We start from the raw sequence: 103,133 nt of genomic DNA, 5'->3' as shown, positions 1-103,133 counted from the left end.
CCGTCGCCTCTGCGGAAAGGCTCATCCCCGATGGGGACACGCCCAAGACTCCGCTTTAAGAAAACGATGCATCTGACGTCAGACCAGCGAATAGGACTGGGCGGAGCCGAGCAAGCGTGACAGTCAGGAACTTACTTCCAATTGTAAAGTGTCTCATCGAACAGCCGGACGATAATCCACAGGGAAGTCGGTAGCGTATCGGATGGCGTCCATGGGGGTATACTCTCACGTCAAGGGGCTTCAAGCATCGCCCGCATCCGTCTCATCGAAGATTTCTCCATCCGCGCTTGGACTATGCTCCAACGGACCTCAGGGAACAGCCGGAAGTGCATCGAGACTTCCCGTATACAAGCTTACCCCCGGTCTTCCGTCAGGACGCAACTCGCGCATCCAAAGAGCGACACCGTCTTCTCCAGGTCGAAACACGCAATAAGTGTTCCGCTCGCTACCCGGTCTCCTAGCCCCGCCTGTACTGCCGTTGGACACCACATGCAGAGGATGTGAGGCAGGTCCACCCATCAGCGGAATGGTCTGATACTTCGCGAGGCGAGGCATGTGCTGATGACCATGTAGGACTACTTGAACGCCGACCTGCTGAGCAACGTCTAGGAGTTTCGAAGCATCTAGGGAGAGCGTTACACCCTTTCTGTTAGGAGCCTCCACGTCGGCAACGGGAAGCAGGTGATGGTGCATCGCCATGAACCTAAAAGTGGGGCGCTCGACGATCTCTGTCTTGAGCAGTTCAAGCGCGTCGAGACCCTTGTCGCCGACGAAACCGTACTCAGTCCATTCCGTGGCTAAGATCGTACAGGAGTTGAGAACACAAACCAAAATGTCCGCATTTCGGAGTTTCACCCGCTGAATATAATTGAGGGGCTCCTGCCATCGCCGCCCAGTCAGTTCATCCACGAACGTTCGGAACTCGCGTTCATGCTTATTGTTTGTCTGATTTCTCCCACTTATTGCTTCTGGACTTATTCCAGAGTCTTTCGGATACCTCACAATGTCATGATTGCCCGGTACAGCAATGATTTGGTCTCGATCCAACTGCAAATTCTTACGCAGAGCTTCAAACTCATCGAGCACCTGTCCTCGAATTTCATCACTCCAATCCCCTCCGGTGATAAAATCCCCCGTAACGACGACGGCTGCTATGTCGTCAACCAGTCCAAGGCGCGTAAGATCAGCGGTGATACACTCGGTCAACGTCCTTTTTGAACCACCAATGGGTTGTCTCTCGCCCTGTGGGCTAAAATCATAGTCGGCGCCAAAGTGAAGATCGGAGAGATGCAACACACACGACTTGTTGCTAATGGAAGCGCTGGTGACAGTTTTCTTCGCAGGTAGGTTTTCTACCGAACTAACTTTGAGCAAGGTATGATCGCCAAACTGCCGAGACAGATCCTCGAGAAATGGCTCATCCTCAATCTTTGTCAGATAGAACCAACCGAACACGAGCGAGACGTGTTGCCGGTAGTATTCAGGCACCATTGTGAGGTCGGATTGTTCGGGTTGTCCCGCTAACCACCTTACCGCAGTGGCTCGGAACATTCGTTCAGTAGACCGATCGACTATGAAGATATCTCTCGGCTCCGTAAGCAAGGTATTCAAGTAAGCCAGATGGTCTTCTTCGAAATCCTTTTTCCACCAGCCCCATAGAACAGCTCCTTCCCTGTCAATGATGACACGATGAGCTTCGATTGTGTCCACTCCCAGAGTGGTATCTCGGAACCGAAGAGCTATTACCGGTGGCGCCATTCGAAGTTTCTCCAGTGGGGTGGGCGTGGAATATCCCAATGCAGCAATTCGGGATACTCAGCTAATTCAGCTTCGAAAGACGACGCATTACAGGTCTTAAAGGTGCGGCGGAGAGTGTCGACGAGTCCGTCACTGTTACCGACCATGGCCACTTCGTTCCGCGAACTCCACAAGCCAATTTTTTCCCGCCCCGGGGCTCGCTTGCTCACGTACGGCCAAACCCAGCCCTTGGCGTTAGGATGCATGCGTATCGAGAAGTGTGTTCCCGCCAAACCCCCTATCCGAAGGGCTAGTTGATAATCATTCAAAACGAATCTTAGCCACCCGCCCCGCGGATCAATCTTCGAAGGTGCCTCAGGACGCCGCCTAATCCGAAGACGCAGTAGGCGTCCGACACCCGGGCTCGATGAAAACGGCTCTCCGTTCGAATCCGACGTCGCCACCACTTCAAACGCTGGCTGTTCATAATGTGCAAGAAGCGGTAGAAGCTCGACGTCTGCCCAGCCGGTGATCCATTCCAGTATTCGTTTAACCTCGTCGGCATCACCGGGCCTTGTTCCATCAGGCCAGAGGGACACAATGATGTGCCCACCAATCCGCACACTTTGAGCAGCCCACGCTATCCAACGGCACACGTCCTTGGAGTACCAAGGTGGATCTAGTATGGCTGCTGCAAAATCTTTGAGCTCCAATCCTCTTGTCCCGACTTCGACCGCCCAATGTCTCTTCACTCCTTGAAAAGGTTGTCGATCCACAAGGACAACCTCACGACGGAGGAGTTCAAGGTGCCGGGCAATCGAGGGAGTGCCAACCGCCAACACCGCGCCTTTCCGGGGCAGAAGCTCGCAAAGAGCAACCACGGTTTCGGCGGTGTATCTCCAGTCGTAATCTAAGGGATGTGGTTCGGGCGGTGCGGTCAAAAGTTCAACTCGAAATGCCGGTTGAGTACAGTTGCAATGTGGAGAGTTACCTCATGATGCGCTGCGAGTGAATACAGCTAAGCTGTTTACGCCACCCTACTTGAGGCAGTGCGTTCGTACCACAACTTGTTCCATTGGATCTTGCCCTAGCGGAACGTTCCACACGAACGGGTTGTCCGTTCCAATGGAGTGGGGTGTTGACAAATGGAACGATCCGACTTTAATGTCTTAGACCTTTTGGAACGAGACATACCACATGACGCTTATCGGATACGCTAGGACTTCGACGCTGGAGCAGGAAGCCGGGCTGGAGGCCCAAGTACGAGACCTCAAGACGCTTGGCTGCAAAAAAGTTTATCAAGAGCAGACCTCGTCCATTGGCCCTCGGCCCATCCTTGAGACCGCCTTGGATTATCTCCGGGAAGGCGACACGCTCGTGGTCACCAAGCTCGACCGATTGGCCCGCTCGGTTCACCACATGGGGGAACTGGTGAAGCACCTTGAGGAGAAGGGTGTCCACCTGCGTATCCTCAACATGGGCGTCGATACCAGCACACCCACCGGAAAACTCATGTTGAACGTACTCGCAAGTGTCGCCCAGTTTGAACGGGAGATGATGCTTGAACGGCAGCGAGAAGGGATTGCCAAAGCCAAGGAGGAAGGCCGGTACAAGGGCCGGACACCGACCGCCCGCGCTAAGTCGGATGAGGTCGTAGCGATGAACGCCAAGGGCCTCTCAATGGGCGAGATCGCCAAACGCCTCGGGATCGGCAAGGGAAGCGTCCACAGGATCCTCAAGGGATCCCAGACCTCAGTCGCCTGCTAGGGTAACCTCTCGGCGACAAGCTCTGGACGAGATCATCGGGACGTTGTCCCGTTGCCCAGAGTGGAGGGACGACCCTTGCTTTGACCTGCGGACATCGAATGATCCACCCCCAGTCTGATCGCACAGGGGCCAATCCCCCGCTGTGACAGATTAGGGCCCACTCTAGCACTCGCTCATCGACGGACGCGCCCGACCTATCGGGGGGACACAGGGGACTGCAAATCCCTTGCGTTCTTCGGGGATTCTCTAATGTTCCTATGCACATGGGCTCGTTTAATCCCCTGTGTGCGGGGTTAGAGCCACCCCCTAGATAAAAGCATGTCACCTGTGACGCGCGTCACCTTGTGACAACGAGGGCCCACTCTAGACCTCGAACCCCAGACAAGTTTCTGGCCGAGCGGCTCCCAACCCACGGATGCTCCCGTCCGGGACGTCAGGCGGTACTTCCGAGGACTCAGCGGCTTCCCGCACCTGTGCGGTCCTGCCTGACCACCTCAGACGGACAATCTCCGCAAGCAATCACTCTGCATCTCCAGTCGCCATGAAGCGAGGGAGATCACCCCATCCAACACAACGCCCTCCGAGGGCAACCAAGGACAACACATGAACCAATCAACAGTGGCTACTCTCGCCTCCGAAGCTCTCCCGGCAGCCTCCGAAGCTCTCCCGGCATGGGAAGCATGGTGCGACGGCAGCAGTCTAGACAATCCGGGCTATGCAGGTTGGGCCGTCTACGTCAGACGCCCGGATGGCACTGCTTTCACAAAGCACGGGAGCGGCTGCAAGAAGCGCAGCAACAACGAGGCTGAACTCTACGCCCTCATCCAAGCCATCAGCTCGATCCCAGTAGACACATCAGCGGTAGCCCGGTCCGATTCCACCTACGCGGTCAACGCCGCGACCAAATGGAGAACGTCATGGACGGCCAAGGGGATGCGAACTGCGGGCGGCACCCCGGTCGCCAACGCGGACATGGTGCAGCGCCTCTGGGAGGAACTCGACCGGAGACCCCTTGTCCGCGTTGAGTGGTGCCGGGGACACTCGGGGATCGAAGGGAATGAACTGGTCGACGGATTGGCGCGGCGAGCTGCCGAAGCAGTGAGGGCCGGTGGAAAGCCTGTGAGGGTGGAGATCATAGAGATCCCCGCGACCACCCAACGACGACACTGCGAGGTGCTTCGACATCAGAGTCCGATCCCCTCCTGAACAGCATAGACAGAACAGACACGACAATGAGCATTTGCTTTCAAGCAGAAGCGGCGCTCCAGCGTCTTCGGATACTGGACTCGCAGCCGCAACCATCGAGCATCACCCGAGCCATCGCGGCTCATGACGGTCAGATGCGGATGAGCATCGACGACATCACCGCTGAGGAGTCTCTCTTCCAGCCTCGCGACGGAATCAGCACGATCCACGTAGCGGAACTTGCGAGGACCAAAAGGAACGTTGGCGATCTCGACCCGGTGCTTGTGATCCAGGTTGGACCGAAGACCATCCTCCTCGACGGACACCACCGCTTGGAGGTCTACAAGGCTGACGAGAAGGAAGCCTCGATACCCGTCAGATTCTTCTCCGGGTCGCTTGAGGGGGCCATCGAGAAGGCTGGGGACCAGAACGTCAAGGTGTCCCGCCAGATGAACAGCGAGGAGCGCCTGAACTGGGCGTGGCGAAGAACGGTGCTTGGCATCGGATCCATTGCGAGAGTGTCCCGTGGATCCGGCGTTTCTCAAAGGACGGTCGCCGAGATGCGCCGGGTGAGGGACGCCATAAACGCCAAGAAGGGGCGCAAGCCAAACGCCAAGGCCGGATTCTACGCGACGTGGAAGGAGGCTCGCCGTGCCGTCCAAGGCGATGAGCAGAGGCCCGATTTCGATTACGAGGATCACATGACCCAGAAGGCGCAGGTCATCGCCGAGAAGCTGTACAAGTCCTTCGGAACCGCCTTCACCTCCTCACCGCTGCTCACAGCGAAGGTCTTGGAGATCATGTTCGGTGATCGTCTCGTGGAACTCCAAACACAGCTCCGGGACGTTCTCGAAGGTGAGGACGAAGATGAGAGCGAGGACGAGGTGGAGGAGATCGGAATGATCATCCCCTCCTGTGATACCGAGGGACACGCTGAGAGCGCCTCTGACCCCTAGCCTATGCACTCCATTGTATCTGCAAATGCACAGTTGGACGGATAGGCTGTGCAATCTGCACACCCCACAACCATCAAGTAACAGGCCCTGCCCCTCACCCGAGCGGCGGGGTCTTTTCATTCAGGAGAAACAGACATGCCCACCAGAACATCCATAAGACCCGGCCACCATCCGTGCCGAAACCCCGGATGCAAAGGGATCGCCCGATCCAACATCGCCGCGTACTGTGAGAGATGCCGAAAGCGAGTGCGAGCATCCGGCGATGCTCGTCAGGTCACCGTCAGGAAACCTGAGCTTCGGCCTCACATCGAACTTGCTAGAGCCGCGATGACACGGGGAAACGTCCCTCTCATTCGGTCCAGCTTGAGACAGATCACTACGCTTCTACGGGATCACTGCCAGAGCTATGTGGACGCCTATCATCGGGGCATCCCGAGCAACCGCCACAAGGTCGCCGCGTGTTCGGAGATCCTCAAGATCACGAAGACTGCCGAACCCGAGGAGGTCGCCCTGATGGTGGCCGGGATGCACCTCATGCGGGAGCACGACAGCCGACGCTTCCCGAGTGATGCAGGCTTCGACGGGCAGTTGGTTCGTCAAGTGCGGAGCCTCCACGGGATCGCTATGGGACGGACCGTCACGCTCGCTACTGGGAGGGACCGGGCGTGGTTCAAGACGCTATCCATTCAGGCCACCCAACTGATCGCGGCGTATCTCAAGGACGCCTATTCCACCTTCGCAGCTCACGTCATCACTTCCGAGCGGAGGCGTGAGGAGAAGCGGAACCGAGTGGTGGCGGACCTCGCCCGTGGTTTCGACGAGGATCCAGAGGCAGCGTAGCCTCTCACGATGAGGCTGGTGCCGCAACGCCCGCAGATCATTCTGCGTCTTCCTGTCGGTTAGAGGTCGGGGCCTATTCCAACTAGCTCACTGCGGACACCCGAAAGGGGCCGAACTCCCGCTCTTGACGTCCCCACACGACTTCCCCACAGTGGCCGCATCGACACTCGAAAGATCGTTGAAAAATAAGGCTTTTAGGTTCTCGCTGGGGACTTCAATCCTCTCTGGCAGCACCATTTTTTGCTCTGCGTTGCGGCATCGCCCTCCCACCGATCGAACACCCCAGCGACCTCAACCAAGCGCGCTCCGCCACCGTCGGCTTCGCTCACCGCCTCGCACAATTTAAAGTTGCTTGACGTTATCTTATTGCAATGACCTGATGGCGATGCTTCGGATCGGCTATCCGGAACCCCGCGCAGGCGGCTTTCGCTGTCTACGCGACGATCAAGACCATAGCCAAGCAAGGGGTCAGCCAGTTGGCTGAAGCAGTTCAATGAATACATCGATCATGCGGGACGTGCCTGTCGAAGACATCGCTACCAAGACCGACGAGAAGACCACGGCGATCGTGCTCAACATCGACGAGCTTGCCCAGGTGGCTGGCGGTCGCCAAGTCAACGAGTACGAAGGGCAGCATCGCTAGGGACTGACACTTCCGCTGAGTGTCCCTCTCGCGCAGCGGAAGCAGAAACGGCACCGTCAGGGTGCCGTTTTTGATTCTCGACCGAACTGAGCAAAGTTCGTCTTCCGCTTCTGAATGCCGCCCCGCGGCACGAGTCTGGGCCACGGACGGATTAGGCGCCCTCGTTCGTCGGCTCGGAATCCCCCTCGGACCGGGCAGGCACCTCGATCTCGGCTATCCTCGCCTCGACAAGCTCTGCCAACACGCTATCGGGAGCGAGCGCGCGCAGGTCCCGTGCCGCCTCTTTCAACTCTTCGAGCGTCGCGCCGTCGATGAGTCTGCGTTCCGCGATCTGCATCGAATCTTCAAAGACCATCGAGACCCTCCTTTCAAAATCAAGCGCACGATTTGATCGGCGAATGCGGCATCGATGAGTCTCGCCCGAAGCACTCCAGCGGCGTTCCGACGAACGCGACATCCGCGCATATGAATGGCCGCTCAATCGCGCGGTGCAGATGAGCGACGCGCGTTCACAAGCGCGTTGTGGCCGCGTCTTTTTGCCGTGCGGAGGATCGGATCGGACCATGTCGAAGCCTCGTCGGGTTGAGATCGTCGGCGGCTGAGTGCTCGGCTATCGGATCGGTCGCGATGCTATCGCGGCATTTGCCTGGCATCGTTTGAGATAGACCTGGAACAGCAAATCATCGGGATCCATGACGACAAGCTCTTCGATCAGCGCGTTTGCTTTTTCCCAATCTTCGAGATCGCAGGCGGAGAGCGCCTTCTGCCACGTCTGCAGGGTTTCCGCGCGCAATCGCGGAGGTAGAAGCTCCGGCTCGTCGGGGACGTCGGCGCCGATCAGCTCATAGAGAGCGATCGCCAGGTGAGCCCCATCGGGAACAGCCCGGTCGACAAAGCGGAAGATGAACTTGTCGCCCGCACCCTGGCGCACATCCTCGCTGACGAGGATCGTCGTGCCGTAGCGTTTGTTCAGCTTCTCGAAGCGCGATGCCATATTCACCGTGTGACCGAGTGCGGTGTAATTGATGCGGTCGACGGAACCGACATTGCCGACGACTGCGTCACCTGTATGAACGCCGAAGCGCGTGCGCATCGCCGCCCCACCCTCCGCGACGAATTCCGCGTTGAGCCGGTCGAGACGGCGCGCCGCGCGGAGCGCCCCAAGGCAGGCCTGCGCCACGTGATCGTCGCGCGTCTCCGGCGCGTTCCAGAACGCCATGACGCTGTCGCCGATATATTTGTCGATGGTGGCGCCGGACCGGATCAACTCCGTGCCGAGCTCGCTGAAATAACGTGAGGTCTTAGCCATCACCTGCTCGGGATCGAGGGATTCGGCCATGGTGGTGAAACCGAAAACATCCGTGAACAACACCGTGATCGGTTGGCGGATACCTCCGAGGTCGGATGAGAATTTTCGTCCGATGATCCCGCGCACGAGCGCTGTCGGCACATAGCGCATGAAGTTGCTCAGGGCGAGTTCCAGCGTGTCGATGGCGCGAGACAGCTCCCGCACCTCCACGACCCGCGATTCCTGCCGCCGGGCATGGCCGAATTCGAACTTCATGATCCGACGGATATCGTCGGCGGCCCGGCGCAGCGGCAATGCCAGACCGCGCGATGCAATCAGCACGATCAGCAATGCGAGAAGAACCGACCCACCGCTCACCAGAAGCAGTTTCGACGCAATCAGCTGCGCCGGCTGGACCATGGTGTCATACGGAATGGCAAGGCTGATGAAAAGATTGTCGAACCCCTGCCCGATCCGCTCGGTCCGCCCGAAATAACTTTCACCGCCGACAAGAAATGATGTGCTGCGCGGCTGTGCTCCGTTCGTCGCCCGAAAAGTTTGATACATTCCGCTCAGCAGCGGCGAATCGAGATCGTCGACGGTCAGAAGGCGGTCGAGAAGGTTGGCCTGCTGGATCTTGCGAAACGAGCCGCCGCGCGGGTGCGCGATGAGCGATCCGGACGAGTCGAACACCAGAAGTTCGAGATCCGCGGGGAACCGCAGCCGATCGAGATACTGATCGAGGCTCGCCAGCGTCATGTCGATGCCGAACACGGCTCCCGGCGTGCGCCTGCCCTGCCGCGCAAGAGTAATGCCCGCCTCGGGCAGGTTCGCAAAACGGTAGGGCGGCGTCAGGATCATGCCTGTCGTCGCAAGAGCAGGCCCGAACCAGGGCCGCATGCGAGGGTCGAACTTGGTCGGCTGCGGCGGGATGCGGCGGAGTTCGCGTCCATTCCTGTCGATGACGATCCAGCGGGTGGTGGGTCCCTTTTCTGAAAGCTCGACCAGCATGAACGCATAGGCGGCCGATTCGGGGAGGTCCGTTCCGATTTCCGGCGGCCGGGTGTCGTCGAGACTCTGGACGACCACATGCGTGCCGTCGCTGCGACCGACGAAGATGCCCATGGCCGCCGGTAGCACCTGATCCAGATCCTCGAGGACACCGGTCAGGACTTTGGCGAGATCCTCCAGCGGCAAATCCGCGTTGATGGTGAGCGAAGCGGTATCGAGCACCGAGCCGGCAACCTTTAGGCTGCCGGAGATCTCCTCTCGGATGTTGTTGGTGATGCGCTGAAAATCATCTTCCGCATCCTGGAAGGTCAGTGTCGTCAGCTGCAAATGGTTGTAGCCGATCAACGCGCCCGAGATCGCGAGTACGACCAGCGTGAAGACGAGGGCCACAAGACCCTGAAGGGACCACATGAAGGATTTCGGCGCGTCGCGGCTCATCCCCGTCGATCCATGCAATTTCGTCCCCTGCTGCTCCGCAATCGCGTGCAATGCTACTCTCTAGCACGGGGGGCTGGATATTCGGAAGGGACGGCACAACCGCTGGAGGGGCCAGTGTCAGCCCAGGTCGGACGCCTGAATATAGATCTCGACCAGGCGTTCGAATCCTTGGCGGTCGGCGTCATCGAAGCGACCCGGGTGGGGGCTATCGAGGTCGAGAACGCCGATGGCCTGGCCGTTCTTGAGGATCGGCACCACGAGTTCCGAACGGGAAGCGCTGTCGCAGGCAATGTGGCCCGGGAACTCGTTCACGTCCGCGACGACAAGCGACGTCTTGCGTTCGATCGCCGTACCGCAGACGCCTCGTCCCACCGGAATACGGACGCACGCGACCTTCCCCTGGAACGGCCCGAGCACAAGGCCGGGTCCCCGCATGAAATAAAATCCGGCCCAGTTGAGGTCAGGCACGAGATCGAAGATCAGCGCCGACATGTTCGCCGCATTGGCGATGGGATCCGCTTCGCCTTCGAGCAGCCCGGACAATTGCTGGGCCAGCGAGCCGTAAAGCTCGGCTTTGGTGGCGGTCGGCGAGGGGGATTTGGTTTCGAACATGCGGAGCATGTATGGCGACGACGGGCCATTGTCCAGAAGGTCCGGCGGCCTTGCAGTGCGTTCGACTTGTCTCAACCAATCAGTCGATGCGGACCATAACGGTGTCGGTCGCACCTCGTGCGTCGATGACGGACAGCCGGACGAACCCGGCGCCTTCGGGATTCCACACCGCTTCGCGCCGCAGGCTGCCAGCCTGGACGGGCGCACCATCAACCATCCACGTGAGCGGCGGCGCGCCACCGGATGCCTTGAGCGCCAGACTCGCGACGACACGGCCATTCTGGCGCTCCAGTTCGACGCGAGAGCCATCGAGCGGAAACGCAATGCGCAGCGGCGCGTCGATTGTCGCCGCGAGGGTCTTCGGCACATCGTGGCGCACATGTCGGAGCGGCGGCGGCAGGGTGGCTGTTGTCGCCTGCAGGGTGAACGGCGGCGTCACGAGGGGTTCCGGCTCGCGGTTCAACCGCCCGTAGGCGTCGAACAGGATCGGCGCGGCGACGATCCGGCCGATCAGTCCCGGCACGGCCGTTCCATCCGGGCGCCCGACCCATACGCCGATCGTAAAGTGCCTGTCGTATCCGGCGGCCCAAGCATCGCGATAACCGTAGGAGGTCCCAGTCTTGAACGCGATGCGTCCTGCGAGTGCATTGTCGGGCGGCGGCGCCCCTCGCAGGATGTCGTACACGTACCAAGCCGCGACGGAGTCGGCGATCCGCCGCTGCGATGGAGCGACCGGTGCTGCATCCGCGCGGCGAACGAGAGCGGGCATCGCGCCTCCCCGTGCGAGACCGGCATAAAGGCGTGTGAGATCCGTGAGCGTGATCCCCAGCCCGCCGAGGCCCACTGCGAGACCGGGCGCCGCTTCCTTCGGCATTTCCAGCGACACGTCGCTCTGCTGCAAGCGGGCGAGAAAACGCGCCGGGCCCAATTCGTTGAGCAATTCGACCGCCGGAACGTTGAGCGAAAATTGCAGTGCCTTACGCGCTGTCACGGTGCCCTGAAATGCGAGATCGAAGTTCTCGGGCTGGTAGCTGCCATAGCGGGATGGCCGATCATCGAGCAAAGTTTCCGGATGAGCCAATCCATTCTCGAAGGCGAGCGCATAGATGAAGGGCTTCAGCGCGGAGCCGGGTGAGCGTATGGCACGCGTCATGTCGATGGCGCCCGCCCGTTCGCGACTCATATAATTGGGGCTCCCAACCTGGGCGCGAACCTGCCCCGTCGCGTTGTCGATCACCAAGATGGCAAGCGAGAGTTTGTTGCCCAGGCGCTCGGCCCGTTCCCGTGCCAGTTGCTCGAGGCTCGTCTGCAGGCGGGCGTCAATCGTAAGGCGGTGGGTCGTCGCCGCCGGCAGCTCCGCCAAGGCCGCCTCCGCGGCATGAGCGGCGATCATCGGAAAGGGACGCCGCAGTTGCGGGACGGGCTCGGCTTTCGCCGCATCCGCCTCCGCGCGGTTGATGACGCCGTTCTGCCGCGCACGTTCGAGCACCCGATCGCGGGCCTTTCGGGCCGCGTTGACATTGCGATCCGGGCGGCGGAGCTCCGGAGATTGCGGCAATGCCACGAGCAGGGCGGATTCGGCGAACGAAAGCCGCTTCGGCTCGCGGCCGAAATAGGAAAGGCTTGCGGCGCGCGCACCTTCCAGGTTGCCGCCAAAAGGCGCCAGCAGAAGATAGAGCCGCAGGATCTCGTCCTTCGAGAAGCGCCGTTCGAGCTGTACCGCGCGCACCATCTGGCGGAGTTTCGCGGTGAAAGATCGTTCCTCGCGCGGCTCCAATAAACGGGCCACCTGCATCGTCAGCGTCGAGCCGCCAGAGACAATGCCGCCGCTTGTCATCAGCTGACCCGCGGCGCGCAGCAGCGCCAGAGCATCGACGCCGCTGTGTCGCGCGAAGCGCGCATCCTCATAGGCGATCAACATGGCGAGGTAGCGTGGGTCCACGTCCGCCACATCCACCGGCAACCGCCACCGCCCCTCCGGCGTGGCGAAAGGCCGGAGCAAGCGCTCATCGCGATCGACCACGATCGGCGACCGAGCGTCCGACGTGCGGAGGTCGAGGGGTCCCAGCGCATCGACGAAGCGCCACAGGGCAAAGGCCGAGAAAGCGACAAGACCCGCGACAGCCACGGCACAAACGATGCTGCGACGCCCCTTCGGTGCTGTCGCGGGCGCGCTGGTCACGGCCTGACCTGCACCACTTCGACCATTCCGAAATCGGTTCGGCCGAAGCGCTCCGGTCGGTACATATCTTCAACCTGTGCGGCGGGATGCACATAGCGGCCCGGCGAGACGGCGCGCACCATATAGGCGATGGAGAAGAAGGCAGCCTGCTCCGGCTCGCGATCAAACGCCGCAACGAAGCGATCGTCGCGGAACTCGGTATGCGCAGGCTCCACATCGCGCTTGAGCCAGGGCAGGCCCTTGACCGTGTCGCTGTCGGCGAGCTTGGGATTGTCGATCTCGAATCCTGCCGGAAGGCGGTCCACCAGCAAGACCCTCGCCTGCTTTGCCTCGCTCTCCGTGATCTTCAGCACGACCACGAGACGATCATTCTGCTGAACTCTTGAGGGCTGCACCTGAGTTCCATCAAGTTTGTAATAGGCGCGTTCGACCGCATATCCCGAGGATATCGCCGGCTGCGGCTCGATCGGGCTGCCGGTGACGGTGATCACCGCCTGCACCGGCGCCGAACCCGCATTGGCGAGCGTCACCGGCGCCGGCGCGAGCGTCTGATCTCGGTAGGCGTGATAGAAGGCACCCTTGTGCGCCGTGCCGTCGATCGTCAGCGCCATTGCCTCCGCATCGCGCGCCACCGCTTGCGCCGCCAGAACGAGCCAGGCCTGTTCCTGCGTGCTGGTTCGCCGGTTGCCACGCTCCTGGTCGATAACCTGTCCGACGCGTTGCACAAGATCCGCGCTATTGTCGGTTTCCGACGCAAGCGTGAGCAGGCCGGCGCCGTCGCGAAGACGCGAGCCGTAATCGCCGCGATATGATCCATCGTCTTTTTCGGTGGTCAGCAATTCCGTTGCCGACGCGAAGGCTTTTTGCGCCCTGGCGCGATCCCCCAGCAATGCGAGCGCCGCCGCGATCTGGGCCCGTGCCAGCGGCGAGCCGAACTCGGCAAATTTGGTGTCGGCGAGATAGCGCAGATCGCCCATCACCGGTCGGCCATTGCGGGCCAACACATAGGCCGCATAGGCGAGGTTCGAGCCGTCGTCCTCAACCTGCGTCGTATTGGCGACGAAGTTGCGCAATCGGTCGAGCGCGAGATTGAACGCCACCGCAGGCACCACAAACCCCTTCTCTCGTGCGCGGGTGAGGAAGTCGGTGGTGTACGCGTCAAGCCAGAGATCGTCGCCGCCGACGGACCAGAGGCCGAACGAGCCGTTCGAATCCTGCCGCGCCAGAACTCGTTCGATCGCGCCACGAACGCGCTCATCCGCGCTCTCGTCGAGCGACAGTTTTTCCTCTTCGGCCAGCTTGTTGACATAGAGAAGCGGTAGCGCGCGGCTGATTGTCTGCTCGGTGCAGCCATAAGGATACCGATCGAGCGCCTGCAGCAGCCCCGGCACATCGAGGCTGGCGCGAGGCGAAACCGAGACGGCCACCACGCCGGTCTGGCTCAGAATATCCGCCACCAGATCTTGCGAAACGGTCAGGCGTGCGCCGGGATCAAGCGGCCGAATGGTTCGCCGGGCAATGGCCCCGGTACCAGGCTGGATCGCTACCGTGAAACGCTGGCTGATCGCCGCGAGCCCGGGCCCTCGCAGCGTCACGTCGACCACGGCTCTGCCGCGTCCTCCCGCCGTCACCGGGATCGCCACTTGCGTCTTCGCCTTGGCGTCGAGCTTGACGATGGACCGCAACGCATCTGCGCCGACAATTACGGGGCCGCTCACGTTGAGGTCGAGCGTATACTCGCCGGCGGCGCCCTCGACATTGTCGATCTGCATGAAAAAGCGCGAGCGATCCCCGACCGAAAGAAAGCGGGGAAGCGTTCCGGCCAGCACCACGGGATCGCGCACGATCACATCAGCCGATGCGCTGCCGACGCGGTTCTTGGTCCACGCGACCGCCATCACCCGCACGGTGCCGTTGAACGCCGGCATGTCGAATTCGACGTTCGCGGTGCCGTCCGCGCCCACCTTCACCACCCCGGAGAAGCGCGCCAGCGGCTCCTGCGTCGGCGGAATGCCATCAAGGGGCTTCGGTTCCATGTCGCCACCGGAGCGGATCGCGCCGCGTGTCCCCTGCATGCCGTCGATGAGGTAGCCGTAGAGATCGCGCAGTTCTGCGGAGAGCTGCCGTTGGCCGAAGAAATAGGATTTCGGATCGGGCGTCTCGTAGTGCGTCAGGTTGAGAATGCCGACATCCACTGCCGCCACGGTGATGCGCGCCTCTCCGTCCGGGTCGAGACCCGCGACCTTGATCGGCAAAGCCAGCGTACCGCGCGGACGAATTTTCTCAGGCGCGTTGAGGCTTACCGTCAGCGAGCGGGCCTCCTGGTCGATAGCGAACCATGCGGTTCCCAGCGCGCGTCCGGGCATGCGCCGCGCGGCCTGATCGAGCGGTCGATGGGCGATGGCGACGAGGTACGCCCCCGGGCCCCAATCGGCCTGCACCGGAACCGTCACATCGGTGCCGCCGGCCGCGACGTCGACTACGCGGATATGGTGCATCCGGTCGCTGACGACCGCGAGCGTCGCCTTGCCGGCGAAGCGCGGGTTGAGGCGAACCTTCATCATGTCGCCCGAGCGATAGCTCGCCTTGTCGAGCGTCATGTCGAGAAGATCCGGCGTGTCGGCGGTTTGATCGCCCGACCAGCCGACGGTGAACGAAACGCTCGTTTGCGCCGTCTCGCCAAGATCCGCCGCACTGATGTCGAGGCGATAGGTGCCCCACTCGACCGGCGCTGAAATGCGCGCCGCCTCGGCTGTGCCGACATCGACACGTCCGTCGCTCATACGGCGGGTGCTCTTCACCGGCTCGTAACCCCAGCGGCCGTCCGAATTGTACCACTGATAACGACGTTCGATCTTGTAGAGGCTCCAGACGACGTTCCGGTTCGCGATGCGCGTCCCATCCGGGTTCGCCAGCACCACGTCGAACGTTGCGTTCGCTCCTTCACCGAGTTGTCCGGCAAAGTTCTTTCGCACCGCCACCACAGGACCCTTCGGCAGGATCGGCAGCGTGACGCTGCGCTCCACCGCACGTCCGCCCGCCTCGGAGACCCGCAAGGTGATGCGAGCCTCGGTGGGACGCGGCGTGGATACATCCTGCACCGGGATCTGCAAGCTGGCGCGGCCCTGCGCATCGGTCGTTGCCGCCTGCTCGATTTCGACAGTGGAGGACTCGACCGGTTCGTCGTCGAGACCCACCACATAGCCGTCGATGCCCTTGATGCCGCTTACCGCAGATGCCGCCACCGTCACTTCGCCCGAAACATCGAGGCCGGAGCCCGGAGCGCCGTAGAGATAGCGCGCCGAGAGATCGATCGGCGCCGGGCGACCGGCATGCAGCGCTTCTGCTTGCGGGGAGAGATTCACCTCCAGCCGCTCCGGCACATAATCCTCGACCAGAAACGTCGCGTCGCCGATCGACGGCCCTTTGGGATCGGTATAGGCGGCAACGCGCCACGTGCCTCGCAAGGAGCCAGGCAGAATCGGTATGGAAAGTGCTCGACCGCCAAGACCCTGATCCTCCACGAGCGCGCGGCGGTATTCGACGCCGTCGGGGCGCCCCACCACGATGGTCAGCGGAACGCCCGGAACCGCGACGCCCTTGACGTCGCGCAGCAGCGCGGTGAGCGCCACCGTCTCGCCGGTTCGGTACACGCCGCGCTCGGTGTAGAGGAACGCATCAACGGCGCCGGAGGCCGGACGACCCTTCACGCCACGATCCGTGAGATCGAAAGCCGCCGAACCGAGGTCGACGAAGCCGTAATCGGAGCCGGCGCTCGCCACCAGAATTCCCGGTGCGAGGCCGCCTTCGCCGCGCGCCAACCCCGGATCGAAGATGGCGACGCCGGCGCTGTCGGTTTTCTTGACGGCGAGAATCTCGTTGTTGCGCGCCACCAGCCGGACCTCCACGTCGGGACGCGGGTCGGCGGTGGCAAGCGAGCGGACAAGGACCTGCACGCCGCCCTTGCCGGTAAAAGCCGTCAGTCCGAGATCGGAGACGACGAACCATTGCGTGGCGATATTATCGTAGCTCTCAGTGCTTTCGTTGTCGCTGGGCGATCCATCATTCGGCTTTGCCGTCATCACGTAAACGCCGGGCTCCAATTTGCCGACTGCGTCGATCACCGGAAATGCGGTCACCACGTCGCGATTGAGTTCGGATGCCGTATCGAGTGTTCCGTTCCAAATTTTTAGACCCTTCTCGCGCGCGATTTCAGCAGCGGAATAGCGGGTGATCTGACCAAGAAAGTCGTCGGAGCGCACAGTCGGAAGAAGGTTACGGTCGCCGATACGATAGACCTCCACGTCGACCTTGGAGGTGTTCACCGAAACAACCGGAATGCCCTCTTGCCCCGTGCTCGGCAGGACATAGTTGCGGCCGGTAAAGCGCGCCTGAGGCGAGCGGTCGCGGACGTAGATCTCGGAATCGTAGGATTGCAGGAGGGCTTCGCCGACCGCGGACGGCAACCCCTGCCGCAACACCACCGCATAACGTTGGCTGTGCTTCAAGCCATCGACGCAAAGTTGGGATCCCTCAGCCGTGACGGCGGCGGTCGCGCTGCCGGACAGGGCAACGAAGGGAGTGAAATCGACCTTTCCGCCAGCCAGCGGTTCCGAGAACTGAAAGCAGACGCGCGGAGAGGCGGAATCGGAATCGATCTTGAAATCGGTGACGCGAAAGCCGTGCTCGGCGCGAAGCTGTTCGTAGGTCGCACGCACGGCCGCATTGTCCTGAAGCTTGAGACTCGCCGCATAAGCATTGAGCGACGGCCGCCAGGATTGCTGGTTCGCATAGATTTGCCCCAGCAGTGCGAGCGCCGACGCTTCGTCGGCCGGATTCGTGGCGCGCTGATAGGCCGTGTAGGCAGCAACCGCCTGCCGCTCCTGCAGCTTGTAGCGCTCCTGCCAATCATTGCCTGGATCCACCGCGAGTGCGGCCGCGGCGAATGCCGCCCAGTTGGCTGAGTTTCCCGGCTCGATTGCAATCGCCGCTCCAAAAGAGTTAAGCGCCTGCTTGGGAAGCCGCTGCGACAGGAAGGATTGTCCCTCGCGCCGGAGCTGGGCGGCGGGCTTGCCGCCGGCAAATGGGGCCGTTTCCGTCCTCAGGCTCTGTTGCAGGCGAACGCTTTCGCTTGCGAGATCCTCGCGGACGAAGCTTTTCTGGCTTTGCGCCTGGACGCCGACGATCCCCCAGCACAGCGTTGCCGCAACCAGCACCGCGCGCAGCAACTGTGTGACCATCGTCGTCGTCCTTGATTGTGGGTTTCGGCAGAGCCTTCGACCTTAGCATTCCCCCGGCTGTCCACAAGGCAGCCTGCGGGCCGCCACGTGCGAATTGCATCGTTTCACCGCACGATTGTTCTGGCTTCCTGACGGCAGGTTTGTGAAGGTGCGGCTGGGGGAAAGCTGACATGAGCCGTATCGTCGCCTGGAAACAATCCGTCGTCGGCGCGGTGATCGCGACGGTGCTGGCGGTCCCGACCTTTCAAGGCGCGAGTGCGCAGGAGCCACTTGGGCGGGCCGCCCTGGCAAGTACCAATCTCGTCGCCGCTCGCGCGGCGTTCGAGGCGCTGCCGGAGGCCGATCGAAAGGCCATGCAGGAAGCGCTGATCTGGGCCGGAACCACCTATAGCGGTGCCGCCGATGGCGTGTTCGGGCGACAAACCTTCGATGCCGTCGCGGCCTTTCAGCAAAGCAAGCGGACGCCCCCGAGCGGGATCTTGAGCCCGACCGAGCGCGCCGATCTGCAGGCGTCGGCGCAACGCGCCAGGAGCGCGGTTGGTTTTACCATCGTGGACGATCCGAAAACGGGCGCACGGATTGGCGTTCCTGCAGGCCTTTTGCCCAAGACGGACATCAATCCGAGCGGCGGCAGCCGGTGGCAAAGCACGGACGGGAGGGTGACTCTCGATACCCGGAGGGCGCCGCCGAACGCCACGCTGGCATCTCTATACGACAGAAATCTCGCGCTCCAGATTCCAGGGCGGATCATCACCTACAAGGTCCTGCGCCCGGATTTCTCGGTGGTGGCCGGTGAAACGGCAACCGGAAAATTCTACACGCGCTACGATGCGGCTGGTTCCGACCTGCGCGGCTTCTCCATCGGCTACGACAAGGCGCTGGCGCCGCAATTCGATCGCCTCGTCGTCGCCATCGCCAACAGCTTCCAAGCCTTTGGCGCCACCGCCCCCGTTGCGTCTGCGGTGGCGATACCGGTGCCCCCGTCCGCGCAAGCCGTGACCTCCCCGCCGAGCGGTCGCCGCCTGATCGGAACCGGGATCGCCGTCACGCCGCGCCGCGTCATCACGACGGCGACGCTGGATTCCTGCCGTGAGTTGCGCGTCGGCGAGGTTGCCGTTGGCGGCTCGCAGCAACCGCAGGCCAGAGGCTGGCTCACGATCGAACTTCCGCGCGATCTTTCCGCAGCGACGGCGTCGTTCGGAGCCGCTGATGCAACACCCGACCAGTCGATTATTGTCGTCGGTTACACGATGGAAACCGGCCGTCCGACTCTGTCGGTCATGCCTGGAACGATGTCAGAGGGACAATCGTTCACGGCGCCCCTTCAGCCGGGAGCCAGCGGCGCGCCGGTTCTCGATGGCAGCAATCGTCTCGTGGGCATTGTCGGTCCGGTTTCGGACGACGGACGCAAGGTGGCGGGCATCACGACAACCCGCCGCTATTCGGTCGTCCCGTCCCGAGACCTCGCGGCGGCGATTCCGGGCCTGGGCGACGGCACAAAAGCGGAAAACGCTCGCAGCGCTGCGCATATCGCGGCGTTCTGGGCATCGGCGCTCGTGCCGCTGACCTGCGCTCCTTAAGACGCCTGCCGGCTCACAAGGGCCGCCGCTGCGCCTGATCGTAGGGGCGCAGGGCCTCGGGGATCCGCATGTCACGCGGTACTTCGAAGTCACGAGCGACACCGCGCATCTGCGTCGGCGAGCGAGGCAGACCGCTGCGATCCCCATAGTCCCAATGCCGATCGCTTTCGTTCCGCCGGCTGGCATCAAGCGATTGCGCGCACAGGACATCGATGACCGTGACGCCTGCAACGGCCGCCGTCGCGAACACGACCCTATCCGTCTCCGCATCCCTGTCCGAGAGCGCCGTGCCAAGAATCGCGAGGTCGAGTGCATCGCCCCCAACGCGTCCCCACATCCACGGCCCTGGATCTCGCGAGGTCAGGAGGCCGATCCCCGTTGCGATCTCGCGCGCGCCATAGGCGCGGATTAACGCCTCGTGCTTGTCGAGTCCCATCCACCGGGCGAGACTTTTGGCGCCCAACAACTCCACGGCCCCGAGACCGAGGCTGAACCATCCGAGACCTCGTGCGACCGTGTCCGCGGCTGGGCGATGCGCTTCTTGGTGATGCGGCATTTCTGGAACCTCAATGGGGTTTGAGAACGACCTTGATGCAGCCGTCCTTCTTGTCGCGGAACGTCTCATACATTTCAGGTCCGTCATCGAGACCGACCGTGTGAGTAATCACGAATGAAGGATCGATCTGCCCTTCCTGGATGCGCCGCAGGAGATCCTCGGTCCAGCGGTTTACATGCGTTTGCCCGGTGCGGATGGTGAGTCCTTTGTTCATGACCGCGCCGAATGGAATCTTGTCGATAAGACCGCCATAGACGCCGGGCACCGAGACGACACCGGCCGGCCGGCAGACATAGAACATCTCCCGCAGCACGTGCGGACGGTCGCTCTCCAGCATGACCGCCTGCTTTGCGCGGTCGACCACGGAATCGATGCTCCGCGTCGCGTGGGCCTCGAGGCCGACCGCATCGATGCATTTCTCCGGACCCTTGCCGTTGGTCAATTGGTTCAGGCGCTCGATGACGCTTTCCTCGTCGAAATCGATGGTCGTCGCGCCGCCCGCTTGCGCCATGCTGAGGCGCTCGGGCACACAGTCGATCGCCACCACCTGCTTTGCACCGAGAAGGATGGCGCTGCGGATCGCCATCTGGCCCACGGGGCCGCAACCCCATATGGCAACCGTGTCCGACGGCTGGATGTCGCATTGGACGACCGCCTGCCAGCCGGTCGGAAAGATATCGCCGAGGAAAAGCACTTGTTCGTCGGTAAGGCCCTCGGGCACCTTCACATGCGTGGTGTCGGCATAGGGGATGCGCACATATTCCGCCTGCCCTCCGGCATAGCCCCCGGTGAGATGCGTGTACCCGAAGAGGCCGGCGGTCGTATGCCCGAAGGCCTTGGCGGCCAGACTGGCGTTGCGGTTGGTGCGCTCGCAGACGGAAAAATTCCCGCGCCGGCATTGTTCGCATTCGCCGCAGATGATGGTGAAAGGCACCACGATCCGGTCCCCGACCTTCAGGTTGCTGACGCTCGAACCAATTTCGACCACCTCCCCCATGAACTCATGGCCCATGATGTCGCCATCCTTCATTCCCGGAATGAAGTGATTGTAAAGGTGGAGATCCGAGCCACAGATCGCGCAACTCGTCATCCTGATGATTGCGTCTCGCGCATCCTCGATTTCGGGATCCGGAACCGTGTCACACCGGATATCGCCTTTTCCGTGCCAGCACAGGGCCCTCATTTCGCTTCCCTCCTAGCAATGATCGCACGGCGCCGCGCGCCTCCGCCTCGCTAATGAAAAGCCTGAAGGGAATTGTGTTCCCGGTTTCGTAAGGAAAAGCTGCCGCGCCGGCTGCTCGTCACACCGTCAAGGCGGGAAGTGCCGGAGTGGGCGTCGACTGCACATGAAGCGGCAGGGCGCGGATCACGGCGGCGAGCGCGGGTTCGAGAACCTGCTGTGCAGCTTCCTCGACCTCGAACCAGCGATAGTCACGCTGGCCTTTCTCCGGCCATTTCTTCAACTGCTTCGAGACCTCGAGCGGATAGACCTGAACGCGACAGAGATCGAAATGCTCAGCTCGCCGCTTCCAGTAATCGTAATGCCCGATGGCGACCTGTCCGACAGTCCCTTTGACACCGGCCTCCTCAAAAGCCTCCTGGGCCGCGGCCTTGTAGGCCTTCTTGCCTTTCATCGGCCAGCCTTTCGGAATGAGCCACCGTTTGGTCTCCCGTGACGTCACGAGAAGCACCTCCAGCGTGCCGTTCCGCACGCGGAAAGGAAGGGCTGCAACCTGATTGAAACGATCTTTTTGTGCGCGCGCCATTCGATGGGGTGGGGATTCCTGCTTCGGGGTGGCGAAAGTTAGTTGATTGAAGCCGGCTAATAAAGGATCAATTCTAAGCGCCGGAGAAGTGTTTTCACATTCGAGCCCCAGCCTCCGACACAGTTGTAAACCGGAAAATGTGAATGTTCGGCAACGCCGCCGGCTGTTCGCGCCCTTTCAGAGCGAGACGATCATAATGACCGACGGCCTGGACACACGAATTGCGATCGCCTGCGCCATCGCCCGCGAGGCTGGGATGCTGGCGCGCCGCCGGTTTCTGGAACGGCCGCGCTCGCAGCGTCCGGACATGAAGGGCCACCAGGACTTTCTCACCGCCACCGATTCCGAGGTCGAGAACCTGATCCGCCGTCGCCTGGCCCATCTTGTCCCCGACGACTCCTTTTTTGGCGAAGAGGGAGGCGGCTCGTTCGAGCGGGATGTGTGGGTCGTCGACCCCATCGACGGAACGGCCAATTTTGCCCGGGGGATCCCTCATTTCGCGATTTCGATCGCTTTCGTGCGGGACAACCGCACCGAGATCGGAATCGTCTACAACGTGATGCAGGACGAGCTTTATGCCGCCTCGCGGGGCGGTGGAGCTACGCTGAACGGCGAAGCCATTCGCGTCAGCGGTCTTGCGCAGATCAGTCACGCCACCGTCGAGGCGGGCTGGTCGTCCCGGCTCCCCGCCGAATCCTATGTCACGCTTGTCGAGAGGCTCAAGGAAGCGGGCGTCAATGTCCGGCGCGCGGGCTCCGGCACGTTGGGATTGGCCTATGTGGCCGACGGGCGCGTGGATGCCTATTGCGAACTACACATCAATTCCTGGGACGCGTTGGCGGCTCTCCTTCTCGTCGAGGAGGCGGGCGGATGGACCAACAATTTTCTGGCGAAAGACGGCCTCAGAAGCGGCAATCCCGTTCTCGCCTGCACACCGGAGCTGGCCGAGGCGGTGATGGCCGCAACAGGGATCGGCAAGGAGCCGAATTGACGATGCGGGACATGCCCAAATTTTTGCAAGCCTCTTGACCTGCAATCGCATAACATAGAGCTTAGCCAGCCAAGCATAAAAACGTCAAGAAACGACATAGGGAGAACAACATGAAGTTAAAGAAGAATTTCGTCGCCGCGACCATGCTGGCGGGCGCCACCACCGTCATGTCCTTCATGTCCGCGGGGGCGGCGCAGGCCCAGGGTGCCCTCGTCATGTATTGCGCCGTCCAGGAGGAATGGTGCCGCGCGATGACGAGCGCTTTCGAGCGCGAGACGGGCATCAAGGTTTCGATGACCCGCAAAAGTTCCGGCGAAATCTACGCTCAGGTAAAGGCCGAAAGCGCCAATCCCCGCGCCGACATCTGGTGGGGCGGCACCGGCGATCCGCACATGCAGGCTGCCGAGGAAGGTCTGACGGTCGACTACACGTCGCCCAAGAACAGCGAGCTTCAACCCTGGGCCCTTCGCCAGTGGGAACAGGCCAAGAAGCGCACCATCGGCGTCTATTCGGGCGCTCTCGGGTTTGGCTACAACACCGAGCTGCTCAAATCGAAAGGCATCCCGGAGCCGAAATGCTGGGCTGACATCCTCAACGTCAAGCTGAAGGACGAGGTCCAGATGGCGGACCCGAATTCGTCCGGTACAGCCTACACCCTGCTGGCCACGATCGTTCAGTTGATGGGCGAGGAGAAGGGTTTCGACTACCTCAAGGCCCTGCACAAGAACATCAATCAATACACCAAGTCGGGAGCGGCGCCGGCGAAGGCCATGGCGCTCGGCGAGACCACCGTGGGCATCGCCTTCATGCACGACATCGTCACGATGGTCGTCGACAAGGCGCCCATCAAGGTCGTCGCACCTTGCGAGGGCACCGGCTATGAGATCGGTTCCATGTCGATCATCAAGGGCGGCAAGAACCAGGACAACGCGAAGAAATTCTACGATTGGGCTCTGACGCCGGCAGCGCAGAAGCTCGGCGCGGAAGCAAAATCCTACCAGGTGCCGTCCAACAAGAGCACGCCGGTCCCGCCGGAGGCTCCAAAGCTCGAAGAGATCAAGCTGATCAATTTCGATTTCGCCAAATACGGCTCGTCGGACGAGCGGAAGCGGCTTCTGTCCAAGTGGGACAATGAGGTCAAGAATCTGCCGAAATAGCAGCTTCGATCATCTGCGGCGGGGCGGATTCGCCTCGCCGCTTTTTACCGGGTTCAGAGCACAAGTAGGACGACCCAAGGCGCCGCTTTCCGGTTCCGGGCGATTCCTGCGCGTCACGCGAGTATATCAATATGGCACGGGCAACACTCGGCTGGATTGTCCTGAGCTGGGTCGGCTTCGCTCTCCTGCCATGGTACGGCTTCGATAGCGGGTTCGCTCCCGGTCTCGGCGATTACTTTATCGGCGGTTCCGGCCTCGTGCTCGGCCTAAAGGGCGCCTGGTGGCTCCTGCCGATCGTCGTTCCGCTGCTGATGACGTTGCGACCGGTTGCGCCGGGCGCCAGCGCGTCGCATAGCGACTGGCTTGTCGCTGCCGGAGTAGCCGGTCTCGCACTCATCGTCATCCAGGGCTTCACCATCGGCCTCAACGGCTGGACCATGGATTTCCTGAAGGCGATCTTCGGCGAACCCGGCCCCCGCCAGGAGGGAATGGGCTACGGCGCCGCACTCACCGCAACGGCGTTCCTGATCATCCTCTGCCACGGCCTTGCAGCGCGCGGATGGTGCCGGGGCGATGCCTTCGTGACCTCCTCCATCGGCGTCGTCATCGCGCTGATCGCCGTGTTCGTTTTCTTTCCCGTATCGACGATCCTCGCCAGCGCCTTCGGCGATGACCGCGGCAATTTTGCTCCGGCTCAATTTGTCGTGAAGTTCTTCGATCACTCGATCTGGGGCCTGGATTGCCTTAAGGGCGACCTGCGCTGCGGGGTGGCCTGGAACACCCTGTTCCTCGGCGTCCTCGTGGCGTTCGGCACGACCGCTCTCGGCCTTTCCTTCGCGTTGATCGCCACGCGCACGAGCTTTCGCTACAAGAAGCTGCTGCGCGTCATGAGCGTGCTGCCGATCATCACGCCCCCGTTCGTCATCGGTCTCGCGTTGATCCTGCTGTTCGGCCGCTCGGGTGCGGCCTCGGCCCTCCTGTTCGATTGGTTCGGCGTGCCGCGCTCCCGCTGGATTTACGGCTTGCCGGGTGTCTTCATCGCGCAGCTTCTCGCATTCACGCCGATTGCGTTCCTCGTGCTGATCGGGGTCGTCCAGGGCATCAGCCCGACCCTTGAGGAAGCCTCGCAGACCTTGCGCGCCAAGAGTTGGACGACGTTCCTGATGGTGACCTTGCCGCTGATGCGTCCCGGACTCGCCAATGCGTTCCTGCTCGGTTTCGTGGAGAGCCTCGCGGATTTCGGCAATCCGCTCGTGCTCGGGGGCAATTTCGAGGTTCTGTCGACCAAGATCTTCTTCGCGGTTGTGGGCGCACAGCAGGATCAGGGGCGAGCTGCCGTCCTGTCGATCATCCTGCTCGCCTTCACGCTCGGCGCCTTCTGGCTCCAACACGCGTGGCTCGGCAAGAAAGTCTACACCACCGTCACCGGCAAGGGTGATTCCGGCATCCCGCTGCCGTTGCCGCGCCGGGTCGCCCTGGCGTCCTATTTGACGGCGATTCCATGGGCCCTCTTCACGGTGATCGTCTATGCGATTATCCTGATCGGCGGTTTCGTTCGTTCGATGGGCCGCGACTACTCGCCCACTTTCGATCACTATCTCACGGCGTTCCGCATCGAGCGCTCGGAGTGGGGCATCTATTTTTCCGGATCGGCCTGGGATTCGTTCTTCGCCACCATGAAGGTCGCGGCGATCTCGGCGCCGCTGACGGCGGCTATCGGAATCCTGACCGCCTATCTTTTGACGCGCCAGCGCTTCCAGGGGCAGCGACTGTTCGAGTTCGGAACGCTTCTCAGTTTCGCAATTCCCGGAACGGTTGTCGGCGTCTCGTATATCCTCGCCTTCAACGTGCCGCCCATCGAGATCACCGGCACCGGATTCATCCTGGTCATGTGCTTCGTCTTCCGCAACATGCCGGTCGGCGTCCGCTCGGGCATCGCCACCTTGAGTCAGATCGACAAAAGCCTCGATGAGGCATCGCTTACCCTCGGCGCGCGTTCGGCCACGACCATGCGCCGCATTGTGCTGCCGTTGCTGCGCCCGGCTATCGTCGCGTCTCTGGTCTATTCCTTCGTCCGCGCAATGACGGCGGTCAGCGCCGTGATCTTCCTCGTCACTGCCGAATACAACATGGCGACCGCCTATATCGTCGGCCGCGTTGAAGCGGGCGAGTTCGGCCTTGCCATTGCCTACTCCACCGTTCTCATCATCGTGATGCTGATCGCCATCACGATGATCCAGCTCGTTGTCGGCGAGCGGCGCCTCGGACGCCGCACTGCCAGCGCGAACGCTCCCGCACTCGCTGTTCAAGCCATACCATGAACCAGATGACCCAGACCGCCTCGCTCTCCCGCAGCGCCCCGTCCACCAAGAAGGCGGCGTCCGTCGAGTTTCGCAACGTGACCAAGCGCTATGGCGATGTCACCGCCGTCGACGACGTGTCCTTCACGATCGAGCCGGGCAAGCTGGTCACGTTGCTGGGGCCATCGGGCTGCGGCAAGACCACGACGCTCCGCATGATCGCGGGACTCGAGATGGCAAGCGCGGGCCAAATTCTCATCGGCGGTCGCGATGTGACGAACCTTTCGGCAGCCGATCGCGACGTCAGCATGGTGTTCCAGTCCTATGCGCTATTCCCGCATATGTCGGTTCTCGAAAACGTCGCCTACGGTCCATCCGTCCAGGGGGCGTCGAAGAAGGACGCGCAGGCGATGGCGATGGAGAAACTTGCGCTGATCGGGTTGTCGGGCCTCGAGCGGCGTTCGCCATCGGAGCTTTCCGGCGGCCAGCAGCAGCGCGTTGCCGTGGCGCGCGCGCTGGTGCTCGAACCTCAGGTTCTGCTCTTCGACGAGCCTTTGTCGAATCTCGACGCGAAGCTGCGCCGTCGCGTGCGCGAGGACATCCGCGAATTGCAGCGGAGCCTGAACCTGACTGTCGCCTATGTGACGCACGACCAGGAGGAGGCGCTGGCCGTCTCCGACCATATCATCGTGATGTCGAATGCGCGGATCGCCCAAACCGGTTCGCCGCGCGAACTCTACGAGGAACCCGCCGATCTCTTCGTGGCGGATTTCATCGGCGATGCCAATATCCTGACGGGGATCCTGGGCGAGCCGGATGGCGCCCATGCGCGTGTGCAGATCGGTGGATTGAGCGTTCGGCTTCCGCACCGCGGCGTAAAACCCGGACCGGTGAAGCTGGCGGTCCGTCCCGACGCTGTCGTGCTCAACGAGACTGCATCGACGGCCGGATCTGTTGCCGGCACCGTCACCAAAGCGTCCTATCTCGGGACTCAGATGGAATATGAAGTCGAGACTCCCGTGGGCAATCTTTTCGTCGTCCAGTACGGCAGCCGGGATCCCATTCCGACCGGCACCCGCGTGGCGATCTCGCTCACGCCTGAACGCGGTGTGGCGATCATTCCGGGGGCCTGAAACCGTGTTCAGCGCAGGTTTATCGTGCGCATGATTATCTATAAAGGGGACCCGCAAATCCAACGGGCAGTTTTTCTGTCGTGCCGGGTCTGGGTTTCGCGCGTTGCTCCGCCCTTCCGATTTTTCTGATACGAGACGCCATGACGCTGAAAGCCCTGATTTTCGACATGGATGGCACATTGGTCCACAGCGACCCTGTCCATCTGCGCGCTTTTGCGGAGGTTCTCGGCCCCGAAGGCGTGTCGATTGACGACGAGGTCTATCGCAACACCATCATCGGCCGCACCAATGAGTCGATTTTCGCAACGCTGCTGCCCGGCCGGCCTGTCACGGATCACGAAACGTTCGCGGATCTGAAGGAGGCTGCCTTTCGCCGATTGGCCTCCGACCTCAAGCCGCTCGAGGGGCTTCTCGATCTGCTCGACTGGGCCGACCGTTACACGGTCAAGATTGCCCTCGTCACCAATGCGCCGAGCCTCAACGCCTCCCATATGCTCGACACCATGGGCTTGACGGACCGCTTTACCGTCAAGATCACCCGGGATGATGTGAGCCGCGGGAAGCCGGATCCCCTTCCCTACCTCACCGCACTCGATCGACTCGGGCTCGCGGCGGACCAGGCGATTGCGTTCGAGGACTCTCCCTCCGGGATGAAAGCCGCAAAAGGCGCGGGGCTCTTTTCCTTTGGAATCCTGACCGGATTGACCGCGGCCGACATGACGCGTGCCGGGGCCGACATCACGATCCCGAACTTTCAGAGCAAGGCCCTGTGGGACGTTCTGGCGAAGCGTCTCGGCACCGCCACGTAATCGCTCGCGGAGTGGACGGCAAACATCGCACCGCTGGTCAACCCAGCGGTGCCGTCTCTTCAGCGCTCGTTTCTGATGCTCCGGGACTTACACTCGTCCAGCGAGAGCGTTTTCATAGAGCTTGCGTGCACTGTCCTTGTTGATGGGAACCGGGTTTCCGCCGGCTGTCGGATCCTGCGGCGCCATGGTGGACATTTCGTCGAAGCGCGTATTGTCGACCTTGAGGCCTTCGAGCGTGTGCGGGACGCCCAGATCCTTGCGCAGCTTCAGCACCCAATCGAGAAAGGCCTGGAAGGTCGGCTCCAGACCGATATAGGCCGCCAGTCGTTCGATCTTTGGCGCGATGACTTCGCGGTTATAGACCAGCACATACGGCATGAAGACCGCGTTGGTGAGGCCGTGATGCGTATCGTAGAGCGCGCCGAGCGGATGTGACAGCGCGTGGATCGCGCCCAGGCCTTTCTGGAACGCGGTCGCACCCATGGCGGCCGCCGACATCATGTTGGCGCGCGCTTCGATGTCGTTGCCGTTTTTGTAGGCGCGCGGCAGGTATTCCTTCACGAGCCGGATGCCCTCGACCGCGATGCCATCCGCCATCGGGTGATAACCCGGCGCGCAATAGGCTTCGATGCAATGGGCCAGGGCGTCGAGGCCGGTGCCTGCGGTGATGTGAGGCGGCATGCCGACGGTGAGTGCGGGATCGCAGATCGTGATCTTCGGCATCATCAGCGGATGGAAGATGACTTTCTTGGTGTGCGTCGCTTCCTGCGTGATGACGCCCGCACGTCCGACCTCGGCGCCGGTACCTGCCGTCGTCGGCACGGCAATGATCGGCAGGATGCCTTTCGGGTCGGCGCGGGTCCACCAGTCGCCCACATCCTCGAAATCCCACATCGGGCGGGTCTGCCCGGCCATGAACGCGATGACCTTGCCCGCATCGAGCGCCGAGCCGCCGCCGAACGCGACGACGCCGTCATGCTTGCCGGCTTTCAGCGCCTCGAGGCCCTTGTAGATATTCGTCTCGACCGGGTTCGGCTTGATCTCGCTGAACAGCGCGGCCTTGAGACCGGCGGCTTTGAGCTGGTCGAGCGCCGCTTTCGTCATCGGCTGCGTTGCAAGAAACGGATCGGTCACGATGAGCGGAGCCGAAAGACCGACAGCGCGGCACGCTTCCGCGAGTTCGGAAATCCGGCCGGCGCCGAAACGGATGGGGTTCGGGTAGTTCCAGTTGGAGCGTGGAGAAGCGGTCATCATCTGTCTCAAATGTCGTGGCGCAGGTGGAAGGATTTCGGGCGGGTCAGTGATTCATAGGCCAGTCGCGACAGGCTCGCGCCGCGTCCCGTCTCCTTCACGCCGGTCCAGGCGAGCGCGGGATCGAGATAGTCGCAGCGGTTCATGAAGACGGTGCCGGTCTCGAGACGATCGCCGATCGACTCGGCTGCATCCACATCCGAAGTCCAGATCGCGGCCGAAAGACCGTAGGGCGAATCGTTCATGAGACGAATCGCCTCCTCGTCGTTCGCCACCTTCATGATGCCGACCGTGGGGCCGAAACTTTCGTCACGCATCACGCTCATGGAATGATCGACTCCGGTCAGCACCTGCGGCGCCAGATAGGCGGTGTTGCCGACATCCGCGGCGAAGCGGGCCGTGTCGATATGCGCTTTTGCGCCCTTGGCGACGGCCTCGGCATTTTGCCCTCGCACCAGATCGGCGAAGCGTTTATGCGCCATCGGGCCGAGCGTGGTCTTTTCATCAAGCGGGTTGCCGAGAACGTATTTGTTGACCAGCTCGACGGCGCCCACGACAAACGCGTCATAGTGTTTCTCGTGCACGTAGATGCGTTCGATACCGCAGCAGCACTGGCCCGAATTGAAGAAGGCGCCGTCGACGAGGTTCTCGATCGCATGATCGATATTCGCATCGGCGCGCACATAAGCCGGGTCCTTGCCGCCGAGTTCGAGGCCGAGCGAGGTGAATGAACCGGCCGCCGCGCGCTCGATCGACCGCCCGCCAGAGACCGAGCCGGTGAAGTTGCAATGGTCCACGAGACCGGCGCCGAGAATGCGGCTTGTCTGGTCGTGGCTCAGCACGAGATTCTGGAACAGGCCCTTGGGCAGACCCGACCTGTCCGCCGCCATCTGGAAACGGTCGCCGGCGAGCAAGGTCTGGGAGGCATGTTTCAGCAGCACCGCGTTGCCCGCCATCAGCGCCGGCACGATGGTGTTGATCGCCGTGAGATAGGGGTAGTTCCACGGTGCGATCACCAGCACGACGCCAACGGGCTCGCGCTTGATCATGCGCCGGAAGCCGGCCTTCTGGTTCTCGGCCGGAATCGGCTTGAGGCTGTCTTCGGCGATGCGCATCATGTAGCGCGCGCGCTCTTCCACGCCGCCGAACTCGCCGCCATAGCGCACCGGACGGCCCATCTGCTGGGCGATCTCGGGCACCACTTCCTGGTTCATCGCCAGCAGCGCATCGAGAAAGGCGCCAACCTTGGCCGCGCGCTCGGCGATCGGCACGGCGCGCCAATCCTTCTGTGCTTTTCGCGCTGCGGCGATTGCCGCATCGATGGCGCTCTCGGCCATGAGGGATCGACGAACCAGCTCGCGTCCGTCGATCGGGGAAATGCAAACGATATCGGTTTCAGCCATGATGATGCTTCTAAATGATCTCTAAATAGCGAGCGAGTTGCCAATCTGTAACGGCCTTGCGGGCTTCGCGCTCCTCCCATTCGCGCGTTGCGACATAATGGTCAACAAACGTGTCGCCAAACAGCTCGCGTGCGGGTTTCGAAGCCCTGAGGCGCCCTGCCGCTTCGCCGAGCGAACGCGGCAGCGCACGCTCCTTCGGATGCTCCACCGCGTAGGCATTGCCCTGAATCGGATCGCCCGGCTCGATTCTGTTTTCGATGCCCCACAGGCCGGAACCGATCGCGGCCGCGAGCGCGATGTAGGGATTGATGTCTGCTGCCGCCACGCGGTATTCGACCCGCTGCGATTTTTCCGAACCCGGAATGACCCGCAGAGCGGTCGTGCGGTTTTCGACGCCCCAGGCGGAATCCGTCGGCGCCCAGAAACCGGGAATGAGCCGCGTGTAGCTGTTGACCGTGCACGCCACCATCGCGAGCGTTTCGGGCATGAGCTGCTGCTGTCCACCGACGAACCAGCGCATGGCGTCGGACATGTGGTGGGGCGCGGAGGCATCGTAGAACGCGCCCTTGCCGGTCTTGATATCGCGCAGCGAGGTGTGCAAATGGCCGGATTGTCCGGGCCAGTCGCGCGACCATTTTGCCATGAAGGTCGCCATCCAGCCACGTCGCTGCGCGAGGATCTTGGTGAAAGTCTTGAACAAGGCCGCCTTGTCGGCGGCTTTCAGCGCATCGTCGACGCGGATGGCTGCCTCGAGAACGCCCGGTCCAGTTTCCGTGTGCAGGCCCTCGATCTCGAAGTCCATCTTGTGACCGAGATCGAGAAGCTCATGATAAAAATCCGAGTGGACGCCGGAGCGCAAAACCGAATAGCCGAAGAAGCCCGGGGTGATCGTCTTCAGGTTGCGATAATTTTTTTCACGCACCGAATGCGGCGTCTCGTCAAAGACGAAGAACTCGAATTCGGCCGCAGCCGACACCGCGAATCCCATCTCCTCCGCCTTCTTGAGCACCCGCCGCAGAACACCGCGCGGGCAGGCCGCCTCCGCATATCCCTCGAACTCCGCCAAAAAGAACGGCAGGTCGTTCTCGAACGGGATCAACCGCATCGTCTCAGGCAGGATGCGGGCGGCGGCGTCCGGGTAGGCCGTATGCCAGCCGGTGAGCGTCGTGTTGTCGTAGAGCTGATCGTTGGAATCCCAACCCAGCACCACATCGCACATGCCGAAGCCACCGGTCAGCGCGGATTCGAACTTGTCGCGCGCCATGTACTTGCCGCGCATGATTCCATCGATATCCACGATGCCGATCTTGACGAACGGCAGATCGCGGCTTCGCACATAGGCTGCCGCATCAGCGGCCGTTTTGATCTTGGGAGTGTTCATGCGGGCAACCTGACACGCTAGGGAAATGGGAGCGCGCGAGGCGCGCTCCCGGATTGCACGAGATCACGGTGAGCTTGGACCAGTTGGTCCGAATTCACGGAACGTGATCGATTTCAAGAGTCTGGAGCGCTTTCGGCATCGCGCCCTAATGACTCTTGTATTCGGACTCGCCCTTGGTCAGCGCAAACTCTTCCTCCGGCGAGAGGATGAGCTTGTGCCGGCCCCAGAGCAGGAAATACGCCATCATGATCGCATAATAGATCACGACACCGATCACGCCCGCCCGAAACACCGGATCGGTCAACTGGAAGTACAACGTCACGGCCGCGATGATCATGCAGATCGCCGCGCCCGCGATACCGAAAGGACTCGTGTAGGGCCTGTGGAGAAACGCGAACTTCTTTTTCAGGACGATGTAGGACATGCCCTGCATGAAGTAGGCGAGCATGGCGCCGGCGACCGCCATGTTGAGCAAGGTGCCGCCGATGGCGGCGCCGCCCGCATCCGCTCCGAACGAGAACCAGGTGATTATCATCACCGCAAGTCCGAGAACCGCGCCCGCGATCAGCGCCACGTGCGGCGATTTGCGCGTGCCGTGGGTCACGGACAGGAAGGCCGGAAAATAGCCCGCCCGCGAGAGCGAGTAGATCTGCCGGCCATAGGCGAAGATGATCGTATGGAACGATGCGATCAGGCCGATCACCGCCACGGCCGCGAGGATCTTGGCGATGTCCGAGCCGAACAGGGCGCGGAAACCGTCAAGCAGCGGCTCCGTCGATTTGGCATAGCCAACGGCGCCCGCCTCGATCCCGGTGTTCAGGAAGATCACCAGGAACGCCGATACGATCAGCGTCAGGATGCCGGCGATGATTCCCTTGGGCATGTCCCGCTGCGGATCGTGCGATTCCTCCGCCGCCAGCGGCAATTGCTCGATGGCGAGAAAGAGCCAGACGGCAAACGGCAAGGTCGCGAAGATGCCCGCAACGCCGAAGGGCAGGAAAGGCCCGCCGCCATTGGGGAGTTCGACGCCGCCGGGGCCCATGTTGAGCGCCCAGCGCGAGAAGTCGAACTTGCCGGAGAAGATCACCGACAGGTAGAACACCGCAAGACACGCAAGCGCCAGAACCGTGACCGTCACCGTCACCTTGAACGACAATTCGACACCAATGACGTTCAGGCCGACGAACAACGCGTAACAGACGATCCAGTAAACCGGCTGGAAGCTCGGATCCGTGCCGAAGATCCCGGTCAGATACGAACCGATAAAGAACACGATCACGGCCGGCGTGAGCACGAACTCGATGTTTTCAGCAATGCCCGTGATATAGCCCGCCCATGGACCCATCGATGTGCGGGCGAACGAATAGGCGCCGCCGGTATGCGGCAAAGCCGGCGACATTTCGGCCAGCGAGAATGTCAAGCCGAGATACATGATGGCGATGATGATGGTCGCGAAGAACATCGAACCAAAGCCTTGCGAGAGGCCAAGATTCCACCCGGAGTAATGCCCGGAGATAACCGCGCCGACGCCCAGCGCCCAGAGCGACCACACGCGGGCATACCGCTTCAGTCGCCTTGCCTCGAAATAGGTGTCGTCAACCGTCGTATAAGTAATGCCCGCAGCACCTTGGGTGCCTGCGGGCGGGGCGTGAACCCCGGCACTTCCCTGTCCAACCGTCATGAAACTTCCTCCACGAAGTCATCTGTTCAAAGAGCCACGGCGCACCCTGCGCCATGGCCGCTGTCACGACGTCGGCACCCCGTCCCTCAACAGGGGTGCGAGACGATTCGACCACGACGATTGTCCGTTTTCTGTGCGGATCAGGTCGTTGCGGATCTCGATCATCAGCGGCGCCAATCCGCGCCGTACTGCATGGCGCTCAAGGGTGTGAAACACCCGATCGGCCGGTGAATAGGGTTCGTTCATGCCGATCGTCAGCCTCGCATCGCGCTTCAAGCCCATCTCGACGGTGCGCGCATAGCGCGCATCCGCATCGAAGATCAGGCCGATATCCCACGGGCGGGGAACGTCGCGATAGATCGGCGTGAAGGAATGAACGGAGACGACAGCGCGCAGCCGCCCTGAGGCAAGGCGCATCTCGGCGAAGGCGTCGACCTTCCCGTGGAACGCCGCGTAAACTTCGCGCGCCCGAAACGCGCGCTCCGCCGGGTCGAGATCGAGATTGCCGGGAATCGTCGTGCGCTCGCTGACCGTCGGGATGGAATCAGGCGCCGACGGGTCGCGATTGAGATCGAGGACAAGGCGTGACACGGTCGCGTGAACGAGCGGCGCATCGAGCAGCCGCGACAACCCGCGCGCCACCCCGAGCGCGCCGGGATCCCACGCGATATGGCTTTCGCGCTCCGGCAGCCCGAGACCCAGATCCCCGTAACGCGCCGGAATCGCATTCGATGCATGCTCGCAGATCAGCAGGATCGGCGACTGCCCGTCAGGATTCTCAACCCGGGTGACCGGACCCCAGCCCGCGCTGGTCCCGGCATTGTCGCCGCGACTTGGATCCGACATGCGGTCTTCCATCTGCTCTCCGGCTGGTGGGCTACCTTGAACGTCCGGTACGTAAGTTCTCGTTTTTCTTATTCTGGAATTTTTGATACAGGTTTTGGCGTCCGTCAAGGATGGCTGTGGATAGAACCGGTATGAGCGACAGGGCGCGGACGATTTCGACAGATGCATCGAGCCTCGCGGAGCGCATTCGCAACGACATGCAATCCTTTACGCCAAGCGAAAAGCGGGCTGCTCACGTCCTGCTCAGCCACTATCCTTTTGCGGGTCTCGACACGGTTGCGGAATTCGCCGCCCGCGCCGGCATCTCGGCCCCGTCGGTGCTTCGGTTCGTGACCCGACTCGGTTTTGGCGGATTTCCGGATTTCCAGAAACACCTGCGCGAGGAGCTCGAGGCGCAGTTGCTCTCGCCCCTCGCCAAGGCCCATCCGCCAGCGCGCGGCCACGGAGCGCCTGCCCTTGCGTCATTTGCGGACGCCGTGGCCGCCAATCTGCGGGCAACGGTGGAGAACATCGCGCCGGCCGAATTCGACTCGGTGGTGACCCTGTTGAGCGAGCAGCGCCGGCACCTGCACTTTACCGGCGGCCGCTTTACCGGCGCCTTGGCGCGCTACGCCGAGAGCCATTTTCGCATCGTGCGCAGCCATGTGGACTTTATCGACGGCCAACCCGCCCATTGGCGCGACCGCATGATCGAGATCGGCCGGAAGGACGTCATCGTCGCCTACGACATCCGCCGCTACCAGGAGGATGTGATCGCCCTCTGCGAGACCGCCGCCAAGCAAGGGGCGACGGTGGTTCTGCTGACCGACCCCTGGCTGTCGCCGATCGCCCGCGTCGCCAGCCACGTGCTGCCCGCGCATGTGACGGCACCATCCAACTGGGACTCCTCGGCGGGCCTTCTGCTCCTCACCGAGGCCCTGATCGCGGCCGTCACGAAGCGCCTGTGGAACAGCGCGAAGCCGCGCATGGAAGCGGTGGAGCGGCTGCGGGGCAAACTCTAGAGTCGGATTCAGTTTCTTCGAATCTGATCCGGCTCTATCGCTTTGCTTTGGCGCATGATCTCTCCGTGAACCGGTATCCACTTCGCCGGATCAGGCTCTAGGTGATGATGTCACGGCTCTTGGGCCGGTCGCGGCGCTGAAGCCACGCCACGACGAACGGCACCGTGAGGCCGATGCCCACGAACCTGACCAGATGGTGGATGCCCACATAGAGCGGATCGAGACCCAAAATCAGCGCCAGCACCGTCATGGCCTCAAGCCCCCCGGGCGCAAAGGCGATCAGGCTGTCGGCGAACGTGACGCCGGACGCCCACGAAGCAAGAATTGCGAAAGCGGCGGCGATCCCCATCCCTATGGCAAAGGACGACAGCCCGGCCATGAGCGCCGGCCGGATGGTGGCGGGATCAAGGTTGCGGAAACGCTCGGCGATGAAGATTCCGATCAGGACCAGACCCATCGTCGCGATGACGGGCGGAATGACGCCGCTGGCGAATTCGGTTGCGTGGCTGATCGTGCTCACCAACGTCGCGCCGAGCAGGATGGGCGCCGCCACGTTCAGCCGGGCCAGCAATGTGCCGATCACCAGACCGCCAAGAAGCACGAAAGCCATGGAGCCGGGGCTTTCGATAGGGAGCCCCTGCCCGATCAGCGCTCCCGTATGCACGCCGCTCCCGGACAGCACGATCGCGCTCGGCAACAGAGCGATCAGCGCGAAAAGCCGCATGTTCTGAACGATCGCGATGGGCCCGACTGACGCATTGCGGTCGGCCGCAACCGCCATGACGGTTGACAATGCGCCGGGGACGGAAGCCAGCACCGCATCATCCTTGCGCCAGCCCGAGACCCGGGTCAGCCAGAATGCCGACCCTGCCGAGATTGCTACGACTCCAATGACCAGAAGCAGGAGACTGGCCGGATAGCGCGAAATCGCCGCGATGGCAGCAGGCGTCACGGCGGCGCCCATGGTGGCGCCCGACACCAGCATCGCCAGATCCGTGAGCGCCTTCGGCATGAGCACGGCCCATCCGGTCAACCCCCACAGCACCACCGCGATAGCCGAGCCCGACAACCAGGCGGCGGGAACGCCGAGGCTGTGAAAGAGGAGGCCGCCGAGGCCGGCGACAAGGATCTGGGCCAAGTGAGCGAGGATGAGGCGCATGGACAAATGGATGCGGCGCGGGAAAGTCCGCGCGCGCTCATTGGACCGCCCCGCGCCAATGGTCAAATGCGTGGATTGCGCAGGTGCCCTGCGGTTGTTGAGTCGGAAGGTTTCAGCTCGCTAACCCTGGCAGCGCAGCTGTGATCCGCTGAACCGCCTCTTCGAGGATCTGCGGATTGCGCGCGTAGCACAGCCGCAGATAGCCTTCGCCGGCTGCACCGAACGCAGTGCCGGGCGCGAGGCCCACATTGGCCTCGTCGATCAAGCGGGTGGCGATTTCCTGCGAACTCCTGCCGCCCTTCACTCTCAGGAAGGCGTAGAATGCGCCGCTCGGCGGCGGCAGGTCAACGAGACCCGAGTGTGTGAGGCGACTCACGATGTCCCGGCCCTGCCGCGCGCGTTCGATCTGATGCGCGACGAAGGCCTCGCCCTCGTCGAGGGCTGCGACGCCACCGCGCTGAACAAAGACCGGTGTGCCGGAATTCTGGTACTGGATGAGGTTCTCGATGACCTGGCCGAGAGCGGGCGCCGCCTCGACCCATCCGAGCCTCCAGCCGGTCATCGCCCAGTTCTTGGAGAAGGTCTGCACGAAGAGCACGCGATCCTCGGGCGTCATCACGTCCCGGAACGACGGCGTCCGCCCGTCGATGGTGAGCGCCGGATCGTAGACGAACCGTCCATAGATCTCATCGGCGATGATCCAGATGTCGTGACGGCGGGCCATGTCGAGCACGGCTGTGAGATCCGCAAGGCTTGCCGTCCAGCCGGTGGGATTGGCCGGGGAGTTGATGACGAACGCGCGGGTGCGGGGCGTGATGGCCTGCTCCAGCCGCTCGACGTCGAGGGACCATCCCGCTTCGCTGAAATTCATCGGCACGCCGACCGGACGCGCGCCCGAGACGGTGATGGCGCCCGCAAAATTCGGCCAAGCGGGGGTCGGGATCAGCACCTCGTCGCCGGTTCCCGCCACCATGCGAACGGCGATCTGAGCCGCCGGCATTCCGCCCGACGTGACGAAGAAGCGCTCGGCATCGACGGGCCTGCCATAGAGCCGCTCATGATAGCGCGCGAGGGCCTGGCGCAATTCCGGAATGCCGCGCTGATACGTATAGAAGGTTTCGCCGGCCGCGAGAGAGCGAGTCGCAGCCTCGCAGATGAACGACGGGGTCGGCAGGTCTCCTTCGCCCACCCACAAGGGGATCAGGCCCTCGCGATGGCGGCCGTAATTGAAGACATCGACGATTCCGCTGGTTGGCGCCTGCTCCGCCTCCGGGCGAAGATGCAACGACGAGGAAATCGGCAGGGTCACGTTCATCGGAAGCTTCCTTGAGACAGGCGTGCGCTACGCCTGTTTAAGCCAAGTCAGCCGCCGATATCCATCAAAAGAAAACCGCCAATCCATCGCCTTCAGTGATCAGTTACACCGTGCGGCCGGTCTTCAGAAGGTCCCGAATTTCGGTGAGGAGTTTCACGTCGGCCGGGGTCTCGGGCGATTTGTCGGCAACTGCGGCCTTGGCGTCTTCCTTCCGTTTCATCCTGTTGATCGCCTTGACCACGATGAACAGCACCCAGGCGATGATGAGGAAGTTGATCGCGATGGTGAAGAAGTTGCCCCAGGCGATCACCGCTCCCTGGGCCTTCGCCTGTTCGAGAGACGTTGCGGTGACGTTCGCTGAAAGCGGAATGAAGTAGTTCGAGAAGTCGAGGCCGCCGGTAATCGCTCCGATGATCGGCATGAAGACGTCGCCGACCAGCGAGTCGACGATCCTCCCGAACGCCGCGCCGATGATCACGCCGATGGCAAGATCGACCACATTCCCACGAAGTGCGAATTGTTTGAACTCGTTCAGCATCCCCAGGCCCTCCCCCGCAGCGGCGATGACCTAAAGCTGGACAAAATTCGGCCTGCGTCAAGCCTTGCGGTTTGCCAGCAATTCCTGAAGGTCCAGGCGCTGCGTGTGCATCTGCAGCTTGCCGTCGGGGGTCCTGGGCCATTCGGCCTGCGGACGGTCCCAGTACAACTCGACGCCGTTCTGGTCCGGGTCGCGCAGGTACAGTGCCTCGCTCACGCCGTGATCGCTCGCCCCGTCGAGAGCGATCCCGGCCTCCGCCAGCCGGCGGAGCGCGTCCGCGAGGGCCGCCCGCGTCGGGTAGAGAATCGCCAGGTGATAAAGGCCTGTCGTGCCGGGAGGCGGCGGCGAGCCGCCCTTACTCTCCCACGTATTGAGGGCGATGTGGTGGTGGTACCCACCCGCCGAAATGAACGCGGCCTGCGAACCGTAGCGCTGCACCAATTCGAAACCGAGCACACCGCAATAGAAGGCGAGCGCGCGATCGAGGTCGGCCACTTTGAGGTGGACATGGCCGATCGTGACGCCCGGATCGATGGGGCGGTGATGGTCGGCGGAACCGGTAGACGCGGCGGTCGAAGCCATGGCCATGTCCCTTATGCGGCGGAGAGCGGACGGGACAGTCTCGCCGATCCGGAGCGAACCGCATAGGCCCCGTCCCCAAGCAGGGCCTGCGCCACCAGCGCGACGATCCACAGGGCGAGATATTCCCAGCCGCCCTTCGGGTTGGTGAAGAAGAAGCCTGCCGGGCCGTGCACCGTGACGATCGCCCCGACGAGAACCGGAACGAGGGCCAGCGCCACCCAACGGGTGTGGAACCCGGCAATCAGGGCCGCGCCACCAACCGCCTCGACGAGGATCGTCAAATAGGCGAGCGCGGGCGGCAGGCCGAGCGAGCCAAAGAACTGCGCCGCCCCGGCGGGCGTGAACACGAAGACCTTGAGCCCTGCATGGGCCAGAAAAAGGATGCCGAGCGTGACACGAAGGATGAGGGCGGCGTAAGGGGCGGTGCGGGTGTCGATCATGAGACTTCCTCCAGTTGAGAAATCCTATCGCCTCAAACTGAACGCGTGATAATCTCTCCTTCTGGATATCAGCTCACACTGCGAGATTGAGATGCTCGACCGCGTCACCAGCATGCAGGTTTTCGTGCGGGTCGCATCGCTGGGCAGTTTCTCGGCTGCCGGCCGGGCGCTCGACCTGTCCCAGACCATGGTCACCAAGCACATTGCCGCCCTCGAGGCACGCCTCGGCATCAAGCTGCTGCATCGTTCGACGCGCAAGCTCGTGCTCACGGAAGGCGGTCGGACATTCCTGGCCGCCAGCGAGCGCATCCTCGCCGAAATCGACGAGGCCGAGGCCTCAGCAAGCCTCGACCGGGTCGAGCCCCGCGGCACCCTGCGCCTCAATGTTCCGCTCACCTTCGGTTTTCGCGAGGTTGCGCCCGCCCTCGCCGATTTCAGCCGTCTCTATCCCTCGGTGACGGTCGATCTCGGCCTTGCGGACCGCTATGTCGATCTGATCGACGAGGGATGGGACGCGGCCATCCGCATTGGGCGGCTGCAGGATTCGAGCCTGGTTGTCCGCAAGCTCGCACCCTGCCGGATCGTCGTCTGCGCGGCCCCCGCGTATCTCGAGCGCCGCGGCAATCCGCGGACGCCCGAAGACCTGACGCAGCACAACTGCCTCGGCTACACATTGCCGACCGCCGTGAGCGCCAGCCGGTGGGTTTTCGGCGAGGGCGGCGGGAACATCGTGCCGATTGCGGGAAATCTCCGGGCCAATAACGGCGACGCCCTTCTGGCGGCGGCCGTTGCGGGTCAGGGGCTCGTTTATCAACCGACTTTTCTGGTCGGCGACAGCCTCCGCGACGGCACCCTCGTTCGCGTGCTTTCGGACTACGCTGTGCCGGAATTGGGGGTCTACGCCGTCCTCCCGTCGGGACGCCAGGCGCCCGCGAAGGTGCGGGTGGTGATCGACTTCCTGGCCGCGCGGTTCAGTCCGTCGCCGGAATGGGATCGCGGTCTGTGACACAGGGCCCTTGTGGCGTTTGCCATCGCGAACCGATAGTCTGAAACCTGATTTTGGTTGAGGAACACGGCATGGTTGCCGGCTGGGCGGTATTTTTATCGGCGCTCGTCTATCTGTGCCTGCTTTTCGCGGTTGCGTATTGGGGCGACAATAACGGCCAGCGGATCGTCAAGGGACCGGCGCGCTCGACCATCGCGGCGTTGTCCCTTGCGGTCTATTGCACATCCTGGACGTTTTTCGGCTCCGTCGGGCTTGCCAGCCGCTCGGGCTTCGACTTCCTGACGATCTATATCGGCCCGATCCTCGTCATCGGTCTCGGGCACGTTCTCATCACCCGCGTCGTCCGCGTCGCCAAGACCCAGAACATTTCGTCGATCGCCGATTTCGTGGCGGCGCGCTACGGCAAGAGCGAGCGCGTCGCCGCCATCGTGAGCCTGATCGCGCTGATCGGCTCGGTCCCTTACATCGCGCTGCAACTCAAGGCAGTGTCTTCTTCGCTCAACGTGTTCCTCACCGCCGCGACGGGGACGGCCACGCCGCGTTTTCCCATTTTCGGCGACCTGGCGCTGATCGTCGCGCTGGTGCTTGCAGGATTCGCGGTCGCTTTCGGGACGCGTCACACCGATGCGACGGAGCACCAGGACGGCCTGATGATGGCGATCTCGCTTGAATCGGTCGTCAAGCTCATCGCGTTCCTGATGGTCGGCAGCTACGTCACCTTCGTGATGTTCGACGGCTATGACGACATCGTCGCGCAACTCAACGCTCGCGGAGTCAGCACAAGCCTGCTTGAACGCACCTCCGGCTTCGGCAGTTTCATCACGCTGATCCTGCTGTCGAGCTGCGCCGCCCTGCTGCTGCCGCGACAGTTCCACATGACGGTGGTCGAGAACCGCGCCATTGAGGACGTGAGGCGGGCAGCCTGGCTTTTCCCGCTCTATCTCGTCCTCATCAACATCTTCGTCATCCCGATCGCCCTCGGCGGCATGTTGATATTTCCCAGCGGCACGGTCGATCGCGACATGACGGTGCTCGCACTCCCGTTGTTCGATGATGCCGGCGTCATCGCCATCATTGCGTTCCTCGGCGGGTTCTCGGCCGCAACCGCCATGGTGATCGTCGATTCAGTTGCCGTCGCGATAATGATCTCAAATCACCTCGTCATGCCGATCGTGTTGCGCCGACGCGCCTTCGCGGGCGTCGATCTCGGCGGCTTCGTGATCGGGGTCCGCCGCATCTCCATCGTCATCGTCATTCTCCTCGCCTACGCGTATTATCGCGCCTCCGGCGAGGCCGCCCTGGCGTCGATCGGGCTCCTGTCATTCGCCGCCATCGCCCAGATAGCGCCGGCATTTCTGGGTGGGCTGATCTGGTCGCGCGGTACCGCGCTTGGCGCCAGCGTCGGCCTGGTGGTCGGGTTCGTCACCTGGGCCTACACGCTGCTGCTCCCCAGCCTGGTGTGGGACGGGGTTTTCTGGTCCGACGTGGTCGTGACGGGACCGTTCGGCATCACCGCGCTCAAGCCGACCTCGCTTTTCGCCGTCGACCTGCCCCAGCTCACCCACGGGGTCGTGTGGAGCCTGACGCTCAACATCCTCACCTACATCGTCTTCTCGCTGTGGCGGCCGGTCACCGCCATGGAGCGCATCCAGGCGAATGTCTTCGTCGGCGAGAGCGACGTTTCGGTTGCGCCGAGCTTCCGCCTGTTCCGCCCGAGCGTCACCGTGGATGAATTGCGGGCGACCGTGGCGCGCTATCTCGGCGACGAACGCACCACGCGTTCCTTCGAGGGTTTCGCCCACAGCCGCGGGCAAGCGCTCGATCTCCGCGCGGAGGCGGACGTCCATCTGCTGCGCTATGCGGAGCATCTTCTGGCGTCGGCCATCGGTACTGCCTCGTCGCGTCTGGCGCTGTCGCTCCTCCTGCGCCGGCGTGCCGTTTCGACGAAAGCCGCTCTCCGGCTCCTCGATGACGCCTCAGCCGCAATCCAGCACAGCCGCGATCTGCTCCAGCACGCGATCAATTACGCCGAGCAGGGCATCACCGTGCTCGATCGAGATCTGCGCCTGCTCGCCTGGAATCAGGCCTTCGTCGATCTCTACGAGCTGCCGCCCAATCTCGTGCGCGTCGGCGTGGGGATGGACAGCATCATTCATTTCAACGCAAGCCGTGGCTCCTACGGTCCCGGGGCCGTGGAAGAACTGGTCGGCGCGCGCATCCACGCGTTCCTGCACGATCTCGAACCTGCCCGTCTCCGGCTGAACCCTTCCGGGAAAGTGATCGAGATTCGATCGAACCAGCTGCCGGATGGTGGTCTCGTCACCACCTACACGGACGTGACCGACACTGTCGCGGCTGAGGAGGAAAGCCGCCGTGCGAACGAGACGCTGGAGCAACGGGTACGCGAGCGCACCGAACAGTTGACCCGGCTCAACGAGGCACTGACCAGCGCCAAGGCCGATGCGGACGAGGCGAACATTTCGAAGACGCGGTTTCTCGCGGCCGCCAGCCACGACATTCTGCAGCCCCTGAATGCGGCGCGCCTTTACGCAAGTTCACTCGTGGAACGCGACAAAGATGCGGGCGATGCGACGCTAGCCGAGAACATCGACGCGTCGCTCGATGCGGTCGAGGAAATTCTCACCGCTCTTCTGGATATCTCGCGTCTCGACACCGGCGCGATGAAACCGCAATGGTCGAGTTTCCGCATCGACGAACTGTTTCGTCAATTGCAACGGGAATTCGATCCGATTGCCCGCGAGCGGGGCCTTGATATCAGGTTCGTGCCGTCCTCGCTGACGGTTCGCTCGGACCGTCGATTGCTTCGCCGCCTGCTGCAGAACCTGGTCTCCAACGCCATCAAGTACACCCCCGCCGGCCGCGTGATCGTGGGAACGCGCCGACGCGGATCCCATCTCATTCTCGAGGTCTGGGATACCGGCCTCGGCATCCCCCCTTCCAAGCAGCGCATCGTCTTCCGCGAGTTTCAGAGGCTGGACCAGGGTGCCAAGGTCGCCCGCGGCGTCGGTCTCGGGCTTTCGATCGTCGAACGCATCTGCCGCGTCCTCGGTCACCCGGTAACCCTGCGGTCGGAGGCCGGGCACGGGTCGGTATTCCGGGTCGACGTGCCGGTCGTCGCCGCATTGCCCGCCTCCGCTTCCCCACCCGAGCCGCCCAAGCCGCCGGTGACGGTGTTGGCGGACCTGCGCGTTCTGGTCGTCGATAACGAGCCGGCCATCCTGGAAGGCATGCGCCTGCTGCTCAGCGGCTGGGGCTGCGAGGTGTGGGTTGCCGCCGATCTCGATGGCGCCCAAGAGGCGATCAGGACACACAAGTTAGCGCCCGACGTCATCATCGCGGATTATCATCTCGACGAGGGCGATGGTCTCGATCTGATCAGGATTCTGCGCTGGAAGACCGAAGTGACCACGCCCGCAATCCTGGTCACCGCCGACCGCACGCCGACGGTTCGCGACGCCGCCGCCGAGATGCACGTGCACGTGCTCAATAAACCGCTGAAGCCCGCCGCCCTGCGCGCCTTGCTGACCCAGTGGCGTGCGACCCGTCTGGCCGCCGAATAGCCCGGCTACGAGGCGGTCTCCCGGTTGACGTTGTTCGGCCGAAAAGCCGGACGGCCACTCCTCAGCGCATCGTCGAGCAGATCGAGCCGGTCCTGTCCCCAGAACACCTCGCCGTCGAGCACATAGGCCGGAGACCCGAATACATCCGCCCCAACAGCGTTCTCGAGATTGATCGCGTAGAAGGCCTCCGCGGTGCTGCCCTGGGCGATTTCGAGCATGGAGCCGGCATCCATTCCGGCTTCCTCCGCGAGTTCCTGCAAGACGCCGACGTCACCGAGATTACGATCATGTTCCCAGATCGCCGCGTAGGCGAGCCTGAGGAAGGGATCGGGATCCTGGTCCGCCACCGAAAGGGCGATGATGCAGCGATCCGCAAGAGTGACGTCGAACGGCCAGTATTTCGGCTGAAGATTGAAGGCAAGGCCCCTCTTCTGGCGCCAGCGTTGAAGCTCCACCAGCCGATATCGCTGCCGCGCCGGGTGACGCTGGGCCAAGGGCAGTCCGCCCGTTTCAGCAAAGACGCGTCCCAGGAAGACGGGCTTGTAATTGACCTCGAGCCCATGCCGCTGGACGATTTCCATGAAAGGCAGGTGGCCGATATAGGCCCAGGGGCTCATGAGGGAAAAATAGTAATCGATCTTGCGGGGCATGGGCGGATTTCGCTTCTCTGCTGAGCGGGCGTCGTCGCAAGTCTGGCCCATCGGCGGCGGTTCTTCAACGCCTGTTGGACCGTGGAAGGCGGAAGCACCCTTGGTCGCCTCCCTGGCGACCCGCAGAATCACACGGCCGCGTTTCGCTGGCGCTCGAACCGGATGAGATCCAGCGACGGCGCCTCATATCCCAGTCCGGTCAGCATGCAATGAACCTGCCCGCGATGGTGGGTCTGATGGTTGAAGACATGAAACAGCGCGGGGGCGAGCGGTTCCTCCACTTCCGTGGGATCGGAAATCATGCTGTAGCGGAAGCGTCGGGCCATGGCCTCCTCGGTCAGCCCCTGCGCGTAGGCGAGGATGCGAGCGTCCTCCGCTTCCCGCGCATCGCGAAGGTCTGCAAACGAATCGAACAGGATCGCATCCAGGCGCGTCGGCACATCGCCCTCGCCGGTGAAGCGCTTCATCCAGATGCGATCGGTTGCCAGCAGATGATTGAGCGTTCCATGGATCGACTTGAAGAACGCGCCGCGATCCGCTCGATATTCCGCATCGCTGAGATGTGAGACGGCATCATAGATCCGCCGATTGCACCAAGTGTTGTATTCGGCCATTCGCCGCAGATGCGATTTCATAGGGTGCTCTCGTCAGCTTGGATGCTGCACCAATGCGCAGCATCCTTCCGTGGGCAAGGGATGGTTCAGGCTGCTTTCTTCTTGCGTTCCGCCTGGCTGTAGAATGTTTCGCCCGAACTTGCCATGTCCAGCACGATCTTCGGAGGCGCAAAGCGATCTCCATATTTGCCCTGCAGCTTCCGGCACAGTTCCACGAAGATCTTGGCGCCCATGAAGTCGATATAGGAGAGGGCCCCGCCGGTGTAGGGCGCGAAACCGAAACCAAGGATCGAACCCACATCGGCCTCGCGCGGATCGGTGATGACACCCTCCTCCACAGTGCGCGCGGCCTCAAGAGCCTGCGTCACCAGAAGGCGCTGCTTTAATTCCCCCATATCGAGCAATTCGGCATCGAGATGCTTCGTCTGCAACGCGTCCAGACCGGGCCAGAGTCGTTTCGAGCCGCCTTCCGGGTAATCGTAGAAGCCCTTCTTGTTCTTGCGACCGAAGCGTCCCTCGGCTTCGACCAGCTGCGTCAGCAGCGCCTCCTGCTCGGGCACGATGGCAGCGTCGCCGAGCTGCGCCTTGGTTGCCTTCAGGATCTTGAGGCCGAGATCGACGCCGACCTCGTCGTTGAGCGACAGCGGTCCCACCGGCATGCCGGCCTGCTTGCCGGCATTCTCGATCATCGCCGGCGGCACGCCTTCGACAAACATCAGGTGCCCTTCGAGGATGTAGGCCAGCACGCAGCGATTGGCGAAGAAGCCGCGTGAGTCGTTCACCACGATCGGAGTCTTCTTGATGGCGCGCACATAATCCAGCGCCGTTGCGAGCGCCTTGTCGCCGGTCTCCTTGCCGAGGATGACCTCGACCAGCATCATCTTCTCGACGGGGGAGAAGAAGTGGATGCCAATGAATTGATCGGCATGTTTCGAATGTTTTGCCAGGTCGGAGATCGGCAGCGTCGACGTGTTCGAGGCGAAGATGCAATCCGGTCGGATCGCGGCTTCGACCTTCTGGATGACCTCGGCCTTGACCTTCGGATCCTCGAACACCGCCTCGATGACGAGATCGCAATCCTTCAAGTCGTTGTAATCGGCGGAGGGCGTGATGCGCGCAAGGAGCGCGTCCCGGTCGGCCGTCTTCGCGCGCCCCTTCATGATCTGGTCGGACATGAGCTTGTGCGAATGCGCCTTGCCCTTCTCCGCCGCTTCCATGTCGCGGTCGATGAGCACGACGGGGATGCCCGCATTGGCCGTCACATAGGCGACGCTGGCGCCCATGAAGCCCGCGCCGACGATGCCGACCTTCTTCAACTCCGTCGGCGGCACGTCCTTGGGACGGCGCGCGCCCTTGTTCAATTCCTGCATCGACAGGAAGAGCGTGCGGATCATGGCCGCTGCTTCCTTCGAGCGCAGGATTTTCGCAAACCAGCGCGACTCGACGATCAATGCCTGATCCATCGGGAGCTGGAGCCCCTGATAGACGGCCTCGAGAATGGCGTAGGCGGCCGGATAGTTGTCTTGCGTCTCGCGCCGGTAGATGGCGTTGGCGGCGGGCCAGATCTGCATGCCGGCTGCGGAATAAACCTTGTTGGAGGGCAGCTTGAAGCCCTTCTCGTCCCACGGCGCTACGGCCGATCCGCCCTGCTTGATCCAGTCCTTCGCCACCTTGACGATCTCGTCGCGCGGCGCAACCGCATGGACCAATCCCATGTTGCGCGCCATGAGCGGCCGATGCTGCTCGCCCTTGAACAGCATCTGCAAGGCGTCGCCGGTCGGCATCAGGCGAGCGACGCGCTGCGTTCCCCCTGCGCCGGGAAACAAGCCGACCTTGATCTCAGGCAGCCCCACGCGCGTCGCATCGTTGTCCGCTACGACGCGAAAGTGGCACGCGAGCGCCAACTCGAAGGAACCGCCCAGACAAACGCCGTTGATGGCGGCGGCAAAGGGTTTGCCGCAGGTCTCGAGACGTCGGTACAGGTGCGACAGCTTGCGCGATTCATCGAAGAAGAACCGCATGGCCTCCTCTTCGTCTTTCTCTTTCCTGAGGCGCCCATACTCTGCACCGAGCCCTTGCAGCATGGCGAGATCGGCGCCGCCGGAAAACGAATCCTTGCCGGAGGTGATCACGCAGCCCTTGATGGCCCCATCCGTCGCAACGGTCTCGACGATCCGGGACAACTCGTCCATGACCTCCGGGGTGATGACGTTCATCGAGCGATCCGGCATGTCCCATGTCACGAGAGCGATGCCGTCTTCGTCGAGGTCGAAGCGGAAATTGGTGAATGTCGTCATGATCGTTCTCCCGCCTCGCCTTATACGCGCTCGATGATCGTTGCCGTGCCCATGCCGGCCGCAACGCACAACGTGATCAGCGCCGTTTTCTTGCCCGTCCGTTCGAGCTCGTCGAGCACCGTGCCGAGGATCATGCCGCCGGTTGCGCCGAGCGGGTGACCCATGGCGATGGCGCCCCCATTGACGTTCACCTTGCTTGGATCGAGCTTCATCGCCTGCATGTAGCGCAGGACGACGGCCGAGAAGGCTTCGTTGATCTCAAAGAGATCGATGTCGTCCGTCGTCATGCCGGCTTTCCTGAGCACAAGCTCGGACACCTCGATCGGTCCCGTAAGCATGAGCGCGAGATCGGAGCCCAACGACGCGAACGCCTTGATCTTGGCACGCGGCTTAAGGCCGGCTTTGCGTGCGCCCTCTTCGCTGCCGACGAGAACCGCCGACGCACCATCCACGATCCCCGACGAATTGCCGGCATGGTGGACATGGTTGACGAATTCCACATCCGGATGGGCCGCGATCGCCACCGCGTCGAAGCCGCCCATCTCGCCCATCTGGACGAAAGCGGCCTTCAATTGGCCTAGCGACTGCATGTCGGTCGAGGGCCGCATATGCTCGTCCTTGGCCAGAATGGTAAGGCCGTTGATATCCCGGACCGGGATCACCGACTTGTCGAAACGACCCTCATCCCAGGCCCGCGCCGCGCGCTTCTGCGACTCGACCGCGTAAGCATCGACATCGTCACGGGAGAAGCCGTATTTGGTCGCGATCAGATCAGCCGAGATCCCCTGCGGCAGGAAATAATTGGCGATCGCGACGCCGGGATCGACCGGCCACGCGCCGCCCGATGCTCCCATGCCGACACGGCTCATGGATTCGACGCCGCCGCCGATGGCAACGTCCTTCATCCCCGCCATCACCTGCGCGGCCGCGAGATTCACTGCATCGAGGCCGGAGGCGCAGAAACGATTGATCTGCACGCCCGGCACTTCCTTGCCGAAGCCTGCCTTCAGCACCGCCGCGCGGGCGATGTCGCCGCCCGCTTCGCCGACCGGATCGACACAACCGAGCACGACGTCCTCGACGAGTTCGGGATTGAGGTCGTTGCGTCGGCGAATGGCATCGAGGGCCGTGACCGCGAGATCGACGGTCGTGACCTCATGCAGCGCACCATCGGCCTTGCCGCGCCCGCGGGGCGTGCGAACCGCATCAAAGATGTAGGCTTCAGGCATAGGGGCCTCCCGGGGCTTTTTTCATCGTACCGGGCCCGCCAAGCGAAGCCCGGGATTGTCTTCAGAATAGGGCACTCGCCGGCAGCGGCGACTCCGGCCGCGCTGCTCGTCGGTTCAAAACGCTTCCATCGGCATCGCCATGGTGACATCTGCGCCGGTGGTGATGCAAGCAAGGCGCGAGGCGGTGTCGGGCATCAGGCGTTCCATGTAGAACCGTCCGGTGAGAAGCTTGGCATCCATCGCCGCCTCGTCGCCCTCGCCGCGCGCTTTCGTGTCGATCGCAGCTCTTGCCATTCGGCCCCACATATAACCCATGGCGACAAGGCCGAAGAGGTGCATGTAGTCGGTGGCGCCGGCGCCGGCATTGTCCGGCTTCGCCATCGCATTCTGCATGAACCACATGGTCGCCTGCTGCAGATCGGCGAGCCCCTTCTGGAGCGGAGCAGTGAAGGCAATCATGCCCTCGTCGTCGGCGTTTTGCTGGCAGAACGCCGCGACTTCGTTGAAGAAGGCCATCATGGCGCGGCCGCCATCCTTGCCGAGCTTGCGGCCGACGAGGTCCATCGCCTGGATGCCGTTGGCGCCTTCGTAAATCATGGCAATCCGGGCGTCGCGCACGAACTGCGACATGCCGGATTCCTCGATGTAACCATGCCCGCCAAACATCTGCTGCGCCTTCACCGCATTGTCGAAGCCGAGATCGGTCAGGACGCCTTTGGCGACAGGCGTCATCAGGCCCATATGGTCCTCCGCGGCCTGGCGTTCGGCGGCGTCTGACGAGCGGTGGGCGACATCGCTTTTGAGCGCGGTCCAGACGAGAAGCGCGCGCGCCGCCTCGTTGAAAGCCTTGATGGACAACAACGTACGGCGCACGTCGGGATGGACGATGATCGGGTCCGCCGGCTTGTCGGGGAATGCCGGGCCCGTCAGCGCCCTGCCCTGCAGCCGCTCCTTCGCATAGGCGACGGCGTTCTGGTAGGCGACCTCGGATTGCGCCAGACCCTGTACGCCGACCGCGAGCCGGGCCTCGTTCATCATCACGAACATGGCGTTAAGCCCGCGATTTTCCTCACCGATGAGCCAGCCCTGTGCGCCATCGTAATTTATCACGCAGGTGGCGTTGCCGTGAATTCCCATCTTGTGCTCGATGGAGCCGCAGGAGACGCCGTTGCGTTCACCCGGCACGCCGTTGCTCACGCTGAATTTCGGCACGACGAAGAGCGAAATGCCCTTCGTGCCTTGGGGAGCGCCCTCAATGCGAGCGAGCACGAGGTGAATGATGTTCTCGGCAAAATCATGCTCGCCTGAAGAGATGAAAATCTTGGTGCCGGAGATGGCATAGGAGCCATCGCCGTTCGGCACGGCCTTGGTCTTGAGAAGACCCAGATCCGTGCCGCAATGGGACTCCGTGAGGTTCATGGTGCCGGTCCAGGTCCCCGCCACCATCTTGGGCACATAGGTTTGCTTCACATCCTCGGACCCGTGCTGCAGCAGGGCCGCGATGGCTCCCTGGGTGAGGCCCGCATACATGGCGAGGGCGAGATTGGCGGAGGACTGGAATTCCTGCAGGATCACGTTGAGCGTCGTCGGCAGGCCTTGCCCGCCGAAAGCCTCGGGCATGGAAAGGCCCATCCAGCCGCCGGCTACATAGGCGTCGTAGGCTGCCTTGAAGCCCTTCGGCGTCGTCACCGACCCGTCGGCGTTCCGGACGCAACCCTCCTGGTCGCCCGGCAGATTGAGCGGTGCGAATACCTCCTCGCAGAGTTTCGCACCCTCGGTCAGGATCGCCTCGACCGTCTCGGGGGATGCATCGGCGAAACCCGGAAGGTTGTTGTGCCGTTCGATGGGGAAAACGTCGTTCAGAAGAAACATGACGTCGTCAACGGGCGCCTTGTAGACGGGCATGGAGCATCTCCCACATCGCGTGCCGGAATCAGCAGGTGAACGACCTGCCGAAAAGATAGTTCATATATAAACTATCGAGCTGTGGTTGGGAAGGGGCGGCCTGCGCTTTGGGCGCCCGAGGGTGCCATGGTGCAAGATTCTCACGAGTTCGTCGGCGTGCGAGTCTTCAGGGCGCGCACTGGCATCACCGTCGATCGCAAGTGCCTGCAGGTGATCGTTGGCGACCGCAACAGCCCCAGAAGCACGTCTGGCGCGCTTCGGCGCAGTCCGCCTGGCGAGACGCGCGACTAAGCGGGAACGTACGTCAACCTAATCACATCCTCGCCAACGTGATCGGTGGAAACAAGGCGGAGTGGTGGCCGCGGGCCGGCGAAGAATGGCTTGCCGCGACCGAGCACGACGGGATGGAAGTAGAGTCGATACTCATCAACAAGACCAAGGTCGGTGAGGCTTCGTGCTAGGTCTGGTCCGGAAACTGCAATCTCCCCGACGAGCCGGGCCCTCAGGCCACGTATCACCGCCTCGATGTCATCCTCGACAAGTGTGGCGTTGGGGCCGACGGACTTTAACGAGCGCGACACGACCCACTTCGGTTGGCGCCGCCACGCCGCCGCGAACTCGCGTTGCTCCGCGCTCCACTCAGGACGGTCTTCGTCCCAATAACGCATGATCTCGTACATGCGGCGACCGTACACACTGCCCGTCAGGTCGCGCGCTTGCTCGATCCAATGACGAAAGAGCGCGGGGCCTGTCTGCATCTCCAGGTGGTCGACGTAGCCGTCCAGGGACTGGTTCATTCCAAAGACGAGCTTCGCCATGCTGCAAAATCTCCACCGCAGGGTATTCAGAATAGCCTGAGGCGACATTACGCAAAAGTGAGGCTGGGTATAGATTGCGCGCCGCTTTGTCGGAGTGACGAATAGCCAAAGGACCGCTAACCAGCCCTCGCGCGAAATTGAGCAAGCCACAACCTCGTCTCGCCAGCATTACGAGTGGCACAAGCCCTGCTCTCAACTTGAAGCGGATTCGGCTCATCATGGAGCGACCGCCACCGCCTGAGCAGGGCGGCGACCATCGGCCATGCGAAACATGGCCACAAGCCACGAGACTCAGAGGTAAGGGGTTTCCGCTGGTCAGAAAGCGCCGCGGTTGCGAGGAAAAAGGTGCCTCAGGCAGCGACGGCGAGGCTGGCGCGCCGGCTTCTGAGCTCCACCAACGCTTCGTCGATTTCCCCCCGCTGCTGCTCCAGGTGACGGATCTGGTCTTCGATCTTGTCGAGCGACAGGTTGAGGTTCGCGGCAGCGCCGTCGGCGATCCGATCCTCGGCGAGCATGGCGCGGATCTCCGTGAGGGTGAAGCCGAGCTGCTTGCCCTTGAGGATCACCGAGAGACGGTCGCGATCCCGCAAATCGTAGATGCGTGCGGTGCCGTCGCGCCGCGGAGACAGGAGCCCGCGATCCTCGTAAAATCGGAGCGTCCTGAGAGTGACGCCGAACTCGCGGGCGAGATCGCCGATCGTGAAGGAGCGATCGCTCTCCGTCGGCACAGCAGCCTCTTTGGCCCCGCCAAAGCTTTCATGCATTGCACTGGTCATCAAAATCCCCATCAAACGGTCTTCTTGTACGAGCAGCCGCTTACGCGGCCCGCACCACATCGATTTTGATACTTCATAACATAAATCGCGGTAATCGCAAGACCCGACGATTCAAAGTTACATTGCGCCGAAGCAGCGTTTCGCTGCGGGATACCGAAAAGGAAAGAGCGGACGGTTTCACGGCCCCGCATCGGCTTAAATGTCCTCACCTTAACGGCTTTTTTACCACGCCCGGCGAAAGCTGAGGCGTCGGCTCGCTGATTCCCGAAGTCCCGCACTTCGCCGCCCCGGGGATTGGCCTGCCGCCGCGACGGACGCTTGGTGTGGGGCCGCGCCGCTGTCGGAAAAATCAATCCCCGCAGGCGCGGCCATGAGACGACCCGTTCTCGCGAACCTCGAAGAGCTCGACCCGGTGACCCGTCACGCGGCGGAGGCAGCTGCGCGCAGAGCGGGCTTGCGCCTCGAGGATTGGGTCGGCGAGATTCTGGCTGATCGCCTGGCGCGCCAGGCCCCGTCTGCTGAGCGCCGGACTAGCGCCGACAACCTGGACGCGATTATCGACCGGATGGCGCAGGTTGCGCGGCGACCCGCCAAAGACGAGACCGACGCCCCTGCGCGGCCCGCCAGCGCCGTCGAATCACTCGCCCGTTGGATCGCGATGGCCGAAGAACGGCTCGACGATTCCGTGCGCCATTCGGCAGATTCGCAGAACCGGATGGCCTCGGCCATGTCTGATGCTCTTTCGGCGCTCAAGGACCGCCTCGACGCGGTGGAACGCCGCGAGCGAGCGCCGGCCCGGATCGCGTTCCCGGTCGAGGAGGCGGCCAAGGTCCTGTCTCCGCTCGCCGATACCCTGCTCGGTCTGCGGACGGACGTCTCCCGGTTGGCCGAACGCCTCGATCAGCCATCCGCAGCCCCGTGGGTCCCCGCGGTCGACAGCATTGGTTCACAGATCGAAGACCTGAAAGTGGCTCTCGCCGCCCTGGCGACCCGAGACGAGCTCGAAGCCCTCAATGGCAGCCTCCAGGGTCTTTCGAGAGACCTCGACAAGAGGCCGTCGGGCACCGCCGTGCTGACGCTTGCGGGTTCCATTGCCACGCTGCACGGCCAAGTCGCCGATCTTTCGGACGAATTAAGGCACGGCGTCCATGTCAGGATCGGGGCGGAGATCGAAGGCATCGAGCGCAAGATCGATCGGCTGGCGGAGAGCGGCGTCGACCGGTCGGTTATCGATTTTCTCAGCAGCCAGATCGTCGACATGCGGCACGACCTCGCCAATCGCGCCGAGCCGCGGCAGATCGAGCGCCTGTCGATCGAGGTCGCGGCGCTGACGACCCAGATCGCCGAACTGCGCTCGACCCAGGTCGGGCGCGCGGATTTTGCCTCCCTGAGAACAGCGCTCGAAAAGGTCTGCGGCGCGCTTGCCGACAGTGTCGCCCGCCAGGAAGCGAACGATGTCCCGGACCAGATCCGCGGTCTCGGCGACAAGCTTGACGCCCTCGCCCGCCGGCCGGAACGCGAGCCCGCCAATCTCGAACCGATTGCGGCCCAGTTGACGCTTCTGACCGAACGCATGGCCTCCGCCACTGAACGGCGTTTTGAGGAAAACGAGACGGTTCAGGCGCAATTCGATCGTCTCTCGAGCCAGATCGGACAGGCGCTCGAGGCCTCTTCGGTGCAGGTTCCTCTGTGGGAGCGGTTCGAGGCGCTCGAGACCGATCTTCGCCAGATCGGCGAACGAGCCGACACGTCGCGTGTGGAATTGCTGGTCCGTGCGCTTCACGACAAGCTCCAAGCGACAGCATCGCCCCCTTCGCTCAAGGCGCTCCAAGACGAGGCGGCGGCGATTGCCGAGCAGGCGGCGAAAGCCGCAATCCGCGAAATTCGGCCCGGAAGCGACATCGCATCGGGCGAGGTTGCGGCGCTCAAGCATGGCTTCGCGGAGTTGAAGTCGCTGCAGAACCGCGCCGACAGCAAGACCCACCAAACCCTTCGGGCTGTCCACGAGGCTTTGGAGGTGCTCGTGGCGCGTTTCGCCGATCAGGACCTCGCGGCGCGGGCGCCGATACTCGCCAAGTCTCACGACCGACAGCAACCGGCTGACCGGCTCGAGGCGGCGGTTCGACGCCTCCATGCGGCCGCCCTTTCCCAGATCGAGGAGGTTTCGGCAACCTCGGGCAATTCTGGTTCCGCCCCCGCCCAAGGCGGCGTCAGTCCGGAACAACGCAGGGTGCTGACGAGCATTTCCGGGCAGGAACCCGATCTCGGCAATGTCCGCGCCAGCTTCATTGCGGCCGCCCGCAGGGCTTCGCAACCGAATACCGCGAGCGAGGCCGAGCCGCAGGCCCCGGATGAGCTTGCCGCCTCTCCGAAGGGAGGCGCCGAGACGGCGCCCTCGGACGCCCATCCGCTATCGACGCCTTCGCTGATCGAGCGCATCCGCAAGACCTTCGAGGGCCAACGCCGGCCATTGCTCTTCAGTGTCGCGCTGCTTGGACTGGTGACTGGGACTGTGGCAATCCGGTCCCATGCATCGATATCCGGAACGGTTGCGCCGGTCGCGGATATCGCGCCCGAAGCCGTTCGGCCGACAACGGACCAAAGCGCATCGCTCATCCAGGCGCCAAGCCTGCCGGCGACCGCAATACCCGTCGACGCCGCCGCTTTCGCCGATTTGCCGAGGGCGATTCCGGACGCATTGCGGCGCGCGGCCTCCACGGGAAACCCCATCGCTCTTTACGAAATGGCAAATCGCCTCGACCGCCCGCATGATCGAGCGGACGCCGCGCAACTGTTCGAACGGGCGGCGCAGGCCGGTCTCGCGCCGGCGCAGCAGCGTGTAGGCGCGATCTACGAACAGGGCTTGGGCGTCGAACGGGATCTGCCGCGCGCAATAGGCTGGTACGAGCGGGCGGCCCAAGGCGGCAATGTGCAGGCGATGCACCGCCTTGCCACCCTTCTCGCCTCTCGGGGCGACCCGGATTATGCAGCGGCGTTCCGGTGGTACACGGAAGCGGCCGAAGGCGGATTGCGGGACAGCCAGTTCAATCTTGGCGTCCTTCTGACTCGGGGCCTCGGCACGCCCCGCAACCTTCCCCGTGCCTATCAGTGGTTTGACGTCGCGGCACGGCAGGGCGACGCGGAAGCCGCCGACAAGCGCGACGAGATCGCCAAACGATTGGCGCCGCCCGCGCTCGCCGCCGCGAAATTGCTCTCCGAACGGTGGCGTGCGCGACCGATCGACCGCGCCGCCAACGAGGTCGAGTGGTCCGGCGACGAACGTACGGCAGGGATCGAGCCTCCATTGGCCGGAAAGACGTGAGAAAGCGCCCATCCGGTCAGCTTTCGTTCAGGACGCGATCCTTAAGGCTCGCTGGGCGAAACTCTCAACAACCGTCGTGGCTGCACCGGCCATAGGGGAACCGGGGTGCAAATTTATCTGCCTATCGCTGAAATGCCCGTAAGCGTTCTCCTGATCCTTGGAATGGGTGCAGCGGTCGGTTTCATCTCTGGCCTGTTTGGTATCGGCGGCGGCTTCCTGATGACGCCGCTGTTGATTTTCCTCGGCATTCCGCCGGCCGTAGCGGTCGCCACGCAATCGGCCCAGATCGTCGCCTCGTCCACCACCAGCGTTCTCAACGCCCTTCGTCGCAACGCCCTCGATTTGAAGCTTGGAGGCGTGCTGGTCGCCGGCGGCTTCGTCGGGTCCGCGCTCGGCGTGTGGTTTTTTGCGGCGGCGCGCCGGGCAGGTCAACTCGACCTCGTCATTGTGGTTTCGTACGTGACGCTTTTCATGGTCGTCGGAAGCCTGATGCTCAAGGAAAGCGTCAGGGAGTTCTGGACCAAACGGCGCGGCGGTGTCGTGCGGGTCAAACGGCAGGCGGGTGAGCACGCACCGTATCTGTTCTGGCCAATGCGCATGCGGTTCTACCGCTCGAAACTCTATGCCAGCGTCATTCCGATCCTCGGATTTGCACTCTTCGTCGGCTTTGTGGGCGCTTTGCTGGGGATCGGCGGCGGGTTCATCATGGTGCCGGCCTTGCTCTACATCTTCCGTGTCCCCACGAGCATCGTCGTCGGCACGTCGCAATTCCAGATCGTCTGCACGACGCTGGTATCACTGGTCCTGCATGCGGTGGCAAACCAGGCCGTCGATATCGTGCTGGCAATGCTGCTCATCGCGGGGGGCGTCTTCGGCGCCCAGTTCGGCGCCCGGGCCGGTCGCAACCTGAGAGCGGAGCTTTTCCGGTTCCTCCTCGCGCTCCTGCTTTTGGCGGTCGGCATCCGCTTCTCCCTTGAACTCGTCCTCACCCCAAACGAAATCTTCTCGATAACCACGCAGGAGATGCGCACGTGAGGCTCGCCGGTTCGCTCCTCCTTCTCGTGTTGAGCTTCGGCAGCGCCTCCGCCGAAACGCTCGTCACGTCCCTGTCGAGCCACCGTGTGCTGATCAACTCCAACTATACCGGCACCTCCATCGCCTTGTTCGGCGCGATCGAGCGCGACGCGCAGACGATCTCGCGCGGGACAGGCTATGACGCAGTCGTCACCGTGCGTGGTCCCCCGCAATACCTGGTGGTCCGCGAAAAGGAACGCTTCGGCCCCTTATGGCTCAATCGGGAACAGCAAAAGTTCCCCAATGCGCCTGCTTATCTCAGCGTCCTGAGCTCCCAGCCGATCAGTGAGATCACCAGCGATCAGTTGCGGCAACGGCAGAAGATCGGCCTGCGGGCAATCATCAATTCGCCCGACTTCACCAATGACCGGAAGGGCGCCGATGAGCCGTTCCGGGAGGCCCTGCTTCGATTGAAGAAGCAGGAAGGGCTTTATGTCGAGGATGATCGCGCCGTGGCCTTTCTGACGCCGACGATCTTCAAGGCCAATATCCCCCTTGCCCCGACCGCGCCGCCGGGAAACTACGACGTGGAAGTGACGCTGCTTGCCGATACGGTGATCCTGGCGCGGACCCTCACGCATTTCGAACTGGTCAAGACGGGGTTCGAGCAACAGGTCGGCGAGGCGGCGCACGACTGGAGCTGGCTTTATGGATTCTCGACCGCGTCCCTGGCGCTGCTCTTCGGCTGGATCGCCAACGTCATCTTCAGACGGGATTGAGGGTTTGCCGCTCAATCCCTGCAGAGCATCGCGCGCGCAATCGCGAAGATGCGCTCGGTCCCGATGAGATGCGCGGTAAACCCGACGGGGAAGAGTGGAACGAACGCCTGATCACACACGTTCAGGCCGCCCGCATAGGCGCCGAGCGCCGGCATGATGCAGCGGGCTTCATCGGTCAGGAAGCAACGGCGACGGGTCGAGCGGCCGCGCATCACCACCTTTCCGACGGGATGAAAATGGCCGGCAATTTCCGAACCGGCGCCTTCGACGGGCTCATGACGCAGCGTCAGCGGGCCAACTTCGATTTCATGCACGACCTCTCCGCCGATGCTCGCCGGAAGAGTGTGGTCGTGATTGCCGGTGACCCAGATCCAGTCCCGCCCGTGCTGAACGTCAGCCAGGGTCGAGCGTTCGGCGTCCCCGAGCCGGTCCGGACCGCCGATATCATGAAAGCTGTCGCCCAGGGCGATCACCACCCGCGGATCGAACCGCGCGACGGCGGCACACAAGGCTTTGAGGGTTTCGCGGGTGTCGTAGGGCGGCAGCATCATGCCGCGAAGGGCGAACGAGGAACCTTTTTCAAAATGAAGGTCGGCCACGAGCAGCACATCGTGCTCCGGAAGATAGATCGCCCCCGTCAGATCAAGCACCATGGCGCAGCCCTGCACCGCGATCTCGCTGGTCGCGTGTTTGATCTTGAGCAATGCGGTCACGCCATGGCCTCGTCGAGGAGAGTCGCCTCCGCTTCTGCGAGGATCTCGTCCGCATCGTCGCTATAGACGCGTTCGCGGCCGATCTCCAGCATGACGGACACGCCCAGGGGAGAAACCCGGTCGAGCGGCTTGTGGATGATTCGCCCCCGGATCCGTCGAAGCAGCACGCCAAGGCGCCTCACGTCGAGAAGCCCTGTTGCCGCATCCGCCCGCGCGGCGCGCAGAAGCACGTGATCGGGCTCATGCCGGCGCAGCACGTCATAGACCAGATCGGTCGAGATCGTGACCTGACGCCCGGTCTTCTGCTGGCCGGGAAATTTCCGCTCGATCAGCCCCGCGATGACAGCGCATTGGCGGAACGTGCGCTTCATCAGCGCCGCTTCGGCCAGCCAATCCTCGAGATCGTCGCCCAGCATGTCTTCGGCAAACAGGTCATCGAGGAAGCCTGGCTCCCGTGCAACACGCGCCGCAACATCGACCGCTCCCCAGACGGCAAGACCGTAATCGTTGGCGACGTAGCCGAACGGCTTCAGACCGGCGCGATCCATTCGCCGCGTCAGGAGCATGCCGAGCGTCTGGTGCGCGGGCCTGCCTTCGAACGGGAAGCAGGTCATGTAGTAGCGCCCGCCGCGCGGAAATGTTTCGACGAGAAGATCTCGTTCGCCCGGCACGGCCGAGCGCCGCCGCTGCTGCAGCAGCCACTCGGTCATCTGGTCAGGCAGCCGATCCCATTCGAAGGGATCGGCGAGGATTGCGCGAACGCGCGCGGCCAGAAAGGTCGAAAGCGGAAATTTGCCGCCGTCATAGGCGGGGATCTTCGGGTCGGTTCCGGCCGAGGCGCGTGTCACCAGCACCTCGTCCTCGACGATGCCTTCGAAACGCAGGATCTCGCCTGCGAACAGAAAAGTATCCCGCGGGGTCAGCGTTTCGGCAAAGTATTCTTCGATTTCGCCCAGGATCCTGCCACGGGGGAGCACGGTGCCGGGTCGCGCGCGGGATGCCTTACCGAGGCGAACCTTGATCATCGTCGCCTCGACGATGGTGCCGACATTGAGCCGGTATTGCTGGGCCACCCGGGCATTGCGGACCCGCCACAGCCCATCCTTGCCCTTGACGATCTTGGCGAACCGCTCATAGGCGCGAAGGGCATAGCCGCCGGTGGCCACAAAGGCGACGCAGGCCTCGAAATCCTCCCATGTCAGGCCCGCATAGGGTGCCGCGGAGAGCACTTCGTCGTAGATCTCCTCCAGGCGAAAGGGCTCGGCGCAGGCGACCCCGAGGATGTGCTGGCAAAGCACGTCGAGCGCCCCGATCCGCGCATCGGGCGTATCCTGCGCCGCCTCGTGGACCGCATCGAGCGCCGCCCGGCATTCGAGGATCTCAAACCGGTTGGCGGGCACCAGATAGGCTTTCGAGGGCTCGTCCATGCGATGGTTGGAGCGCCCGATCCGCTGCATAATGCGCGACGCCCCCTTCGGCGCGCCCACATTGACCACCAGATCCACGTCGCCCCAATCGATGCCGAGATCGAGGGTGGCGGTACATACCACCGCCTTGAGCTTGCCCGCAATCATCGCCTCCTCGACCCGCCGCCGCTGCGACACGTCGAGGGAGCCATGGTGAAGGGCGATCGCCAGGCCATCTTCGTTGAGCTTCCAGAGTTCCTGAAACGTATATTCGGCCTGAAGCCTCGTGTTCACGAAAACCAGCGTCGTCCGGTGTTCCCCGATCAGGTCGTAGATGGTCGGCATCGACAGGGCGGCGGTGTGCCCGGCGAGCGGCAGATGGTCGTCGATATCCAGCATGCGGATATCCGGGTGCGCTCCACCCTTGACGATCACCAGATCGGCAAGCCGACCCTTCTCTCCCTGGGGCACGAGATAGCGCCTCAGGTCGTCGGGCTCCCGGACCGTTGCCGACAAGCCGACCGTCGTCATCTGCGGGGCGATCGCGAACAAACGGGCGAGGCCGAGCGACAGGAGATCGCCGCGTTTCGAGGTCACCAGCGAATGCAACTCGTCGAGCACGACGCGGCGCAAACCGCCGAACAGCTCCCTCCCGTCCCGATGCGCCAGCAAGAGGGCCAGTTGCTCCGGGGTCGTCAGCAGGATATCGGGCGGTTTCTCGATCTGCCGCGCGCGCTTGTGGGATGGCGTGTCGCCGGTTCGGGTCTCGATGCGGATTGGCAAATCCATCTCCCGCACGGGCGCTTCGAGATTGCGGGCGATATCGGTCGCCAGGGCCTTCAGGGGCGAGATGTAGAGGGTGTGGAGCGAGGGGCTCTTCCTGGTTTTGGCGGGCCTGGTTTCGGACAATTCCACGAGGCTCGGCAGAAAGCCCGCCAATGTCTTGCCGGCCCCGGTCGGCGCCACCAGCAGGACCGAATGGCCCGATCTCGCTTTTTCCAGCAGTTCAAGCTGGTGCTCGCGCGGCTCCCAGCCTCGGGATTTGAACCAGTCGTGAAAATGCCGGGGAAGAAGGGAACGCGCGGGTTTGGCCATCGGCAAGAACATAGGCACGAATCCTGCCTTCGCCATGCAGTCTTTATCTTACGATGTGGATGCCGCAAGCGGCAGCTTGCTCTCTGACAGCGGCGGGGCCAGGCTTGCGCGACGCCAACAAGAGATAACCCACCATGAAACCTCCCCTTTCGTCGCTCCAGAACGCCATCGCCGTCGTCACCGGGGGAACCCAGGGCCTCGGTGAAACCATTGCCCGGACACTGGCCGAACGGGGCGCCGCCGGGCTGGTGATCTGCGGCCGGAATGCGGAACGCGGCAAGGCCGTCGCCACGGAGATCAGCGCGCAAGGATGCCGCACGGAATTCGTGACCGCCGACCTTGCCGATGTGGATCAGGCGCGGGAGGTCGCAAAGCGGGCCGACAGCGTGTTCGGTCGGGTGGACATCCTCGTGAATGCGGCCGGGATGACGGATCGCGGCACCATTTTCGATACGTCACCTGAATTGTTCGATCGCATGTTCGCGGTGAATGTCCGTGCGCCCTTCTTCCTGATGCAGGAAGCCGCCAAGATCATGCGACGCGAGCGGATCGAGGGGGCGATCGTCAACATTCTGTCGATGTCCGCTCATGGCGGCCAGCCGTTCATTTCCGCCTATTGCGGCTCGAAAGGGGCGCTCGCGACCCTGACCAAGAACGCCGCCTTCAGCCTGATGCCTTATCGCATCCGGGTGAACGGGCTGAATATCGGGTGGATGAACACGCCGGGCGAAGACCGGATCATGCGGACCTATCATGGGGCGCAGGACGGATGGCTCGACAATGCGGTCAAGGACCAGCCCTTCGGCCGCCTGCTCGATCCGGCGGAAGTGGCGCGCACCGTGGCGTTCCTTACCAGCCGCGAATCCGGGCTGATGACCGGATCGATCATCGATTTCGACCAATCGGTCGTCGGCTGTTACGAGGACGCGCCGCATCCCTCAAAGCCGACCATCGCCTAGATCAAGCCCGTCGCTGGAGGACCGCGATAAAGCCCGGCACCGGCTCGTCCCGATCCTGCCTGACCGAGACCTCTTCGAACAGAAGGCTTGTCAAGCCGGCATCGGCCGCCAGCCGCGAGAGGGCGTCGCTGGAATGGGCATAGCGACCATCCGCACCGAGGATGACCCCGGTGCCGGAATGCGCCTGCACCGTATAAGCGAGCAGGCCGCCTTCCTTGAGCACCCGATGGGATTGCGCGAAGACTTCGTCCAGAGCCGAGAGGTAGATCAACACATCGGCCGCAACCACGAGATCGGCAGTCTGCTCACCTTGCTCGCTGAGGAAGCTCGTCAGGTGACCCTCGTGCAGGGCGGTGTAGAGGCCGGCCTTGCGGGCTTGCTCCAACATGCGGCCAGAGAGGTCGACCCCCTCGATGGTGTCGTAGCGGCCAACCAGGGCCTTGGCCATGAGCCCCGTGCCGCATCCCAGGTCGATCACCCGGGCAAACCGCGAAGGCGCCCGGGCACCGGCCCGCTGAAGCGCATCCATCACCCGTTCCGGCCCGCAATACCCCAAGCCGTCCGTGAGGTGTCGATCGAAGCGGGGCGCATAATTGTCGAACAGCGCGCGCACATAGGCATCGGTGATGGCGGCCTGGGGATCGAGTGCGCCAAGACGCGCCAGATCGAGTCTCACCCCGAGTTCGTCCTCCGGCGCGAGCGCGAGGGCCTGGTGGAGAGCATTGATTGCCTCCCCGGGCCGGTCGAGCGCCGCCAACGCCCTTCCCTTGAGGGCATGAGCCGCCGCAAAATCGTGAGCCCGCTCCAGCACTTGCTGCGCGAGATCGGCCGCCGACACGAAATCCTTCTCGGCGAAGGCGGCGCGGGCGTACTCGTAGCGACCGTCGGCACGGGCGTCGCCGGAGGTGCGAAGACTGACAGAATGGGACATTGTATCCGCATGCGGCAGCGGGTGGGCGCTGTCAACGGCCGATTGGCCGCCTATATTCTCGGGCCATGGCACGGCGTTCCACCGAGATCCTGACCCAGACCCCGCAAGGTCTTTATTGTCCGCTTGGCGACTTCCACATCGATCCGGTTCGGCCGGTTGACCGGGCCCTCATCACGCACGGCCATTCGGACCACGCCCGTTCGGGCCATCGCTCGGTGCTGGCGACCCGCGAGACGGTTCTGATCATGGCGATCCGCTACGGCGAAGATTTCGCCGGGAGCACGCAGGCTGCGCCGCTTCGCGAAGATATCCGCATCGGCGAGGTCACCGTCCGCTTCACGCCGGCCGGCCATGTGCTGGGCTCGGCGCAGATCGCCATCGAGGCCGGCGGGACACGCATCGTGGTCTCGGGAGATTACAAGCGCGCGTCGGACCCCACTTGCCTGCCTTACGAGGTCGTTCCCTGCGACGTCTTCATCACCGAGGCGACCTTCGGCCTGCCGGTTTTCCGCCACCCCGACACCCGCGACGAGGTGAAAAAGCTGCTCGATTCCGTCGCGTTGTTTCCTGAACGGGCCCACATTGTCGGCGCCTATGCGCTGGGCAAGGCGCAGCGGGTCATGGCCCTGCTCCGCGAGGAAGGTTACGACCGGCCGATCTACCTCCATGGCGCGATGGAGCGCCTGACCGAATTCTACAAAAGCGAGGGCGTGCCGCTCGGCGACACACCGAAGGTCGGCGCCACCGAGCGCGGCAGCCTTGGTGGCGCGATCATCGTCTGCCCTCCTTCGTCGCTGCAGGACCTCTGGTCACGCCGCTTTCCCGACCCGGTTTCCTGTTTCGCCTCAGGCTGGATGCGGGTTCGCGCCCGCGCGCGCCAGAAGGGTGTCGAGCTGCCGCTGGTCATCTCCGACCATTCCGACTGGGACGACCTCTGCGGCACAATTCTCGAAACGGGCGCCGGCGAGGTCTGGGTTACGCACGGACAGGAAGATGCGTTGGTGCATTGGTGCGAAACACGAGGCCTCCAGGCGCGCCCGCTGCACATGCTCGGCTATGGCGACGAAGGTGAAGCCGAGGAACCGTTCACACCCTGGGTCGCGATGGAGCAAAGCGCTCCATGAACCGCTTCGCCGCCCTGCTCGATCGTCTCGCCTACGAACCTCGCCGCAACGCCAAACTGCGGCTCCTGGTCGATTATTTCAGCCACACGCCTGATCCGGATCGGGGATATGCGCTCGCAGCCCTCACTGGTTCGCTGATGTTCAAGGAAGCCAAGGCAGGCCTGATCCGCGGCCTTGTCGAGGAGCGCACCGACCCGTTTTTGTTTCGCATGTCGTACAATTATGTGGGCGATCTCGCGGAAACGGTCGCGTTGATCTGGCCCGGACCGGATGGCGATATCCGTTCGACCGATGGCGGTCCTGCGCCGGTCGGCCACAATCACCCGCCGCTCCACGTCCCCACCCTCACCGAGGTGGTCGAGACATTGGCGACAGCAAGCAAGAGTGATCTCCCGGCGCGTATCGCCGCGTGGCTCGACGCGCTCGATGAAACCGGCCGCTGGGCGCTTCTCAAGCTCATTACGCGCGAGTTGCGGGTCGGAGTATCGGCGCGGCTTGCAAAGACCGCCGTCGCGCAACTCGGCAGCTTCGAGCCTGATGAGGTGGAGTTGATCTGGCACGGCCTCGCAGCACCCTACGAGGAGCTGTTCGCCTGGGCGGAGGCCCGTGGACCGAAACCGGAATCGAACAACCCCGCGCCGTTCCGTCCACCGATGCTGTCGCACCCGCTGGAGGACGAGGACTTCACGAAGCTCAATGCGGGGGATTTTGTCGGCGAGTGGAAATGGGACGGCATCCGCCTTCAGGCCGTGGCGGGGCTCGCAAGCGACGGCAGAGCGGTTCGGCGGATCTATTCGCGAACTGGCGAGGACGTTTCGCGCGCCTTTCCCGATCTTGTCGAAGCGCTGACATTCGAAGGCGCGATCGACGGCGAATTGCTGATCGTGCGGGATGGACGCGTGCAGAGCTTCAACGTGCTGCAGCAGCGCCTCAATCGCAAGGCGGTCACGCCGAAACTGATCGCTGATTTTCCGGTGCATCTGCGCGTCTACGACATTCTCACCGAGAACGGGCAGGACCTGCGCGATCTCTCCTTTGCCCAGCGCCGCAAGCGTCTCGAGGCGCTTGTCACGCGCCTTGACGATCCACGTATCGAATTGTCGGCCATCGTGCCGTTCTCCTCCTGGGAGGATCTTGCGGCGGCGCGTACCGACCCGGATTCAGTCGGCGCCGGCCTGGATGCGGACGCGATCGAGGGCTGCATGATCAAGCGCGCGGACAGTCCGTATCTTCCCGGACGTCCGAAAGGTTACTGGTACAAGTGGAAACGCGATCCATACCTTGTCGATGCCGTCATGATGTATGGACAGCGCGGGCACGGAAAACGCTCGTCGTTCTATTCCGACTACACCTTCGGCGTCTGGCGTGACGGGCCGGACGGCGAGGAACTGGTGCCGGTGGGGAAGGCCTATCACGGTTTCACCGACGAGGAATTGGGAAGGCTCGACCGCTACGTACGCAACCACACCGTCAACCGTTTCGGCCCGGTCCGCGAAGTTGAATACGGCAAGGACAAGGGGCTCGTCCTCGAAGTGGCTTTCGAAGGTTTGCAACGTTCGACGCGACATAAATCCGGCGTCGCTATGCGTTTCCCTCGCATCAGTCGTATTCGCTGGGACAAGCCGGCCGGAGAGGCCGACCGGATCGAGACCCTGGAGAAGATTCTCAAGCGCGGCGAGAAGGAAATCCATCCGCTCAAGGACAGTCAATCGAAAGGTCCACCACCATGAGCACTCCGGTGATCGAGACACTGGCCGAAGGCAGCGTGACGCAACAAGTGACCGGACGGCTGCTGATCGACACGAAAGGGCCGGGATTCACGGAGCTGACGGAGGCGGCCGAGCGCTGGGTTCTCGCCACAGGGCTCCTGCAGGGCGTGCTGACGATCCATTGCCGCCACACTTCCGCATCATTGCTCATCCAGGAGAATGCCGACCCGGATGTGCGGCAGGATCTCATGACCGTTCTCGACCGTCTGGCGCCGCGGAATGCCGGTTATGTTCACACCACCGAGGGTCCGGACGACATGCCGGCCCATATCCGCACGATGCTTTCCGCAACGAGCCTGAGCATTCCTGTTCTCGACGGCCAGATGGTGCTCGGGACCTGGCAGGGCATCTACCTCATTGAACATCGCGACAGGCCGCACACCCGCGATATTGTGTTCCACCTCATCGGCGCGTGACCGCCGCCGGACGAGGGTTTTGATGACAAAATCGTGGATTTTCGGCCTGCCTTGCTATTTCATGACGGTTCCGGTTAAGGCTCAGGAGGTTGCGTGGGGGAAGACAGGGTGCAGGGCCAGAACACCACGATCGTGATTGCCGACGACCATCCGCTGTTTCGCGGCGCGTTGCGGCAGGCCGTCGGTTCGATCATGCCGAAAGCCCGGGTGATCGAGGCGAACGGCATGGAGGACCTGAACACCGTGCTGGGGCATGAGCGCGACGTGGACTTGATCCTTCTCGATCTGACCATGCCTGGCGTTCAGGGCTTTTCGGGACTCATGACCCTTCGAGCCCAGCATCCGGAACTACCCGTAGTGATCGTGTCCGCCACCGAGGAGGCGACCGTCATCCGTCGCGCCATGGAATTCGGCGCCGCCGGCTTCATCCCGAAATCCATCGATATCGACAGCATCGGCGGCGCCATCGAGGCAGTTCTCGCCGGTGACACCTGGACCCCGCCCGACGTCGATCTCGACGCCGCCGAGGACAAGGAGACCGCCGACCTCGTCCGCCGCCTCGGCACTCTTACGCCGCAGCAGGTTCGCGTCCTCACCATGCTGTCCGAGGGGCTCCTCAACAAGCAGATCGCCTACGAACTCAGCGTCTCCGAGGCAACGGTGAAAGCGCATGTTTCGGCCATTCTCGACAAGCTCGGGGTCGATAGCCGGACACAGGCGGTGATCGCCGCGGCCAAGATCGGCGTCACACAACGCCCCTCCCCCGCCAGCGCCGATTAAAGCGCCGTCAGGAATCTGTCGATCCGCGACAGCGCCGCTTCCGAAAGCCTGCTGTCGAAGCGGATGAACACGTGACAGCCGCCGGGCCAGATGGCGAGATCGGTACGATTGCCGGACGAGGTCCACCGCGCGGCCATGAAAAGGCTGTCGTCGAGCAGCAGGTCCTGTGTGCCCACCGAGAACAGAGCCGGCGGCATTCCGCTGAGATTCGCGTAGAGGGGTGAAATGTCGGGATCCCGCCGATTGCGGTTCGGCCCGCACAGATTGTCGGCGAACATCCGGACATCGCGCGTGTTCAGGATGAGCTTGTCGCTTCCCCAATTGGCGACGCTGGGTGTCAGCGTGAGATCGTAGCAACCGGCGAAGAGGTTGGCGCCGCGAAACGGCGTGAGATCATGCTTGTCGCGCAGGCGCAGCAGCGTGACTGACGCAAGGTGCGCGCCGGCGGATTCACCACCGATGAAGAGACGGTCGGTTCCGAAACGCCGCTTCGCTTCGCGAATGAGCCACAGGGCCGCCGTCTCGCAATCATCCGGCGCCGCCGGATAGGGATCTTCGGGAGCGAGCCGGTATTCGACGGACACGACGGCCAGTCCGCAGCGATCCACAAGGCGATCGAGCCAGGGGTCCTGCTCGTCGGCGGTGCCCCAAGTCCAGCCGCCGCCATGAATATGGAAATAAACCCCCGTCGGATCGGGCGGAGCGATGATCCGCAACGGGATTGGCCCGCCGGGACCGTCGATTTCGGTAACCTTCGCCCGTTCGCTCAATGCCATGGCGGGGAACGGGCCGAGGCCCTGGCGGCGGCGCTCTCTTACCACCGACGGCGGGACCGACCAGGTATCGGGCAGGTTCGAGAGCCTGGCGAGGATATCGGCATTCTGGGCGCGAATTTCGTCGCTGATCGCAGCCGGGTCGAAGAGAGAGGGGTCGATCATGAGAGACTCAGGGTGTTGCGTTCATCGTCGACCCTTGCGATGAAGCACACGCCAAGGCCGAGGTCCAGCACGGCACGGCCAAGAGGAAGCGCGCATGTCGAATATGAATCGGTTTCTCGGGGGCTCCCCCGGATCCGTCCTGGCGAAACTAATCTTCCTGTCTCTCCTGGTCGGCGCATTCATGGCGTTTCTCGGCATCACGCCGTTTGGGCTTGTCGAGGGCCTCTATCACTGGATCATGTCGGTCTTCGATCTCAGCTTCGAAACCGTCGTGGAAGTCGGCCGGTGGGTGCTGTACGGGGCGATCATCGTCATCCCCCTGTGGTTGATCGCGCGCCTTTTCGGCCGCCGCTGAACTTATCCGATGGACACCCTCGCGCGCCCACGGAGAATTGACGTCAATCACCGGCGCATGCTGATGCTTGCGCTGCCCATGACCCTGTCGCACGTCACGACGCCGCTGCTTGGCCTCGTGGACGCCACGGTGGTCGGAAGGCTGGGTGAGGCGCATCTCCTTGGCGCTGTGGCGCTTGGCGCGGTCATCTTCGATTTCGTGTTCTGGAGCTTTGGTTCTCTGCGCATGGCGACCGCCGGTCTGACCGCCCAGGCGACAGGCGCGGGCGATCGGCACGAGGTCGACCGCACGCTTGCTCGCGCCCTGGTCGTCGCCGCCATGACCGGCGCATTGCTGATCCTGCTGCAATGGCCGATCGCCGCCATCGCGTTTCCAATCGTAGGGGCGAGTGCGGCCGTGACGGAGGCGCTCTCGGTCTATTTCTTCATCCGGATCTGGGCTGCGCCGTTCACGCTGGCAAATTACGTCATCCTCGGCTCGACATTGGGCAGGGGGCGCACTGATCTGGGGCTGGTGCTTCAGGTCGCCATCAATGTGATCAACATCATCCTGACCGCGACCCTGGTCCTGGTCTTCGGGTACGGCGTCGCAGGCGCTGCCATCGGTACGGCTCTGGCAGAGGCGATCGGCGTGGTCCTCGGGATTCTCGTGCTGCGCCGGCTCGGTTCGGATCCCCTATCGGTCACCTGGGCGGAAATCCTCAATCGCGCCGCGATGATCCAGACCATGGCGATGAACCGCGATATCATGATCCGCAACGTGGCGCTTATCGCCGCTTTCACGATCTTCAGCGCCATGGGCGCGCGCTCAGGCGACGTGACGCTGGCGGCGAATGCCGTGCTCTACAACATGTTTCTCATCGGCGGGTATTTTCTCGACGGGTTTGCCACAGCGGCCGAAACTCTTTGCGGCCAGTGCATCGGAGCCCGGGACGAGCGGAATTTTCGTCGCGCCGTCGGATTGAGCCTGTTCTGGAGTCTCGGCTTCGGCCTCGCCGTCTTTGCGTTGTTTTTCTTAGGCGGCGGCGCGTTCATCGACTTCGTCTCGACCAACCCCGACGTTCGCGCCTATGCGCGCGAATTTCTCGTCTACGCGGCCCTGACGCCGCTCATGGGCGCTGCAGCCTTTGCGTTTGACGGGATCTATACCGGCGCAACGTGGACGGTTGCGATGCGCAACCTCATGGTGGCGGCGTTCGCGCTCTTCATCGGTGTGCTGTTCCTCATGCGCGATGCGGGCAATGTGGGATTGTGGATGGCGTTTCTGGTGTTCCTTGCGGCGCGCGGAAGCGGACAAGCCTTCTTTTGCTCCCGTCTGACGAAAGCAACCTTCTCCCGGCTGGCTTAGAGCCTTCCCTTGGCAATGTCCGCGGCGTCCCGACCTGTGGCGGCAGCAAGCGAAATATTCTCGCTTTCAAGCGTTCGCACCAATCCGCGTTTGATTTCCCCAACGAGACCCGGTCCTTTGAAGACCATGGCCGAATAGAACTGGATCAGGCTCGCGCCTGCCCTGATCTTGACCCAAGCGGCCTCGGCGGAATCAACGCCGCCAACACCGATTAGGGGGATCTTTCGCTCCACGCGCAAAAAGGTTTCGGCGAGCATCCTTGTGGAGGGCCCGAAGAGCGGCTTGCCCGACAGGCCCCCGGTTTCTTGCGCCAGCGCCTTGTCCCTCAGGCTCGGTGGCCGCTCGATCGTCGTGTTGGAAACCGTGAGGCCATCGACACCGCGTTTCAGGGCCGTCGCCACAACTGCGTCGAGCGCGTCGAGGGACATGTCGGGGGCTATCTTCAGCAGGATGGTGGTCTTTGAGCGACCCTGATCGGCCTGATCGCGGGCCGCGATGCAGCGTGCCAAAAGGTCATCCAGGAAGGCTTCACCCTGCAAGTCGCGCAGGCCCGGCGTGTTGGGCGACGAGACGTTGATGGTCAGGAAATCGACGAGGCCGCACAATTCGCGGATGCACGCCACATAATCCGCAATGCGATCCTCGGATTCCTTGTTGGCTCCGATGTTCACACCCACGATGCCGGGCTTTCCGACGCGCCGTGACAGACGCGCCTTTGCCGCCGCAAGGCCTTCGCTGTTGAGACCGAACCGATTGATGATGGCCTCATCCTGAGGTAGCCGGAAAACCCGCGGACGAGGATTGCCCGCCTGCGGTTTCGGCACGACGCCTCCGAGCTCCACGAAGCCGAAGCCGAGCCCGAGGAGCTGGTCGGGAATTTCGCATTGCTTGTCGAACCCGGCCGCAAGGCCGACCGGGTTCGGGAAATGCCGCCCGAAGACATCGAGCCCGAGCCGCGGGTCGTCCTTTTGAGGCGGGACGAGCGGCATCAGGGACAGGCTCCTGATCGTTAGGTGGTGAGCCGTCTCCGCGTCGAGCGCATGCAGGACCCGTTTGGCCAGAGGAAACAGGGAAACGATCATGTGTCGAGATCCGGAAAGATGTGGCGGCCGTCAGCCCCGAGATCGAGCGGTCTCGTCCACAGGACAGCCGAAAGCGGCAGGGGCGCGTAGAGATGCGGAAACAGGTCGCCTCCCCGCGAGGGCTCGTAACGGAGATCCTCGCCGAGTTGTTCGGCGTCGATTGCAATCAACAGCAGGTCATTTTGGCCGGCAAAGTGCCGCGCGGCGGTTTCGTGGACCTGCGAAACAGTGGAAAAGTGGAGGTAACCATCTTGTACGTCGATCGGAGCGCCATCGAACCGGCCGCTCGCTTCCGCCTCGCGCCACAGGCTTCGTATACAGATTTTGTAAATGATCCTCATGCTATTCGGAGTAGCGAGCGGAGGCAAAAGGAGCAACCGCAAGATTAGCCAAAAATGGCGATACTTTTTTCATATTGCGCCTGACACAGAACAACCTTAATTCCTACCATTAGGTTCGGGTTCAGTGAGCTGGAACTGCCCAACTAAGGTTTACAACCATGCTGTCTCATGACCGCGTTTGGGCCGCCGTCGACGCCCTGGCTGCTCGCCACGGGATGACTGCCTCCGGCTTGGCCCGCAAGGCCGGGCTGGATGCGACAAGTTTCAATAAATCGAAACGGACCAGCCCGGAAGGTCGCGACCGGTGGCCCTCGACGGAGTCGATTGCCAAGATCCTGCGCGCAACCGGGGCGACGCTGGAGGATTTCCTGCGACTGGTGGAGCCCGGTGGTTCCCTGCGCCGGTCGATGGTGCCCCTGATCGGCATGACACAGGCTGGCTCCGGCAAGTTCTTCACCGACGAAGGCCTTCCGAGCAACGTCCCTGGCTGGGACGAGATCGATTTTCCGGATTTCGGCCAGGAGAAGGTTTTCGCGCTCGAGGTGACAGGCGATTCCATGGCGCCGCTCTACCGGGACGGCGACGTGCTGATCCTCTCGCCGACCGCAAGCATCCGCAAGGGAGACCGGGTGGTCGTTCGGACGACAACCGGAGAGGTCCTCGCCAAGGAACTCCGTCGCCGGTCGGCCAAGAGCCTGGAACTCGTCTCGCTCAACCCCGAGCATGAGGACCGCACCATCCCCACCGAGGAAGTCGCCTGGGTCGCGCGGATCATGTGGGCACGGCAATAGGCGCGGCGGCAGAGCGCGTTGCGCTCAAGCGGCGCGACCGGTGTCCCGCTCCTTGAGAAACGCCTCGTGCTCGCTGACGAGTTGGCCGGCCAACGCCTTGCGGATCAGCGCGCGCGTTTCCTTGACGCCGTAAAGCGCCACGAACGAGCCGAAGCGCGGTCCGCGCGGCTCGCCGAGCAACACCTGATAGATCGCGTTGAACCATTCGATTGAGACGCCGGGACGCTCGGGCGTCGCGCCCTTCGCCTTCAGGTCCTGATAGCGTGGCACGGAGCGGCCGACATTGTAGATCTCCTCCTGAATCGCCTCGGCGGTCATCGGGCGCTCGCCAGTTTCAAAAGACGCCAGCACATCCGCCAACTTCTGCAAGGCGGCAGCTTCCACCTCGTCGGGCAGCCGATATGTTTTCTGAGGCTTGACGAAATCCTGAAAATATCGGCCCGCGCCCCGCACCAGCAGATCGAGGCGGGGATGCGTTTCGGGCGAGACGCCCGGCGCATACCGGCGAATGAAGCCCCAGAGCACTGACGGCTCCTCGGAATTCGCCACCGCCACGAGGTTCAGCAGCATCGAGAACGAAATCGTCGTTCCGGGCTGGTTGCCGCCACTTGCCGCCAGGAGCTCCGGCGCCGGCGGCTCGCCCGCATGAAGGTGCCAGACGGGGTTCATGAGACGCGCTTTCGCATCCTGCGTCTGATACCTTTCGAGAAAGGTCAGATAATCGTCGACCTGCCGCGGAATGACATCGAAGAACAGGCGCTTGGCCTCACGTGGCTTGTTGTACATGAACAAGCTGAGACTGTCCGGCGTGCCATAGGACAGCCATTCGTCGATCGTCAGGCCGTTGCCCTTCGACTTGGAAATCTTCTGTCCCTTTTCGTCGAGAAACAGCTCGTAATTGAATCCTTCGGGCGGCAATCCACCGAGCGCCTTGGCGATCTGGCCGGACAGCTTCACGCTGTCGATGAGATCCTTGCCGGCCATTTCGTAATCGACCCCGAGTGCCACCCATCGCATGGCCCAGTCGGGCTTCCATTGCAGCTTGGCGTGCCCCCCCGTGACCGGCGTCTCGAAACGCTCACCGGTATCCGGATCCCGCCATACGATCGTTCCGGCCTCGGCTTTGCGCTCCTCGATCGGCACCTGCATCACGAGCCCGGTTTTCGGATGGACGGGCAGGAACGGCGAATAGGATTGCTGGCGCTCCGCGCGCAGCGACGGCAGCATGATCTCCATCACTGCGTCATAACGCTCAAGCACCGTCAGAAGCGTCTTGTCAAAGCGGCCCGCCTTGTAGCATTCCGTGGCCGACAGGAACTCGTAATCGAAGCCGAACGCATCGAGGAATTCCCGCAGGCGCGCATTATTGTGGTGGGCAAAGCTCTCGAACTTGCCGAATGGGTCGGGGACCTGCGTCAGGGGCTTCCCGAGCGAGGCTGCCAAAAGCTCCTTGTTGGGGAGGTTGTCGGGCACCTTGCGCAAGCCGTCCATGTCGTCCGAGAAAGCGATCAGGCGCGTCGGGATCGTGTCGCCGGTCAGCACGCGGAAGGCGTGGCGCACCATGCTGGTCCGCGACACCTCCCCGAACGTGCCGATATGCGGCAGGCCCGACGGTCCGTAACCGGTCTCGAACAACGCTTCTTTCTTGCCGGTCCGTTTGAGCCGCTCGACAAGCTTGCGCGCCTCCTCGAAAGGCCAGACATTGGCCGTCTGGGCGGCGTCGACAAGGGCTGGATCGAAACGAGTTGACTGGGGCATCGGACCGGAACTGTTGGAAACGCGGCACACTAGAGCATGATGCCGAAAAGTGTGAAGCGGTTTTCGGCCGGTATCATGCTCCAGGGGTGAAGCACAGTGATCTAGAGAGCGGGTCGTCCCCGGTCAATGCGGCTTAAAAGGGACTGACCGGGAAGAAGCGCAGATAAAGCTCCGCATATTTGCCCTCTTTCCAGAGCTGCTGGAGCGCGTAATCGAACGCCCGCCGTAAAGTCTCGTCGTCCTTGCGGACGATGAAGCCCGTTCCCTCTCCGAAGAAGCGGCTCTCGAGATAGGGGCCACCTGCGAAGTCGCAACATCCCTCCGATTCCTCACCGTTGAGCCAAAGCGATAGACCGAGGCCGTCGGCAAAGACGTAGTCGATCTCTCCCGCCTTGAGAGCGTTCTGAGCATCCGTCAGAGCGGGAAAGGCCTTGAAGGTGGCCTTCGGGGCGAATGTCTTGGCAAACGCCTCCTGGGCGGTCCCCGCGACCACGCCAACGCTCTTACCCGGCATGGAATCCGCCTGCGGAGGAGGCTGCTTCCGGTCGCGCCGCACGGCGAAACGGGCCGGGATCTTGAAGTACGGGCCTGTCACGGCAAAGCGCTCCCGCAGGGACGCGGTCGTTGGAATGGCCGCCGCGACCACGTCGCCCTGACGATCCGCGAGGGCATCCAGAAGCAGGTCGAAGCGCCGCACCTGCACCGTGCAGGTGATCGCAAGCCGCTCGCAGGCCGCCCGGGCGAGTTCGACCGAAAAGCCAGTCGGGTTGCCATCGGGGCCGGAGAAATGAAGCGGCGGAAAGTCGTCGTCGATCAGGAATCGGATCGTTCGGAGGCCGACGAGGTCGGGCCGCTCGATTTGAACACGCGGATCCCAAAAATTGGGAATGGCGACCTGTGCTCGCGCGGGAAAAGCTAAGGCGGCGCCGAGCGCAGCCGACACGAGAACGCTTAGGAAAAGGCGGTTGCTCCAGATCCGACTATGTAATAGGATAACATTCATTTCGTCTGGACCACCGAAACCTTTTGTCACCTGCCGAAGATCCGTTCCTGAACGAACCCCGCATTGGCGGCCCGAGCCGACCATGAAGCATGGTCTAGCCGAGAGCCCCGGCCAGTCAACTCTACGCCCCCTCCACCTGCCTGTAGAACTTGGTTTTCTGTTGGGTCGGGGTTTTACCCTCGACGAACTCCGCCAGATCGCGATCGGCGCTGCCCATGCCGGCGTCACAGCGGACCGCTTCATCCTCGCGGCGGACATTATCGACGAGACCGCCTGTTACCGGGCGCTCGCGCTGGAACTTGCCCTGCCCTTCACGGATCGTGGACGGGTGTCGCAGAGGGCCCGCTTTCCGGAAAGCATCCAAGCGGGATTGGCTCCCCTCGCAATATCGGCCGGCGGGTTTCTCCTCGCGCCGCAGGGCGCAATGCTGGTCAGGCTCCTGCAGCACCGCCATCTTCAGGGCGGAGGCGCGGTGGTGACGACGCCGTCGGCGCTCCGGCGCGCGGTTCTCGAGACCAAGGCCGGCTCCATCAGCCATCAGGCGTCCCATGCCTTGCCGGAATGGCGAGTGGACCTGTCGAGCCGGGACGGTTGGCTCTGGCGCCAGTTGGCTTGGCTCTGTCTGGTTCTCCTGGCGCTGGTGTTGAGCACGAGTTTTGGCCGCTACACGCCCATCATCGGCCTTGCGATCGCGGCGAGCCCTCTTTTTCTCGGGATGGTGGTGACTCGATTGGCCGCCTGCCTTCTCGCCAATCCGCCCGAACCCGCCGCAAGGCCGCGTCGCGCGAAAGATTCGGAGCTTCCTTCGTATACGGTGATTGCGGCGCTCTACCGGGAAGGCGCGGTCGTTCACAAGCTGATCGCCGCCCTGTGCAACCTCGATTATCCGCGCGAGAAGCTCGACATCATGATCGTGGTCGAAGCCGACGACCGGGAGACGCGGGCGGCACTGGCTGCCATCCGCCTGCCGGGACATATGGCCGTCGTCGTCGCCCCACCGGGCTATCCGCGCACGAAACCGCGGGCGCTCAATGTGGCGCTCCCGCTCGCGCGCGGCGATCTCACGGTGGTTTATGATGCGGAGGACGACCCGGATCCCTATCAGCTTCGATTGGCCGCGGCGTCCTTTGCGGAGCTGCCGCCGGATGTGGGCTGCCTTCAAGCGCGCCTCACCATCGACAACACCCGCGATACATGGCTGACACGGATGTTCACGGTCGAATACGCCGCGTTGTTCGACGTCTTCAACCCGGGTCTCGCGTTGATCGGCAGCCCCATTCTTCTCGGCGGAACATCGAATCATTTCCGCACCCACACGCTGAAGGCCATCCGTGGTTGGGATGCGTGGAACGTGACCGAGGACGCCGATCTCGGGATCAGGCTGGCGCGCCTCGGCTATCGGGTCGCGGATCTTCCGTCTTCGACGCTGGAGGAAGCGCCCAGCACCCTCGCGGCCTGGATGAGACAACGAACACGCTGGATGAAAGGCTTCATCCAAACCTGCATCGGCCATTCGCGGCATCCACTTCAGACGGTCCGGCACCTGGGGGTATGGCGCGCCTATGGGGCAATCACCGTGACGTTGGGCCCCGTGCTGAGTGCGCTCGGCTATCCGTTCTTCAGCGCCTTTGCGCTGCTTCTCTGGTGGGACGAGACGGGCGCCGGTTGGAGCCTGATCTGGCGCGCTTTCAGCGCGACGCTTTTCGTGCTGGGCATCGCCGCGATTTATGTGCCGGCGATTGTCGCGCTTTCGCGGCGCGGCCTATGGCAATTGCTGCCCTGGACGCTTCTGCTGCCGTTCTATTACCTGCTCATCAGCATTGCTGCGTGGCGAGGCCTTTGGGAATTGATGTGGACGCCGTTCCGGTGGAACAAGACGCGCCATGGCCTCGCCCGCACGACGCGGCGATTCCCGCCTCAGAAGCACCAGGCGAGGGCTGCCAGAACCATGTCGTTGAACACCGCGCCACCCTGACGCCACCAAAGTATTCCGCCAGCGCCGATCAGACACGCAACCGCGCCGCCGATCAGCAGGCGGACAAGCCAAGCCTCGCTCGTTGTGCGGTGGTGGGATTCGGTGTGTGTGCTCATCAGGATCTCAAAGTGAAGCGCGGCCAATATAGCAGAACGCCGCCGAACGCCAAAAGTCCCGGCCCCGGCTCGCCCCAGATGTGGGGTCTCGAACCTTCACAACGAGGGGCGCGGTCTTTTTTTATCTCGATAAGAGATTGCTATCCGATTAGAACAAAACTAGAACATTAGTAGCCAACATATGCCAAGGACGAGGAGTTTTTCGATGGCTGGCAGCGTGAACAAGGTGATTCTGGTCGGCAATCTCGGACGCGATCCTGAAGTCCGGCGGCTTGGCTCGGGGGAGCCTGTGGTCAGCTTACGGATTGCCACCTCCGAGAGCTGGAAAGATAAAAATTCCGGCGAGCGCAAGGAAAAGACCGAGTGGCATTCCGTCGTGATCTTCAACGAGAACCTCGCCAAGGTGGCTGAGAACTATCTCAAGAAAGGCTCGAAGGTTTATCTCGAGGGACAACTCCAGACCCGGAAATGGCAGGATCAATCGGGGCAGGAGAAATACACCACCGAAATCGTCCTCCAGCGTTTCCGGGGAGAACTGACGATCCTCGACAGCCGGGGCGGGGCCGGTGTCGACCAGGGCGATCAGCAGGGCGCCGACGGACAGGCCCGGGAAGGCGATTTTGGCAACGTCTCGCCGATGCAACGGCGCTCCGCTCCCGCGTTGGTGGGTGCCGGCGGCAGTGGCTCGCGCTACAGCCAGATCGACGACGACATTCCGTTTTGATCTGCTCCGGAAGCGCCTCCCCCACAGGAACGGTTTGCGGGAGACGACGTTAAGGAGCAAGCTGGGCCATACGGGGACTCCGTCGAACGGACGCCATTCTGCGCGCCATCTCGATGGCGGCTCGCAAGATGGAAGTGAGTTCGACGCGCGATGACAGACAGTGAGAGTTTCCGCTTCAACCGCCTCACCCGGCCAGCCTTCCGCTTCGCCAAAAACGCGATGCCCAGCATGTCGGCGACCGAGAGCGAAGCGATCGAAGCCGGCGACGTGTGGTGGGACGCGGAACTGTTCACCGGCAATCCCGATTGGAGCAAATTGCTCGCCACGCCGCCGGCGCGCCTGTCACCCGAGGAAGAAGCGTTCCTCGCAGGCCCGGTCGAGACCCTCTGTGCCATGCTCGATGATTGGCGCACCACCTGGACCGACCGTGATCTTTCGCCTGAAGCGTGGGCGTTTCTCAAGGCCAATCGGTTTTTCGGAATGATCATTCCCAAGGCCTTCGGCGGCCTCGGTTTCTCGGCTTATGCCCATTCGGAAGTGGTGCGGAAAATTTCCACGCGCTCCGTGGCGGCCGCTGTCGTCACCATGGTGCCGAACTCGCTCGGACCGGGTGAACTCCTCATGCAGTTCGGCACCGATGCCCAGCGCGATTACTGGTTGCCGCGCCTTGCCGACGGTCGCGAGATCCCCTGCTTCGGGCTGACCAGCCCCGAGGCCGGGTCGGATGCCGCCGCCATGTCCGATACCGGCATCGTCTGCCGTGGCACGCATGAGGGGCAAGAGGTGCTCGGCATCCGCCTCAACTGGCACAAGCGCTATATCACGCTCGGGCCCATCGCCAGCGTTCTCGGACTTGCGTTCAAGCTCTACGACCCCGAACGCCTGCTCGGCGGCGAAGAGGACATCGGCATCACCGTGGCGCTGGTGCGAACCGATGCGCCCGGCGTCGAGATCGGCCGACGGCACATCCCCTGCCTCCAGATGTTCCAGAACGGACCGAATCGCGGTCGCGACGTTTTCATTCCGCTCGACGATGTGATCGGCGGCCGCGAGCGTGTCGGCCAGGGTTGGCGCATGCTGATGAGCGCCCTTGCGGCCGGCCGTGGAATCTCGCTGCCGTCGTTATCCGCCGCGGGCGCATCCTTCGCCGCTCACGTGACGGGCGCTTATGCCCGCATTCGCGAACAGTTTCACGTGCCGATTGGAAAATTCGAGGGTGTGCAGGAAAAACTCGCGCGCATCGCCGGCATCGCTTACCTGCTCGATGGTGCGCGGCGACTGACCTGCGCCGGTCTCGATCAGGGCCACCATCCCGCGGTGATCTCCGGCATCATGAAATTGCAGGGGACCGAGCGCATGCGCATCGCGCTCAACGATGCCATGGATGTTCACGCGGGCAAGGCGGTCATCGACGGCCCGCACAACTACATCGGCAATCTCTACCGCGCGATTCCCGTCGGCATCACGGTCGAGGGTGCCAATATTCTCACGCGCGGCCTCATCATTTTCGGCCAGGGCTCCATCCGCAGCCACCCCTATCTGTTGAAGGAAATTCGCGCGCTCGGCATCCAGGATGACGAGGCTGGCCTCGTCGAATTCGACCACCATTTCTGGCCGCATGTGGGCCATGCGATCAAGACGCTTTTTCGCGCATGGGGCCGCAACTGGACCGGCGGGCTGTTCGCGCCGGCACCGCGCGCCGGCGCGGCAACCGGGTTCTACAGGCAACTCAGCCGATATTCGGCAGGCTTTGCGCTCGCCGCCGATTTTGCATTTCTCACCATGGGTGGCGCGTTGAAGCGCAAGGAACTGATCTCGGCCCGCTTCGGCGACATTCTGTCCGAGCTTTACCTGCTCTCGGCTGCGCTCAAGCGCTGGGAGGACGAGCAGCGCCAACAGGAAGACCTGCCTCTCCTGCGCTATTGCATGGAGAGCGGCTTTCAAACCATCGAAAAAAGTTTCGCCGAGATTTTCGCCAACCTCCCCAACCGCCCTGTCGCCTGGTTGCTGAAGTTCCTCATCCAACCGTTGGGTGCCCGCGCGCTCGGCCCGTCCGACGTCTTGATGACCCAATGCGCCAACATCGTCACCGAACCTTCCGCTGCCCGCAATCGTCTGACGGCAGGGCTCTATCATGGCGGCGGCGACGAGGGACTTGCCCGGCTGGAGCGTGCTTTCACATGGGTGACGCAGACCGAAGTGATCCGCGACAAGCTGAAACAATCCGGCGAACGCGATTGGCGCAAGGCGCGCGAAAGCGGCCTTATCTCGCACGATGACGCCTATCGCCTCGAAGAAACGGAGAAAGCGGTCGCAGCCGCAATCGAGGTAGATGACTTCGCTCCCGAGGAGTTGGCGCCCGACAGGCTGGCTTCATCACCCGCGGGCGAAGGCATCTCGCCGCAACGACCGGGATCTCATCTCGATCTTGCCGGGGAGTCGAATCAGAATCCTGAGTGAGAGAGGTGGCTTGCCTTCGCAATATCGGTAAGGTTTGCGCGGGGGTGAATTTCATGGCTCGCAACTTTTTTCACGCGCAAGGGCTTCTACTTTTTGTGTTGATTGGGCTTGTCGGTCCCATCTCGGCGCGCGCCGCTGAGCCGGCCCGCACATTCGCCGTGATCTCCGATATCCATTTCAACCCGTTCGCCGTGCCCGAACTTGCGCCTCGGCTTTCCAACGCCGCGCCGAAAGAGTGGCCCGCCATCTTCGCCTCCGTGACGAAGCAAGCCTTCGCCCGCCGCGGCGAGGATACGAACCAGCCGCTCCTTTCCTCTGCCCTCGCGGCGCTTTCCGAACAGGCGGCAAACGCCGATCTCGTCATGGTACCGGGCGATCTCCTGGTGCATCGCTTCGAGGAGGTCGCCGCCCAGGCGCTCGGCACCTCGCTGACATCTGACGTCATGCGGTCGCTCGCAATCAAGACCGAGATCTATGTCGCGGACGCCCTGCGCGCTGCGCTGCCGGGGCGGGCGATCCTCGTTGCGCTAGGCAACAACGATTCGGAATGCGGCGATTACCAAATCGAGCCGGGCGGTGCCTTCCTCTCCTCCTCGCGCGAGACCGTGCGTGATCTCGCGGGACCGGATCTCCTGACGCCGGAATTCGACGAGACCTACCGGGCCGGCGGATACTACGCGGCGCGTCATCCAACGTTCGCCGGCACAACGATCCTTGTTGTCAATGACGTGCTGTGGTCGAGCAATTATCGCGATGCCTGCGGCACCGGCGGGATCGCTGCCGCGGAGGCGATGATGAGTTGGGTCGAGCGGCAACTGACGGAGGCTCGCGCGGCTGGGCGGCAGGTCTGGCTCGTCCACCACATTCCTGTCGGCATCGACTCCTACACGACGCAACACGCCGCAGCCGCCGTGAGCTGCCCGGCGCGGGCAGCGCCGTTTCTCAAGGAGCCCTTCGCGTCCCGTTTCGTGATGCTGATGCGCGAATACGCCGCCACCATCCAGGCGAGTTTTGCCGGCCACACGCATCAGGACGGTTATCGGCTCGTGATGGCGGACAACAATGCCGTCGGCGTCGAGAAGATTGCACCGTCGGTCAGCCCGGTCTTCGGCAACAACCCCGGTTTTCATGTATTCGAATACGACCGGCAGACCGGCCAGCCGAAGGACTTCTCGACTTGGTACCTCGCCAATCTGGAACTGGCCTCAACCACGATCCCAGGCGAGTGGCGGCGCGAGTACGTCTTTACCGAAGCTTACGGCCAAGGCGCATATTCGGCGACCGCCGTGAACAAGATCGCCGAGACCATGGGTCAATCAGGGATGGCAGGCGACCAGACGCGCAACATTTTTCGTCGGCTTTATCCGGTAAGTCACGGAGAGATCGACGCTCGCGCGCTGCCGGCTTATGTCTGCGCGTTTGGAAATCTCGATCTCTCGTCGTTCAACGCTTGTTATTGCGGCAAGTGACGCGCGAAGCCGGGACTACGCTTCGTGCCCGCTTCATCGACGGCGCCAGCTCTGGAAACGGTCAAAGATAAAGCGCGTCGCCAGAATATGAAGCATCCGCACCATGATGGCCGTTGCCATGATGGCCGTCGCCATTGCGGCTGCGGCGGCGCCCGCTCCCGCTTCGTCCATATGCACGATGGCAATCGACGCGAGCTTGCTGTTGGACCCATAAAGGAAGATGACTGCCGACACCGTGGTCAGCGCGTTCACGAACATGTAGACGGCGATGTCGAGGATTGTCGGGGCGCAAATCGGCACTGTCACGCGGCTGAAGGTGCGCCAGAAGGGGACTCTCAAGGAAGCCGAGACCGCCTCGAACTCGCCATCGATCTGCTTCAGCGCCGTGGTCGCCGTAATGTGCGAGACCGTGTAGAAATGCGCCAGTGTGTTGATCACCAGAATTGTCAGCGTCCCGTAGAGAAACGACAACGGATTCCACGACGCGTTATAGAAGAAGACATAACCCAGTCCGAGAACGAGGCCGGGAACCGCCATCGGCAACATGGCGAGGAACTGAGCGACGGCGCGCCCGAGCGGGAACGCATGCGTCTTTTCCAGGAGATAGGCGCCGGAGAAGACCAGGGCGGTTCCCACCACTGACACCGCCGCTGCCATTTTCAACGAGTTGAAATAGGGGTCCCATCCGCTGGGCTCCACATTGGAGAAGACGTAGTTGTTCAGCGTAAATGACAGGTTGTACGGCCAGTATTGAATAAACGACGCCCACACAGCGACCCCGTAAGTGGCAACGATGGCACCACCGATGAGGATGCAGAATATCATGTAGAATGTGTCGAGCGCTCGATTGAGGGCAGGCTCATAGGGCACCGCGCGGGCGGACAACAATGCCACCTGACGGCGCCTGGCAATGCGATCCACTACAAACGCCACGGCTGCCGGAACGAGGAGAATCATGCCGACGACGGCGCCCATCGAAAAATTCTGCTGCCCCACCACTTGCCGATAGGCGTCCGTCGCGAGCACATTGAATTGCCCGCCGATCACCTTCGGCACACCGAAATCGGTGATTACAAGGGTGAAAACCACGAACGTCGCGTTGATGACGCCGAAACGCGCGCCCGGCAGCGTGATCGTCCAGAAGACGCGCTGTTTTGTGGTTCCCAATGCTGCCGCCGCCTCATAGAGGCGCCCATCCGCCAGCGAAAGGGCCGTCACGAGGATCAGCAGCGCATGCGGAAACGTGGATAACACCTCGCCCATGATGATGCCGATGGGTCCGTAGACGCTGTTTCCCATGAGCAGATAACTCAGGAATCCCTGGTTTCCAAAAATGTAGACGAGCGAAATCGCCGCCAGCAGCGAGGGGGCAAAAATCGGCAGCAACGCCGCGGCATAGAACAAGCCTCGGCCACGCATCCGCGTTCGCGTGAGAGCATACGCGTAGGCAAACGCCAGCGGAACGACGATCGCCGTCGACAGGAATGCCACCATGAGAGAATTCAAGAGAGAGACGAAGAGAGTGGGCGTCGTGAAATACGTCAGGTAGTTGGCAAACCCCACATAAGCGCCGTCCGCATCCTCGAAGCTCTTCGACAGGAGCGCCCAGAGCGGAAGCGCGATGATCAGGATCAGGATCAGGCAGAGCGCGCCGATGAGCACTGCCGCCACCTGTTTCTCGCTGATCGCCCGCTCGGATGCGGCAGGAAGAGAGAGCCCGATGGTCATGCGTGCATCTCGCGTGAATCGTGTGGGAAAATGCGAAGCGCTTCCGGAGGGAATGCCACAAGGCGTGTCTGCCCCACGCATATGCCGAGGTCGCGCATGGCGTTGGTGGAGAAATCGACGGCGATCATGGTTCCGGGTGAATCGACCGGATTGAGCGTCGCACGGCAGAACGCACCCAGGAAGGAGAGGCTCTCGACCCGCGCCTCGAACGCGTTCGTGGTCGAACTGTCGATGCTGCGAGTTCTGACCTCCTCCGGCCGCATGGCGAGCTTGACGGTCGTCCCCGGCGCGAAACCGCGTGAATTCGCCACCGCGAGCACAAGCGATCCCACTCCGACGCGGCCGTGTTCCAGCACGGTTGCGTCGAGAAATGTCATATGGCCCACAAAATCGGAAACGAAGGCCGTCTCCGGTTTGCAATAAATGACTTCCGGCCCGCCGATCTGTTCGATGCTGCCATTGTTCATGACCACGATGCGATCGGCCATCGCGAGCGCCTCTTCCTGATCGTGCGTCACCATGATGGTGGTCACGCCCAGTCGTTTCTGAAGCGAACGAATTTCGGCCCGCAATCGAATTCTGACCTTGGCGTCGAGGGCCGACAATGGCTCGTCGAGAAGCAGCAGGCCGGGCGAGGTCGCAAGTGCGCGTGCGAGGGCCACACGCTGCTGCTGGCCTCCCGAAAGCTGTCCCGGATATTTGTCGCCCTGGTCAGGCAATCCGACAAGCGAGAGCAGCTCCTGAACGCGGCTGCGAATATCGGCTCGCGACCATTTCAGGTTGACGAGGCCGTAGGCGACATTGCGATCGACGGTGAGGTTTGGAAACAGCGCATAGGATTGAAAGACGATACCGAAATCCCGCTGCGCTGGTTCCGCATGCGAGACGTCGCGGCCGTTGATATGGATCGATCCCTCGTTCTGTAGGTCGAGCCCCGCAATAGCGCGCAGGAGCGTGGTCTTGCCGCATCCGGAAGGGCCAAGGAAGCAGACGAACTCACCCTTGGGGATTTCGAGATTGATCCGGTTCAGCGCCGTAAAGGCGCCGAACCGCTTCGTCAGGTTCTCGATCTTCAGGTAAGCGGAGGGCGCGGCCGCTCCGGAAACCGGCGCGCCCTCCAGCAATGGAACACTGATGTGATTCATCAACACGGATTCCTTCACAAGCATGTCCTTGGACCGCACTTCAGTTCTTGGGAGCAGCCTTCGACTCGTAGCGCTTCGACCATTCTGCAAGAATGCGGTCGCGGTTGGCCGCCATCCAACTGAGGTCGTTCTTGATCATGCCCTTCTCGGCGTTGGCGGGGTAGTTCGGAGGTGTATTTTGGACCCCGGGATATCCAACGATCGCGTATGTCTTCGAGTAGAGTTCGCTTGCGGCTTTCGTGGCGCCCCAATCAGCGACTTTCTTGGCAACGTCGAGGTTCTTCGTCCCCTTGACGATCGCCGTCGCTTCCATTTCCCAACCGGTGCCTTCCTTCGGGATGATGACATCAAGTGGCGCACCCTTGCTCTTCTCCGATGCGCCGCGCATGTCGAGAGCCAGACCCACGACCCGCTCGCCCTTGGCGGCCTGCACGCATGGGGCCGATCCGGAATGCAAATAGGCCGCGATATTGTTGTGCAGGCCATCCATGAACTTCCAGCCCGCTTCCTCGCCCATGCCCTGCAGCCAGCCTGCGACCATCAGGTAGCCTGTGCCTGACGACGCCGGATGGGGCATCACGACCTTGCCGCTCAGGGCAGGATTCAGGAGGTCGTTCCAGGAGGCCGGCGCTGCCATTTTGATCTTGGCCGCTTCGGCCGTATTGAAGCAGACAACGCCGAGATACGCATCCATGCCGGTCCAGGTGTAAGGATCCTTCGGGTCACGGAAGACTTCCTTCAACTGTTCGGCGCCTTTCGGCTTGTACTCTTGCAAGAGGCCGGCGGTTTCGAACATGAGCAGGCTGGAGGCAGCAAGACCCATCACCATATCGGCGCGCGGATTATCTTTTTCCGCGAGAAACCGCGCGGTGATCACGCCCGTGGAGTCACGCACCCACGCAATGTCCGCCTCGGGGACCGCGGCTTCGATGGCCTGCTTGAAGGGTCCGAGCTGGTCGTTTTCCAGGGCCGTATAGACGCTAAGCTTCGTCTTCTGCTGAGCAATCGCCGCCTGGCTGAAACCAAGGCCTATCGCGACGCTCATTCCAGCTGCAATCCAAGTTTTCATTTGCCGATCCCCTTGTTGTTGTCTTGACTTTCACACTACACGACGCTCCGAATGCTTACGCAAGAGAAATATATGCGTAGTTCTCTCGATCCTGACTGATATTGCGCCAATCTGGCGCTCACAACCTGAGCATCGAAAAGAACTTTAATGTCATTCGCTTCGTCCGCGAGCCGCCCGCATAGCGCTCTTATGCGAACGACTCATGACAACTTTCATTGCACGCGGATCAAAACCAATCCGAGGCAGATAAAGCCTGCCGCCATCGCGCGCTGAGGGCGCATCGGCTCCTTCAAAATGATGTGCGCGATGAGCGCAGCGAACAGGACGCTGGATTCGCGCAAAGCGGCGACAATCGCGATCGGCGCGACAGTCATGGCCCAGATGGCAATCCAGTATGATCCAAGCGACATCGCGCCGCCGATCGCCGCGGGGCCGGCTTTGTGAAAGAGCGGAGCAATTCCCCGAGTGCCCTGCCGCCAAAGCGCGAACAGCAGCAGCGGAATTCCATCGATGACGAAGAGCGCGGCCGAATAGGCGTGAGGGTCGCCCGCCACCCGCGCGCCGATCCCATCGACCAGCGTGTAGCCGCAGATGATCGCAGCCGTCAGCAGCGAGAGCGCGATGGTGCGCAGATCGAGCGCCTTGTCGCGCCCCGAAAAGGACATCAGCACGACCCCGCCTGCAAGAGACAGAATGCCGAACGCGCCTTGCACCGTGATCGGCTCGTGCAGGAGAAGCAAAGCGCCGGCCGTGGTCAGAAGCGGCGCGCCGCCCCGGGCGATGGGATACACCTGGCTCATATCCGCATAGCGGTAGGCCTCGGTCAGAGCGATGTAGTAGCCCAGATGCAGAACGATCGAACCCATGAGCCAACGCCAGGATTCCAGGCGTGGAAAACCGAACAGCACGAGCAGCGGGACCGCGATGATCCCCGCAAGCGTAGTGATCCGCGTCATGGCAAAAAACGGATCGCCCTTCATCTTCAAGGTGGCGTTCCAACCCGCATGCATCGCCGCAGCGCTCAGAACGGCACCGAAAACCATGGGATCGATCGCGCCGGAACTCATATGATGCCTTACCACTCCGGCCTATCGACGCTGCGTCGCCCTGGAAATCGACAAGCCGCGGCAAGTTCGCCATATATGCTCGAACGAACCGGGTTTGCCGGCACACCATCCGCAACTTTTCATCGATGAGATGGCTCAGCAATACCCTGTCGGCAGGAAGTGACGGAAAACAGCGATGAGCGTGAGCGCCCTTCCCTATCGGCACAATGTGGGCATCGCCCTCTTCAACGCGGAAGGGCGCGTGCTGATCGCGCGCCGCATCGGGGATGATGGTCCGGAGATCATCAGCCCCGGCCACGCCTGGCAAATGCCGCAGGGCGGCATCGATCCGGACGAGGACCCGGAAGCTGCGGCGCGACGTGAATTGTGGGAAGAAACGAACGTGACCACTGCGCGTGTCATGGGCTGCACGAATGCGTGGATGCATTACGACTTTCCCGCCTATACCGGCCCGCCGCACAGGCTTTCCACCTTCAAGGGTCAGCAGCAAATCTGGTACGCCCTGCGATTTCTCGGAGAGGACAGCGAGATCGACGTCACGCGTACGCATAATGGGGCCGAGCCGGAATTCGACGCCTGGCGATGGGAACCTCTCGACGCGGTGATCGATCTGGTCGTCCCCTTCAAGCGGGACATCTATCGGTCCGTCGCGGCGGCCTTCCAGCGCTTCGCACAGGCGGATGCCTGAAGCCGTCAGGCGGGAGAGGTCGGTCGCCATCCCCGATCCAGCCATGGGTCAGCCACCCCACGGCATGGAGAACGTGCGGACGTTCGTGAAGCTTTTCATCGCCTCCCAAACGCCTTCCTTGTAGCCATTTCCCGAATCCTTGATGCCGCCAAACGGCGACATCTCGATGCGATACCCGGGCACTTCCCAGATATTTACGGTGCCCACATCGAGCTCGTTGATGAAACGCGTGATATAGTCGAAGCGGTTGGTGCAAACTCCCGACGAGAGGCCGAAAGCCGTCGCGTTGGAAATACGGATGACCTGATCGATGTCGTCGGGTACGCGAATGATGGGAATAACGGGGCCGAAGGTTTCCTCGCGCACGAGTTCGGCATCATACGGAATGTGATCGACGACCGTCGGCGGATAAAGGGCGCCAGTCCTGTTATTGCCGTGCAGAAGCCGCGCACCCGCCGCCACCGCATCGTTGACGCGCCGTTCGAAACTCTTGGCCGCGCCCTCATGAATGACCGTGCCCACATCGACCGTCGGATCCATGGGGTCGCCGCATTTCAGCTTTTTGGCCTTGGCGAGGACGAGTTCCGAGAACTCATCCGCAACACTCTCCACCACCAGGATGCGCTTGACCGCCGTGCAACGTTGCCCTGAATTTTTGGTGGCCCCCTGCACCGCGAGTTCCGCTGCCTTATCGAGGTCCGCGTCTTCCATCACGATGAGCGGGTCGTTGCCACCGAGTTCAAGAACAAAGCGCTTGTAGCCGGCGATGGATGCAATGTGCTTTCCCACGCGTACCGAGCCGGTGAACGTGATGAGGTCGGCATCCGGATCGGTGATCATTGAATCGCCCATGGATGCGGGATTCCCCGTCACCACGGACAGCATCTCGGGCGGCAAGCCTGCTTCATATAGCACGTCGGCCAGCTTCAACGCTGTCAGCGGGGTCAATTCGGTCGGTTTCAGCACGAGGCGATTGTTGGTCGCGATCGCCGGGGCGAGTTTATGCGACACCATGTTGAGTGGATGGTTGAAGGGCGTGATCGCCGAGATGACGCCCATCAGAGGCATGCGCTGGGTGAAGATCTTGCGCTGCTTGCCATTCGGACTGATGTCGCAGGAGAACGTTTCGCCGTCGTCGCGAATGGAGAGCTGCCCGGCAAACGACCACACGTCATAGGCGCGGCTCGCCTCGTAGAGCGAGTCTTTCCAGCACAAACCGCTTTCGGCCGTGATGAGACGCGCAAACTCTTCCCGACGATCGCGCAGGATCTCGGCCGTGCGCATGAGAATCTGCTGCCGCTCATAACGGGTGAGCTTGGGCTTGAACGCGCGCGCTTTCGCGAAGGCTTCCCGGACATGTTCCGGGCGCGCGGACGGGACCGTGCCGACAACCTGGTTGTTATAGGGGTTCAGCACCTCCACGACTTCATCGGTCGCCACGGCCTTGCCGGCGATGCGCATCGTCTCGCGGTAGATCGGGTCTCTCGTGGCGATGTTCATCGAACTCTCCTAGTTCACAAGGTTGAGCGCGACGTCGAAGACATCGAAATTGCGCAGCTGCCGACCGGCCGGCAGCGACAGCTTGCGATTGACGATCATCGGCACAACCTGCTCGGTGAGGCCGCCATGAGACCGCAAGGGCTCGGTCAAACCCGAAAGATCATGACGGGCGCGGCTGGTTCCGATCACTTTGTGGCGCGTCGAGACGACCACGATATCGCCAACCCGGTCCGGCGGAAGTTCAAAACGCGCACAGGCATCTTCTCGGCCGACCGCCAGTTCGATGCCCTCGAGCATGGCGAGTTCCTTGATGACAGCGGACCGTTCAGCCTCTTCCGGGAGATAGATCGTGGCAAATGAGCCGAGTGCCCCATGATGCGCCACATACGGGTCGGTAATGGGCAGGATGACGCGCGCCCCATTGAGCATGGCGGTCTTGTCGCACCAATCCTGGAGATAGATGACGTCGGGCTCTCCGTCAGGCAGGTACTTGTCGTTCATCCCGTGATCCGCCGTCAGCGCGACGACGCAGCCCATTGCATCGAGCTGCGCAACGTAGCGGTCGATCATCGCGTAGAACAAATTGGCAATCTCGGAGCCCGGCGCCGCCTTGTGCTGGATGTAGTCGGTCGTCGAGAGATACATCACGTCCGGCCGGAACGACTGCATCAGCTTGACGCCTGCAGCAAAGACAAATTCTGAAAGGTCCGCCGAATAGACGTCCGGCAATGGCATGCCCACGAAGGTCAGGAGATCGCCGATTCCATTTTCCGCCTTCGTCGCCTTGTCGGCCTTCTCGGAGGAAAACGCGATCGCTCGGCCGGTCGCGGGGTCAAGCCCTTTTCCAAGCAACGTCCGCAGCTTGTCTTTTGCGGTGACGACCGCAACCTTGGCGCCGGCGTCCTGGAACGCCTTCATGATGGTGTCCGCGCGCATGAAGCGCACGTCGTTCATCATGACCTCCTCGCGCGCTTCCGTGTCGTAGAAATAGTTGCCAGCGATGCCATGAATAGCGGGCGGCCTTCCCGTGATGATCGAGATGTTGTTGGGATTGGTGAAGCTCGGGATGACGCTCGTGGCGAGCAGATTGGAGCCTGTCTTCATCATCCGGTCGATCGTCGGCGCCAGCCCCGCCGCGATGGCAGCCTCGATATAGCCGGGCTCGGAACCATCGATGCAGACTGCAACCGTGGGAATGGTCGGAATGCGGTAGCGGCGACCGTTCGCGGTAACCTCGGCGGGGGTGATGTTTTGCACGTTCATCGATCTCTTCCTCAAGCGGCTTTGCGCAGGGGCGTTGCGACGCCGAGGGTGGTCAGGACGTCGCGGACCGCTTCGAGCGCCGCTCGCATGTCCTTCGGATAAAGCCGGCCGATGCAGCCAATGCGGAAGGAATCGGCCACGGTGAGCTTGCCAGGATAGATCAGGAAACCGCGCTCGCTCAGGCCGTCGTAGAATTTCTGGAACACGAAAGCCGGATCGCTGGGCATGTGAAACGTCACGATAATCGGCGCCTGAAGATCTGCGGGCAGCAACGTCCTGAAGCCAAGTTCGCGCATGCCGTCGATCAGGATTTTGCCATTTTCGGCATAGCGGCCACCGCGACCCTGCACGCCACCCTCCGCCCAGAATTCCTTGAGCGCCTGATGAAAGGCGACGATCACATGGATCGGCGGGGTGAAGCGGAACTGTCCTGATTTCTCGAAATTCTGCCACTGATCATGCAGGTCCAGAACCAGCGTCGTCGCGTTGCCTTTGGCGCCGCTCACGACATCGCGCTTCACAATGACAAATCCGAGGCCCGGCACCCCTTCGATGCATTTGTTGGACGAGGCCGCGACCGCATCGAATGGCGTCTCCCGCGCGTCGAGCGGGAGCGCGCCAAACGCACTCATCGCATCGATCAGGAACCGGCGCCCATGCCGGGCCACAAGCTTGCCGATGGCCTCGATGGGATTGCGGATGCCGCTGGTAGTCTCGCAATGAACTGCAAACACATGGGTGATAGTGGGGTCGTTCTTCAGGATTTCGTCGATCGCCGTAAGATCGGGAGGCGTATCCTCGGCGGTCTCGTAGGCCGTCGTTTCACGGCACGCGATATCGAGAATGCGCTTGGCACGATGGCCATAAGCACCGTTGATCAGCACCAGAACTTTCCCGTCGGGCGGAACAAGACTGGTCAGCATCGCCTCGACCGCAAAGGTGCCGGAGCCCTGCATCGGGACGGTGACGTAAGTTTCCTCGCCGTGAATGATTTCCGGCAGGCGGGCGAGCACCTCCTCGTTGATCTTCAGGAAGGTTGCGTCGCGAGACCCCCAGTCGTGAACCATGACGGCCTTGACGGATTTCGACGTCGTCAATGGGCCCGGCGTGAGCAAAAGGGGGTCACCGGTTTCCGATTCTGCGCGGTTGATCGCGTGAGAGGACATGTCGAAATCTCCTGGTCAGTGCGCCAAACCTGACACGCGCCTGCTATTGGTCAAATACTTGTTATGCATACTTAGTATTGATAACATCTATATGACTGCGGCAGGCGGTGGCCATGAACATAACTTTATTGCACGCTTTTCACCAAGTCGCTCAGGAGGGCAGCTTCACGCGCGCCGGGATTGCCGGTGGCGTCAGTCAATCGACGCTCTCTGCGCAGGTCCGCGCCTTGGAGGTGGCGCACTCAGTCAACCTTTTCGACCGCCGCAGACGTGGCGTGACCTTGACGCCCATCGGCCAGAACCTGTTCTCCATCACCACGCGACTTTTTGCGGCCGAAGACGAGGCGGCGGCGCTGCTCGGCGGCGCGCGGACGCTCACCCACGGCCACCTTCGGGTCGCGGCTGACAGCGCCAACCATGTGATGCCGCTACTGGTTTCTCTCAAGCGGGACCATCCCGGGCTCACGTTTTCACTGCGCGTCGGTAATTCCGCGGATGTTCTACAGCAGATTATCGACTACAAGGCCGACGTCGGTGTCATGGCAAAGCGCGTCTCCGACCCGCGCATCCACAGCCTGCCGCTCCGCATGGACCGCCTTGTCCTGTTCGTGCCGAAATCGCATGATTGGGGCTACCGCACGCACGTTCTCATGCAGGAACTCAACGGCCGGCCGCTCGTCGTCCGGGAGCGCGGATCAATCACCCGAGAAGTCTTCGAGAACAATCTTTCGGAGGCCGGCATACGACCCGGTTCGGTCATGGAGGTCCAAACGCGCGAGGCTGTTCAAGAGGCGGTCATCGCTGGCTTCGGCATCGGCATCGTCTTCGAAAGCGAAGTTCGCGATCATGCGGGCCTTCATACTTTAAACGTCGAGAATGCAAGCCTCTCCGTCAAGGAATACGTCATCTGCCTTGAGGAGCGGCGAAGGGTTCCTCTGGTGTCGAGCTTTCTCGATATTGCCGAACAGGTTGCAAGGGCAAGCCTGCCCTTGGAAGAAATTGTTTGACGTCTGCGGCTCGGTCACGCTTGGCGCAAAGCGGTCCAACTTCTCCCCCACGGCAACGGCTTTTTGCGAATCCAATGGTTGCATGAACGCCTCATTCCGGCTCCAATCAGAACTGGTCGACGAACGACACCGGCCGACAGGTAACCAGCCAAGAGAGAAGTCGATGCTCCAGGAACACGCTCCAGCCGAGTCCGAAAGCGACACGAACTCAACTCCGGCGCGGGCGGCCTGGTCGACCGAAAATGTGAATGTCGAAACCCGCGCGTTGTTGGACCGCGACTCGAACGCTTTCCTGCATCAATCCGTATCGACCCCGTGCCTCACGGCGATCAAGAAGGCGGAGGGCATCTACATTGAGGATACTGGTGGCAGGCGCTATATCGACTTCCACGGAAATAATGTTCACCACATCGGATACGGCCATCCACGCCTGAAGCGTGCCATTTCCGAGCAGATGGATGCGCTGCCCTTCGCGCCGCGCCGATTTACGTGCGAACCCGCTGTCCAATTGGCCGAGAAACTCGCGGCAATCACGCCGGGCAACCTCTCCAAGGTTCTTTTTACCACCGGCGGATCGGACGCGATCGAGGTTGCGATCAAGGTCGCGCGGGCCGCCACGGGCCGTTTCAAGACGCTGTCGTTCTGGGATGCGTTCCACGGAGCAGGGTTTGGTGCCGCGAGCGTCGGCGGCGAGGCTCTGTTTCGCGGCAAGCCGCACGGACCCCTGATGCCCGGAGCCGAACACGTGGCGCCGTTTGGCAGCTTCAATTGCCCCTATGGTGGTCGCAACGCTCAGGAATCGGGCGATGTCTGCGCACGCATGATCGACTACGTGTTGACCCGCGAAGGTGATTTCGCGGCGTTCATCGCCGAGCCGATCCGCGCCGTTCCGTACGTTCCACCGCCAGGCTTTTGGCGCAAGGTTCGCGAGGCCTGCGACCGCACCGGAACTCTGCTGATCTTCGACGAAATCCCCACCGGGCTTGGCAAGACGGGTCGCATGTTCTCCTGCGAGCACGATGGTGTGACGCCCGACATCCTGGTCCTCGGAAAAGGACTAGGCGGCGGCATTCTTCCGATTGCGGCCGCGGTGTGCCGGCCGGAACTGGATGTGGGCGAGGCGTGGGCGTTCGGGCACTATACGCATGAAAAAAACCCGGTCACGACGCGGGCTGCGCTCGAAACCATTCAGATTATCGAGGACGAAGGGCTGGTTGAGAACGCAGCGCGTGTCGGACAATGCGCGCTCGAACGTCTGGAGAGTTGGAAAGACCGATTCACCGAAGTCGCAGACGTGCGGGGTCGCGGCTTTCTCATGGGCGTCGAGCTTGCCAGCAACGATGACAAACGACCCGCCAAAGCAATCGCAGAGCGAACCCTTTACAACGCGCTGGAGAACGGCCTCTCCTTCAAGACGACGATGGGCAATGTCCTGACGCTGACCCCACCGCTGGTCACATCGCAGACGCAAATGAACCAGGCATTGGATATTCTCGAGAAGGCGCTGGCGGCGGCGCGCAACGCCTGATGCGACCGTTTTCAGATCCCGCGCATCGCGAATGTCAGTTCGTAGCTGTTCTGGACGAAAAACAGGAGCGTATTTGATGAGACCATTCTGGCTGGACCAGGCACTCCAGAAAGATGCGGGTTCGGCTCCCCCTCTTGAGGGAGAAACGACGGCGGATATCTGCATCGTCGGCGGCGGTTTCACCGGCTTGTGGACCGCAATCCATCTCAAACGCGCGCAGCCGCACCTCGCGATCGTTCTCGTGGAAGCGGACATCTGCGGCGCCGGTGCCAGCGGCCGGAACGGCGGGTGCGTGCTCAGTTGGTCGACGAAGTTCTTCACATTACAACGTCTGTTCGGCGAGGAAGAGGCAATCCGCCTCGTCAAGGCAAGCGAGGATGCGATTGCGGCGATCGACACGTTCTGCCGCGAACAGCATATCGATGCGGAATTTCGTCGCGACGGTACCTTGTACACGGCAACATCCCGGGCCCAGGTCGGTTCGGCCGATGCGGTCATCGCGGCTCTCCAGGCACGCGGCATCTGTTCGTTCGACCATCTCACCGCCGCGGAGGTTGTCAGCCGTGCAGGATCCAGCAAACATCTTGCGGGCGTCTACTCGCCGAACGCCGCGACCGTACAACCGGCGCTTCTCGTCCGCGGGCTGCGGCGTATCGCTCTGGAGATGGGCGTGCGGTTGTATGAGAACACGCCGATGCGCCGCTTGGTGCAAAGCAGCCCTCCAACGGTCGAAACTTCACGCGGCGTGGTGCGCGCAGGAAAGGTGGTCGTGGCGATCAACGCCTGGATGGCCCGGCAGTTTCCCGAATTTGAGCGGACGATCGCGATCGTGTCCAGCGACATGGTCATCACGGAGCCGCGGCCTGATCTCCTCGCGGCAATCGGGCTGACAAACGGCGTCTCGGTTCTCGATTCACGAACCTTCGTCCACTACTACCGGACGACATGCGATGGCCGCATCATGCTTGGGAAAGGCGGCAACACGTTTTCGTTTGGCGGAAGGATCCTCCCTGTCTTCGATGCCCCTTCTCCTTACCTGTCGATGCTGACCGACCGCCTGAGGCAATTCTTCCCATCCTTTGCGGGCGTCCCCATTGCCGCGAGCTGGAACGGCCCGTCCGATCGCTCCGTAACAGGAATACCGTTCTTCGGCCGGTTGAACGGCCACCCGGATATCGTCTACGGGTTGGGATATTCCGGGAGCGGCGTCGGACAAAGCTATCTCGGAGGCCAGATTCTCGCCTCCCTCGCCCTCGACCGTGACGATGCATGGACGCGCTCGCCGTTGGCGAAAGGACCGCTAGGGTACTTCCCGCCGGAGCCCGTTCGCTACATTGGATCGATCGTGGTCCGCGATGCGATCCGACGGAAGGAGCGAGCCGAGGATCTTGGTCGCAAGCCGTGGTTTTTTGATGCCATGCTGAGCAAGCTGGCCGATGCCGCCGGGAAGTCCGACAAGATGTGACCCACCGTTCCCTCCGCTTCGCATTCGGGCTTGTTCCGCCGCACGAAACAGAAGGCCGTTTACATCACATCCTCCGTGAGGCTTTCTCGATGCGACACATCGAAGGGCAAGGGCGCGCGTGCCAATTCGGCGAATGCGGGTAGGTTTCTCTCAAGCGGTCCGGCCGGCACCCTGTTCTCGCGGGCGGCTCGTGGTCCGACCATCCATCGAACTCCGTTCCAATTTTCGTCGTGCTGCCCTGCCGCATCATGCCCGCAACACGATACCGGGTCGTGGAAACGTGTCTCTGTTTCGCGCTTGTCAAAAGCTCCAAAGCCAGAAACGATGGCAGAGCTTGATGAATATGACTTCAAAACGAGGGAACCATCATGTCGAAGACAACGATACGCATCGCTGCCGGAATAGGGTTGTTTGCGTTGGCCATGCTGCAGGTGCCGTCAGCGTCCGCTCAAGGTAAGCTGCAAGAGGTTCTCAGCCGGGGGAAACTCGTCGTGGGCACCGGAAGCACCAATCCACCGTGGCATTTCCGCGATGAAAAAGGCGCACTCGTCGGCTTCGACATCGAGGTCTCCAAGATCATCGCCCAGGGCCTCTTCGGCGATCCCACGAAAATCGAATTCGTCAACCAGGCTTCGGACGCGCGCATCCCCAATATCGTCACGGGCAAAGTCGACATCGCATGTCAGTTTGTGACCGTGACGGCGGCGCGCGCCCAGCAGGTGGCCTTCACCGTGCCCTATTACCGCGAGGGCGTGAGCCTGATGATGGTGAAAGGTGGCCGCTACGCGGATTATGCGGCTCTGAAGGCTGCCGGCAATAAAGTTACGATCTCGGTTCTGCAGAACGTTTTTGCCGAGCAGATGGTCCGCGACGCTCTTCCGGAAGCGAAGGTCGATCAGTTCGAAAGCGTGGACCTGATGTATCAGGCGCTGAATTCGGGCCGTGCGGACGCCGCCGCGACGGATTCCTCATCCCTTCGCTACTACATGAAGCAGAACGCCGGCCGCTATGTCGATTCCGGTTTCAGCTGGAATCCGCAGACCTATTCCTGCATCGTCAAGCAGGGCGATCCCGATTGGCTGAATTTCGTCAATGTGGCTCTGCGCGAATCCATGACGGGCACGACGTTCCCGCTCTACAAGGCTGCGTTCGAACTATGGTTCGGCGAAACTCCGCCTGAGCCGAAAATCGGCTTCCCATACGAGTTCCGCTAGGGTCTGAAAGCCCGTGGGATATTCGCTACATTTCGGCGCGATCTGGGCGAGTTTCGACAGACTTCTGTCGGGGCTCGCCATTGGCCTTGGGCTCGCAATCGCGGCGGTTCTTATCGGCACCTTTCTGGGGCTGCTGGCGGCGTTCGCCAGCGTCGGTCCCTCGCGTCTCGGGCGCCTGATCGCCGGGTCATACGTCATGATGATCCGGAACCTGCCGCTCCTCGTGCTGGTGCTGCTGGTCTATTTCGCACTCCCGCAGGCCGGGATAAGGCTCGACAAATATGAGAGTTTCATCGGCGCGTTGGCACTCTATTCGGGCGCATATCTGACGGAGGTTTTTCGCGCTGGTCTGCTGTCGGTGCCAAAAGGCGTGGTGGAGGCCGGACGCGCCATCGGCCTGACACGGTTTCAGACCGGCATCTGGGTGACTGCGCCCGTGATGCTTCGCAACGCATTGCCGTCACTGGGCAACACCTTCATCAGCATGTTCAAGGACAGCTCCATTGCGGCGGCAATCGCGATTCCGGAGCTAACCTTCGAGGCGCGCAAGATCAACGTGGACACCTTCCGCGTCGTTGAGACTTGGCTCGTTGCAAGCGGGCTCTACGTCGCCGCATGTTTCGCCATCGCCTCGTTCCTGCGAAGCCTCGAGCGTCGATTTCCGAAATTCTGAGCAGAGGTTCAGCAAAGGAATGCAAGTTTTCCTCGATCAAGTCTGGACCGCCCGCTGGCCGCTTTGGGACGGATTCCTGCTGACGATCGAAATCGCCGCTGCGGCGATCGCTTGCGGGACGGTGCTTGGCTGCATCGTCGGCATCCAACTGGTGTTCGCGCCCACGCTGGTCCGTTTTCCGTTCAGGGTCTATGTCGATGTGATGCGCGGAACGCCATTGCTCGTCTTGATCCTCGCCGCCTTTTACATTCCGTCCGTGGCGGGCCTGAACCTCAGCGCCACCCAGGCGGGGATTCTGGCCCTGACGCTCTTTGCCGGCGCTCATATCGGCGAATTGCTCCGGGGGTCCCTGCAGGCAATTCCACCAGGTCAGGCGGAGGCCGCGCGCAGCATCGGCCTGACCTTCCCACAGATGCTCGCTTATGTGCTTCTGCCGCAGGCGCTGCGAAGCGCTTTGCCTCCGTGGATCAATACCGGCGTCGAGTTGATCAAGGGCTCGAGCCTGCTATCCATGATCGGCGTGGGAGAATTGCTTCTGAAAACGCAAGAAGTCATTGGGCGCACTTTCATGACCATCGAGTTTTATGTCTTCGCCGGATGCCTGTACCTGATCACGAACATTCTCCTCGACCAAGTCGGCAAGACCGTCGAACGCTACGCCGGAGGGCGCTCATGACGGAAACCTTGCACCCTTTGCTCGAAATCCGGGGCCTTCGAAAACAATTCGGGACGGTCGAAGTTCTCAAGGGTGTCGATCTTGCCTTGAACAAGCGCGAGGTCGTGTCGATCATCGGCTCCAGCGGGTCCGGCAAAACGACCCTTCTGCGCTGCGTCAACCTGCTTGAAGAGTTTCAGGGGGGCGACATCGTTCTCGATGGCGAGACGATCGGTTACCGCATCTCAAAAGGACGTCGATACCGCATCCGCGACCGCGATTTGTCGCGCCAACGATCAATGACCGGCATGGTCTTTCAAAGCTTCAATCTGTTCCCTCATCTCACGGCCGCTGGCAACGTGATGCTCGGATTGCGCAAAGTGCGCCGCCTCGGTCGCGACGAAGCGCGCGCCATAGCGGAAGCCTGGCTCGGGCGGGTCGGTCTGGCCCAGCGCGGCGACCACTATCCCAGCCAACTTTCGGGCGGGCAGCAACAGCGCGTCGCCATCGCGCGTGCGCTCGCGATGGATCCCAAACTGGTCCTGCTCGACGAGGTCACGTCGGCTCTCGACCCGGAGCTTGTCCAGGAAGTGCTGAACACGGTGAAAAGCATCGCCGACGACGGTGCCACGCTTCTGATCGTCACCCACGAGATGCGTTTTGCACGGGATGTTTCCAATCGGGTTGTGTTCATGGAGCAGGGTCAGATCGTCGAGGACGGCCCGCCTGCCGAAATCTTCGGCAATCCGCGCAGCCAACGCCTGGCCGAGTTCCTGCGCAATACACGCACCTGAGTGGTCTTCCGACGAGAAACAATGGCGCGGCTCCAAGCCGAGGCAGTGTGCCCTCACGCTCATATGGCTAAGCCCGCTCTTGACGTTCAGCAGGGATCGGCGGAAGCTTGGGCCCGACGCCGCGGAAGGATCCCGGAGGTCCTATGCTATCGAGCATGTTTCTCGTCGGATTGGGTGCGCTGCTGGTCCTTTGCGGAGTGGTGTTCATCGCCGGGCGGATGATCTGGGCCGGGCCGCTGAGCCAAGCCAGGCGCTCCCGGACCTCGATACCGGGCGCCACTCTGGAACCGCGAGGGCGGAGCAGTATCTTTGATGTCAAAGCCCAACTGCCGGGCATCGGATTGCTCGCGATGGGGATCGTCCTCTTGATCGCCGCAAGTGCCGTTTAGGCTGACCGTGTCTCAACAGCCTCGGGGAACGCGGACGGCCGGAATACGTTTGGCCTCAAACTCCAATGGGTGATCGGCATGAGTAGCGGTATCCGCGACAATACCGCGAGCGGTCGGTTCGAGCTCGATGTGAATGGGCAGATTGCCTTTGCCACCTATGAGCGACGAGGACCCGTCCTCGCGATCAAATACGTCGAGGCTCCGGTGCCTCTTCGCGGCACGGGCGCCGCGGGCGAGTTGATGCGGGGTGTTGCCGAGATCGCTCGCGCGGAGGGCAGCAAGATCGCACCTCTCTGTGGTTATGCCTCAGCGTGGATCCGCCGCCATAAGGAATATCACGACCTCCTGGCATGATCGCCGCGCAACCGCAGCGCACCTTACTCGACCTGTTGGAAGGAAGCAGGCTCGACCGCGTCGCCCGGGTCGGTGCGCTCCCGCCGAGCCTCCGCGTATCTGACGAGAAGCAATGCCGGTCCCGGTAACAGCAGATAGCAGAATGCCCCGACCCGAAGCGTCGTATCGATGCCGAACTCGATGCTTGTCAAAACGGCAATGCTCGCCGCCAGCACGCCCGCAGCACCATTGATGCCCCAAAACCAGGGAGTCGGCCTCTTGTCGATCACGGAAACCAGCCGCATGCCAGTCGGAAAACCGAAGCCCATGAGGAATCCGGCAGGCGCAAGCACCAGAACCGCCAATCCGGCTCGTGGCAGCAGGCCCGCGCTTTCGAGCCGGAGCAATGCCTCAGGCAGCCACAACGGCAAGGCAACGAGATAAAGGCATGTGAGCGCCGGCCACGCGACCAGCCTTTTCGTGTCGTTGAGCGGAAAGCGCTCGGACGCCAGGCTGCCGACCCCCGTTGACAGGATGAGGCTGAACAACACGACGCTGAGGGCGTAGACCGGATGGCCTAGGAAGACACTGATGCGTTGCAATAGCGCGATTTCGACCATCATGAATCCGATCCCGATCAGCGCGAAATAGGCCGTTCCGGCAACCGTCAGCGTTGTCGCCGCTGTACTGACGGTGGAGCGGAGCGGAATGATGATCGTTGCTGCAACGAGAACCGCCGATATGAGGATCAGCATCGCGAGCGTCAGCGTGGCGCTGAGGTTTCCACCATAGACGCCCGGTCTTGATGCCAGCGCGAAGAGATTCTGGTCGAGCAGGCGATCGAGCCGTAACTGATTGAAGAAGAACGGGCGGGCGTCGGTCGGCGCGCTCAGATCCAGATATGAGGCTTCAGTCGCCCGCCGGAGGGCATGCCGATCCGGCGCTGAAACGATGCTCTCGAGGAGCGGCGACGCCGCCTGCCCTGCCGGGTCGAGCAGAACGGAAAAGTCATATGTCGCCGCAGTTCTGCGCAATTCGGCGAGGGCTTGCTCCGACAAGGGTGATCGCGACATCACAAGGGTCGCGACACTGCCCGACGAGCCCATGAACAAGTGCCGTTTGGGGTCGGGGATGCCGAGATCCTGGAGCGTTGCAACCGCAAGGCTCACCATCCGGCCGGTTTCGTTGACCTCCCCGGGAGCATACCAGCGGCTCACGGTGAAAACGCCGTCGGGCGTCAGGCGCTGCAGGAAAATCCGCCAGGCCTCGACGGTGTAGAGCCCATTCTCCGACAGTGTGAATGCGCCCGCACCCGTTGCGGCCCAGGTGTCAATAAGACTCATCTGGATAATATCGAAGGAGCGGGTAGCCCGGGCAAACCAGCTTCGGGCCTCGTCGACCTGGAACGTAATGCCGGGCTGGCGGCCAATGGTGGTGTAATCCGCGTAGCGCTGGGTGAGCAGATCGATGAAAATGGGGTTTATCTCGATCCCCACGACCTCCGGAAGCCCAAACAGGCGTGCAGACAGGAGGTCCCGACCACCGCCGACGCCGATCACCGCACCCGTCTTCAGACCGGGGATCGCATAAGCGAGGTTGGTCACATCGAAGCGGAGAAAAGCCATTTCCTGGAGATCGCCCGTGAAGCGGTAGACCGCCGTTCCGGCGCCCCCGTCAATATGCATCCAGCGCTGATCGACCTGTTGCGGAACGTACCGAGGGGACGGCCCCCACAGCACCGGCGACGTGACCTGGTTCTGGCCGATTGTGATGCGGGAGAACGAGTTCCACTTTTCGTAGGCGATCGTCGCCGGTTGCTCGAGATTGTCCTTCACGATGGTCGGACGAATGCCCTCGGTTAGGCTGTTGGCAGCAGCGAGCAGGACGAGAGCCCCGAATATGACCGTCCGAAATCGGAACAATGTTGCGGCAATCGGTTGATGAGACGGAGCGCCCTGGCCGCCGCCGCTGGCGAAGCTCAGGCCGCCCGCCGCAATCAGGGCAGCAACCCACAACACCGCTGATGGGCCGCTGACAAGGTTGAGCAGCACCAGCGCGCCGAGGCAGCCGAACGCGGCCCCGAGCAGATCCGCCCCGTAGACGATCCCAACGGGATACGGACTTCGGGTCAGCGCCAGGCTGACAACAATGCCGGAGAAGAAAAATGGCAGCGCCAGCGCGATGGCGAATTCCGCCCACACGACGAACGACATGGCGGATGCGGGCAAGCTCGTGACGATGGTCAGCTGCACGAGCAGCGCAAAAACCGTCGCAAGAGCGAAGCTGAGGGACGCGACGCTCAGATGATAGCCCAAGAATTGGGATGTGAAGGCTTCGGAACGAAGATAGACCCAGACAGCTCCCGCGGTTAACCCGAACATCGCAATGCTGATGATGAAAAACGCGAGGTGGTACCAAGAGGTGACGGAAATGATCCGGGTCTCGACGATCTGGAGCATGAGCGTCGCTGCGGTGACCAGGCCGAGGCCCGCATAGAACGGCAGCCGTTGCGCAACCTTCTGCAAGCGTCGCCTCCCTGTCCCGCACTGCGAACGTTCTTGACGTGCTGCCAGCCGGGCGGCTCGGATCTGTCGCGACAGGCTTGCCGTCGAAAGATCCGATACGCGAACTCTCCCACAGAATGGAGCCAATGTCAGCTTGGCAGGGAGGTAGTCGAGGGTGAGACGGGAACGAGGGGATCCCGCTCTCCTTCGACGATGGGAGGCTCAAGCCAACTGGCAGGTGGGAGCAGCCCGCCGATCCAACGCCGCACTCCAGAGCGTAAGCGCAAGGGCGACGGCCACGAGAAGTCCCCCGTTGAGAAGATCGTGCGTCCCGTTCCTAAGGAAGCGAACGACGCTGGTCACCACTTAGGCTCAAAGCCAGAAATCGCCGCGATCGATCAACGTCGTGGCCCTATTCAGAACACCGATAGTCTGGCCGTTCGCCTGAATCAGTACGTCGTCGTAGATACCATCCATGTCGATATCGGCGCGGCCGATCTTCAACGAGACATAGCCGAGCCCATTTCCCCGCAGGTCGATCTTGTCGCGTCCATTCTGGAAGTCGTCGATGCGATCATTGCCCCAGCGGCCCTTGAAGATGAACACATCAACTCCTGCTCCACCAATAAGCCGATCCGCGTCCGAACCACCAAGCAACCTATCTGCACCCGAGCCGCCATTGAGTCGGTCGGCACCGCTCTGGCCGAGCAAGCTGTCATTTCCAACGCTCCCTGACAGATAGTCATTTCCAGTGCCGCCATCGAGACGATCGTTTCCACTCTGGCCATAGAGTGAATCGTTCCCGCCGAGACCCTTCATGACATCGGCCATCGCCGTTCCATGGAGCTTGTTGGCCTTCGCCGTGCCGGCAATCACGGCCGAGGCTGCAGCCCCTCTCGTCAGATTTGGGTCGATCAAATCGAGCTTCACGTTTCTTGAGCCTATCGTCACCTGTCGGGTGGTCGTCTCGACACCGCCGCCCGAGAACGTCACATTGTAGGCGCCCGTTGGAAGATCGAGTTGGTAGCCACCGGAAGCTATGGCCATCGCCGTGTAGGCGGCGCCGGACGAACTGACGGCCCGAATGGTGACACCTCCCAAGCCCTCGCCCGGGTCATAGAACTTGTCGCCATCTTTGTCGTCGAAGGCAACGCCGGTCAGGATCGAGCTCGATCCGGAGCGCGCAAAATTCTGCGTCACGAAGGCACTGTCCCAGCTCTGATAGATCCCCGTTTCAAAACCGATCCCGATCTCACGGAAATCAGCGTTCAGGATATTGGCCTTGTGGCCTGCGCTGTTCATCAGGTTCGCGTGCAGCAATTGCACCTCGTCCTGAAGTCCGGCCGGTGCGCGCGTACTGGCCCAGGCGATATTTTCACCCGAACTCCACGACCCGGCGAATTGATATCCAGCCGCCTTCATTCTGTCGGTCGGAGCCGAACCTCCTGAGCCGGTGTGAGAAAACACGTCCGATGCAATCATCCACCGGCTGTGATCCTCGGACGAGACAAGTAGGTTCGAGTTGAAAGCAAGCGGTTGCGCGCCAACCTTGGCACGTTCTGTATTGATCAATTCCAGAAGAAACTGCTCGTAAAAACTCGGTCCCGCCATAGT

Annotated in this window: 84 protein-coding genes; 40 read left to right on the top strand and 44 right to left on the bottom strand. The window is 62.4% G+C overall.

Annotation, left to right across the window (positions count from 1 at the left end):
- Positions 1-309 precede the first annotated feature (309 nt).
- Complete coding sequence (locus FEZ63_RS16470; protein ID WP_150946427.1) at positions 310-1,758, bottom strand: metallophosphoesterase family protein; 1,449 nt, start codon at positions 1,756-1,758, stop codon at positions 310-312.
- A 1,176-nt stretch (positions 1,759-2,934) separates the two neighbouring features.
- Here FEZ63_RS16470 and FEZ63_RS16465 point away from each other — a divergent pair.
- The 5 genes from FEZ63_RS16465 to FEZ63_RS24840 all read left to right on the top strand — a co-directional run bounded on the left by FEZ63_RS16465 (position 2,935) and on the right by FEZ63_RS24840 (position 7,128).
- Positions 2,935-3,504 (top strand): recombinase family protein, encoded by a 570-nt coding sequence (locus FEZ63_RS16465; RefSeq protein WP_150946425.1) that lies wholly within the window; start codon positions 2,935-2,937, stop codon positions 3,502-3,504.
- Between the two features lie 603 nt (positions 3,505-4,107).
- On the top strand, positions 4,108-4,710 hold the full coding sequence (locus FEZ63_RS26230) for a ribonuclease H family protein (protein WP_150946423.1): 603 nt from the start codon (positions 4,108-4,110) through the stop codon (positions 4,708-4,710).
- A gap of 140 nt (positions 4,711-4,850) precedes the next feature.
- Positions 4,851-5,645, top strand: a complete 795-nt coding sequence (locus tag FEZ63_RS16455; RefSeq protein WP_150946422.1) for a ParB N-terminal domain-containing protein — start codon at positions 4,851-4,853, stop codon at positions 5,643-5,645.
- A gap of 363 nt (positions 5,646-6,008) precedes the next feature.
- A complete protein-coding gene (locus FEZ63_RS16450; RefSeq protein ID WP_150946419.1) occupies positions 6,009-6,485 on the top strand; it encodes a hypothetical protein in 477 nt (158 codons plus the stop codon).
- Positions 6,486-6,978: 493 nt separating this feature from the next.
- Positions 6,979-7,128: a hypothetical protein gene (locus tag FEZ63_RS24840; protein WP_153245861.1), complete on the top strand. Its 150-nt coding sequence runs from the start codon at positions 6,979-6,981 to the stop codon at positions 7,126-7,128.
- A 151-nt stretch (positions 7,129-7,279) separates the two neighbouring features.
- Here the strand turns inward: FEZ63_RS24840 and FEZ63_RS16445 are convergent, their stop codons facing one another.
- The 5 genes from FEZ63_RS16445 to FEZ63_RS16425 form a co-directional block, all read right to left on the bottom strand.
- Positions 7,280-7,483 (bottom strand): hypothetical protein, encoded by a 204-nt coding sequence (locus tag FEZ63_RS16445; RefSeq protein ID WP_150946417.1) that lies wholly within the window; start codon positions 7,481-7,483, stop codon positions 7,280-7,282.
- Between the two features lie 255 nt (positions 7,484-7,738).
- Complete coding sequence (locus FEZ63_RS16440) at positions 7,739-9,865, bottom strand: adenylate/guanylate cyclase domain-containing protein (protein WP_150946416.1); 2,127 nt, start codon at positions 9,863-9,865, stop codon at positions 7,739-7,741.
- A gap of 117 nt (positions 9,866-9,982) precedes the next feature.
- Positions 9,983-10,477, bottom strand: a complete 495-nt coding sequence (locus tag FEZ63_RS16435) for a GAF domain-containing protein (RefSeq protein ID WP_150946414.1) — start codon at positions 10,475-10,477, stop codon at positions 9,983-9,985.
- A gap of 79 nt (positions 10,478-10,556) precedes the next feature.
- Complete coding sequence (gene pbpC / locus FEZ63_RS16430) at positions 10,557-12,659, bottom strand: penicillin-binding protein 1C (protein ID WP_150946412.1); 2,103 nt, start codon at positions 12,657-12,659, stop codon at positions 10,557-10,559.
- Positions 12,656-17,899 carry an alpha-2-macroglobulin family protein gene (locus FEZ63_RS16425; protein WP_150946410.1) on the bottom strand — a complete coding sequence of 1,748 codons (5,244 nt, stop codon included), beginning with the start codon at positions 17,897-17,899 and terminating at the stop codon, positions 12,656-12,658. The genes pbpC and FEZ63_RS16425 overlap by 4 nt, the downstream gene beginning before the upstream one ends.
- 170 nt (positions 17,900-18,069) lie before the next feature.
- Here FEZ63_RS16425 and FEZ63_RS16420 point away from each other — a divergent pair, with 170 nt between their 5' ends.
- Positions 18,070-19,479, top strand: coding sequence for a peptidoglycan-binding protein (locus FEZ63_RS16420; RefSeq protein ID WP_150946408.1), 1,410 nt, complete (start codon positions 18,070-18,072; stop codon positions 19,477-19,479).
- Between the two features lie 13 nt (positions 19,480-19,492).
- Here the strand turns inward: FEZ63_RS16420 and FEZ63_RS16415 are convergent, their stop codons facing one another.
- The 3 genes from FEZ63_RS16415 to FEZ63_RS16405 form a co-directional block, all read right to left on the bottom strand.
- Positions 19,493-20,035: a cyclase dehydrase gene (locus FEZ63_RS16415; RefSeq protein ID WP_150946406.1), complete on the bottom strand. Its 543-nt coding sequence runs from the start codon at positions 20,033-20,035 to the stop codon at positions 19,493-19,495.
- 10 nt (positions 20,036-20,045) lie between these two features.
- Complete coding sequence (locus tag FEZ63_RS16410; protein WP_150946404.1) at positions 20,046-21,218, bottom strand: zinc-dependent alcohol dehydrogenase; 1,173 nt, start codon at positions 21,216-21,218, stop codon at positions 20,046-20,048.
- Positions 21,219-21,336: 118 nt separating this feature from the next.
- Complete coding sequence (locus tag FEZ63_RS16405) at positions 21,337-21,801, bottom strand: NUDIX hydrolase (protein WP_150946402.1); 465 nt, start codon at positions 21,799-21,801, stop codon at positions 21,337-21,339.
- 196 nt (positions 21,802-21,997) lie between these two features.
- On the opposite strand from FEZ63_RS16405, the gene FEZ63_RS16400 reads away from it, so the two are divergent.
- From FEZ63_RS16400 to FEZ63_RS16380, 5 genes are all read left to right on the top strand, one after another.
- Positions 21,998-22,792, top strand: coding sequence for an inositol monophosphatase family protein (locus FEZ63_RS16400; protein WP_201274181.1), 795 nt, complete (start codon positions 21,998-22,000; stop codon positions 22,790-22,792).
- A 110-nt stretch (positions 22,793-22,902) separates the two neighbouring features.
- The gene (locus tag FEZ63_RS16395) at positions 22,903-23,949 is read left to right on the top strand and encodes an ABC transporter substrate-binding protein (RefSeq protein ID WP_150946400.1); all 1,047 of its coding nucleotides are present in this window, start codon (positions 22,903-22,905) and stop codon (positions 23,947-23,949) included.
- Between the two features lie 131 nt (positions 23,950-24,080).
- Positions 24,081-26,270 carry an ABC transporter permease gene (locus tag FEZ63_RS16390; RefSeq protein WP_150946398.1) on the top strand — a complete coding sequence of 730 codons (2,190 nt, stop codon included), beginning with the start codon at positions 24,081-24,083 and terminating at the stop codon, positions 26,268-26,270.
- 5 nt (positions 26,271-26,275) lie between these two features.
- Positions 26,276-27,382 (top strand): ABC transporter ATP-binding protein, encoded by a 1,107-nt coding sequence (locus FEZ63_RS16385; protein WP_150946453.1) that lies wholly within the window; start codon positions 26,276-26,278, stop codon positions 27,380-27,382.
- Between the two features lie 140 nt (positions 27,383-27,522).
- Positions 27,523-28,191, top strand: a complete 669-nt coding sequence (locus FEZ63_RS16380; RefSeq protein WP_150946396.1) for an HAD family hydrolase — start codon at positions 27,523-27,525, stop codon at positions 28,189-28,191.
- An 87-nt stretch (positions 28,192-28,278) separates the two neighbouring features.
- Here the strand turns inward: FEZ63_RS16380 and FEZ63_RS16375 are convergent, their stop codons facing one another.
- From FEZ63_RS16375 to FEZ63_RS16355, 5 genes are all read right to left on the bottom strand, one after another.
- The gene (locus FEZ63_RS16375; protein ID WP_420846289.1) at positions 28,279-29,442 is read right to left on the bottom strand and encodes an iron-containing alcohol dehydrogenase; all 1,164 of its coding nucleotides are present in this window, start codon (positions 29,440-29,442) and stop codon (positions 28,279-28,281) included.
- 8 nt (positions 29,443-29,450) lie between these two features.
- On the bottom strand, positions 29,451-30,845 hold the full coding sequence (locus tag FEZ63_RS16370; protein WP_150946392.1) for an aldehyde dehydrogenase family protein: 1,395 nt from the start codon (positions 30,843-30,845) through the stop codon (positions 29,451-29,453).
- 10 nt (positions 30,846-30,855) lie between these two features.
- Positions 30,856-32,226: a glutamine synthetase family protein gene (locus tag FEZ63_RS16365; protein WP_150946390.1), complete on the bottom strand. Its 1,371-nt coding sequence runs from the start codon at positions 32,224-32,226 to the stop codon at positions 30,856-30,858.
- Between the two features lie 145 nt (positions 32,227-32,371).
- A complete protein-coding gene (locus FEZ63_RS16360) occupies positions 32,372-33,907 on the bottom strand; it encodes an amino acid permease (protein WP_150946388.1) in 1,536 nt (511 codons plus the stop codon).
- 63 nt (positions 33,908-33,970) lie between these two features.
- Positions 33,971-34,753, bottom strand: a complete 783-nt coding sequence (locus FEZ63_RS16355; protein WP_150946386.1) for an N-formylglutamate amidohydrolase — start codon at positions 34,751-34,753, stop codon at positions 33,971-33,973.
- 131 nt (positions 34,754-34,884) lie between these two features.
- Between FEZ63_RS16355 and FEZ63_RS16350 the strand changes: the two genes are divergently transcribed.
- On the top strand, positions 34,885-35,754 hold the full coding sequence (locus FEZ63_RS16350) for a MurR/RpiR family transcriptional regulator (RefSeq protein WP_150946384.1): 870 nt from the start codon (positions 34,885-34,887) through the stop codon (positions 35,752-35,754).
- A gap of 97 nt (positions 35,755-35,851) precedes the next feature.
- Here FEZ63_RS16350 and FEZ63_RS16345 read toward each other — a convergent pair whose 3' ends face one another.
- The 5 genes from FEZ63_RS16345 to FEZ63_RS16325 form a co-directional block, all read right to left on the bottom strand.
- Positions 35,852-36,913: an AbrB family transcriptional regulator gene (locus tag FEZ63_RS16345; RefSeq protein ID WP_150946382.1), complete on the bottom strand. Its 1,062-nt coding sequence runs from the start codon at positions 36,911-36,913 to the stop codon at positions 35,852-35,854.
- A gap of 112 nt (positions 36,914-37,025) precedes the next feature.
- Entirely contained in the window at positions 37,026-38,228 is a 1,203-nt protein-coding gene (locus FEZ63_RS16340; protein WP_150946379.1) for a pyridoxal phosphate-dependent aminotransferase, read from the bottom strand.
- Between the two features lie 103 nt (positions 38,229-38,331).
- Positions 38,332-38,766 (bottom strand): large conductance mechanosensitive channel protein MscL, encoded by a 435-nt coding sequence (mscL, locus tag FEZ63_RS16335; RefSeq protein ID WP_150946377.1) that lies wholly within the window; start codon positions 38,764-38,766, stop codon positions 38,332-38,334.
- 57 nt (positions 38,767-38,823) lie between these two features.
- Positions 38,824-39,348, bottom strand: coding sequence for a VOC family protein (locus FEZ63_RS16330; RefSeq protein WP_150946375.1), 525 nt, complete (start codon positions 39,346-39,348; stop codon positions 38,824-38,826).
- Positions 39,349-39,359: 11 nt separating this feature from the next.
- Positions 39,360-39,788, bottom strand: coding sequence for a DoxX family protein (locus FEZ63_RS16325; RefSeq protein WP_150946373.1), 429 nt, complete (start codon positions 39,786-39,788; stop codon positions 39,360-39,362).
- A 91-nt stretch (positions 39,789-39,879) separates the two neighbouring features.
- On the opposite strand from FEZ63_RS16325, the gene FEZ63_RS16320 reads away from it, so the two are divergent.
- Together FEZ63_RS16320 and FEZ63_RS16315 are read left to right on the top strand one after the other, a co-directional pair.
- Entirely contained in the window at positions 39,880-40,794 is a 915-nt protein-coding gene (locus tag FEZ63_RS16320; protein WP_150946372.1) for a LysR family transcriptional regulator, read from the top strand.
- Positions 40,795-40,865: 71 nt separating this feature from the next.
- On the top strand, positions 40,866-44,375 hold the full coding sequence (locus FEZ63_RS16315) for a PAS domain-containing hybrid sensor histidine kinase/response regulator (RefSeq protein ID WP_150946370.1): 3,510 nt from the start codon (positions 40,866-40,868) through the stop codon (positions 44,373-44,375).
- Positions 44,376-44,380: 5 nt separating this feature from the next.
- Here FEZ63_RS16315 and FEZ63_RS16310 read toward each other — a convergent pair whose 3' ends face one another.
- The 5 genes from FEZ63_RS16310 to FEZ63_RS16290 all read right to left on the bottom strand — a co-directional run bounded on the left by FEZ63_RS16310 (position 44,381) and on the right by FEZ63_RS16290 (position 51,070).
- Entirely contained in the window at positions 44,381-45,025 is a 645-nt protein-coding gene (locus tag FEZ63_RS16310) for a 2-hydroxychromene-2-carboxylate isomerase (RefSeq protein ID WP_150946368.1), read from the bottom strand.
- Between the two features lie 128 nt (positions 45,026-45,153).
- Positions 45,154-45,660: a DinB family protein gene (locus FEZ63_RS16305; protein WP_150946366.1), complete on the bottom strand. Its 507-nt coding sequence runs from the start codon at positions 45,658-45,660 to the stop codon at positions 45,154-45,156.
- 65 nt (positions 45,661-45,725) lie between these two features.
- Positions 45,726-47,936 (bottom strand): 3-hydroxyacyl-CoA dehydrogenase NAD-binding domain-containing protein, encoded by a 2,211-nt coding sequence (locus FEZ63_RS16300; RefSeq protein WP_150946364.1) that lies wholly within the window; start codon positions 47,934-47,936, stop codon positions 45,726-45,728.
- A gap of 20 nt (positions 47,937-47,956) precedes the next feature.
- Entirely contained in the window at positions 47,957-49,165 is a 1,209-nt protein-coding gene (locus FEZ63_RS16295; protein WP_150946362.1) for an acetyl-CoA C-acetyltransferase, read from the bottom strand.
- 114 nt (positions 49,166-49,279) lie between these two features.
- Entirely contained in the window at positions 49,280-51,070 is a 1,791-nt protein-coding gene (locus FEZ63_RS16290) for an acyl-CoA dehydrogenase C-terminal domain-containing protein (RefSeq protein WP_150946360.1), read from the bottom strand.
- 126 nt (positions 51,071-51,196) lie between these two features.
- Between FEZ63_RS16290 and FEZ63_RS24835 the strand changes: the two genes are divergently transcribed.
- Complete coding sequence (locus FEZ63_RS24835; protein ID WP_153245860.1) at positions 51,197-51,361, top strand: hypothetical protein; 165 nt, start codon at positions 51,197-51,199, stop codon at positions 51,359-51,361.
- Here the strand turns inward: FEZ63_RS24835 and FEZ63_RS16285 are convergent.
- Positions 51,358-51,888 (bottom strand): dihydrofolate reductase family protein, encoded by a 531-nt coding sequence (locus tag FEZ63_RS16285; protein WP_150946358.1) that lies wholly within the window; start codon positions 51,886-51,888, stop codon positions 51,358-51,360. The two genes, FEZ63_RS24835 and FEZ63_RS16285, sit on opposite strands and share 4 nt — an antisense overlap.
- Positions 51,889-52,238: 350 nt before the next feature.
- Positions 52,239-52,664: a MerR family transcriptional regulator gene (locus tag FEZ63_RS16280; protein ID WP_244622832.1), complete on the bottom strand. Its 426-nt coding sequence runs from the start codon at positions 52,662-52,664 to the stop codon at positions 52,239-52,241.
- 370 nt (positions 52,665-53,034) lie between these two features.
- Between FEZ63_RS16280 and FEZ63_RS16275 the strand changes: the two genes are divergently transcribed.
- The 3 genes from FEZ63_RS16275 to FEZ63_RS16265 all read left to right on the top strand — a co-directional run bounded on the left by FEZ63_RS16275 (position 53,035) and on the right by FEZ63_RS16265 (position 57,779).
- On the top strand, positions 53,035-55,986 hold the full coding sequence (locus FEZ63_RS16275) for a tetratricopeptide repeat protein (RefSeq protein WP_150946355.1): 2,952 nt from the start codon (positions 53,035-53,037) through the stop codon (positions 55,984-55,986).
- A gap of 105 nt (positions 55,987-56,091) precedes the next feature.
- Positions 56,092-57,021, top strand: coding sequence for a sulfite exporter TauE/SafE family protein (locus FEZ63_RS16270; protein ID WP_150946353.1), 930 nt, complete (start codon positions 56,092-56,094; stop codon positions 57,019-57,021).
- On the top strand, positions 57,018-57,779 hold the full coding sequence (locus tag FEZ63_RS16265) for a TIGR02186 family protein (RefSeq protein ID WP_150946351.1): 762 nt from the start codon (positions 57,018-57,020) through the stop codon (positions 57,777-57,779). The genes FEZ63_RS16270 and FEZ63_RS16265 overlap by 4 nt, the downstream gene beginning before the upstream one ends.
- A gap of 11 nt (positions 57,780-57,790) precedes the next feature.
- Here the strand turns inward: FEZ63_RS16265 and pdeM are convergent, their stop codons facing one another.
- Complete coding sequence (gene pdeM, locus FEZ63_RS16260) at positions 57,791-58,492, bottom strand: ligase-associated DNA damage response endonuclease PdeM (protein WP_150946350.1); 702 nt, start codon at positions 58,490-58,492, stop codon at positions 57,791-57,793.
- Complete coding sequence (locus FEZ63_RS16255; protein ID WP_244622831.1) at positions 58,489-61,005, bottom strand: ligase-associated DNA damage response DEXH box helicase; 2,517 nt, start codon at positions 61,003-61,005, stop codon at positions 58,489-58,491. Before FEZ63_RS16255 ends, pdeM begins: the two co-directional genes overlap by 4 nt.
- Positions 61,006-61,127: 122 nt before the next feature.
- Between FEZ63_RS16255 and FEZ63_RS16250 the strand changes: the two genes are divergently transcribed.
- Positions 61,128-61,952: an SDR family oxidoreductase gene (locus FEZ63_RS16250; RefSeq protein WP_150946348.1), complete on the top strand. Its 825-nt coding sequence runs from the start codon at positions 61,128-61,130 to the stop codon at positions 61,950-61,952.
- Position 61,953: 1 nt separating this feature from the next.
- Here the strand turns inward: FEZ63_RS16250 and FEZ63_RS16245 are convergent, their stop codons facing one another.
- The gene (locus FEZ63_RS16245) at positions 61,954-62,883 is read right to left on the bottom strand and encodes a class I SAM-dependent DNA methyltransferase (RefSeq protein WP_150946346.1); all 930 of its coding nucleotides are present in this window, start codon (positions 62,881-62,883) and stop codon (positions 61,954-61,956) included.
- A 65-nt stretch (positions 62,884-62,948) separates the two neighbouring features.
- Between FEZ63_RS16245 and FEZ63_RS16240 the strand changes: the two genes are divergently transcribed.
- From FEZ63_RS16240 to FEZ63_RS16225, 4 genes are all read left to right on the top strand, one after another.
- A complete protein-coding gene (locus tag FEZ63_RS16240; protein ID WP_150946344.1) occupies positions 62,949-64,007 on the top strand; it encodes a ligase-associated DNA damage response exonuclease in 1,059 nt (352 codons plus the stop codon).
- Positions 64,004-65,737, top strand: a complete 1,734-nt coding sequence (locus FEZ63_RS16235) for a cisplatin damage response ATP-dependent DNA ligase (protein WP_150946342.1) — start codon at positions 64,004-64,006, stop codon at positions 65,735-65,737. The genes FEZ63_RS16240 and FEZ63_RS16235 overlap by 4 nt, the downstream gene beginning before the upstream one ends.
- Positions 65,734-66,192, top strand: coding sequence for a secondary thiamine-phosphate synthase enzyme YjbQ (locus FEZ63_RS16230; protein WP_150946340.1), 459 nt, complete (start codon positions 65,734-65,736; stop codon positions 66,190-66,192). The genes FEZ63_RS16235 and FEZ63_RS16230 overlap by 4 nt, the downstream gene beginning before the upstream one ends.
- A gap of 93 nt (positions 66,193-66,285) precedes the next feature.
- Complete coding sequence (locus tag FEZ63_RS16225; protein ID WP_244622830.1) at positions 66,286-66,972, top strand: response regulator; 687 nt, start codon at positions 66,286-66,288, stop codon at positions 66,970-66,972.
- Here the strand turns inward: FEZ63_RS16225 and FEZ63_RS16220 are convergent.
- Positions 66,969-67,910, bottom strand: coding sequence for an alpha/beta hydrolase (locus FEZ63_RS16220; RefSeq protein WP_150946337.1), 942 nt, complete (start codon positions 67,908-67,910; stop codon positions 66,969-66,971). The two genes, FEZ63_RS16225 and FEZ63_RS16220, sit on opposite strands and share 4 nt — an antisense overlap.
- A gap of 94 nt (positions 67,911-68,004) precedes the next feature.
- Between FEZ63_RS16220 and FEZ63_RS16215 the strand changes: the two genes are divergently transcribed.
- Both FEZ63_RS16215 and FEZ63_RS16210 read left to right on the top strand, forming a co-directional pair.
- Positions 68,005-68,265, top strand: coding sequence for a DUF6460 domain-containing protein (locus tag FEZ63_RS16215; protein ID WP_150946335.1), 261 nt, complete (start codon positions 68,005-68,007; stop codon positions 68,263-68,265).
- 9 nt (positions 68,266-68,274) lie between these two features.
- Positions 68,275-69,612, top strand: coding sequence for an MATE family efflux transporter (locus FEZ63_RS16210; protein ID WP_150946333.1), 1,338 nt, complete (start codon positions 68,275-68,277; stop codon positions 69,610-69,612).
- On the opposite strand, the gene FEZ63_RS16205 is transcribed toward FEZ63_RS16210, so the two are convergent.
- Together FEZ63_RS16205 and FEZ63_RS16200 are read right to left on the bottom strand one after the other, a co-directional pair.
- Entirely contained in the window at positions 69,609-70,694 is a 1,086-nt protein-coding gene (locus FEZ63_RS16205; protein WP_150946331.1) for a quinone-dependent dihydroorotate dehydrogenase, read from the bottom strand. The two genes, FEZ63_RS16210 and FEZ63_RS16205, sit on opposite strands and share 4 nt — an antisense overlap.
- The gene (locus FEZ63_RS16200) at positions 70,691-71,035 is read right to left on the bottom strand and encodes a DUF952 domain-containing protein (protein WP_150946329.1); all 345 of its coding nucleotides are present in this window, start codon (positions 71,033-71,035) and stop codon (positions 70,691-70,693) included. Before FEZ63_RS16200 ends, FEZ63_RS16205 begins: the two co-directional genes overlap by 4 nt.
- Positions 71,036-71,193: 158 nt before the next feature.
- On the opposite strand from FEZ63_RS16200, the gene FEZ63_RS16195 reads away from it, so the two are divergent.
- Positions 71,194-71,826, top strand: a complete 633-nt coding sequence (locus FEZ63_RS16195) for a S24 family peptidase (protein WP_150946327.1) — start codon at positions 71,194-71,196, stop codon at positions 71,824-71,826.
- 24 nt (positions 71,827-71,850) lie between these two features.
- Here the strand turns inward: FEZ63_RS16195 and FEZ63_RS16190 are convergent, their stop codons facing one another.
- Both FEZ63_RS16190 and FEZ63_RS16185 read right to left on the bottom strand, forming a co-directional pair.
- Complete coding sequence (locus tag FEZ63_RS16190; RefSeq protein WP_150946325.1) at positions 71,851-73,584, bottom strand: lysine--tRNA ligase; 1,734 nt, start codon at positions 73,582-73,584, stop codon at positions 71,851-71,853.
- Positions 73,585-73,717: 133 nt separating this feature from the next.
- On the bottom strand, positions 73,718-74,527 hold the full coding sequence (locus FEZ63_RS16185; protein WP_244622829.1) for a transporter substrate-binding domain-containing protein: 810 nt from the start codon (positions 74,525-74,527) through the stop codon (positions 73,718-73,720).
- A gap of 142 nt (positions 74,528-74,669) precedes the next feature.
- On the opposite strand from FEZ63_RS16185, the gene FEZ63_RS16180 reads away from it, so the two are divergent.
- Positions 74,670-76,562: a glycosyltransferase gene (locus FEZ63_RS16180; RefSeq protein WP_162419761.1), complete on the top strand. Its 1,893-nt coding sequence runs from the start codon at positions 74,670-74,672 to the stop codon at positions 76,560-76,562.
- Here FEZ63_RS16180 and FEZ63_RS24830 read toward each other — a convergent pair.
- Entirely contained in the window at positions 76,505-76,678 is a 174-nt protein-coding gene (locus FEZ63_RS24830; protein ID WP_153245859.1) for a hypothetical protein, read from the bottom strand. The genes FEZ63_RS16180 and FEZ63_RS24830 overlap by 58 nt on opposite strands.
- 205 nt (positions 76,679-76,883) lie before the next feature.
- On the opposite strand from FEZ63_RS24830, the gene ssb reads away from it, so the two are divergent.
- The 3 genes from ssb (at position 76,884) to FEZ63_RS16165 (ending at position 81,331) form a co-directional block, all read left to right on the top strand.
- Positions 76,884-77,402: a single-stranded DNA-binding protein gene (gene ssb / locus FEZ63_RS16175; protein ID WP_150946319.1), complete on the top strand. Its 519-nt coding sequence runs from the start codon at positions 76,884-76,886 to the stop codon at positions 77,400-77,402.
- 150 nt (positions 77,403-77,552) lie between these two features.
- A complete protein-coding gene (locus FEZ63_RS16170) occupies positions 77,553-79,862 on the top strand; it encodes an acyl-CoA dehydrogenase (protein ID WP_150946317.1) in 2,310 nt (769 codons plus the stop codon).
- A gap of 53 nt (positions 79,863-79,915) precedes the next feature.
- Positions 79,916-81,331, top strand: a complete 1,416-nt coding sequence (locus FEZ63_RS16165; protein ID WP_150946315.1) for a metallophosphoesterase — start codon at positions 79,916-79,918, stop codon at positions 81,329-81,331.
- 33 nt (positions 81,332-81,364) lie between these two features.
- Here the strand turns inward: FEZ63_RS16165 and FEZ63_RS16160 are convergent, their stop codons facing one another.
- From FEZ63_RS16160 to FEZ63_RS16145, 4 genes are all read right to left on the bottom strand, one after another.
- On the bottom strand, positions 81,365-83,059 hold the full coding sequence (locus tag FEZ63_RS16160; RefSeq protein WP_150946313.1) for a putative 2-aminoethylphosphonate ABC transporter permease subunit: 1,695 nt from the start codon (positions 83,057-83,059) through the stop codon (positions 81,365-81,367).
- Positions 83,056-84,204 (bottom strand): putative 2-aminoethylphosphonate ABC transporter ATP-binding protein, encoded by a 1,149-nt coding sequence (locus FEZ63_RS16155; RefSeq protein ID WP_150946311.1) that lies wholly within the window; start codon positions 84,202-84,204, stop codon positions 83,056-83,058. Before FEZ63_RS16155 ends, FEZ63_RS16160 begins: the two co-directional genes overlap by 4 nt.
- Positions 84,205-84,244: 40 nt before the next feature.
- Complete coding sequence (locus FEZ63_RS16150) at positions 84,245-85,249, bottom strand: putative 2-aminoethylphosphonate ABC transporter substrate-binding protein (RefSeq protein ID WP_244622828.1); 1,005 nt, start codon at positions 85,247-85,249, stop codon at positions 84,245-84,247.
- A gap of 236 nt (positions 85,250-85,485) precedes the next feature.
- The gene (locus tag FEZ63_RS16145; RefSeq protein WP_150946307.1) at positions 85,486-86,340 is read right to left on the bottom strand and encodes an EamA family transporter; all 855 of its coding nucleotides are present in this window, start codon (positions 86,338-86,340) and stop codon (positions 85,486-85,488) included.
- A gap of 175 nt (positions 86,341-86,515) precedes the next feature.
- On the opposite strand from FEZ63_RS16145, the gene FEZ63_RS16140 reads away from it, so the two are divergent.
- Positions 86,516-87,028 (top strand): RNA pyrophosphohydrolase, encoded by a 513-nt coding sequence (locus FEZ63_RS16140; protein WP_150946305.1) that lies wholly within the window; start codon positions 86,516-86,518, stop codon positions 87,026-87,028.
- A gap of 48 nt (positions 87,029-87,076) precedes the next feature.
- On the opposite strand, the gene phnY is transcribed toward FEZ63_RS16140, so the two are convergent.
- Genes phnY through FEZ63_RS16125 form a run of 3 tightly spaced genes read right to left on the bottom strand, consistent with a single transcriptional unit; the run spans position 87,077 to position 90,957 of the window.
- Positions 87,077-88,528, bottom strand: a complete 1,452-nt coding sequence (gene phnY / locus FEZ63_RS16135; RefSeq protein ID WP_150946303.1) for a phosphonoacetaldehyde dehydrogenase — start codon at positions 88,526-88,528, stop codon at positions 87,077-87,079.
- Between the two features lie 9 nt (positions 88,529-88,537).
- Complete coding sequence (gene phnA / locus FEZ63_RS16130) at positions 88,538-89,785, bottom strand: phosphonoacetate hydrolase (protein WP_420846290.1); 1,248 nt, start codon at positions 89,783-89,785, stop codon at positions 88,538-88,540.
- 17 nt (positions 89,786-89,802) lie between these two features.
- Positions 89,803-90,957 (bottom strand): 2-aminoethylphosphonate--pyruvate transaminase, encoded by a 1,155-nt coding sequence (locus tag FEZ63_RS16125; RefSeq protein WP_150946299.1) that lies wholly within the window; start codon positions 90,955-90,957, stop codon positions 89,803-89,805.
- A gap of 113 nt (positions 90,958-91,070) precedes the next feature.
- On the opposite strand from FEZ63_RS16125, the gene FEZ63_RS16120 reads away from it, so the two are divergent.
- The 9 genes from FEZ63_RS16120 (at position 91,071) to FEZ63_RS16080 (ending at position 99,036) form a co-directional block, all read left to right on the top strand.
- The gene (locus tag FEZ63_RS16120; RefSeq protein WP_150946298.1) at positions 91,071-91,964 is read left to right on the top strand and encodes a LysR family transcriptional regulator; all 894 of its coding nucleotides are present in this window, start codon (positions 91,071-91,073) and stop codon (positions 91,962-91,964) included.
- A gap of 163 nt (positions 91,965-92,127) precedes the next feature.
- A complete protein-coding gene (gene pbfA / locus FEZ63_RS16115; protein WP_150946296.1) occupies positions 92,128-93,492 on the top strand; it encodes a (R)-1-hydroxy-2-aminoethylphosphonate ammonia-lyase in 1,365 nt (454 codons plus the stop codon).
- Between the two features lie 76 nt (positions 93,493-93,568).
- Entirely contained in the window at positions 93,569-94,957 is a 1,389-nt protein-coding gene (locus FEZ63_RS16110) for an FAD-dependent oxidoreductase (RefSeq protein WP_150946294.1), read from the top strand.
- 368 nt (positions 94,958-95,325) lie between these two features.
- Positions 95,326-96,171, top strand: a complete 846-nt coding sequence (locus FEZ63_RS16105; RefSeq protein ID WP_150946292.1) for a transporter substrate-binding domain-containing protein — start codon at positions 95,326-95,328, stop codon at positions 96,169-96,171.
- Between the two features lie 13 nt (positions 96,172-96,184).
- Positions 96,185-96,844, top strand: a complete 660-nt coding sequence (locus FEZ63_RS16100) for an amino acid ABC transporter permease (RefSeq protein WP_150946291.1) — start codon at positions 96,185-96,187, stop codon at positions 96,842-96,844.
- A 19-nt stretch (positions 96,845-96,863) separates the two neighbouring features.
- On the top strand, positions 96,864-97,520 hold the full coding sequence (locus FEZ63_RS16095; protein ID WP_150946289.1) for an amino acid ABC transporter permease: 657 nt from the start codon (positions 96,864-96,866) through the stop codon (positions 97,518-97,520).
- Positions 97,517-98,293 (top strand): amino acid ABC transporter ATP-binding protein, encoded by a 777-nt coding sequence (locus FEZ63_RS16090; RefSeq protein ID WP_150946288.1) that lies wholly within the window; start codon positions 97,517-97,519, stop codon positions 98,291-98,293. The genes FEZ63_RS16095 and FEZ63_RS16090 overlap by 4 nt, the downstream gene beginning before the upstream one ends.
- 143 nt (positions 98,294-98,436) lie before the next feature.
- Positions 98,437-98,682 (top strand): hypothetical protein, encoded by a 246-nt coding sequence (locus FEZ63_RS16085; protein WP_150946286.1) that lies wholly within the window; start codon positions 98,437-98,439, stop codon positions 98,680-98,682.
- 78 nt (positions 98,683-98,760) lie between these two features.
- Complete coding sequence (locus FEZ63_RS16080; RefSeq protein ID WP_150946284.1) at positions 98,761-99,036, top strand: GNAT family N-acetyltransferase; 276 nt, start codon at positions 98,761-98,763, stop codon at positions 99,034-99,036.
- A gap of 23 nt (positions 99,037-99,059) precedes the next feature.
- Here the strand turns inward: FEZ63_RS16080 and FEZ63_RS16075 are convergent, their stop codons facing one another.
- Positions 99,060-101,540 (bottom strand): spermidine synthase family protein, encoded by a 2,481-nt coding sequence (locus FEZ63_RS16075; RefSeq protein WP_150946282.1) that lies wholly within the window; start codon positions 101,538-101,540, stop codon positions 99,060-99,062.
- 351 nt (positions 101,541-101,891) lie between these two features.
- Complete coding sequence (locus FEZ63_RS16070) at positions 101,892-103,130, bottom strand: CAP domain-containing protein (RefSeq protein WP_150946279.1); 1,239 nt, start codon at positions 103,128-103,130, stop codon at positions 101,892-101,894.
- Between the last annotated feature and the right edge of the window lie 3 nt (positions 103,131-103,133).

Source organism: Microvirga brassicacearum, assembly GCF_008757455.1.
GTDB lineage: Bacteria > Pseudomonadota > Alphaproteobacteria > Rhizobiales > Beijerinckiaceae > Microvirga > Microvirga brassicacearum.
The sequence above is the reverse complement of the archived record's forward strand: the minus strand, read 5'-3'. Positions and strand labels throughout refer to the sequence as shown.

What these genes read in the sequence shown, in the direction of transcription:
- FEZ63_RS16470 (WP_150946427.1), bottom strand. Translation starts at nt 1,758, where the DNA reads ATGGCGCCACCGGTAATAGCTCTTCGGTTCCGAGATACCACTCTGGGA.
- FEZ63_RS16465 (WP_150946425.1), top strand. Translation starts at nt 2,935, where the DNA reads ATGACGCTTATCGGATACGCTAGGACTTCGACGCTGGAGCAGGAAGCC.
- FEZ63_RS26230 (WP_150946423.1), top strand. Translation starts at nt 4,108, where the DNA reads ATGAACCAATCAACAGTGGCTACTCTCGCCTCCGAAGCTCTCCCGGCA.
- FEZ63_RS16455 (WP_150946422.1), top strand. Translation starts at nt 4,851, where the DNA reads ATGAGCATCGACGACATCACCGCTGAGGAGTCTCTCTTCCAGCCTCGC.
- FEZ63_RS24840 (WP_153245861.1), top strand. Translation starts at nt 6,979, where the DNA reads ATGAATACATCGATCATGCGGGACGTGCCTGTCGAAGACATCGCTACC.
- FEZ63_RS16445 (WP_150946417.1), bottom strand. Translation starts at nt 7,483, where the DNA reads ATGGTCTTTGAAGATTCGATGCAGATCGCGGAACGCAGACTCATCGAC.
- FEZ63_RS16440 (WP_150946416.1), bottom strand. Translation starts at nt 9,865, where the DNA reads ATGAGCCGCGACGCGCCGAAATCCTTCATGTGGTCCCTTCAGGGTCTT.
- FEZ63_RS16435 (WP_150946414.1), bottom strand. Translation starts at nt 10,477, where the DNA reads ATGTTCGAAACCAAATCCCCCTCGCCGACCGCCACCAAAGCCGAGCTT.
- FEZ63_RS16425 (WP_150946410.1), bottom strand. Translation starts at nt 17,899, where the DNA reads ATGGTCACACAGTTGCTGCGCGCGGTGCTGGTTGCGGCAACGCTGTGC.
- FEZ63_RS16420 (WP_150946408.1), top strand. Translation starts at nt 18,070, where the DNA reads ATGAGCCGTATCGTCGCCTGGAAACAATCCGTCGTCGGCGCGGTGATC.
- FEZ63_RS16415 (WP_150946406.1), bottom strand. Translation starts at nt 20,035, where the DNA reads ATGCCGCATCACCAAGAAGCGCATCGCCCAGCCGCGGACACGGTCGCA.
- FEZ63_RS16410 (WP_150946404.1), bottom strand. Translation starts at nt 21,218, where the DNA reads ATGAGGGCCCTGTGCTGGCACGGAAAAGGCGATATCCGGTGTGACACG.
- FEZ63_RS16405 (WP_150946402.1), bottom strand. Translation starts at nt 21,801, where the DNA reads ATGGCGCGCGCACAAAAAGATCGTTTCAATCAGGTTGCAGCCCTTCCT.
- FEZ63_RS16400 (WP_201274181.1), top strand. Translation starts at nt 21,998, where the DNA reads ATGACCGACGGCCTGGACACACGAATTGCGATCGCCTGCGCCATCGCC.
- FEZ63_RS16395 (WP_150946400.1), top strand. Translation starts at nt 22,903, where the DNA reads ATGAAGTTAAAGAAGAATTTCGTCGCCGCGACCATGCTGGCGGGCGCC.
- FEZ63_RS16390 (WP_150946398.1), top strand. Translation starts at nt 24,081, where the DNA reads ATGGCACGGGCAACACTCGGCTGGATTGTCCTGAGCTGGGTCGGCTTC.
- FEZ63_RS16385 (WP_150946453.1), top strand. Translation starts at nt 26,276, where the DNA reads ATGACCCAGACCGCCTCGCTCTCCCGCAGCGCCCCGTCCACCAAGAAG.
- FEZ63_RS16380 (WP_150946396.1), top strand. Translation starts at nt 27,523, where the DNA reads ATGACGCTGAAAGCCCTGATTTTCGACATGGATGGCACATTGGTCCAC.
- FEZ63_RS16375 (WP_420846289.1), bottom strand. Translation starts at nt 29,442, where the DNA reads ATGACCGCTTCTCCACGCTCCAACTGGAACTACCCGAACCCCATCCGT.
- FEZ63_RS16370 (WP_150946392.1), bottom strand. Translation starts at nt 30,845, where the DNA reads ATGGCTGAAACCGATATCGTTTGCATTTCCCCGATCGACGGACGCGAG.
- FEZ63_RS16365 (WP_150946390.1), bottom strand. Translation starts at nt 32,226, where the DNA reads ATGAACACTCCCAAGATCAAAACGGCCGCTGATGCGGCAGCCTATGTG.
- FEZ63_RS16360 (WP_150946388.1), bottom strand. Translation starts at nt 33,907, where the DNA reads ATGACGGTTGGACAGGGAAGTGCCGGGGTTCACGCCCCGCCCGCAGGC.
- FEZ63_RS16355 (WP_150946386.1), bottom strand. Translation starts at nt 34,753, where the DNA reads ATGTCGGATCCAAGTCGCGGCGACAATGCCGGGACCAGCGCGGGCTGG.
- FEZ63_RS16350 (WP_150946384.1), top strand. Translation starts at nt 34,885, where the DNA reads ATGAGCGACAGGGCGCGGACGATTTCGACAGATGCATCGAGCCTCGCG.
- FEZ63_RS16345 (WP_150946382.1), bottom strand. Translation starts at nt 36,913, where the DNA reads ATGCGCCTCATCCTCGCTCACTTGGCCCAGATCCTTGTCGCCGGCCTC.
- FEZ63_RS16340 (WP_150946379.1), bottom strand. Translation starts at nt 38,228, where the DNA reads ATGAACGTGACCCTGCCGATTTCCTCGTCGTTGCATCTTCGCCCGGAG.
- mscL (WP_150946377.1), bottom strand. Translation starts at nt 38,766, where the DNA reads ATGCTGAACGAGTTCAAACAATTCGCACTTCGTGGGAATGTGGTCGAT.
- FEZ63_RS16330 (WP_150946375.1), bottom strand. Translation starts at nt 39,348, where the DNA reads ATGGCTTCGACCGCCGCGTCTACCGGTTCCGCCGACCATCACCGCCCC.
- FEZ63_RS16325 (WP_150946373.1), bottom strand. Translation starts at nt 39,788, where the DNA reads ATGATCGACACCCGCACCGCCCCTTACGCCGCCCTCATCCTTCGTGTC.
- FEZ63_RS16320 (WP_150946372.1), top strand. Translation starts at nt 39,880, where the DNA reads ATGCTCGACCGCGTCACCAGCATGCAGGTTTTCGTGCGGGTCGCATCG.
- FEZ63_RS16315 (WP_150946370.1), top strand. Translation starts at nt 40,866, where the DNA reads ATGGTTGCCGGCTGGGCGGTATTTTTATCGGCGCTCGTCTATCTGTGC.
- FEZ63_RS16310 (WP_150946368.1), bottom strand. Translation starts at nt 45,025, where the DNA reads ATGCCCCGCAAGATCGATTACTATTTTTCCCTCATGAGCCCCTGGGCC.
- FEZ63_RS16305 (WP_150946366.1), bottom strand. Translation starts at nt 45,660, where the DNA reads ATGAAATCGCATCTGCGGCGAATGGCCGAATACAACACTTGGTGCAAT.
- FEZ63_RS16300 (WP_150946364.1), bottom strand. Translation starts at nt 47,936, where the DNA reads ATGACGACATTCACCAATTTCCGCTTCGACCTCGACGAAGACGGCATC.
- FEZ63_RS16295 (WP_150946362.1), bottom strand. Translation starts at nt 49,165, where the DNA reads ATGCCTGAAGCCTACATCTTTGATGCGGTTCGCACGCCCCGCGGGCGC.
- FEZ63_RS16290 (WP_150946360.1), bottom strand. Translation starts at nt 51,070, where the DNA reads ATGCCCGTCTACAAGGCGCCCGTTGACGACGTCATGTTTCTTCTGAAC.
- FEZ63_RS24835 (WP_153245860.1), top strand. Translation starts at nt 51,197, where the DNA reads ATGGTGCAAGATTCTCACGAGTTCGTCGGCGTGCGAGTCTTCAGGGCG.
- FEZ63_RS16285 (WP_150946358.1), bottom strand. Translation starts at nt 51,888, where the DNA reads ATGGCGAAGCTCGTCTTTGGAATGAACCAGTCCCTGGACGGCTACGTC.
- FEZ63_RS16280 (WP_244622832.1), bottom strand. Translation starts at nt 52,664, where the DNA reads ATGACCAGTGCAATGCATGAAAGCTTTGGCGGGGCCAAAGAGGCTGCT.
- FEZ63_RS16275 (WP_150946355.1), top strand. Translation starts at nt 53,035, where the DNA reads ATGAGACGACCCGTTCTCGCGAACCTCGAAGAGCTCGACCCGGTGACC.
- FEZ63_RS16255 (WP_244622831.1), bottom strand. Translation starts at nt 61,005, where the DNA reads ATGTTCTTGCCGATGGCCAAACCCGCGCGTTCCCTTCTTCCCCGGCAT.
- FEZ63_RS16250 (WP_150946348.1), top strand. Translation starts at nt 61,128, where the DNA reads ATGAAACCTCCCCTTTCGTCGCTCCAGAACGCCATCGCCGTCGTCACC.
- FEZ63_RS16245 (WP_150946346.1), bottom strand. Translation starts at nt 62,883, where the DNA reads ATGTCCCATTCTGTCAGTCTTCGCACCTCCGGCGACGCCCGTGCCGAC.
- FEZ63_RS16240 (WP_150946344.1), top strand. Translation starts at nt 62,949, where the DNA reads ATGGCACGGCGTTCCACCGAGATCCTGACCCAGACCCCGCAAGGTCTT.
- FEZ63_RS16235 (WP_150946342.1), top strand. Translation starts at nt 64,004, where the DNA reads ATGAACCGCTTCGCCGCCCTGCTCGATCGTCTCGCCTACGAACCTCGC.
- FEZ63_RS16230 (WP_150946340.1), top strand. Translation starts at nt 65,734, where the DNA reads ATGAGCACTCCGGTGATCGAGACACTGGCCGAAGGCAGCGTGACGCAA.
- FEZ63_RS16220 (WP_150946337.1), bottom strand. Translation starts at nt 67,910, where the DNA reads ATGATCGACCCCTCTCTCTTCGACCCGGCTGCGATCAGCGACGAAATT.
- FEZ63_RS16215 (WP_150946335.1), top strand. Translation starts at nt 68,005, where the DNA reads ATGTCGAATATGAATCGGTTTCTCGGGGGCTCCCCCGGATCCGTCCTG.
- FEZ63_RS16210 (WP_150946333.1), top strand. Translation starts at nt 68,275, where the DNA reads ATGGACACCCTCGCGCGCCCACGGAGAATTGACGTCAATCACCGGCGC.
- FEZ63_RS16205 (WP_150946331.1), bottom strand. Translation starts at nt 70,694, where the DNA reads ATGATCGTTTCCCTGTTTCCTCTGGCCAAACGGGTCCTGCATGCGCTC.
- FEZ63_RS16200 (WP_150946329.1), bottom strand. Translation starts at nt 71,035, where the DNA reads ATGAGGATCATTTACAAAATCTGTATACGAAGCCTGTGGCGCGAGGCG.
- FEZ63_RS16195 (WP_150946327.1), top strand. Translation starts at nt 71,194, where the DNA reads ATGCTGTCTCATGACCGCGTTTGGGCCGCCGTCGACGCCCTGGCTGCT.
- FEZ63_RS16190 (WP_150946325.1), bottom strand. Translation starts at nt 73,584, where the DNA reads ATGCCCCAGTCAACTCGTTTCGATCCAGCCCTTGTCGACGCCGCCCAG.
- FEZ63_RS16180 (WP_162419761.1), top strand. Translation starts at nt 74,670, where the DNA reads ATGAAGCATGGTCTAGCCGAGAGCCCCGGCCAGTCAACTCTACGCCCC.
- FEZ63_RS24830 (WP_153245859.1), bottom strand. Translation starts at nt 76,678, where the DNA reads ATGAGCACACACACCGAATCCCACCACCGCACAACGAGCGAGGCTTGG.
- ssb (WP_150946319.1), top strand. Translation starts at nt 76,884, where the DNA reads ATGGCTGGCAGCGTGAACAAGGTGATTCTGGTCGGCAATCTCGGACGC.
- FEZ63_RS16170 (WP_150946317.1), top strand. Translation starts at nt 77,553, where the DNA reads ATGACAGACAGTGAGAGTTTCCGCTTCAACCGCCTCACCCGGCCAGCC.
- FEZ63_RS16165 (WP_150946315.1), top strand. Translation starts at nt 79,916, where the DNA reads ATGGCTCGCAACTTTTTTCACGCGCAAGGGCTTCTACTTTTTGTGTTG.
- FEZ63_RS16160 (WP_150946313.1), bottom strand. Translation starts at nt 83,059, where the DNA reads ATGACCATCGGGCTCTCTCTTCCTGCCGCATCCGAGCGGGCGATCAGC.
- FEZ63_RS16155 (WP_150946311.1), bottom strand. Translation starts at nt 84,204, where the DNA reads ATGAATCACATCAGTGTTCCATTGCTGGAGGGCGCGCCGGTTTCCGGA.
- FEZ63_RS16150 (WP_244622828.1), bottom strand. Translation starts at nt 85,249, where the DNA reads ATGAGCGTCGCGATAGGCCTTGGTTTCAGCCAGGCGGCGATTGCTCAG.
- FEZ63_RS16145 (WP_150946307.1), bottom strand. Translation starts at nt 86,340, where the DNA reads ATGAGTTCCGGCGCGATCGATCCCATGGTTTTCGGTGCCGTTCTGAGC.
- FEZ63_RS16140 (WP_150946305.1), top strand. Translation starts at nt 86,516, where the DNA reads ATGAGCGTGAGCGCCCTTCCCTATCGGCACAATGTGGGCATCGCCCTC.
- phnY (WP_150946303.1), bottom strand. Translation starts at nt 88,528, where the DNA reads ATGAACATCGCCACGAGAGACCCGATCTACCGCGAGACGATGCGCATC.
- FEZ63_RS16125 (WP_150946299.1), bottom strand. Translation starts at nt 90,957, where the DNA reads ATGTCCTCTCACGCGATCAACCGCGCAGAATCGGAAACCGGTGACCCC.
- FEZ63_RS16120 (WP_150946298.1), top strand. Translation starts at nt 91,071, where the DNA reads ATGAACATAACTTTATTGCACGCTTTTCACCAAGTCGCTCAGGAGGGC.
- pbfA (WP_150946296.1), top strand. Translation starts at nt 92,128, where the DNA reads ATGCTCCAGGAACACGCTCCAGCCGAGTCCGAAAGCGACACGAACTCA.
- FEZ63_RS16110 (WP_150946294.1), top strand. Translation starts at nt 93,569, where the DNA reads ATGAGACCATTCTGGCTGGACCAGGCACTCCAGAAAGATGCGGGTTCG.
- FEZ63_RS16105 (WP_150946292.1), top strand. Translation starts at nt 95,326, where the DNA reads ATGTCGAAGACAACGATACGCATCGCTGCCGGAATAGGGTTGTTTGCG.
- FEZ63_RS16095 (WP_150946289.1), top strand. Translation starts at nt 96,864, where the DNA reads ATGCAAGTTTTCCTCGATCAAGTCTGGACCGCCCGCTGGCCGCTTTGG.
- FEZ63_RS16090 (WP_150946288.1), top strand. Translation starts at nt 97,517, where the DNA reads ATGACGGAAACCTTGCACCCTTTGCTCGAAATCCGGGGCCTTCGAAAA.
- FEZ63_RS16085 (WP_150946286.1), top strand. Translation starts at nt 98,437, where the DNA reads ATGCTATCGAGCATGTTTCTCGTCGGATTGGGTGCGCTGCTGGTCCTT.
- FEZ63_RS16080 (WP_150946284.1), top strand. Translation starts at nt 98,761, where the DNA reads ATGAGTAGCGGTATCCGCGACAATACCGCGAGCGGTCGGTTCGAGCTC.
- FEZ63_RS16070 (WP_150946279.1), bottom strand. Translation starts at nt 103,130, where the DNA reads ATGGCGGGACCGAGTTTTTACGAGCAGTTTCTTCTGGAATTGATCAAT.